General features: G+C 53.5%; 101 protein-coding genes and 1 pseudogene (2 of these 102 running past the window's edge). 47 read left to right on the top strand and 55 right to left on the bottom strand.

Going from position 1 to position 115,343, the window contains the following annotated elements; genetic code table 11:
- The 3 genes from BM427_RS06700 to BM427_RS06690 all read right to left on the bottom strand — a co-directional run.
- Positions 1-495, bottom strand: the 5' portion of a protein-coding gene (locus tag BM427_RS06700) for an SDR family oxidoreductase (RefSeq protein ID WP_090120285.1). The gene continues 147 nt to the left of window position 1, outside the view; only the first 495 of its 642 coding nucleotides appear in the window; its start codon is at positions 493-495; its stop codon lies off the left edge, out of view.
- A gap of 68 nt (positions 496-563) precedes the next feature.
- The gene (locus BM427_RS06695; protein ID WP_090120283.1) at positions 564-1,490 is read right to left on the bottom strand and encodes an oxidoreductase; all 927 of its coding nucleotides are present in this window, start codon (positions 1,488-1,490) and stop codon (positions 564-566) included.
- Positions 1,491-1,616: 126 nt separating this feature from the next.
- A complete protein-coding gene (locus tag BM427_RS06690; protein ID WP_090120282.1) occupies positions 1,617-2,234 on the bottom strand; it encodes an FMN-dependent NADH-azoreductase in 618 nt (205 codons plus the stop codon).
- Positions 2,235-2,347: 113 nt separating this feature from the next.
- On the opposite strand from BM427_RS06690, the gene BM427_RS06685 reads away from it, so the two are divergent.
- Positions 2,348-2,752, top strand: coding sequence for a winged helix-turn-helix transcriptional regulator (locus tag BM427_RS06685; protein ID WP_090120280.1), 405 nt, complete (start codon positions 2,348-2,350; stop codon positions 2,750-2,752).
- Positions 2,753-2,983: 231 nt separating this feature from the next.
- Here BM427_RS06685 and BM427_RS06680 read toward each other — a convergent pair whose 3' ends face one another.
- From BM427_RS06680 to BM427_RS06670, 3 genes are read right to left on the bottom strand one after another with little or no spacing between them, the layout of a single operon-like run.
- Positions 2,984-3,979, bottom strand: coding sequence for a DUF2891 domain-containing protein (locus BM427_RS06680; protein WP_090120279.1), 996 nt, complete (start codon positions 3,977-3,979; stop codon positions 2,984-2,986).
- A 25-nt stretch (positions 3,980-4,004) separates the two neighbouring features.
- Positions 4,005-4,991, bottom strand: a complete 987-nt coding sequence (locus BM427_RS06675; protein ID WP_090120277.1) for a DUF979 domain-containing protein — start codon at positions 4,989-4,991, stop codon at positions 4,005-4,007.
- On the bottom strand, positions 4,988-5,710 hold the full coding sequence (locus tag BM427_RS06670; RefSeq protein ID WP_090120275.1) for a DUF969 domain-containing protein: 723 nt from the start codon (positions 5,708-5,710) through the stop codon (positions 4,988-4,990). The genes BM427_RS06675 and BM427_RS06670 overlap by 4 nt, the downstream gene beginning before the upstream one ends.
- Before the next feature lie 251 nt (positions 5,711-5,961).
- Here BM427_RS06670 and BM427_RS06665 point away from each other — a divergent pair, with 251 nt between their 5' ends.
- Entirely contained in the window at positions 5,962-6,510 is a 549-nt protein-coding gene (locus tag BM427_RS06665; RefSeq protein ID WP_090120273.1) for a winged helix DNA-binding protein, read from the top strand.
- Between the two features lie 11 nt (positions 6,511-6,521).
- Here the strand turns inward: BM427_RS06665 and BM427_RS06660 are convergent, their stop codons facing one another.
- Positions 6,522-7,478 carry a D-2-hydroxyacid dehydrogenase family protein gene (locus BM427_RS06660; protein ID WP_090120272.1) on the bottom strand — a complete coding sequence of 319 codons (957 nt, stop codon included), beginning with the start codon at positions 7,476-7,478 and terminating at the stop codon, positions 6,522-6,524.
- Positions 7,479-7,743: 265 nt separating this feature from the next.
- Between BM427_RS06660 and BM427_RS06655 the strand changes: the two genes are divergently transcribed.
- Positions 7,744-8,763, top strand: a complete 1,020-nt coding sequence (locus tag BM427_RS06655) for a HoxN/HupN/NixA family nickel/cobalt transporter (protein ID WP_090120270.1) — start codon at positions 7,744-7,746, stop codon at positions 8,761-8,763.
- 86 nt (positions 8,764-8,849) lie between these two features.
- On the opposite strand, the gene BM427_RS06650 is transcribed toward BM427_RS06655, so the two are convergent.
- Positions 8,850-10,313, bottom strand: coding sequence for a pyridoxal phosphate-dependent decarboxylase family protein (locus BM427_RS06650; protein WP_090120269.1), 1,464 nt, complete (start codon positions 10,311-10,313; stop codon positions 8,850-8,852).
- A 13-nt stretch (positions 10,314-10,326) separates the two neighbouring features.
- On the bottom strand, positions 10,327-11,709 hold the full coding sequence (locus tag BM427_RS06645; protein ID WP_175539132.1) for a diaminobutyrate--2-oxoglutarate transaminase: 1,383 nt from the start codon (positions 11,707-11,709) through the stop codon (positions 10,327-10,329).
- A gap of 689 nt (positions 11,710-12,398) precedes the next feature.
- Here BM427_RS06645 and lysC point away from each other — a divergent pair.
- The 4 genes from lysC (at position 12,399) to BM427_RS06625 (ending at position 16,487) form a co-directional block, all read left to right on the top strand.
- Entirely contained in the window at positions 12,399-13,760 is a 1,362-nt protein-coding gene (lysC, locus tag BM427_RS06640) for a lysine-sensitive aspartokinase 3 (RefSeq protein ID WP_090120265.1), read from the top strand.
- Between the two features lie 217 nt (positions 13,761-13,977).
- Entirely contained in the window at positions 13,978-14,268 is a 291-nt protein-coding gene (locus BM427_RS06635; protein WP_043953555.1) for a VF530 family protein, read from the top strand.
- A 4-nt stretch (positions 14,269-14,272) separates the two neighbouring features.
- On the top strand, positions 14,273-15,571 hold the full coding sequence (locus tag BM427_RS06630; RefSeq protein ID WP_090120264.1) for a glycoside hydrolase family 10-like protein: 1,299 nt from the start codon (positions 14,273-14,275) through the stop codon (positions 15,569-15,571).
- Positions 15,572-15,614: 43 nt separating this feature from the next.
- Entirely contained in the window at positions 15,615-16,487 is an 873-nt protein-coding gene (locus BM427_RS06625; RefSeq protein WP_090120262.1) for a hypothetical protein, read from the top strand.
- Between the two features lie 45 nt (positions 16,488-16,532).
- Here the strand turns inward: BM427_RS06625 and BM427_RS06620 are convergent, their stop codons facing one another.
- Complete coding sequence (locus BM427_RS06620; protein ID WP_090120260.1) at positions 16,533-17,093, bottom strand: RNA polymerase sigma factor; 561 nt, start codon at positions 17,091-17,093, stop codon at positions 16,533-16,535.
- Positions 17,094-17,098: 5 nt separating this feature from the next.
- Complete coding sequence (locus BM427_RS06615) at positions 17,099-17,548, bottom strand: MFS transporter (protein ID WP_090120259.1); 450 nt, start codon at positions 17,546-17,548, stop codon at positions 17,099-17,101.
- Between the two features lie 53 nt (positions 17,549-17,601).
- Between BM427_RS06615 and BM427_RS06610 the strand changes: the two genes are divergently transcribed.
- A complete protein-coding gene (locus BM427_RS06610; RefSeq protein ID WP_090120257.1) occupies positions 17,602-17,802 on the top strand; it encodes a hypothetical protein in 201 nt (66 codons plus the stop codon).
- Between the two features lie 324 nt (positions 17,803-18,126).
- Here the strand turns inward: BM427_RS06610 and yahO are convergent, their stop codons facing one another.
- Positions 18,127-18,402, bottom strand: a complete 276-nt coding sequence (gene yahO / locus BM427_RS06605; protein ID WP_090120255.1) for a DUF1471 family periplasmic protein YahO — start codon at positions 18,400-18,402, stop codon at positions 18,127-18,129.
- A 219-nt stretch (positions 18,403-18,621) separates the two neighbouring features.
- Between yahO and tehA the strand changes: the two genes are divergently transcribed.
- A complete protein-coding gene (gene tehA, locus BM427_RS06600; protein ID WP_090120253.1) occupies positions 18,622-19,575 on the top strand; it encodes a dicarboxylate transporter/tellurite-resistance protein TehA in 954 nt (317 codons plus the stop codon).
- Positions 19,576-19,617: 42 nt separating this feature from the next.
- Here the strand turns inward: tehA and glgX are convergent, their stop codons facing one another.
- From glgX to bla, 7 genes are all read right to left on the bottom strand, one after another.
- On the bottom strand, positions 19,618-21,684 hold the full coding sequence (gene glgX / locus BM427_RS06595) for a glycogen debranching protein GlgX (protein ID WP_090120252.1): 2,067 nt from the start codon (positions 21,682-21,684) through the stop codon (positions 19,618-19,620).
- A gap of 54 nt (positions 21,685-21,738) precedes the next feature.
- Positions 21,739-24,249: a malto-oligosyltrehalose synthase gene (gene treY, locus BM427_RS06590; RefSeq protein ID WP_090120250.1), complete on the bottom strand. Its 2,511-nt coding sequence runs from the start codon at positions 24,247-24,249 to the stop codon at positions 21,739-21,741.
- Positions 24,246-26,027, bottom strand: coding sequence for a malto-oligosyltrehalose trehalohydrolase (gene treZ, locus BM427_RS06585; protein ID WP_090120248.1), 1,782 nt, complete (start codon positions 26,025-26,027; stop codon positions 24,246-24,248). The genes treY and treZ overlap by 4 nt, the downstream gene beginning before the upstream one ends.
- A gap of 117 nt (positions 26,028-26,144) precedes the next feature.
- Entirely contained in the window at positions 26,145-26,777 is a 633-nt protein-coding gene (fdnI, locus tag BM427_RS06580) for a formate dehydrogenase-N subunit gamma (RefSeq protein ID WP_425280057.1), read from the bottom strand.
- Entirely contained in the window at positions 26,770-27,651 is an 882-nt protein-coding gene (gene fdxH / locus BM427_RS06575) for a formate dehydrogenase subunit beta (protein ID WP_090120245.1), read from the bottom strand. Before fdxH ends, fdnI begins: the two co-directional genes overlap by 8 nt.
- A 12-nt stretch (positions 27,652-27,663) precedes the next feature.
- Entirely contained in the window at positions 27,664-30,714 is a 3,051-nt protein-coding gene (gene fdnG, locus BM427_RS06570) for a formate dehydrogenase-N subunit alpha (RefSeq protein ID WP_090120243.1), read from the bottom strand.
- 162 nt (positions 30,715-30,876) lie between these two features.
- Entirely contained in the window at positions 30,877-31,746 is an 870-nt protein-coding gene (bla, locus tag BM427_RS06565; protein WP_090120240.1) for a class A beta-lactamase, read from the bottom strand.
- Positions 31,747-31,790: 44 nt separating this feature from the next.
- On the opposite strand from bla, the gene BM427_RS06560 reads away from it, so the two are divergent.
- Positions 31,791-32,735: a zinc-dependent alcohol dehydrogenase family protein gene (locus BM427_RS06560; protein ID WP_090120239.1), complete on the top strand. Its 945-nt coding sequence runs from the start codon at positions 31,791-31,793 to the stop codon at positions 32,733-32,735.
- A 1-nt stretch (position 32,736) separates the two neighbouring features.
- Here BM427_RS06560 and BM427_RS06555 read toward each other — a convergent pair whose 3' ends face one another.
- A complete protein-coding gene (locus BM427_RS06555; RefSeq protein ID WP_208809145.1) occupies positions 32,737-33,561 on the bottom strand; it encodes an SDR family oxidoreductase in 825 nt (274 codons plus the stop codon).
- 97 nt (positions 33,562-33,658) lie between these two features.
- Between BM427_RS06555 and BM427_RS06550 the strand changes: the two genes are divergently transcribed.
- Complete coding sequence (locus BM427_RS06550) at positions 33,659-34,549, top strand: LysR family transcriptional regulator (protein ID WP_090120235.1); 891 nt, start codon at positions 33,659-33,661, stop codon at positions 34,547-34,549.
- 13 nt (positions 34,550-34,562) lie between these two features.
- Here the strand turns inward: BM427_RS06550 and BM427_RS06545 are convergent, their stop codons facing one another.
- Entirely contained in the window at positions 34,563-35,099 is a 537-nt protein-coding gene (locus BM427_RS06545) for a hypothetical protein (RefSeq protein ID WP_090120234.1), read from the bottom strand.
- A 316-nt stretch (positions 35,100-35,415) separates the two neighbouring features.
- On the opposite strand from BM427_RS06545, the gene BM427_RS06540 reads away from it, so the two are divergent.
- Positions 35,416-36,144, top strand: a complete 729-nt coding sequence (locus tag BM427_RS06540) for a metallophosphoesterase (protein ID WP_090120232.1) — start codon at positions 35,416-35,418, stop codon at positions 36,142-36,144.
- A 281-nt stretch (positions 36,145-36,425) separates the two neighbouring features.
- On the opposite strand, the gene BM427_RS06535 is transcribed toward BM427_RS06540, so the two are convergent.
- Positions 36,426-36,923 (bottom strand): cupin domain-containing protein, encoded by a 498-nt coding sequence (locus BM427_RS06535; RefSeq protein ID WP_090120229.1) that lies wholly within the window; start codon positions 36,921-36,923, stop codon positions 36,426-36,428.
- A gap of 27 nt (positions 36,924-36,950) precedes the next feature.
- Positions 36,951-37,862: a LysR family transcriptional regulator gene (locus BM427_RS06530; protein ID WP_090120227.1), complete on the bottom strand. Its 912-nt coding sequence runs from the start codon at positions 37,860-37,862 to the stop codon at positions 36,951-36,953.
- Positions 37,863-38,359: 497 nt separating this feature from the next.
- Here BM427_RS06530 and BM427_RS06525 point away from each other — a divergent pair, with 497 nt between their 5' ends.
- Together BM427_RS06525 and BM427_RS06520 are read left to right on the top strand one after the other, a co-directional pair.
- Positions 38,360-39,679, top strand: a complete 1,320-nt coding sequence (locus BM427_RS06525; RefSeq protein ID WP_090120225.1) for an MFS transporter — start codon at positions 38,360-38,362, stop codon at positions 39,677-39,679.
- Positions 39,680-39,692: 13 nt separating this feature from the next.
- Positions 39,693-41,165: an amidase gene (locus tag BM427_RS06520; RefSeq protein WP_090120223.1), complete on the top strand. Its 1,473-nt coding sequence runs from the start codon at positions 39,693-39,695 to the stop codon at positions 41,163-41,165.
- A 113-nt stretch (positions 41,166-41,278) separates the two neighbouring features.
- Here the strand turns inward: BM427_RS06520 and BM427_RS06515 are convergent, their stop codons facing one another.
- Both BM427_RS06515 and nifJ read right to left on the bottom strand, forming a co-directional pair.
- The gene (locus BM427_RS06515; protein WP_090120222.1) at positions 41,279-42,121 is read right to left on the bottom strand and encodes an HAD family hydrolase; all 843 of its coding nucleotides are present in this window, start codon (positions 42,119-42,121) and stop codon (positions 41,279-41,281) included.
- A 316-nt stretch (positions 42,122-42,437) separates the two neighbouring features.
- Positions 42,438-45,950, bottom strand: coding sequence for a pyruvate:ferredoxin (flavodoxin) oxidoreductase (nifJ, locus tag BM427_RS06510; protein ID WP_090120220.1), 3,513 nt, complete (start codon positions 45,948-45,950; stop codon positions 42,438-42,440).
- A 385-nt stretch (positions 45,951-46,335) separates the two neighbouring features.
- Between nifJ and nifH the strand changes: the two genes are divergently transcribed.
- The 15 genes and pseudogenes from nifH to nifM all read left to right on the top strand — a co-directional run bounded on the left by nifH (position 46,336) and on the right by nifM (position 61,279).
- On the top strand, positions 46,336-47,217 hold the full coding sequence (gene nifH / locus BM427_RS06505; RefSeq protein WP_090120218.1) for a nitrogenase iron protein: 882 nt from the start codon (positions 46,336-46,338) through the stop codon (positions 47,215-47,217).
- Positions 47,218-47,244: 27 nt separating this feature from the next.
- The gene (nifD, locus tag BM427_RS06500; RefSeq protein WP_090120217.1) at positions 47,245-48,693 is read left to right on the top strand and encodes a nitrogenase molybdenum-iron protein alpha chain; all 1,449 of its coding nucleotides are present in this window, start codon (positions 47,245-47,247) and stop codon (positions 48,691-48,693) included.
- A gap of 55 nt (positions 48,694-48,748) precedes the next feature.
- Positions 48,749-50,311: a nitrogenase molybdenum-iron protein subunit beta gene (gene nifK / locus BM427_RS06495; protein WP_090120215.1), complete on the top strand. Its 1,563-nt coding sequence runs from the start codon at positions 48,749-48,751 to the stop codon at positions 50,309-50,311.
- Positions 50,312-50,351: 40 nt separating this feature from the next.
- Entirely contained in the window at positions 50,352-50,570 is a 219-nt protein-coding gene (gene nifT / locus BM427_RS06490) for a putative nitrogen fixation protein NifT (protein ID WP_090120213.1), read from the top strand.
- Positions 50,571-50,581: 11 nt separating this feature from the next.
- Complete coding sequence (locus BM427_RS06485; protein WP_090120212.1) at positions 50,582-51,244, top strand: NifB/NifX family molybdenum-iron cluster-binding protein; 663 nt, start codon at positions 50,582-50,584, stop codon at positions 51,242-51,244.
- Between the two features lie 156 nt (positions 51,245-51,400).
- Positions 51,401-52,774 carry a nitrogenase iron-molybdenum cofactor biosynthesis protein NifE gene (nifE, locus tag BM427_RS06480; RefSeq protein ID WP_090120210.1) on the top strand — a complete coding sequence of 458 codons (1,374 nt, stop codon included), beginning with the start codon at positions 51,401-51,403 and terminating at the stop codon, positions 52,772-52,774.
- Between the two features lie 10 nt (positions 52,775-52,784).
- Positions 52,785-54,170 (top strand): nitrogenase iron-molybdenum cofactor biosynthesis protein NifN, encoded by a 1,386-nt coding sequence (nifN, locus tag BM427_RS06475; protein WP_090120208.1) that lies wholly within the window; start codon positions 52,785-52,787, stop codon positions 54,168-54,170.
- On the top strand, positions 54,157-54,621 hold the full coding sequence (locus BM427_RS06470; protein WP_090120207.1) for a NifB/NifX family molybdenum-iron cluster-binding protein: 465 nt from the start codon (positions 54,157-54,159) through the stop codon (positions 54,619-54,621). The genes nifN and BM427_RS06470 overlap by 14 nt, the downstream gene beginning before the upstream one ends.
- A gap of 59 nt (positions 54,622-54,680) precedes the next feature.
- Positions 54,681-54,824, top strand: a pseudogene (locus BM427_RS25220) (IS5/IS1182 family transposase); the annotation flags it as partial.
- A 1,755-nt stretch (positions 54,825-56,579) separates the two neighbouring features.
- Entirely contained in the window at positions 56,580-57,419 is an 840-nt protein-coding gene (nifU, locus tag BM427_RS06455) for a Fe-S cluster assembly protein NifU (protein WP_090120201.1), read from the top strand.
- Positions 57,420-57,435: 16 nt separating this feature from the next.
- Positions 57,436-58,638 (top strand): cysteine desulfurase NifS, encoded by a 1,203-nt coding sequence (gene nifS, locus BM427_RS06450; RefSeq protein ID WP_090120199.1) that lies wholly within the window; start codon positions 57,436-57,438, stop codon positions 58,636-58,638.
- 10 nt (positions 58,639-58,648) lie between these two features.
- The gene (gene nifV / locus BM427_RS06445; protein WP_090120197.1) at positions 58,649-59,788 is read left to right on the top strand and encodes a homocitrate synthase; all 1,140 of its coding nucleotides are present in this window, start codon (positions 58,649-58,651) and stop codon (positions 59,786-59,788) included.
- Positions 59,788-60,048, top strand: coding sequence for a nitrogenase-stabilizing/protective protein NifW (locus BM427_RS06440; RefSeq protein WP_175539131.1), 261 nt, complete (start codon positions 59,788-59,790; stop codon positions 60,046-60,048). The genes nifV and BM427_RS06440 overlap by 1 nt, the downstream gene beginning before the upstream one ends.
- Positions 60,045-60,488: a nitrogen fixation protein NifZ gene (locus BM427_RS06435; RefSeq protein WP_090120194.1), complete on the top strand. Its 444-nt coding sequence runs from the start codon at positions 60,045-60,047 to the stop codon at positions 60,486-60,488. The genes BM427_RS06440 and BM427_RS06435 overlap by 4 nt, the downstream gene beginning before the upstream one ends.
- Positions 60,485-61,279 (top strand): nitrogen fixation protein NifM, encoded by a 795-nt coding sequence (nifM, locus tag BM427_RS06430; protein ID WP_090120192.1) that lies wholly within the window; start codon positions 60,485-60,487, stop codon positions 61,277-61,279. Before BM427_RS06435 ends, nifM begins: the two co-directional genes overlap by 4 nt.
- A gap of 217 nt (positions 61,280-61,496) precedes the next feature.
- On the opposite strand, the gene BM427_RS06425 is transcribed toward nifM, so the two are convergent.
- On the bottom strand, positions 61,497-62,027 hold the full coding sequence (locus BM427_RS06425; protein WP_090120191.1) for a flavodoxin: 531 nt from the start codon (positions 62,025-62,027) through the stop codon (positions 61,497-61,499).
- 356 nt (positions 62,028-62,383) lie between these two features.
- On the opposite strand from BM427_RS06425, the gene nifL reads away from it, so the two are divergent.
- From nifL to BM427_RS06395, 6 genes are all read left to right on the top strand, one after another.
- Positions 62,384-63,871: a nitrogen fixation negative regulator NifL gene (gene nifL, locus BM427_RS06420; protein WP_090120189.1), complete on the top strand. Its 1,488-nt coding sequence runs from the start codon at positions 62,384-62,386 to the stop codon at positions 63,869-63,871.
- Positions 63,868-65,442 (top strand): nif-specific transcriptional activator NifA, encoded by a 1,575-nt coding sequence (gene nifA / locus BM427_RS06415; RefSeq protein WP_090120187.1) that lies wholly within the window; start codon positions 63,868-63,870, stop codon positions 65,440-65,442. Before nifL ends, nifA begins: the two co-directional genes overlap by 4 nt.
- A gap of 166 nt (positions 65,443-65,608) precedes the next feature.
- Positions 65,609-67,015, top strand: a complete 1,407-nt coding sequence (gene nifB / locus BM427_RS06410) for a nitrogenase cofactor biosynthesis protein NifB (RefSeq protein ID WP_090120186.1) — start codon at positions 65,609-65,611, stop codon at positions 67,013-67,015.
- Positions 67,012-67,524 carry a nitrogen fixation protein NifQ gene (locus BM427_RS06405; protein ID WP_425280058.1) on the top strand — a complete coding sequence of 171 codons (513 nt, stop codon included), beginning with the start codon at positions 67,012-67,014 and terminating at the stop codon, positions 67,522-67,524. The genes nifB and BM427_RS06405 overlap by 4 nt, the downstream gene beginning before the upstream one ends.
- Positions 67,525-67,732: 208 nt before the next feature.
- Positions 67,733-68,971, top strand: coding sequence for an EAL and HDOD domain-containing protein (locus BM427_RS06400; RefSeq protein WP_090120184.1), 1,239 nt, complete (start codon positions 67,733-67,735; stop codon positions 68,969-68,971).
- 257 nt (positions 68,972-69,228) lie between these two features.
- Positions 69,229-70,794: a methyl-accepting chemotaxis protein gene (locus tag BM427_RS06395; RefSeq protein ID WP_090120181.1), complete on the top strand. Its 1,566-nt coding sequence runs from the start codon at positions 69,229-69,231 to the stop codon at positions 70,792-70,794.
- Positions 70,795-70,852: 58 nt separating this feature from the next.
- Here the strand turns inward: BM427_RS06395 and BM427_RS06390 are convergent, their stop codons facing one another.
- Positions 70,853-72,271, bottom strand: a complete 1,419-nt coding sequence (locus tag BM427_RS06390; protein ID WP_090120179.1) for an aldehyde dehydrogenase family protein — start codon at positions 72,269-72,271, stop codon at positions 70,853-70,855.
- 99 nt (positions 72,272-72,370) lie between these two features.
- On the opposite strand from BM427_RS06390, the gene BM427_RS06385 reads away from it, so the two are divergent.
- The gene (locus BM427_RS06385) at positions 72,371-73,258 is read left to right on the top strand and encodes a LysR family transcriptional regulator (RefSeq protein WP_090120177.1); all 888 of its coding nucleotides are present in this window, start codon (positions 72,371-72,373) and stop codon (positions 73,256-73,258) included.
- Here BM427_RS06385 and BM427_RS06380 read toward each other — a convergent pair whose 3' ends face one another.
- A complete protein-coding gene (locus BM427_RS06380; protein ID WP_090120176.1) occupies positions 73,259-73,738 on the bottom strand; it encodes a carboxymuconolactone decarboxylase family protein in 480 nt (159 codons plus the stop codon).
- Positions 73,739-73,830: 92 nt separating this feature from the next.
- Between BM427_RS06380 and pdxR the strand changes: the two genes are divergently transcribed.
- Complete coding sequence (pdxR, locus tag BM427_RS06375) at positions 73,831-75,231, top strand: MocR-like pyridoxine biosynthesis transcription factor PdxR (RefSeq protein WP_090120174.1); 1,401 nt, start codon at positions 73,831-73,833, stop codon at positions 75,229-75,231.
- 187 nt (positions 75,232-75,418) lie between these two features.
- Here the strand turns inward: pdxR and BM427_RS06370 are convergent, their stop codons facing one another.
- The 10 genes from BM427_RS06370 to sad all read right to left on the bottom strand — a co-directional run bounded on the left by BM427_RS06370 (position 75,419) and on the right by sad (position 87,061).
- Positions 75,419-76,333, bottom strand: coding sequence for a bestrophin family protein (locus BM427_RS06370; RefSeq protein WP_090120172.1), 915 nt, complete (start codon positions 76,331-76,333; stop codon positions 75,419-75,421).
- 235 nt (positions 76,334-76,568) lie between these two features.
- Positions 76,569-78,020 carry a tagaturonate reductase gene (locus BM427_RS06365; RefSeq protein WP_090120170.1) on the bottom strand — a complete coding sequence of 484 codons (1,452 nt, stop codon included), beginning with the start codon at positions 78,018-78,020 and terminating at the stop codon, positions 76,569-76,571.
- A 115-nt stretch (positions 78,021-78,135) separates the two neighbouring features.
- Positions 78,136-78,660, bottom strand: coding sequence for a GNAT family N-acetyltransferase (locus tag BM427_RS06360; RefSeq protein WP_090120168.1), 525 nt, complete (start codon positions 78,658-78,660; stop codon positions 78,136-78,138).
- 203 nt (positions 78,661-78,863) lie between these two features.
- Positions 78,864-79,835 (bottom strand): sensor domain-containing diguanylate cyclase, encoded by a 972-nt coding sequence (locus BM427_RS06355; RefSeq protein ID WP_090120167.1) that lies wholly within the window; start codon positions 79,833-79,835, stop codon positions 78,864-78,866.
- Positions 79,836-79,937: 102 nt separating this feature from the next.
- Positions 79,938-80,930 carry a sensor domain-containing diguanylate cyclase gene (locus BM427_RS06350; protein ID WP_090120710.1) on the bottom strand — a complete coding sequence of 331 codons (993 nt, stop codon included), beginning with the start codon at positions 80,928-80,930 and terminating at the stop codon, positions 79,938-79,940.
- A gap of 188 nt (positions 80,931-81,118) precedes the next feature.
- Positions 81,119-82,561: a GGDEF domain-containing protein gene (locus BM427_RS06345; RefSeq protein WP_090120165.1), complete on the bottom strand. Its 1,443-nt coding sequence runs from the start codon at positions 82,559-82,561 to the stop codon at positions 81,119-81,121.
- 72 nt (positions 82,562-82,633) lie between these two features.
- Positions 82,634-82,996 carry a DUF4186 domain-containing protein gene (locus tag BM427_RS06340; protein WP_090120163.1) on the bottom strand — a complete coding sequence of 121 codons (363 nt, stop codon included), beginning with the start codon at positions 82,994-82,996 and terminating at the stop codon, positions 82,634-82,636.
- Positions 82,996-83,922 (bottom strand): glutaminase B, encoded by a 927-nt coding sequence (glsB, locus tag BM427_RS06335; RefSeq protein ID WP_090120160.1) that lies wholly within the window; start codon positions 83,920-83,922, stop codon positions 82,996-82,998. The genes BM427_RS06340 and glsB overlap by 1 nt, the downstream gene beginning before the upstream one ends.
- Positions 83,923-83,983: 61 nt before the next feature.
- Positions 83,984-85,573, bottom strand: a complete 1,590-nt coding sequence (locus BM427_RS06330; RefSeq protein WP_090120158.1) for a methyl-accepting chemotaxis protein — start codon at positions 85,571-85,573, stop codon at positions 83,984-83,986.
- A 99-nt stretch (positions 85,574-85,672) separates the two neighbouring features.
- Positions 85,673-87,061 (bottom strand): succinate-semialdehyde dehydrogenase, encoded by a 1,389-nt coding sequence (gene sad / locus BM427_RS06325; RefSeq protein WP_090120157.1) that lies wholly within the window; start codon positions 87,059-87,061, stop codon positions 85,673-85,675.
- 104 nt (positions 87,062-87,165) lie between these two features.
- On the opposite strand from sad, the gene ptrR reads away from it, so the two are divergent.
- The gene (gene ptrR, locus BM427_RS06320) at positions 87,166-88,035 is read left to right on the top strand and encodes a putrescine utilization regulator PtrR (protein WP_090120155.1); all 870 of its coding nucleotides are present in this window, start codon (positions 87,166-87,168) and stop codon (positions 88,033-88,035) included.
- Positions 88,036-88,278: 243 nt separating this feature from the next.
- Here the strand turns inward: ptrR and BM427_RS06315 are convergent, their stop codons facing one another.
- The 4 genes from BM427_RS06315 to BM427_RS06295 form a co-directional block, all read right to left on the bottom strand.
- On the bottom strand, positions 88,279-89,835 hold the full coding sequence (locus BM427_RS06315) for an EAL domain-containing protein (protein ID WP_090120153.1): 1,557 nt from the start codon (positions 89,833-89,835) through the stop codon (positions 88,279-88,281).
- A 465-nt stretch (positions 89,836-90,300) separates the two neighbouring features.
- Positions 90,301-91,284, bottom strand: a complete 984-nt coding sequence (locus tag BM427_RS06305) for an NAD(P)H-quinone oxidoreductase (protein ID WP_090120709.1) — start codon at positions 91,282-91,284, stop codon at positions 90,301-90,303.
- Positions 91,285-91,354: 70 nt separating this feature from the next.
- Positions 91,355-91,681 carry a carboxymuconolactone decarboxylase family protein gene (locus tag BM427_RS06300; RefSeq protein ID WP_090120707.1) on the bottom strand — a complete coding sequence of 109 codons (327 nt, stop codon included), beginning with the start codon at positions 91,679-91,681 and terminating at the stop codon, positions 91,355-91,357.
- Positions 91,682-91,703: 22 nt separating this feature from the next.
- Complete coding sequence (locus BM427_RS06295) at positions 91,704-93,143, bottom strand: NAD-dependent succinate-semialdehyde dehydrogenase (RefSeq protein ID WP_090120150.1); 1,440 nt, start codon at positions 93,141-93,143, stop codon at positions 91,704-91,706.
- Between the two features lie 118 nt (positions 93,144-93,261).
- Between BM427_RS06295 and BM427_RS06290 the strand changes: the two genes are divergently transcribed.
- Entirely contained in the window at positions 93,262-94,182 is a 921-nt protein-coding gene (locus BM427_RS06290; protein ID WP_090120148.1) for a LysR family transcriptional regulator, read from the top strand.
- 239 nt (positions 94,183-94,421) lie between these two features.
- On the opposite strand, the gene BM427_RS06285 is transcribed toward BM427_RS06290, so the two are convergent.
- The gene (locus BM427_RS06285; protein ID WP_090120147.1) at positions 94,422-95,216 is read right to left on the bottom strand and encodes an SDR family NAD(P)-dependent oxidoreductase; all 795 of its coding nucleotides are present in this window, start codon (positions 95,214-95,216) and stop codon (positions 94,422-94,424) included.
- A gap of 320 nt (positions 95,217-95,536) precedes the next feature.
- Here BM427_RS06285 and BM427_RS06280 point away from each other — a divergent pair, with 320 nt between their 5' ends.
- Entirely contained in the window at positions 95,537-96,418 is an 882-nt protein-coding gene (locus tag BM427_RS06280) for a LysR family transcriptional regulator (RefSeq protein ID WP_090120145.1), read from the top strand.
- 641 nt (positions 96,419-97,059) lie between these two features.
- Here the strand turns inward: BM427_RS06280 and BM427_RS06275 are convergent.
- Together BM427_RS06275 and BM427_RS06270 are read right to left on the bottom strand one after the other, a co-directional pair.
- On the bottom strand, positions 97,060-97,488 hold the full coding sequence (locus BM427_RS06275) for a hypothetical protein (RefSeq protein WP_244316583.1): 429 nt from the start codon (positions 97,486-97,488) through the stop codon (positions 97,060-97,062).
- A gap of 288 nt (positions 97,489-97,776) precedes the next feature.
- Positions 97,777-98,595: a helix-turn-helix transcriptional regulator gene (locus tag BM427_RS06270; RefSeq protein WP_090120143.1), complete on the bottom strand. Its 819-nt coding sequence runs from the start codon at positions 98,593-98,595 to the stop codon at positions 97,777-97,779.
- A 239-nt stretch (positions 98,596-98,834) separates the two neighbouring features.
- On the opposite strand from BM427_RS06270, the gene BM427_RS06265 reads away from it, so the two are divergent.
- The 4 genes from BM427_RS06265 to BM427_RS06245 all read left to right on the top strand — a co-directional run bounded on the left by BM427_RS06265 (position 98,835) and on the right by BM427_RS06245 (position 103,976).
- Positions 98,835-100,235: an MFS transporter gene (locus BM427_RS06265; RefSeq protein WP_090120141.1), complete on the top strand. Its 1,401-nt coding sequence runs from the start codon at positions 98,835-98,837 to the stop codon at positions 100,233-100,235.
- A gap of 10 nt (positions 100,236-100,245) precedes the next feature.
- Positions 100,246-102,054, top strand: a complete 1,809-nt coding sequence (locus tag BM427_RS06260) for an outer membrane protein assembly factor BamB family protein (protein ID WP_244316584.1) — start codon at positions 100,246-100,248, stop codon at positions 102,052-102,054.
- Positions 102,055-102,584: 530 nt separating this feature from the next.
- A complete protein-coding gene (locus BM427_RS06250; protein WP_244316615.1) occupies positions 102,585-102,845 on the top strand; it encodes a monooxygenase in 261 nt (86 codons plus the stop codon).
- 588 nt (positions 102,846-103,433) lie between these two features.
- Positions 103,434-103,976 (top strand): GNAT family N-acetyltransferase, encoded by a 543-nt coding sequence (locus BM427_RS06245; protein WP_090120134.1) that lies wholly within the window; start codon positions 103,434-103,436, stop codon positions 103,974-103,976.
- Between the two features lie 108 nt (positions 103,977-104,084).
- Here BM427_RS06245 and BM427_RS26305 read toward each other — a convergent pair whose 3' ends face one another.
- The 6 genes from BM427_RS26305 to cfa all read right to left on the bottom strand — a co-directional run bounded on the left by BM427_RS26305 (position 104,085) and on the right by cfa (position 108,924).
- Positions 104,085-104,321 carry a porphobilinogen synthase gene (locus BM427_RS26305; protein WP_367888885.1) on the bottom strand — a complete coding sequence of 79 codons (237 nt, stop codon included), beginning with the start codon at positions 104,319-104,321 and terminating at the stop codon, positions 104,085-104,087.
- A 5-nt stretch (positions 104,322-104,326) separates the two neighbouring features.
- Positions 104,327-104,698, bottom strand: coding sequence for a helix-turn-helix transcriptional regulator (locus BM427_RS06235; RefSeq protein ID WP_090120131.1), 372 nt, complete (start codon positions 104,696-104,698; stop codon positions 104,327-104,329).
- A 127-nt stretch (positions 104,699-104,825) separates the two neighbouring features.
- On the bottom strand, positions 104,826-105,521 hold the full coding sequence (locus BM427_RS06230) for a LutC/YkgG family protein (RefSeq protein WP_090120130.1): 696 nt from the start codon (positions 105,519-105,521) through the stop codon (positions 104,826-104,828).
- Positions 105,521-106,954, bottom strand: a complete 1,434-nt coding sequence (locus tag BM427_RS06225) for a LutB/LldF family L-lactate oxidation iron-sulfur protein (RefSeq protein ID WP_090120128.1) — start codon at positions 106,952-106,954, stop codon at positions 105,521-105,523. The genes BM427_RS06230 and BM427_RS06225 overlap by 1 nt, the downstream gene beginning before the upstream one ends.
- A gap of 9 nt (positions 106,955-106,963) precedes the next feature.
- Positions 106,964-107,683 carry a (Fe-S)-binding protein gene (locus BM427_RS06220; RefSeq protein WP_090120126.1) on the bottom strand — a complete coding sequence of 240 codons (720 nt, stop codon included), beginning with the start codon at positions 107,681-107,683 and terminating at the stop codon, positions 106,964-106,966.
- Positions 107,684-107,775: 92 nt separating this feature from the next.
- Positions 107,776-108,924: a cyclopropane fatty acyl phospholipid synthase gene (cfa, locus tag BM427_RS06215; RefSeq protein ID WP_090120125.1), complete on the bottom strand. Its 1,149-nt coding sequence runs from the start codon at positions 108,922-108,924 to the stop codon at positions 107,776-107,778.
- Positions 108,925-109,134: 210 nt separating this feature from the next.
- Here cfa and BM427_RS06210 point away from each other — a divergent pair, with 210 nt between their 5' ends.
- The gene (locus tag BM427_RS06210; protein ID WP_090120123.1) at positions 109,135-109,932 is read left to right on the top strand and encodes a helix-turn-helix domain-containing protein; all 798 of its coding nucleotides are present in this window, start codon (positions 109,135-109,137) and stop codon (positions 109,930-109,932) included.
- 77 nt (positions 109,933-110,009) lie between these two features.
- Here BM427_RS06210 and BM427_RS06205 read toward each other — a convergent pair whose 3' ends face one another.
- Positions 110,010-110,465, bottom strand: a complete 456-nt coding sequence (locus BM427_RS06205) for a GNAT family N-acetyltransferase (RefSeq protein WP_090120121.1) — start codon at positions 110,463-110,465, stop codon at positions 110,010-110,012.
- A 152-nt stretch (positions 110,466-110,617) separates the two neighbouring features.
- Between BM427_RS06205 and BM427_RS06200 the strand changes: the two genes are divergently transcribed.
- Positions 110,618-111,562, top strand: a complete 945-nt coding sequence (locus BM427_RS06200) for an L-lactate dehydrogenase (protein WP_090120119.1) — start codon at positions 110,618-110,620, stop codon at positions 111,560-111,562.
- 75 nt (positions 111,563-111,637) lie between these two features.
- Here BM427_RS06200 and BM427_RS06195 read toward each other — a convergent pair whose 3' ends face one another.
- Positions 111,638-112,429, bottom strand: coding sequence for a PhzF family phenazine biosynthesis protein (locus BM427_RS06195; protein WP_090120117.1), 792 nt, complete (start codon positions 112,427-112,429; stop codon positions 111,638-111,640).
- Positions 112,430-112,602: 173 nt separating this feature from the next.
- Here BM427_RS06195 and BM427_RS06190 point away from each other — a divergent pair, with 173 nt between their 5' ends.
- Positions 112,603-113,805 (top strand): sugar transporter, encoded by a 1,203-nt coding sequence (locus BM427_RS06190; RefSeq protein ID WP_090120115.1) that lies wholly within the window; start codon positions 112,603-112,605, stop codon positions 113,803-113,805.
- A 13-nt stretch (positions 113,806-113,818) separates the two neighbouring features.
- On the opposite strand, the gene BM427_RS06185 is transcribed toward BM427_RS06190, so the two are convergent.
- Complete coding sequence (locus BM427_RS06185) at positions 113,819-114,973, bottom strand: alpha/beta hydrolase (protein WP_090120114.1); 1,155 nt, start codon at positions 114,971-114,973, stop codon at positions 113,819-113,821.
- Positions 114,973-115,343, bottom strand: the 3' portion of a protein-coding gene (locus tag BM427_RS06180) for a MarC family NAAT transporter (protein ID WP_090120112.1). It continues 304 nt past the right edge of the window; only the last 371 of its 675 coding nucleotides appear in the window; its start codon lies beyond the right edge, outside the window; the stop codon is at positions 114,973-114,975. Before BM427_RS06180 ends, BM427_RS06185 begins: the two co-directional genes overlap by 1 nt.

Raw genomic sequence — 115,343 nt, 5'->3', positions numbered from 1 at the left:
ATCATCTTTGAGGTTGGGAATCCGCACCAGTGTCCAGTCGAGACCAGAACTGGCGATGAGTTCCCCCGTGGCCTTGATGTCTTCATAAGCCCTCGGCACGATCACCCTGAACAGCAACACAAACGCATGTGCCCCGAGAGCGAACCCATCCCTGGGATCGCGATATGCGGCGGTGGAAATCTGGATGAGGCGATGCACGCCCATTTGCCTCATCACTGAGATGATATTGGACAGACCCTGCATGACCGGTCTGTCCCCCTGGACCTTCAGGCTGTTGGGACCGAGTGCGCTGATTACTGCATCAGCGCCGCGAACACACTTCGCAATTGCTGCAGTGTCATGCAGGTCACCAACGACGACGTCGACCTTTCCCGCGAACGCGTCAACCTTCCTGGCATTGCGCGTATAGACCGACAGGCTGTAGCCCTGCTTAAAGGCTTCTTCGATAATGTATTTTCCGGTCGGACCGGTCGCACCAAACAGAGAGAGTTTCATTTTTAATTCCGGGTAAACAGACGTTGTTTGCTCTTACACGCCGGGGGGCTGCCCACAGCCAGAGAAGCCTAAGGTCTGGAGGGTAGATCGAATTGAAGACCGATGAGCTTCTCGGTTTCGCCCCACAGGCGCTTTGCGGTCTCTTCGTTCTGCGCGCGCTCGTTGATACGCGCACGCACCGGAGGGCCCTTGTGCCCGAAGAAGCGTCCTGGCCCCCAGTAGCTACCCGGTGGCGCATTCGGATCAGTCGCTGCACGCATTGTATTAAGCGCCCCCTCGAACGTACTCAACTGAAGAATGGGGTTAAGAAAACTTGCCATGAAGCGCTCGTGCGGACGCAAGTGGCGTTGTAGCTCACTTTTTGTCCACCCTGGATGAGCTGCCGTGACCAGTACGTCGGAACCATACGCAGCCAGACGTCGCTGAAGCTCCAGAGCAAAAAGGAGATTCGCGAGCTTGCTTTGCTGATAGGCCTTCAGTGCGTTATATGGCCGGTCATTCCAGTTCAGGTCGTCGAAGGCAATGTGTCCGCCGTGATGGGCTAAGCTCGAAACAATGACAATTCGCGCATGTGGCGTGCGGAGCACAAGCGGCATAAGACGCTGAGTGAGCGCCACATGGCCGAGGTGATTCGTGCCGAACTGAAGCTCAAAGCCCTGCCTGGTACGTGACAGAGGGGGAAGCATGACGCCTGCGTTGTTGATGAGCAGGTCAAGCCTGTCATGCGTTGTTGTAAACCGATCAGCAAAGGCCGCAATGGAATCGAGGTCCGCAAGATCAAGAGCCTCCAGGGCTGGCACCCTGGAGGGCCTCTCATCAACGATTCGCTTGAGTGCGCGTTCACCTTTGCTCAGATTCCGGCATGCAAGTACGACCTTCGCACCACGGACAGCCAGCATACGAGCCGTTTCGAAGCCGATACCGGTATTCGCGCCAGTGACAATGACAGTACGGCCGGTCTGATCCGGAATATCATCAAAGGCCCATGGACTCATCAGAGTCACCTCCGCCGTTAAGCCGCTGGTAACGACAGAAGCATCTCTGCGTTAAGCGTGGGGACAGAGTTGCACGCAGTGGCCGTGCCTGCGCCAAAGGGCCGATGGTTTTCTTTATTGTCATGGTCATGCCACCTTCGCCAACAGGGCTTGCACAGCCGCCTCGGTATTGGCGATGGCAGCTTGTGCCGCGTCCGGGCCTTGCACCGTGCCCTCGATGCGGATGAGTTCGACGTCGGTCAACCCGATGAAGCCGAGCATGTGCAGAAGATAGTTGGTCTGGAAATCGAAAGGTGCATAGACTCCCTCCGAGAAAACACCTCCGGCAGCAGTGACCAGATAAACCTTCTTACCGGTCAGAAGTCCTTGGGGTACGCCTGTTCCATAACTGAAGGTGACTCCCGGCCAGGTAATATTGTCAATCCAGGCTTTGAGTTGCGAAGATGGACCGAAATTCATCATGCCCGATCCAATCACAATTACGTCCGCAGCACGCAACTCATCAACCAGTTCCATGGCACCTTCGACAGCCTTAGTCTCTCCTGCTGTGCGGGCATCAGGCGCCATCACGCGCCCCTTGATGTAGTCCGGCGTGATGTGCGGCGCCGGGTTTGCGACAAGGTCGCGAACGGTCAACGAGCCCGTAAGTTGCAACCGGATGCCATTGGCAATTTCAGTGGCGAAGCGTGTAGAAAGACTTTCTGCCCCGCGCGGACTGGACGTGATCAGCAGGATTTTGCTCATGGTGGCTCCTTATATAGTGTAAAATAGATACCAGGTAATATTTTTACCCCTGGTTATCTATCGATACAGAGGATACTAAGATTCCTTTCTGCATTTAACAAGAAGGCACATCCATGTCACTGAGTCACAAAAAACTGCCCGAAGAACTGCCGCCCCCCGATTCGGGAGGCTGTCAGGCTACCCGCGAAATACTCGATCGCATCGGCGACAAATGGAGTCTCTACATTATTGCCTCGCTGGCCAACGGGAAGAGGCGGTTCAACGAGTTAAGGCGCAATATAGAAGGCATCTCCCAACGCATGCTGACACTGACTTTGCGAGGAATGGAGCGCGACGGGATTGTTACCCGGACGGTCTATCCGACTATTCCGCCACGCGTCGAATACGAGCTCACCGAACTGGGCCGGACACTGTTAGTGCCTGTGATGGCGCTCGTGAACTGGGCAAACGACAACCGATTCACCATTGCCGAAGCACATAAACGCTTCGACGACGCGCGCGAACCGGACGAGGGATAAGTCAGGTGTATTTATGGCAGTGATTGAAGCCATTGTTGGCCAAAATGGTGCCAGGAGCCTGAAATCTGACATACTGACCTGAGTGCAGAAGAGATTGCTGGGTATTTGATGGCCCGCTCAGGTAGGCATTTAACGAATGCTCCTGATATAGAGTTGAGATACCCAATACCGGGTAATAACTGATTGTTAGTGGGTGGGTGCAGCGTCACTGGCGTTGCACCCACCTGCCCTTTACTCCAGCGCCAGCAGCGCGAAACTGGCCAGCCAGTGGCCGCCGCTATAATGGCTTCCCACCACATGTTCTACGCTTGCCGCAAGATGGCGCTTCACGGCATCGGTTAATGCTTTCTGTCCGGGATGATTTTGTGGTAACGCTTTCGCAATATGTTTCATACACCAGGCGCGGCTGAGATTTAACCCATCCAGATGGGCAATTTTTGGATCGGTACGGTCACTGACTTCTGCCGGATTCATCAGCGCCGAAACCGAAGCCACATCCGGCAAGAACGCATCAAACCAGGCAGGGAAGTTTGTGACGACTTTACTCATTAACAGCGCTTCGGTCAGTGCGCCCGAAATATACTCATCGCCGCCTGGCTCATAGTGCGCAGGATACCGGGTATCAGCAAGGTAAAAGCGATTTGCAGAGGCCAGAATGGCCTGCTCAAGCGGTCGATCCGTAAGCGCGCGGGCATAATCCAGCGCCAGTGCCAGCGCAAACGCCGTGTTGTAATGTGTACCGACCCGGATGGGATACGTCAACTTGCTGAGATAATCCACCAGCCGGTTACGAATATCCTCAGTTAAAGGCGCCAGCACCTGATGCCAGCCTTGCGCCTGCGGCAGTGACGAATGCTTCAGTTCCTGGGCCAGTGCCAGCAGCCAGCCGTAGCCATAGGGACGCTCAAACGAGGCCCGGAACGGTGCGTTAAAATAGGCCACTTCCTGCGCCACCTTCTCTTGCGTCAGGTGCTCATCAAAAAGCGCGGTGATCTCCGCTTTGCACGACAGATCCGGATAAAGACGCACACAACGCAGCAGCAACCAGTAACCGTGCACTGCTGAATGCCAGTCAAAGCAGCCGTAAAAGATGGGATGCAATTCCCGTGGCGGCAAGACATCACCATCATCATTAAGCAAATGCATAATGTGATTCGGGTATTCCTGACGTAGATAGGTTAACGGCATGCGGGCAAAGGCTTCTGCCTGATGTTGAGTTAATTGCATAACTACTCCTTAAGTCACGCCGCGCTTAGCGAAACACGAGGAAATACATTAAGAACACGTTAACCACCAGCAGAGTTAACGCCGTCGGGATCTGAATCTTAATCACCTGGTATTTATCTTTCAGTTCCAGTAACGCGGCAGGGACGATATTAAAGTTTGCAGCCATCGGCGTCATCAGCGTACCGCAATATCCGGCGTACATACCAATCGCCAGCAAAGGGGCCGGGTTTCCGTGATGCACATTAATCAGGAACGGCAAGGCGATACCGGCACTCAATACGGGAAAAGCGGCGAAAGCATTACCCATAATCATGGTGAAGAGCGCCATGCCAATACAGTAAATCACCACCAGCATGAAGCGGTTATCCGGGTTCACAAACAGGCTCACCACCTTTTGTACTGACTGCCCCGTATCCGCCGCCACAAATACGCCGCCCAGCATGGCGAGCATTTGCGGAAGGATCAGCGCCCAGCCAATGGTATCCACCAGGCGCCGGGACTGGCGAATGGCATGCAGTGGCGTTCCACGCGTCAGCCACCAACCTGTCAGAATCGCTGCGACACTGGCGACGCACAAGGCGGCCAGCGTGAGTTGTTTCTGGTCGAGGAGGTAGACGCCGCCGACAGCAACCCCTTTCAGGAATAACGTCCCTATCACTGTCACTACCGGGATTATCAGCGCTGGCACGAAAAGCCAGTTTTTCAGGCGGTTCGAGGAGGCAATGCGCTCAGCTTCGGTAGACATTTTGTAATGCCCTTTTCCAACCAGCCCGAATCCCGCAAGCAAGGCGATAACGATCACGCCGCCGCCAATAATTCGGTAGGCCAGCGATTTACCCAGTTCCTGCACCATCAGATCGCCAAACAGGAAAATCCCGCCGAACAAAAACCAGAACAGTGCCGTCGTAAAGCGCTTCGGATTGCCGCGATCCCGTAATGTCATGACAACCAGCAGCATCACGACGAAACCGATCAGGTAATAAACGCGGTTAATGGTTATCAACGTCGTCATTGAACGATCTCCTGCTTGCCCTGCTCTGCTTTCCATGCCATCACGTCGCGACGGATGCTGGCATCCAGACGCAGCAGGCGCGTCATATGAATAATCAATGCCGAAAGCGCGGTGGGAATGGCCCATAAGCCAATATGCAGCGGTTCAATCCCCTCAATTCCGTTCTCCTTCAGGAACGCATCGATCAGTAACACCGCACCGAAGGCGATAAAGATATCTTCGCCAAAGAAGACCGCAATATTGTCGCACGCGGCGGCATGCGCCTTAATTTTGTCGCGAATATGTTGGGGTAATTCACCGTATTCATTTAACGCTGCGCCTTCAGCCATAGGCGCCAGCAGTGGACGAACCGTTTGTGCATGCCCGCCAAGCGACATCAGCCCCAGCGCCGCCGTTCCCTCACGCCCAATAAAATAGAGCATCAAAATCCGTGCCGATGTCGCGCTGGCAATCTTTGCCACCCAGGCCTGCGCTCGTTCCTTCAGACCGTAATACTCCAGCAGTCCGATTACGGGCAGGATCAAAATAAAGGTGGCCAGAGAACGGCTATTGACGAATTTTTCGCCAAAGGTTTCCAGCAGCGTCCCGAAATCCATTCCCACTAACAATCCAGTGGTCAGCCCTGCAATCACGACCACCAACAACGGGTTGAAGCGCAGTGCAAAACCAATAACCACTATCGGTATGCCGATAAGTGGCAACAGTGTAGAACCGTCCATAATGTTTACCCTATCTAAAGTGAGCGTTGCGCGCCGATGGCAATTTTTTAATACTTCGAATTCGAACGAAGTGTGGTGCATTGCGGCGAGCGATGTTGTGTATTGCGACAGCCCTGCGGTGTTCACAGAACCGGTATGAAAAGCTATATCTGAACCGCAAAAACATGTAAACGATTTATCAATAAAATGTTCTTATTTTATCGCTTTCAGTTTACAGTTTGGCTAAGAGTCACACTCCCATAAGGAACGTTATGAACTCAAAAAAGAGCGCTACATCAATAAATAGCGACGATATTGCCGATGGTCGCATCGTCTCTTCACGCCATCTGGTTTCCGAGCGCTGCGCTGAATTATCGGAGCTGGAGTACGCATTGATCATGACCAGCAACGCCTTCAACAAATGGATGGTGCGCTGTATGACTGCGGCGGGTGAACCTGATATGGGGGCTTTTGATGTCTCGCTTCTGCACCATGTGAATCATCGCAATCGCAAGAAAAAACTGGCTGATATTTGTTTCGTCCTGAATGTAGAAGATACGCATGTCGTGACCTACGCGCTGAAAAAACTGATCAAAGCAGGCTACGTGACGAGCGAAAAAAACGGAAAGGAACTCTTTTTTTCCACAACAGCTGAAGGAAAAGCGTTATGCATGAAATACCGTGCTGTGCGTGAAACTTGCCTGATAAATATCCATGCGGAAAGCGGGATCCCGGGGCAATCGATTGGCGAAACAGCGCAGCTTTTGCGCGCCATCTCATCCCTTTACGATACGGCCGCCCGCACCGCTGCGTCGTTGTGAAACTGAGTGAGTCAGCGATTTATGACGTGTGAGGTATCACCGGCAAAAAAACGCACCACGTTATCAAAGGCCGTCTTGAAATATAAGTCATAACTGGCTGTTTCCACATAGCCCAGATGTGGTGTACAGAGCACATTCGGCATTGCCAGGTAAGGGTTATGCGTATTGTATACGGGCTCTTGTTCGTAGACGTCCAGCGCGGCATATCCGGGGCGACCCTGGCGCAGTGCGTGATAAAGCGCGCCTTCGGCGACCAGTTCAGCACGGCTGGTATTGACGAATAATGCATCCGTTCTCATCAGCGCGAGGTCGGCGGAAGTGATATTGCCTTGCGTTTGCGCTACCAAACGTTGATGAACGGTAATCACATCGGAAGTCGCGAAAAACTGCTCGCGATTTTCCGCCACCCGCACCCCGGCGGCACGCGTCTCTCCCTGCGCACGTTCGCTTCCCCACACCTGCACCTGCATATCAAATGCTTGTGCATAACTGGCAATTCGCTTACCGATTTTGCCGTATCCGAGGATCCCTAAAAGTTGCTTATTTACCGCCGATCCGATTTCCGTTTGCCAGCGTCCCTCTTTCATGGCATTAACCGAAGAAACGAATTTTCTTCTGGATGCCATAATCAATAACCACGTTAACTCAGCGGGAGCCACCGGAGAACCCACACCTTCGACGACGGCAACACCTGCCTGCGTGCAGGCGTCAATATCCACATTTTTTGCCAGTTTACCGGTTTGACTAATTAACTTCAGATTCGGTGTGCGGCGCAAAAAAGCTGCATCAACAACGGTTCTTTCCCGGATGAGGATTAATGCCTGGGCATTAAACAATGCGCGCTCTGCCAGCGACTCTTTGCTTAAATCGCCCAGCACAGAACAATGGAATTGATCATTTTGCTGCAGAAAACGGAGCTGCTGCGTGGCACGCTGATAGTCGTCGGGAATTAACACCTGAATAGCCATTCTGCCCTCTCAATGTTGAATAATTGTTGGATGATGCAGCAACCGCTCAGCGCAAAATCTTCAGCAACGCCTCCAGCCACAGCGTGAAAAGTGTCACCAAAGTGATGAGTGAATTAAACGTCTTACGCCTTCCTGCCTGTCACGGACAGTCCTCTATTGCCGAAATAGGCGAATTGCCGCTGGATAGATCGATATCAACATACCCCATCGAGCAATAAGACAAAATATCCTGGCCATATAACCACGCAACCCGTTGAGGTCTTAAATGTTTTCCGCGTTACTCTTCAGGAATCCACGCGCTTGCTTGTTGATCGTTATGCTGCTGATGATGAATATCGCAGCCTGGGGCTGGGCATTTTTCACCTTTGGCGATAGCGCCTCGCTGATGGCGGCAAGCCTACTGGCATGGTGCTACGGCTTACGCCATGCGGTGGATGCAGACCACATCGCCGCCATCGATAATGTGACGCGTAAAATGATGCAACATGGAAAAAGATCGTGCAGCGTCGGCACCTGGTTTTCACTGGGGCACTCCACGATTGTTATCCTCGCTACCATTGCCATTGCGGCAACTGCCACAGCGTTTAGCCATAACATGGGATGGTTGCATAAAACCGGCGGCATGATTGGCACCAGCGTATCGGCTTTTTTTCTGATCATTATCGCGCTGGTGAATTTACTTATTCTCAGTAATGTCTGGCGCACTTTCCGGCAATTCAAAAATGGCGACACATCGCTTCCCGAAGAAAGAATTGTATCCGGCGGAGTAATGAGCTGGATCTTTCACCGCACATTCCGTCTGGTGTCGCAAAGCTGGCATATGTACCTTGTCGGTTTTTTATTCGGACTGGGGTTTGACACCGCCACCGAAATTGGCGTACTGGGTATTTCCACCGCCGGCGCGTCAAATGGCATGTCGGTGTGGTCTATTCTGGTATTCCCGGCTCTCTTTACCAGTGGCATGGCGTTAATCGATACGCTGGATAATATCCTGATGGTCGAAGCCTATGGCTGGGCATTCAGCAAGCCGCAACGCAAACTCTATTACAATATGACCATCACTGGCACATCGGTTATTGTTGCGTTATTTATTGGCGGCAGCGAAGCGCTGGGATTAATCGTGGATGAGCTTGATTTACATGGTCGATTCTGGGATATCATCGCCGTGATGAACGATAACCTGAGTAATGCCGGGTTCTTTGTGGTCGGATTGTTTATTGTCTGTTGGCTGCTTTCTGTACTGAACTACCGCTGGAAGGGTTACGATGCGCTTTTTACGGATTAATAAACACCACACACTGAAATGTGCAGGCAATTAAAAACCGAAAAAAAAGCCGACAGCGTTGTCGGCTTTTAATATTGTATTACCCGTTAAGCATTAAGCAGTTGCTCACCGCAGGCTTTTACGCTTGCCAGCAGAACTTTAACGTCTTGCAGACACACGGTCGGGTTCAGCAAGGTCAGCTTAAGGCAGGTGATGCCATCCGCTTCCGTTACCCCAACGTTAGCTGCCCCGGAGGCCAGCAACGCATCGCCAATGCGCTGGTTCAGCAGCGCAACGGCGGACATATCATCGTTTTGCGGACGGAAGCGGAACAGCACACTGGCAAGCTGCGGTTGCATCACCAGCTCCAGTTGCGGCTCCTGCGCGACAAATTCTGCCACCTGTTGCGCCAGCGTTACACCATTATCAATGATTTCGGCGTACTGCTTTTTACCCAGCGCTTCAAGGCCCATCCACAGTTTCAGCGCATCAAAACGACGGGTGGTTTGCAGTGATTTCGATACCAGGTTCGGTACACCGTGCTCTTCGTCAAAGTCCGAGTTCAGGTAAGCCGCCTGGTAACGCATCAGTTGATAGTGACGCGGATCTTTCAGCAAGAACGCGCCACAACTGATGGTCTGGAAGAATTGCTTGTGGAAATCAAGCGTTACCGAATCCGCTAACTCAAGCCCGTTCAGGTAGTGCCGGAATTTCTCAGACAGCAGCAACGCGCCACCCCAGGCCGCATCCACATGCATCCAGGTCTGGTATTCCGCCGCCAGCGCAGCAATCTCCACTAACGGATCGATAGCCCCGGCATCGGTAGTGCCGGCGGTCGCAACGATCGCCAGAACCTGTTCGCCGTTCACTTTCGCCTGCGCCAGCTTCGCTGCCAGATCGTTGAGATCCATACGGGAGAACTTATCCGTCCTAACCCGCGTCACGGAGCGATAACCCAGCCCCATCAGTGCCATGTTTTTCTGCACCGAGAAGTGGGCATTTTCAGAGCATAATACTTTGATTTTACTCAGATCGCCCGTTAACCCATCCTGCTGAACAGAGTGGCCCTGGCGCGCAAAAAACGCATCGCGAGCCAGCATCAACCCCATCAGGTTGCTTTGGGTGCCGCCGCTGGTGAAAACCCCGGCATCGCCTGGCTGATAACCCACCTGGGCGCGCAGCCATTCAATCAACTTGATTTCAATGATGGTGGCTGAAGGGCTTTGATCCCACGAATCCATGCTCTGGTTAGTGGCGTTGATCAAAACTTCCGCCGCCTGGCTGATCACCAGGCTCGGACAGTGCAGATGCGCAACACACTGCGGGTGATGCACAGAAAGACTGTCTTTCAGGAAGTACTCAACGGCGCGCTCAATCGCGGCCTGGTTACCCAGGCCCTGAGAGGTAAATTCTAAATTGATGCGCTCACGCAACTGCTCAACCGTTTTGCCCTGGTACATCTCAGGTTGTTTCAGCCACTGAACAACCGCTTTTGTGCTCTGCTCAATGGCGTCCTGATAGGCAGCAATACTTTGCGCAGAACCTGAAAGAATCGGATTTACATCAGACATTCAATTGCTCCGATTAAACAGGCTTAACGCCGGCTGCTAACAACGCGTTCTCAAACTTGTCGAGGAAGATTTCCAGCTCGTCATTGCTGATCAGCAGCGATGGCAGCAGGCGCAGCACGCAACCATTACGACCGCCGCGCTCCAGAATCAGACCATTTTCGAAGCATTTTTTCTGCAGCAGTGCAGAAAGCTCGCCGTCCGCCGGGTAGCAACCCATGTGATCCTGCGCTTCATTCGGCTTGACGATTTCAATGCCAATCATCAGGCCCAGACCGCGCACATGACCGATAACCGGGAAACGTTTTTGCAGCCCGGCAAGTTTCTCTTTCAGCCAGACGCCCTGCGCTGCCACTTTGTCGGCAATATGGTCATCTTTCAGGATCTTCAGCGTTGTCAGACCGGTCGCCATCGCCAACTGGTTGCCGCGGAAGGTTCCAGTGTGGTGGCCCGGCGCCCATGCGTCGAACTGCTTTTTGATACCCAGTACGGCCAGTGGCAAACCGCCGCCAACAGCTTTAGACATCACAATGATATCCGGCTCGATACCGGCGTGCTCAAAGGCAAACAATTTACCGGTACGGGCAAAGCCCGCCTGCACTTCGTCGATGATCAGGACAATGCCATGTTCCTGCGTCACTTTACGGATGCGCTGTAACCACTCAACCGGCGCCGGATTCACGCCGCCCTCGCCCTGCACGGCTTCGAGGATCACCGCAGCCGGTTTACGCACGCCGCTTTCAACGTCGTTGATCAGATTTTCAAAGTAGTAGGTTAATGCTTTCACGCCAGCTTCACCGCCGATACCCAGCGGGCAGCGGTACTCGTTCGGGTAAGGCATAAACTGCACTTCCGGCATCATGCCGTTAACCGCTTCTTTCGGCGACAGGTTGCCGGTTACCGCCAGCGCACCATGGGTCATACCATGATAGCCGCCGGAGAAACTGATCACGCCGGAACGGCCAGTCACTTTTTTCGCCAGTTTCAGCGCGGCTTCAACCGCATCAGCACCAGAAGGACCAGTGAATTGCAGGCAATACTCTTTGCCCTGGCCCGGCAGCAGCGACAACAGATAAGCAGAGAACTCATCTTTCAACGGTGTGGTCAGATCCAGTGTATGTAACGGTAAGCCACTGGTAATGACACTTTGGATGCTTTGCAGAACTTCAGGATGGTTATGACCCAGAGCCATGGTTCCTGCACCTGCGAGGCAGTCAAGATATTGATTATTTTCGACATCGGTGATCCAGACGCCCTGCGCTTTGGCAATTGCCAGAGGCAATTTACGCGGATAGCTCCTTACATTGGATTCAAACTCAGCTTGTCGTGCCAGGAAGGTTTCATTGTTCTGAGGTAATGAATTTGCATTCAAAGTATCAATACGGACTTTATCCGTCATCATATCACTCCTACAACCAGCGCGATGTTTCACTCTGATTGAATAATGGTTTATGGGATTAGCTCGAAAAAAAACGCGGCTAATATATGTTTTTTTAACGCCGGACTCAATCTTTTATTTTTAAAGGCATTTATTGATAATCACCTTTAAAATCAATAACAAAAATAACGTCTGTGCAGAATTTGCGTTACTTCAATTGTAAGCAATTCTGTTACAAATACCAAAGCGGAGCGCTAACAAAGGATTAAAGGCCTGAAATTACCGCTCTGCATGCTGGCTTTTTATCCTGTAAAGCCCACTATCGTCATTAATAACGGCGAAAATTAACGGCTAATGCGTTATTTTTCAGTTCGGGTGCATAAAACGTAAGGAAAATATCGATTCAGCCGGGCAAATCACTTAATATGCCCGCTCCAAATTTCCCTGTGCGGCGAAACATTGAACAAAGCGCGTCGCACTGTAAACAGGAAGTCAACGATTTAAGCCATAAAGCGCATCACCCGATAACCTGTGACAGGCAATACCGGTTATCGACAACGGGAGCAAATCCTGGGTTGTCATCAGAAATGTTCGCGGGCGGACATTTCGTAAGGCAAAGACCACCGGGCAGCCGGACAGGTTATTTCACCTTATGCCGAGAATGAAAATTTTCTTGCCATTAATTAATGGCGCCCTGATATGAGATTGTTATGACTCGCACTTTTCCACACATCGTCGTTGCCAAATTCGGCGGCACCAGTGTTGCTGACTTTGACGCGATGAGCCGTAGCGCCACCATCGTTCTTGCCGATAAAGATGTCCGTCTGGTTGTTCTGTCTGCATCTGCGGGCGTGACCAATATTTTAGTCGAGCTTTCTGCTGGCCTTGATAGCCGGGAACGCCTGGACAAAATCGAAACCCTGCGCACCATTCAGTACAACATTATCTCCCGCCTGCAACAGCAGGATGCCATTCGCCAGGAGATCGACCACCTTCTCGACAACATCAGCCGCCTGGCGGAAGAAGCCTTTACTACCCACTCGGCCGCGCTCAGCGACGCGCTGGTCAGCCACGGCGAATTGATGTCCAGCCTGCTGTTTGTTGAGGTGCTGCGCGAGCGCGATGTCGAGACTGAATGGTTTGATGCTCGCAAGGTTATTCGCACCACTGACTGCTTTGGTTGCGCAGAACCACTGCTGGATGCCACGGCAGAACGCGTTGAAAGACGGCTGCGTCCTCGTATTGAGCAGGCATTAGTGGTCACACAGGGGTTTATCGGACGCGAGACGAACGGCCAGACCACGACGTTGGGCCGCGGCGGTAGTGATTACACTGCCTCGCTGCTGGGTGAAGCGCTACACGCTGCGCGCGTGGATATCTGGACCGACGTCGCCGGGATCTACACGACCGATCCGCGTCTCGTCTCTCGGGCGCAACGCATCGAGCAGATCTCATTTTCTGAAGCCAGCGAAATGGCGACCTTTGGCGCAAAAGTGCTGCATCCGGCGACACTGCTACCGGCAATGCGCAAAAATATCCCGGTCTTTGTCGGTTCAAGTAAACACCCTTCCGCCGGTGGCACGCTGGTCTGCCGCGATGCTGAAAACCCGCCACGTTACCGCGCGCTGGCCGTTCGCCGTCAGCAAACGCTGATGAAATTACACTGCGAGCAGGGGCAGTCTGCATGCCGCTTTTTAGCCGATACCTTCGCGCTGCTGGCGCGCCATGATGTGGCGGTCGATTCCATCACCACCTCAGAAACCAGTATCGCGCTGATCCTGAATGCGACCTGCGCCACGTCCGGTGAATCCAACATGCTGACCACCTCTCTGCTCACCGAGCTGTCGTCGCATTGCCAGGTGGAAGTGGAAACCGGCCTGGTTTTAGTCAGCCTGATCGGTAATTCGCTGTCGCAGGCTGAAGGTGTCTGCCACGAAGTGTTCGCCGGGCTGGAAAACCACCCTGTACGACTGATTTGCCACGGGGCGTCACGCCACAGCCTCGGTTTCCTGCTACCAGCAGATGTTGCGGATAACGCCGTAAAAGCCTTACATAGTCGTCTGTTTGAATAACGGTGATTAACCAGCGTAGTGCTTAAGCCCACCTTAGTGCTGGCAGACACCCCGCTCTGCCAGCACTAAAACCAGGACAATTCTCCGGGGCTTAGCGAACTCGGGCCGTAAACGATGCAGAGAACAGGTCTCGGGCATTGCCGCTTTACAGGCTTTCTTGTACCCTTCCCCACAACCTATCTCACCTGCTGAAAAAGCAGAAATTACCGGACTTCACATGGCTGCTCACACGTCGAAAGATCCCCTGCATGGTGTCACTCTGGAGATGCAAATCAACGCACTGGTCGCCCGTTATGGCTGGAACGAATTGGGTAAACGCATCAATATTAATTGCTTTAAAAACGAACCCAGCGTTAAATCCAGTCTCAAGTTTCTGCGCCGGACGCCCTGGGCGCGCGCAGAAGTCGAGGCGCTGTATCTGGATTCTCTGGATGATACCGCCCCGGTCAACAAGGATGAGCCCACCTTTAATCCGTGGACCCGCAGTCGAATCATCAATAAGAGCTAATAAGATGTCCCTTAAAAAGTCAGTCGTCCTTTTTGCTACTGCGCTTTTGCTGGTCAGTTGTTCCTCCAAGCCGCCTAAATCTCTTGTCACACCGCTACCGCCAGTGTCGAAACAGCCATTGCCTGCAACAGATAAAAATTCACAGCCGGTCCGCGGCGTCTGGCTGGCGACGGTTTCCCGCCTCGACTGGCCGCCGGTCAACTCGGTGAATGTCAGCAGCGCCGATACGCGCATTCGCATGCAGCAGCAGGCGCTGATAGAAAAACTGGATAAACTCAAAAGCCTTGGCATTAATACTGTCTTTTTCCAGGTGAAGCCGGACGGCACCGCGCTGTGGCCTTCTAAAATTTTGCCATGGTCCGATACGCTGACCGGTACAATTGGTCAGGATCCGGGCTACGATCCGTTGCAGTTTGTGCTTGATGAAGCGCACAAACGCGGCATGAAAGTGCATGCCTGGTTTAACCCGTACCGTGTATCGGTTAACACGCAGCCAGCAACCATCGCGGCACTTAACCGCACGCTCCCGTTGCATCCGGCCAGTATATTTGTGCTGCATCGCGACTGGATCCGAACAGCCGGTGACCGCCTGGTGCTCGATCCTGGTATTCCGGATGTGCGCGACTGGATAACCAGCATTGTGGCCGAAGTGGTTACCCATTACCCTGTCGATGGCGTACAGTTTGATGACTATTTCTATACCGAAACGCCCGGTTCACAACTGAATGACAACCAGACCTTCCAGCAATATGGCAAGGGTTTTAGCGCCAAAGCGGACTGGCGGCGCAATAACACCCTGCTGCTGATTGAGCAGGTTTCCCGCACCATTAAACAACTGAAACCGGGCGTCGAATTTGGCGTCAGTCCTGCTGGTGTATGGCGCAACCGCTCCTTTGACGCGGCCGGATCCGACACGCGTGGCGCAGCGGCTTACGATGAATCCTTCGCCGATACCCGTCGCTGGGTGCAGCAGGGATTGCTGGATTATATCGCCCCACAAATTTACTGGCCCTTCTCGCGTAGCGCTGCGCGGTATGACGTGCTGGCAAAATGGTGGTCCGATGTCGTCAAACCCACCCATACGCGTCTTTATATCGGCATCGCACTGTATAAAGTAGGTGAACCCTCGAAGATGGAGCCGGACTGGATGGTCAACGGCGGCGTAACGGAGTTGAAAAAACAGCTCGATTTAAACGAATCGCTGCCACAGATTAGCGGCACCATTTTGTTTCGCGAAGACTACCTGAACCGGCCGCAGACGCAGCAAGCGGTCAACTATTTGCGGGAGCGCTGGGGGGAATGATCCCCCCACGAGTTAAGAAGGTGAGTCCACGAAGAGGCGTTGCATGCTGGCTTTGATCAAAGAAAATAGTGTTCTGGTGTCGATCATCTCACTATGCGTGGCAGCCCTCTCGCTGACGCTGAATAAAAGGAACTCCCGCATGACCAGCTACAATTCACGCGGGAACTATATTGTCTATTTCAGCAAGATCGCGGGGTTGGAAAAATTTTTTGCCTCGCCTGGCTTCAGCGTAAAAATCTATAATTCCGCCTTATCAGATATTATCGCGCTCGATCATAAAATTCATATTACCCCATTGCTCGGCGGTATCCGCCGGGCGCAGCTTTTTGACGGCCTCGAAAACCGCGATAATCTGGGCATCAGCAAAACGATCTATCCGGCATTTAAACGTGCGCGGAGAATAAAATTTCCGCGCCGTTACGCCCACGATGATCTTTATAGCTTTCATAGCTCGCCGTTTTTCGCCTGGTTTTCAGCCAGCGGTAAACATGCAGCATCCGCCAACCCGGTAGACAGAAAACTCAACAGATACCATAGCTATATCGAAATTACGGATTACTCCGGGCACACCGAAATCTGGTATTTCTCCTTTTCATTACACTTGTCTAATCTCGACACCGATTTTGTAAAAAACGACAACTGGAAACGGCTCAGGGCTAATGAATTCAGTCATTTTAAATATTATCGCTTTGCGGATTTCACAGTTCTTGCGCCTGTCGATCTGTATAAAAACCTCGTTACCGCTTTAACGCTGCAAAAGCCCCTATCTGAAATTCGCGGTTGCAATGAGGAGTATGAAAACTCAGACAGACTCATGCAAAACGGTTATGAATCATTAGAGTACGAACTGCAACAATATGAGCTGCGGGAATATTACTATTTCCTTAGCAAAATAAAGCAGCACCTCAGTTTTTAAGAATATTGCGCTGGTTTGCTGCAAGGGCGAATGGCGTTTCATACTTCATGGCTCTTCCGTTAGCGCCTCATAAATACTGCGCAAGCGCGAGCGTAGATACAGCACGGCTTTGTGTTTACGGGAAAGTAACGCCTGCTGGCTGGCGCCGCACTCCTCCGCCAGTTCTTTATAGCTGTAGCCGTACAGCTCCGTTTTCTCGAATACCTCGCGCTGCGCGGGAGGCAGCTCATCCAGCGCCTGCTCCAGCGCTTCCCACAGCAGCGTTTTCAGGTATTCCTCTTCCGGGCTTTGCGGCACACCGAACAGCGTTTCCGCCAGTTCATCTTCGGCAACATCGCCCTCGTCGTCAGTGAAAAAGCCGGATAATGGCAGTTCCCGTTTTTTGCGCGCCCGATCGGTTATTTCATTGCGTGCCGCGCGAAACAACCAGGCTGCGACATTCTCCACCGGCTGCTCCACTTGCATCAGTTGATATGTCACTTCCTGCAAGATGTCTTCGGCATCGTCCCGAACCGCAGAGCGACCACGGATGAAGGCTTTCAGGCGCGATCGGCAGGCATTAAGCGCTGCCATAAGCAGTGATTCCCCCTCCACACCGGCTCTCATTGTGTTCACTCTGCGTCCGGCGTTTTTGGGCGATTTTCGTCAGGCTGAGCGCGATCGTCCGTCTGCTCATCACGATGTCCGCGCCATCCGCAGTGGCCGCGATGCCCGTGGCGGCCAAAACCGTCGTGACGATGGCGAATAAACTCTTCGCGCTGTTCCGGCGTCATCTGCATCCAGCGCTCATGCATGCGGCGATGCGCCCGCGCCATGCCAAACATACCCGGCCGGAAACCCAGGCCGCCGAACAAAATGCGGCACAACACCAGCACGCCCAGCGCCTGCCAGAAGCCTATGCTTTTTACACCGAGGATGGCAGGCAGCAGCGCATTCCACAGCGACATCACCAGCAGCCCCAGGATGACCACCAGCGCCACACCGAGAATCACATGTTTCATCATCCGATGGCGTCCAAAACCGCGTCCACGCGTATGCCCGTGCATATCAAAGTCTCTCATTATTTTATTACTCCATCAGATTAGTGAATAAATGCTTTCGATGAAGTAGACGGATGAGCGGTAAAAATATTGCTAAAAAAATGAAAAAAAGCGAAATAAAGACGCTCTTCTTAGGCCATAGACTTCAGCTTCCTCACGCACCACCGGCCAGGCAAAGCGCGTCAATTGGGCGATGTCGTCAAATTTATGCGGAGATGCGGATAGCAGCGGTTAAGCTGCTTAACAAAAAAGAATCAAACAAATCATTAGCCTGAGTATCAGTGAACCCGTTGTTAAAAAAGATCTATTGATAAAGTTTTTTTTAATCGTCTTCATTTCAGTCAAACGCAGCAGAATAATATCTTCAGTAGCCTCAATAAAAATTCATTATCAATATACTTGTACGAATCACTGTATCGCGTTTTATAAAATTTACCAGGGACAATGTATCCCGGGACTTCCCTTACTCTTGATGGCCGCTAAGTTTTCTCTAAAAGATTACTGAAATCAAGGAAGTTATTAGCGATATAAAAATTACCCAACAGAAAAAGCCACGATGACGATAAAACCCCCGTCATGCCGGGGGCTGTATCATGCATTTATTTTTTCTTGTACACATCGGCAGTGGCATGGATTTTTTTCTTGGATTGAGCTGAAGTGATCACATAAACATCGCCGCCCTTCTCATCGGCCAGTTTACTCAGCTCATGGCGGGCATCCATCGGTGCCATCTCGCTTTCTGTCGAGATCGTACCGACCTTTTCATATTGCAAAGAGACTTTGTCAAAGTCTGCCTTTTCCATCAATTTCGCGGCCCACGCATTACTGGCTAATAACGTTAACGTACTAATAATCAATAAATTTTTTTTGTTCATCACTGCATTCTCCAGATCGTTTATGAGATTGTTGTAAATAACAGAAAATCACAGTCGATCATTTACTCTTTAACAGTAGTCGAAGAATAAGAGATTACAGTGTGACCACTTAATGCACATATTTAAGCCACTAAGCAAGGTAAATAAATAAAACATGCATTTAAAATATCATATACAATATCCCGCAGTTTATTCCGTGATATATTCAGGAGCCTGGTGATGAAAAATTCACACCTCAACCTTCCCGCTGGTTATTTTGGCATTGTGCTCGGTATTATCGGGCTGGGCTTTTCCTGGCGCTTTGCCGCCACCCTTTGGCCGGTCACACTGTGGCCTGCGAATACGCTGATTATTATGGCCACCGTTATCTGGGTGCTACTGACTCTGGCGTTTTTCACCCGCCTGTTGCGCCATTCCGGCACGCTGATCGAAGAGGTTACTCACCCACTAAAAAGCAGTTTTGTCAGCCTGCTACCCGCCACCTCCATGCTGGTGGCGATCGGTCTGACACCCTGGTGTTACCCGCTGGCACTGGCCCTTTTTCTGCTCGCCGTCACCTGCCAGCTTGCCTACGCCGCCTGGCACACGGCCGGATTATGGCGCGGCACCCATCCGAAAGAAGCCACCACGCCGGGGCTTTATCTGCCGACCGTCGCCAATAACTTTATCAGCGCCATGGCCTGCGGCGCGCTGGGTTTTAACGATGTCGGGATGCTGTTTCTCGGTGCCGGGCTCTTCTCCTGGTTGAGCCTTGAACCGGCGATCCTAAGCCGCCTGCGCAACCTGGATGAGATGTCCCCTGCGGTGCGTACCTCGCTTGGTGTTCAGATGGCACCCGCGTTTGTTGCCTGTAGCGCATGGCTCAGCGTCAACGGCGGCCAGGTTGATGTGTTCGCGAAACTGTTGTTCGGTTATGGTCTGTTACAAATGCTGTTTATGATCCGTCTTATCCCATGGTACAGCGCCCAACCGTTTAACCCGTCGTTCTGGAGTTTCTCCTTCGGCGTGGCATCCCTCGCCACTACCTCTATCCGGCTGGGGCACGCCGCGTCTGACGGCGCGCTCTACTGGGTGTCAATCCCACTGTTTATTGCCGCCAATCTGGTGATCGGTCTGCTGATGATCAAAACGTTTTCCCTGCTGCTGCAAGGAAAACTGCTCGTTCGAAGCTAAGCGGTTGGGCGTCAGCCAGTTATGTCGCTGACGCCCTGAGGTTTAAGGCCGCCGGAACAGCACAATGCTGCGGCCATCGAGTTCAAAATCCTTCTCGACTGTGATCACCACGCCGGGCTTGACCTTCTCAGACGTTGACAGTTCCAGCACCCAACCACCTTCGCCAAACTGCGGAATACGAAACGGCACTGTCCCTTCAAACGGGTTGAACAGCATCAGCACATCGTGCCAGATCCCTTCCTGCCCCTGCAAATCAGCGCGTCCAATATGCACGCCCAGCGTCGTTCCCTCTTCCCACTGCTCCGGTTTCTGGAAACCGCCGCCAGCATTAAACCAGGCAATCTCCATCCCGTCGCGCCAGTTTTCCCGCCGCAGCAGTGGTTGTGACGCACGCAGCGCAATCAACTGACGGGTAAATTCACGTAGCGCCTCGCCCTCGCCCTGAATATCGTCCCAGTGGATCCAGGAAATTTCGCTGTCCTGGCAGTAGCCATTGTTATTCCCCTGCTGGCTGCGGCCAAACTCATCGCCCGCGAGGATCATCGGTGTACCATGCGAAAACAGCAATGTAGTGAGGAAGTTCCGTTGCTGGCGGGCACGTACCGCGAGAATACCTTTATCGTCCGTTGGCCCTTCCGCACCATAATTGTATGACCGGTTGTCGTTATGCCCGTCGTTATTGTCTTCGCCGTTGGCCTCATTGTGTTTATCGTTATACGACACCAAATCGCGCAGCGTGAAACCATCATGCGCAGTAATAAAGTTAACGCTCGCCCACGGGCGACGACCACGCTTATCATACAGATCCCCGGATCCGAGAAGACGTGCGGCGAAATCCGTCGAGACATTATCGCCCTTCCAGTATTCACGCAGCGTATCGCGGTATTTATCGTTCCACTCCGCCCATCCCGGCGGGAAACCACCGACCTGATAACCACCAGGGCCGATATCCCACGGCTCGCCTATCAGTTTCAGCTTCGACAATACCGGGTCCTGCGTCATGGCATCGAAAAACCCGCCGCGCTGATCAAACCCTTCGGGTTCGCGCCCGAGAATGGTGCCGAGATCAAAACGGAAGCCGTCGATATGCATCGATTCCGCCCAGTAACGCAGGGAATCCATCACCATCTGCAATACGCGCGGGTGCGAGGTATTCACCGTATTGCCGGTACCGGTATCGTTAATGTAATAACGGTGTTGATCGGGTAACGTGCGGTAGTAAGAGAAGTTATCAATACCTTTGAAAGAGAGCGTCGGGCCAAGCTCGTTGCCTTCTGCTGTGTGGTTATAAACTACATCGAGGATCACTTCGATCCCGGCATCGTGAAACGCCCGAACCATCTCTCGAAAGCCCTGAATGCCGCGCGGGCCATAATAGCGCGAAGCTGGTGCAAAGAAGCCAAGCGTGTTGTAACCCCAGAAATTGCGCAACCCTGTATCCAGCAAATGCTGATCATCGGGGAACCAGTGCACCGGAAGCAGTTCAACGCTGGTAATGCCAAGGCTACGGATATAGTCAACGGTCGCCTTGTGCCCCATGCCTTCAAAAGTGCCGCGTAGTTCCGCAGGCAGCGCCGGGTTAAGCTGAGTAAACCCTTTGACATGGGTTTCGTAGATCACCGCGTGCGGCCAGGCAATATTCGGCCGATTCTGGTCCTGCCAGTCAAATTCCTGCGTATCCACAACCCGACATTTTGGCGTAAAGGGTGCGCTGTCCTGTTCGTCAAAGGTCAGATCTTTATCTTCATGGTTAAGATCATAGGCAAAGTGCGACGCATTCCACTCGATATTGCCAGCAAGCTCGCGTGCGTAAGGATCAATCAGGAGTTTATTGGGGTTAAAACGGTGGCCATTTTCCGGATCGAACGGGCCATATACACGATAGCCATACAGTGCGCCGGGTTGCAGACCGGGCACATAACCGTGCCAGATTTCATGCGTGTTTTCCGGTAGCGTCAGCCTGGCGATCTCCGTCTTGCCTGAAGCATCGAACAAGCAGAGTTCCACGCGTTCGGCGTGCGCTGAAAAAAGCGCGAAGTTAACGCCATCACCATCGAAATTTGCCCCTAATTGCTGGCCGTGCCCTGCCGTAATGTAAAAATCAGACATACTTCCCTCTCTGTTTAAACAGTGTTACCTGATATCACAATGCTGCATACCGCTTTACGCACTCACCAGTGCCGCGAAGGTGTAGCCGCCGATAGAACGCAAATGAACGCTGTCGCTCAGTGTGAATTCTTCTCCGCTGAGAAGATCGCGCCAGCGACGGTTCGCCAGCCCCGCAGGCAGCGACACCACTGCGCCAGCCAGGCTGCCCTCCAGCACGCCGAACAGAAGACGTGGCGCCAGCACAATTAATGCTGCGTCGTTATCCTGCCGGGCAAAAGCAATGATGTTGTCCGCCTGCGGGCCGGAGGTGGTCAGCGGCAGATAGTCGCCACGCTGAAAAAGGTGGGGTTTCTGCTGGCGCAACTGCAACAGCCGGGCGATAAAAAACTGTTTCAGTTGCCCGCTGGTCCAGCTCTCCTGCGAATGGGGATCGGCTCGCTCTTCATCGCTCAGCAGCCGTTCCAGCTCTTCATAATCCGGCTCCAACCGGTTATCCGGGTCGACCAGGCTGAAGTTCAGCGCTTCGCTGCCCTGGTAGATATCCGGCACGCCCGGCGCGGCCAATTTGATTAAGGTCTGCGTCAGACTGTTCACCAACCCGGCGCGAATAAACGGTTGTAAAGCGGCGGTGAAATCCTGCAAAAATGCCTGATTCTCCGGGGAAAGCAGATGGCGGGCATAATCAAGTACCGCGTTTTCGTAGGCGTCATTGGTTTCGATCCAGTCGGTACGCTGCTTCGCTTCGCGTAGCGCCTTCTCCAGAAATGCAATAAACCGCGTCTCCAGTGCCTGTAACCCTTGTGTATCATCCGCCTGTAATGTGGCTGGCCAGACGCCCGCCAGCGCCTGATAGATCATCCAGGCCACCGCCGGTCTTGGTGCAGGGCCATCGTCGAGCAGCACCACTTTGTCGCGATTGAGATGACGCCAGCGCGTCACGCAATCCGCCCACTGCTGCGGCGCTTCGGTCAGCGTATAGAGCCGGGCGCGGGCATCTTCTCCGCGTTTGGTATCGTGAGTGGAGGTCGCCGACAGCGCATCTGGCTGCTGTTCAAGCCGCGTCTGCATCTCGCGGTGAAAACGCTGTAATGAGAAGGTACGCGGTAACGGTTCTGCGCCCACTTCATTGAGCGCCAGATCCATGTTCTGGCGAAAGAACAGCGTATCCTCCACCGATTTCGCCATCAGCGGACCGGTCAGTTGCTGAAAACGGGTGCGGAAATACGCAGCCTGATGAAGCATACTTTTCGCCACGTCGCCATGCAGGATGCGGATAACAAAATCCAGCGCCGCCGGATCCGGCGCATGTTCGCTACGGTTGACCCGATCGACCACTTTCGCCAACCGCTCAGTGTCGGCTGGCGTCAGGCCTTGCCTGGTGCCATAGGTGCGATAGACCGGAAAAGCAATCAGCAATTCCCGTAGCGCCTGACGCACCGCTTTGGCCTGCGGCACCGGAATTTCAGCGTGGCCAATCTCCACCGCCAGTCGCACCAGCGTGCTGAACTCCCCGGCGAAATTGCGATCGACCATTAATCGCTTCGCGGCCCGTAACTCCGCTTGCATATCGACGGCTTTGCCCGTCACTTGATGCCAGGCTTTACGCAGAACGTCGAGTTGCTCATCGTCCACCAGCACATCTGATAACGCGGCGATAAATTCATAGCCGGTGGTCCCCGCAACTGGCCAGTCGGCGGGTAATTGTTCCCCTTTGCCAAGAATTTTTTCCACTGTGATATAGCACGCCGGCCCGGCCTTATGGCGCAAACGGTGCAGATATTCCAGCGGATCGGCCAGCCCGTCAACATGATCGACGCGCAGACCGTCAACGATACCGCTGTTCACCAGTTCGAGAATCAGGCGATGGCTGTCATCAAATACCGCCTCATCTTCAACCCGCACACCCACCAGCCCGGTTATCTCAAAAAAGCGCCGGTACGACAGATCGCTTGCCGCAGTACGCCAGCAGGTTAAGCGCCACGGCTGAAGCTCATGTAGCGCAATCAGATCGCGGCTGTTGCGAAGCGCCAGCACTTCTGTTTCGCGTCCCTGCCAACTTTCCGCCACCAGCGGGTAAACACTATCGAAATAGACAAAAACGGGATGGCCGGTTTGCGGATCGGCCTGAACGATGAGTTCGCCCTTTTCCACGACCGTGGCAAAATCGTCGCCGAGGAAAGGCAGTGTCAGCGGCCGAGACCAGTCAATATCAAAATGGCGCGCGTACGGGCTGTTCTGCCCCTGCGCGATGACATCGCGCCACCACGGGTTTTCCAGCGAGGCGGCCATATGATTGGGCACAATATCGAGAATTAACCCCATCCCGGCCCCCTTCAGCGCCGCCGCCATGCGCATAAACGCGTCGCGACCGCCCAACGCCGGATCGATCTCATTGGCGTCCGTCACGTCGTAACCGTGTGTCGAACCGCGGGTGGCGGTAAAAATCGGCGAAGCGTAAAGATGGCTGATCCCCAGCCGCTTAAGATAGGGAATGCGGGCAATAGCCCGCTCAAAGGTCATGCCATTACGAAACTGAATACGGTACGTTGCGGTGGGCGTGCTCATGCTTCTCTCCCGGCAAGACGAACGACAATGGCATTGGGCGCTAACTCAGGTTGCGCCTGCGACAAGGAAAACAGCGTGTTACCGGGCATCTCTGGTAGCGGCTGCGGCGTGTCGCCCAGATTCAGCGCCAGCGAGAGCGTCCCTTGTGGAAAGCGCCAGCAGACGGCAAGAAAACCGGGCGCGGTAACCAGCACCTCGCCCTGATGGCCGCCCGCCTTTGCCAGCAGCGGCACAATATATTGCTTACGCAGCGCCAGCAGTTGACGGGTCAACGCCATCCACGCTTTGCCCTCTGCGCAGTGCAGTTTCTGCCAGTCCAGCTTCGAGCGCTCAAACGTTGCAGGATCATTCGGATCGGGCACCGTTTCGCTATGTCCGGCATGGCCCGCGAACTCCTTCGCCCTGCCTTCGCGCACGGCCTGCGCCAGATCGCCGTGGAAATCGGTAAAAAAGAGAAACGGCTGCGTTTCGCCATACTCTTCGCCCATAAACAACAACGGAATATGCGGCGACAGCAGCAGCATCGCCAGCAGCGCGCGGGTGCGAACCGTCCCCGCCAGGCTCAGCAGTCTTTCGCCCTGTGCCCGGTTGCCGACCTGATCGTGGTTCTGAATAAAATCGACAAACGCGGTGGGTGGCTGCCCGCGGCTGTCAACGCCGCGCACTTCACCGCTCTGCGGTGAGATTTCACCCTGATAAGCGAACCCTTCCGCCAGCGCACGCGCCAGCTGTTGCTCCGGGTTATCAGCAAAATCCTGGTAGTAAGCGTGCGTTTCACCCGTGGCTAACACATGGGCAACGTTATGTACATCGTCGTTCCACTCGCCGCTAAACAGCGTGATCTCGCCCGCGCTGCCGCGTGGATGCAGAGCAATAATGTTGCGGCTATCTTCGGTGGTGAGATGCACGGCGCGATCGGGGATTGTTGCGCGAATATGTTCGGCGATCTCCACCAGCAAGTGTTTCTCCGCGCTGTCCTTGATTTGATCGATAGCATCAAACCGCAGGCCATCGAGGTGAAACTCTGTAAGCCAGTAGAGCGGCGCTTCCGCGATATAGCGCCGTACGGCATCCACTTCATAGGCAATGCCAGCGCCCCATGGGGTTTCGCGTTCCGGGTGGAAAAAATCCGGCGAAAGCAACGGCAGATAGTTGCCTTCCGGGCCGAAATGGTTGAGCACAATATCAAGCACCACCGCAAGGCCATAACCGTGGGCGGCATCGACAAACGCCTTGAAATCATCTGGCGAACCATAGGCCGCATGCGGCGCGTAGAGCAAAACGCCGTCATAACCCCAGCCGCGATCGCCGCCAAACTGCGCAACCGGCATCACTTCAATCACCGTGATGCCCAGCTCCGCCAGGTACGGCAATTTTTCAATGGCCGCCTGAAAGGTGCCCTGTGGGGTGAAGGTACCGATATGCAATTCGTAGTAAACCGCCTCTTCCCAGCGACGGCCTTGCCAGTACGCATGCTGCCAGCGGTAGCGGGCAGGATCGATAACCAACGACGGGCCATTTACATCCCTCTGCTGCGCGCGTGAGGCGGGATCAGGAAGGGCTCTACCATCTGACAGCACATATTGATAAGGGGTTCCTGCCACAATGCCAGGAACCGTGGTTTCAAACCAGCCTTTGCCGACAGGCTGCATCGCGATATCGTTAGCGCCAAGCCGCAGCGTGATACTCTGCTGACCTGTTGCCCACAAACGGAAGCGCACCGTGCCTTCGCCGATGTCATCGGCGCCCCAGCTTTTCGCAAAAGATTTCGACTCCATGCCTTCTCCTCTCCACGATGTCACGAGAAACAATCATAGACGATATTCGGAAAAGCCAGCGGAGCGAGGGCCAGAGAGAGTGTGGCCGGAGAACGGATTGCCTCCGGCCAGGTGGGGTTATGGCTGCTGTTTCTTCTCAGCAGTTTCCACTTCGCGATACCAGCGCGGGTGATGTTTCTTCGCCCAGCGACGGCTCACTTTGCCTTCAATCATGCCGGTGATCGACCCTTTCACCCAGAATGCCATATAAATATGCACCAGAATGGCAAGGATCAGTACCACGGCTGAAGTGGCGTGGATGAGCAAACACCAGCGGATCAACGGGATCGGAAAATAGTGGGCAAACCACGGCCGCCAGATAACGATGCCAGACGCCAGCAGAAGCGTAATCATGCTCATGATGGTCCAGAACATCATCTTCTGCCCGGCGTTGTATTTACCCACATCCGCCACTTTATGCTCGTTGCCCTTCAGTACCTCGACGATCCCTTTGATCCATGGCAGATCCTGTTTATCGAGAATGTTGTGATGCACAAAACGCACGAACATCACCATCAGGATCAGGAAGATAAACACCCCAAAGAACGGGTGCAGGATGCGCCCCATCTGCGGCGTACCAAAGGTTTGCGTCAGCCATTGCAGCGACGGAAAGAACAACGCAACGCCGGAAACCGCCACGAGGAAAAAGCAGATAACTACCGTCCAGTGACACGCCCGATCAATAAATTTGGTGCGCAGGATCTTACTCATCATCATTCTCCTCGTCATCCGTCTCTTTGTTCGGCCCGATGCCAATGTAATGGAACAGCAGACCGGCAAAGGTGACGATAAACCCGGCGGCGGAGAGCGGCTTGAGGATGCCCTTCCATAAATTTACCGGAACATCGATCTTCGGTTCGTTAGGCAGATGGTGATACAGCTCCGGCTGATCGGCATGTTGCAGCACATACATCACGTGCGTACCGCCAACGCCCTGCGGATTGTAGACGCCCGCCTGGGCATAGCCGCGTTTTTGCAGTTGCGCCACGCGCGCCTCGCCCAGCTCCAGCATTTCGGCTTTGGTGCCAAAGTGGATCGCCCCGGTCGGACAGGTTTTCACGCAGGCAGGCTCCTGACCGACACTGACGCGATCGACGCAGAGCGTGCATTTGTAAACCCGATTATCCTGCGGGTTGAGGCGCGGCACGTTGAACGGACAACCGGCAATGCAGTAACCACAGCCGATACAGTGCTCAGACTGAAAATCGACGATGCCGTTAGCGTACTGAATAATCGCCCCCGCCGACGGGCAGGCTTTCAGGCAGCCAGGATCGGCGCAGTGCATACAGCCATCCTTGCGGATCAACCACTCCAGCTTGCCGTTCTGCGTGGTTTCGCTAAAACGCATCACCGTCCAGGATTTCGCGCTTAAATCAAGCGGATTGTCGTAAACCCCGGCGCAGTAACCCACGTCGTCGCGAATATCGTTCCACTCCGAGCAGGCCACCTGGCAGCCTTTACAGCCAATACAGGTGGTGACGTCGATCAGTTTTGCCACTTCCGCGCGGAAATCCCGCGCCTGCGGCGGCGGCGTAAAGCCATTGGTGGCTGAACGTTTGATAATGTCTTGTGATTGCATGGACATCGCTTCGCTTCCTTACGCCTTCTCAATGTTGACTAAAAACGCCTTGTATTCCGGCGTTTGCGAGTTAGCATCGCCGACCGACGGCGTCAGTGTATTGGCAAGGAAGCCTTTGCGCGTTGCCCCTTCAAAACCCCAGTGACACGGAATACCCACGGTATTGATGCGCTTGCCGTCGATGGTCAGCGTCTGCAGGCGCTTGGTGACTACCGCCTTGGCTTTGATGTAGCCGCGTCTGGAACTGACTTTCACCACATCACCAGCCACAATCCCCTTCTCCTGCGCCAGTGCTTCACCGATCTCAATAAACTGATCTGGCTGGGCGATGGCGTTCAGCCGCGCGTGTTTTGTCCAGTGACGGAACAGCTCGGTGATCGAATACGTTGTGGCGACATACGGGAAAGCATCGGCTTTGCCCATATTGGCTTTATCGGCTTCAAAGATGCGCACAACCGGGCTGGAAACCACCGCCGGGTGCAGCGGGTTGGTGCCAATCGGCGACTCAATCGGCTCGTAGTGTTCCGGGAACGGGCCGTCGTTCATCTTATCGAGCGAGAACAGACGCCCCACGCCTTCCGGGTTCATGATAAATGGCCCGACATTGCTGTCCGGCGCGGCCTGGCTGTAGTCGGCCACATCCATTCCCGCCCAACGCTGACCGTCCCAGTGCAACAGTGCACGTTTAGCATCCCACGGTTTCCCGGACGGATCGGCGGAAGCACGGTTGTACAGAATACGGCGGTTGGCAGGCCACGACCACGCCCAACCCGGTGTACAACCCAGACCGTATGGATCGCTGTTATCGCGGTTCGCCATCTGGTTGCCTTTCGCCGTCCAGCTACCGCAGTAGACCCAGCAGTAGCTGCTAGTGGAGCCGTCCGCACGTAACTGGGCAAAGCTGCTTAACTGTTCCCCTTTCCTGGCGATCAGCACACCGTTGTCGTCGTACAGATCGCGCAGCGCTTTGCCGTTGGATTCGCGGGCAATCTCTTCCGGTTGCGGATCGTACGGGTCGGCATAATCCCAGCTGACATTCAGCAACGGCACGGGGTTTGCTCCGCCCTCCTGCTGGTACAACTCGCGCAGGCGCATAAATAGACGTCCGAGGATTTTAGCATCGTGCAATGCCTCACCCGGCGGCTCGGCTGCGGCCCAGTGCCACTGTAACCAGCGGCCGGAGTTGGCAATCGACCCATCTTCTTCGGCAAAGCAGGAGGATGGCAGGCGGAACACTTCGGTCTGAATATCAGCCGGGTTAACGTCGTTCATCTCGCCGTGGTTCTGCCAGAAGGTGGAGGATTCTGTCGCCAGCGGATCGATAACCACCATGTATTTCAGTTTTGCCAGTGCGCGTGAGGATTTGTTTTTATCCGGGAAGGCGGCCAGCGGGTTGAATCCCTGTACAATATAGCCATTGATTTTTCCTTCCTGCATCATCTCGGCCTGGGTCATCACATCGTACAGACGATCCCATTTCGGCAACCAATCGTAGCCCCAGTTGTTCTCCGCCGTGGCATGGTCGCCCCAGAAGCTTTTCATCATGCTGACGAAAAACTTCGGTGTATTCTGCCAGTAGTTGACTTCATTCACGCCCAGCGACGGCGGCGTGATTTGCGATATATAGGTCTGGTAATCCGGCTGTTTTTCCGACGGCAGCGGCATATATCCCGGCAGATTGGTCGACAACAAGCCAAGATCGGTGTAGCCCTGAATGTTGGAGTGGCCGCGCAAGGCATTCACCCCGCCGCCCGCCATACCGATGTTGCCGAGCAGCAGTTGCAGCATTGCGGCGGCGCGAATAATCTGCGCCCCGGCGGTATGGTGTGTCCAGCCCAGCGCATAAAGAATGGTGGCCGTGCGATCCGGTTTGCTGGTGCTGGCAAGAACGCCGCAAATATGGGTGAAATCTTCCACTGTGGTGCCGCACAGACGACTGACCATTTCTGGCGTGTAGCGATCAACGTGAGCTTTCAGTAGATTCCACACGCAGCGCGGGTGGCTGAAGGTATCATCACGCAGCGCATTGCCCCGGTCATCGAGCTGATAGAACCAGCTTGATTTGTCGTACTGGCGTTTGCTGGCGTCGTAGCCGCTGAACAGACCATCGTTGAAGGCATAATCATCGCGAATAATCAGCCCGGCGTTGGTGTAGTGACGCACATACTCGTGCTGAACCTGGTCGTGTTCAAGCAAGTAGCGGATTACGCCAAGCAGAAACGCGGTATCGGAACCGGCGCGGATCGGCGCATAAAAATCCGCCACTGCCGCGCTGCGGTTAAAACGGGGATCCACCACTACCACGGTGGCGTCATTTTTGGTTTGTGCTTCCACCACCCACTTAAAACCGACCGGGTGTGCTTCGGCGGCATTCCCGCCCATGATCAGCACCACGTTGGCGTTTTTAATGTCCACCCAGTTGTTGGTCATCGCGCCGCGACCAAAGGTCGGCGCCAGCGCCGCGACAGTCGGGCCATGACACAAGCGAGCCTGGCAATCAATCGCCACCATACCCAGCGAGCGGGTGAATTTACCGTCGAGAATACCGGTTTCATTGCTGGCCGCCGAAGAGCACAACATGGCTGTCGTGGTCCAGCGATTGACCGTCAGCCCCTGCGCGTTTTTCTCAATAAAATTGGCATCGCGATCTTTTTTCATTAATCGCGCAATACGATCGATGGCGTCGTCCCAGGAAATGCGCTGCCATTTATCTGATCCCGGCGCGCGGTATTCCGGGTAACGTAAACGTGTTTCGCTGTGAATATAGTCCAGTACCCCTGCACCTTTTGGGCACAGAGAGCCGCGACTGACCGGGTGATCCGGATCGCCTTCAATATGATAAATACTCTCGTGAACGTTTTTCGCATTATCGCCGAGGCTGTACATCAGCATTCCACAACCGACTGAGCAGTAGGTGCAGTTATTTCGCGTCTCTTTTGCTTTTAAGAGTTTATATTGACGTGTTTCCGCATGAACGGAAAAAGATGATAAGAATCCGAGCGAGGCGACAGTTGTGCCTGCCATACCACCCGCGCAGATCCGAAAGAACTGCCTCCGGTTGAGCTCCATGTATCCTCCAGCTTAAACTTAAGACATGAAAAGGGACGGAGATTATAAGGATATTACCCTCACTTAACCATTATCCATTTATGGTTATTTTTGCGTTTTTTTCGGGGCAATCGGAAATTTAACTTAAAAGGGATAGCGGCTATTTATTCCGCTGCGGGGGGATTATTTGATCGCGGAAAATATCTCTTTTCCGAGGCGAGCAATGGCCACATTACTCTGCTTTAACGTCGCTTTTGTGTTCGTTATATAAATAACTACGATACGTGGAGTACTATTTTTCGGCCATACCACGCTGATAATTGAACGCGAACCAAAATCCCCGGCACCGGTTTTATCGGCAATGACCCAACCGGCAGGCAACGTCGAACGCAATAACATATCGGCGACCTTATCCTCGCGCATCCACTGGATTAACTGCGCGCGTGAACCGGGCTTTAACGCCGTTCCAAGCGTCAATTTTTGCAGCGTACGGCTGACAGCCAACGGCGTGGTGGTATCCCGCACATCGCCGGGAATTGCACTGTTCAACTCAGGTTCTGCGCGATCCAATCTTGTGACACTGTCACCTAATATTTGCAGATAATGGGTGATAGCCACCGGGCCGCCAAGCTTTTGCGCCAGCAGATTCGCCGCCGTGTTATCGCTGTAGCTGACCGCAGCGCTGCACAGTTGTTGCCAGTTGATGCGCGCCGGGGCGATAAACTTTTCCGTCACCGGCGAGTACGCCACCAGAGCCGAACGCGGGAATTGCGTGGTTTCCGTCAGAGCCAGCTCGCCTTTATCCACCTGGCTGAGTAATGCACCGCACAGTAGTGCTTTGTGGGTACTGTTGAGCGGAAAACGCTCGTCACCACGGTAGCTCACCGTTTTACCACGGGCGCTATCCACCACGGCCACGCCGATGCGCGCACCAAGCTGCTGCTCCTGCAAACGTACAACTTCGGCCAGCCGGGCAGAGTCCATGGCAGCGGCATGCACCGACGGCAGAAAGAACAACAATAGAGAACAGATTGATTTCGGCGAGAAAAACATAGATATAATCCCTGGCTATGCGAAGCAATACATTGAATGAAGAGATGAATAATACAGCATTGCGCTACCGCGCGTTTGGCGATCCTTTAACCACACTGTGCGCCGAAACCCTCCTGCTGCAACCCTGCATACCGGACATGCTTCGCGTCAGAATGTTACTGGCACCGGTCAATGCCTCAGACCTGATCCCGATTACCGGGGCCTACAGCCACCGCATTACCCTGCCCGCGATTGCCGGGTATGAAGGCGTCGGCGTGGTCTGCGAAACTACACCAGAAACCGCCCACTTACTGGGCAAGCGTGTGCTGCCATTACGTGGCCAGGGCACCTGGCAGCAGTATGTTGACTGCCCGGCAGAGTTGGCCGTTCCGGTTCCCGATGATATCGACGATACACTTGCCGCCCGCGCGTATATTAATCCGCTGGCCGCGCAGATGATGCTGACGCGCTATTCGCCACAAGGCCAACATGTAATAGTGACCGCCGCCGGTTCCGAATGCGCAGGCTACCTGGCACAGTGGGCCAGACAAAGCGGTGCGAAAAGCGTGACGGGGATCTATCGCTCCGCCGTTCACGCCAATAGGCTGGCTGCAAGCGGCGTGATCCCACTGCCTGAAACGGACAGCGCCGCCATTCGCCTGGCGGCGACAAAAGCAGGCGTGGTCTATGACGCCACCGGCGGTGAGCTGGCCGAGCAGTTATTGCAGGCGTTACCGCCCCGCGCGCAGTTTATCAGCTACGGCCTGCTCTCCGGGCAACCATTCGGCATCCAGCGCCGTCTCCCGGCGGTGCACTGGTTCCATATCCGCAACCATCTCGGCTCACTTTCCGCCAGCGCCTGGCAACAGACGTTTAACGATATCTGGAGGCGACTGCGGAAAAACCCACCAGCAGACGTCATGTTGTTCCCGTTTGCCGACTGGCAGCAGGCCATCGCGTTTTACCGCCAGCCTGGCCGGGTTACAAAACCACTGTTGTCGATGCCTTAATTCATGTACGGTCCGCGGAGTACGCCAACTCACGCTGGCCTTCAATTTCACGCAACCGTGCGCCCAGGGTTGCCACTAAATGATCGTAAGCGATACTGCCGAGTGGCACCCGCAGAGGCGGGTGTTGCCTGTCGGCGACGGCGATAATCGCCTCGACTGTACGATCTGCATCGCCGGTAATGGCGAAATCACCGTTGGCAATGCCGCGCCGCACATCGCCTGCGGGCGTGGCATCATAGATCGCCAGCGGCTGGGCATGATCGAGGCCGCCGCCAAAACCGGTCTGCGTCGGGCCGGGTTCAGCAATCACCACATCAATGGCAAAAGGTTTTACCTCCTGCGCCAGCGACTCAAGAAAACCTTCGATCCCCCATTTACTGGCATGATAGAGGCTGAAATTGGGATAGGCCACCTGCCCACCTTCTGATGAAACCTGCACAATTCGCCCACTGCCCTGTGCTCGCAGCCACGGTAGCACCGTGCGCACCAGTTGAATTGAGCCGGTTAAATTGGTAGCGATTTGCCGTTCTATCTGCGCATCGCTGACCTCTTCCGCCGCGCCAAACAATCCGTAACCGGCATTACTTACTACCCGATCAATTCTGCCAAGCGTGCTGAAGGCGCGATCGATTTCTTCCCGCATGGCCGCGGTATCGATCATGTCAAAACGACAGAGATACAACTGACCTCCATACTGCGCCTGAAGCTCGCTCAGTGCATCGGCACGGCGAACACAGGCCGCAATGCGATCGCCGCGTGCCAGTAATTTTTGCGTCATTGCAAGCCCAAGCCCGGAAGACGCGCCGGTAATCAACCATGTCAACATAATGACCTCCTGAAGCGAGTGGATCTGTAGCCTATACCGCTGCCAGTGCTAAAATAAGACTCACCAATCGATATGAAGTGGTGCAAAAAATTCAACAATGAAAAATGTCAGTCTTAGCGATTTGAAGGCGTTCCTCCTTGTGGCCCGCTTACAGAGTTTTCAGCAGGCAGCGGGAGAACTGGGTGTTTCCCGCTCGGCACTCAGCCACGCCATGCGCGCGCTGGAAACCCGCCTGGGCGTCCGGTTGTTACACCGCACGACCCGCAGCGTGTCGCTTACCCAGCAAGGCGCGGTTTTTCTGCAACGGCTCGATCCGTTACTGGATGCGCTGGACGACGTATTCGACAGCACCCGTTTCCAGCCTCAGGAGCTACACGGTACGCTGCGCATCAACGCCAATGAAGGCGGCGCGCGCTGGCTGTTACAGCATGTGGTGACAGATTTTTTACGGGCACATCCGCAGGTGGAGCTGGATTTGGTCACCGATGGCCGTCTGGTGGATATCGTGGCTGCCGGTTTCGACGCAGGAATCCGGCTGGCCGAAGCGGTGCCGCGTGACATGATTGCCGTGCCGTTTGGCGGCGACACTCGTTTTATTACCGTTGCTGCGCCTGGTTACCTTGAACGGGCAGGAACACCGCACACGCCGGAGGATTTATTGCAACACCGCTGCATCGCGCAGCGTCTACCGAGTGGCAAGCGCTATCGATGGGAGTTTATGCGCGACAATAAGCCGTTAACGCTGAATGTACCCGGCACGCTGTGTCTGGATAACAATGCGTTGATGGTGGAAGCGGTCGTGCTGGGGCTGGGCATCGCCTGTGTGCCGGAACCCTATGCCCGCCAGGCGCTGGACGACGGGCTGGCGGTGCAGGTTCTTGAGGCATGGTGCCCGCCCATTGCGGGATTGTGTCTTTACTACGCCAGCCACCGACACGTTCCGGCGACGCTAAAGGCGTTTATTGCTGCAATACGTGCCGTGGCGTAACTGCTTTTCGGCATTAACCGAAGGAGTGACCACCAATATTGAGTATTTTCACAATCCGTTCTTTTTCCTGAATCCTAAAAAAAACCCGGTTGTCTTCACTTAAGCGGATACTGAACAACTGGATACTTTTTTTCTGTTTGACCTGTTTATAACAAAATTTACTGCCCATCAATTTAGCGGCTTCTCGTGGATGGGTTCCGGCACGAATAAGCCGTCGCCACATATAATAGTTTCTCATGTGCTGCGGCTCAATGTGGATATGTTTGTTGAGCCGGTATTTGCTTTTTGGCTCCGTTTCATCAATTATCCATTTTTTACTTTCACTGAGCGAGCCTGATTGACTTACCTGTTTTCGGTAATGTTTAACGGAGCCAGATAGTGAGGATTGCCGTGAAGATGACGGCGCTGTATATGCTGAAGAGGTAAAATACCCCACCGAGCCAGCCACGCTTTCGTCGGCAGTAAAATACTCGTCATCACTGGCGGTAAAGTACTCTGAATCTGAAATAATATTCTCCAGATCGTCATCATTTAATTCAATCAAATACATATAAACCTCGGAACATTCCATTGTTAAAGACGTTGCAATAGAGGTCTGCAACTATTGAGAGTATCCTGCGCAAATACTAGCAATGGGGGAAACATCAGGCAAGTCGTGAATAATATTAAGACGCGGAAGATACGTTATCTCTCTTATTAAAATAAAAAAGAAAGCGAAGCTGGCATGAATTATGTTAATGGCTATGTAATATGACTTTCGGCGCGCGTAACCCTTGCTTAGCAGAATACCGAACTGGCAAATTTCGTGCATTCCCCCGCGCCCGCCTGCCATACTTCGGGCTGCATAGAACCACATCGGAGGAGAGATGCTGATTGCTCAGCTCAGTGATATTCACGCCGCGCCCGACAACGACAACCTCGCGCGGTTGCATAACGCCATTGACTGGCTGCTTGCCCTGCAACCTGATGTGCTGGTGGTGAGTGGGGATTTAACCGACGACGGCTGGCACGAAGGCTATCTGGCGATTGCCGGGGAACTGCAACGGCTGAGCTGCCGCACGCATATCATTCCGGGTAATGCCGACGATAAAGCGGTGATGTGCGCCCGCCTGCCCGCCTTTGCCCGTCATAGGGCCGCTGACGCAATGCACTTCTGCCAGCAGCTTGACGGTGTGGCGGTCATTGGCCTGGATGTGACCGTCGCGGGCGAAAGCCGTGGCGATATCCGCCTGCATCTGCCGTGGCTAAAAAGCGCGCTCTCCGCCAGCCCGCAACCAGCACTGCTGTTTTTGCATCAGCATCTGTTCCCCAGCGGCATCGCGCCGCTCGATAGCGCAATGTGCGATGGCACAGAGGAACTGCGACAGTTGCTTAAGACTCTGCCGTTCCCGCCGCTGGCGTTGTGCAGCGGGCACGTTCACCGGCCGATGAGCGCTACCTTTGCCGGGATTCCGGCTTATATTTGCGGCTCCATCTGCCCGTCGAACCCACTGATGCTGGATGCACAACGCCTGCCACCGGCGAACGATCCGCCAGCACTGATGATCCATCAGATCCGCGATCGCCGCCTGGTAAGCCATTTTGTTAGCGTTTAGCGCCTAACCGCCGTCTTAGCAAACAGACGGCGCTACGTTCAGGCCAGCCCTACTTGCCATCCCTGCAAATCGCCTGCCGCTGGCGGAAAGTCCCTTGACGTCATTAAGGTAAAAATTTTCGACGGTAAAACCAACATCAGTATGAACATCACGGCTGCGGCTGTAGACAAGCAAAATTTCTGAACATAAAGCGGCAATCCCGCATCTGGCAGAGCGATGGAACTACTCGATTCACCGCAGCGCTTCTACCTGAATCGCAACCGGGCTGACCGGCGTTCATCTCACTTTTCCCCTTCCCAGTAATCCACGCCCGCGCCGCGAAAATCAATCCGGCGAAAATCTTCCCGCCCGTTGATGCGCGCTCTGGCAAGAAATTTATCGGCATCGGGGTATTCGCAAATTTCCGGGCTTTCCATTGTGCTGATTGAGATATAACGCAACGGTTGATCGGAGGTGTTGATAATCTGATGCGGCCATGCCTTTCCCGGTGGAATACAGATCACATCGCCCTCTTCAATCGCTCGTTCTTCATCGCCAATGCGCAGTGTTCCGCGTCCATTCAGCACGATAAACATCTCTTCCTGCGCATGATGCAGATGAAACGGGCTGCAGCGTTTACCCGGCGGCAACGTATCGATAGACGCGCCGAGCTTGCTGGCGGCAGTGCCCCTGGTCAGCGAGCCGCCCAGGGATTCATACAGCGGTGGGCGGACAAAATGCTCCATCTCAATGGTATTAAAGTTGTGGATAACAAACGGTTTAGCAATATTCGCACTCATAAGCGGTTCCTGGAATAAGGTGTCATGTCAGTATTGGAACGACCCATTCTGCCTGTCAATTTGTTCCGCCAGCATCTGATGGAATATACGCGTCGCCATCGACAACGTGCGCTGGCGCGGCAGGCAGAGATCGACCTTCACCGTGCCCATCAGCGGATCCGCCAGCGGCACGGCGACAAAATCCTCATGCCCGGTGGTGTCGTTAACGTTCAGTTGTGGCAGGATCAACAGCGCCAGTCCTTGCCGCGCCAGCGCTTTCTGCACTTCCAGCGAACTGGCGATATAACATAAATCAAAATGCAGATTCTCCCGCCGGGCAGCAGATTCGAGCAGTTGCCGCACCGCATAGTTGGCAGGCGGAATAGCTAGCGGATGACGGGCAAGATCGGAGAGCGTCAGCAGGCTTTTCTTCGCTAACGGATGGTGCGCCGCCATCAACACTTTGTGCTGCAACGCGCAGTAGTGTGTCACCTGCAACTCCGCGCTGACCGGCATATAAAACGCCAGCGCCACATCGGCATTACCGCTGATTAATTGTTCGGCAACATGCGGTGCACTGCCAATATCAATGTCAAACGAAACCGCAGGATAACGCTGGCGGAAGGTGCAGATAACCGGCGCGATAAACGCAGCGATCAGGCTCTCTGCCGCACAGATACGTACCGTGCCGGAAACCACACTTTTCGTACTTGAGATGCGCGCTTTCACCGCATCCAGCTCACGTAAGGTGGCATCTACGGCCTGGGCGAGAAATTCCCCTTCCCGTGTCAGTTTGATACCGCGTGGCGTGCGCTCGATCAGCGGCGCGCCATAGTGGTGTTCCAGAATATCGATTTGCCGCGTGACGGCACCCGGCGCAACAAACAATTTATCGGCGGCATCACGCAACGAACTGGATTTCGCCACCTGGCTAAAATAGCGCAGCGCGCGTAATTGCATATTTTCCCCTCCCTGTATTGCCGTTATTACACCCTTTGTCACCTTATTACGCCGGTGTTCAGATTGACAAATCAGTGAGGCAATCATTTATCTTCCCATGCCGCTGCACTGCAAACAGGCACGACGAACAATAATCGTGCAAAAACAGAATTGGTTTTTACCTTGCAGGGAGAAAAAATGATTTAATAATCATCAGGATGATATAGGTTATGCGAAAAATATTTGCGCACTGATAACGAAATGAAAGCACTTTTTAAGTGCAGCGCCGCGACAGTTATTTCCTTTCAGTCAGTAAAGGCTGCCGAATAAAAACAACAAAACCATATAATTCAATATATTATATAAAGCAATACTATTTTCTTATTTATATTCCCTGCCATTCAGTGAGCACATTTTTTACGCACTGCTCCCGCACAATTGTGATAGTGCACATTATCTGTGCTTGTTATATCTCCGCCATGTTGTTAATTCGTCTCAACCCCTGAGGAAGACTGTTTATGGCAAACGAAATAAATCCCACAGTCACACAGCCAAAAGCGACGCGTAAAGAAGTGATCGCCGTTGTGCTGGGCGCAGCCGTCGAGTTTTTTGATTTCAGCGCTTACGCCACCTTTGCAGTGATGATCGGCCATGTTTTCTTTCCTTCGGATAATCCGTTTACCAGTTTGTTATTGTCCGTTTCGGTATTTGGCATCGGCTTTATTGTCCGGCCGCTGGGCGCCATTTTTATTGGCAGCTACGCCGACCGCGTTGGGCGCAAGCCAGCAATGTTATTAACCATGGTATTTATGACCATCGGCACCGGCGGCTTAGTCTTCTTGCCAGGATATGAAACCATGGGCATGGCCGCGCCAGTTTTACTGGTGCTGGTTCGCATGTTGCAAGGGCTGGCCTGGGGCGGCGAAGCTGGGCCGGCAACCACGTTTATTATGGAGGCCGCGCCCGCAGGCAAACGTGCCTTCTACACCAGTTGGCAGATTGTCGCCCAGGGTCTGGCAGGTATCAGCGCGGGTGTGATTGGCTATACGCTCACGGTATTGCTGTCACCGCAAGATCTCGCCGCCTGGGGCTGGCGCGTGCCGTTCGCTTTCGGGCTGCTGATCCTGCCTATCGCCATCTACCTGCGCCGCAATCTGCGCGAGACTTATCAGTCTGACAACAGCGAAGCCAGTCACTCCACCGGTAGCCTGCTCGGCGAAGTCGTGAAGAATTATCGCGGACTGGTGCTGACAGGGATTTTTATTCTCTCCGGCAGCACCATTACCCAATATTTCCTCAACTATATGACCACTTACGCGCTCAATGAACTGTCGTTTACGCCGGGCAGCGCCATGGCCTCCACGATTCTGATTGGCGTCTGCGTGGTGGTCTTTTCGCTGATCGGCGGCTGGATGGCAGATCGCGTTGGCAGAAAGATGACCATTATTGCCCCACGTCTGATCCTGCTGCTATTGCTGCTTCCCGGGCTTGAGATCATCAACACCTGGCGCAGCGAAATGGTGTTTTACAGCGTGATCACCGTTTTTGCCGCCCTGCAATGTATCAGCGGTTCCGGCGTACTCGTCGTGCTGTGCGAAAACTTCCCGAAATATGTGCGCTCCACTGGCTTTTCTATCGCCTTTGCCTTTGGCATTACGCTGTTCGGCGGCACTGCACAGATTGTCTTTTCATGGCTGATCAAAGTCACCGGCAACCCGGTTTCTCCCGGTTACTACCTGATTGCCGCCAATATTCTCTGTCTGGTCGCCACCGTCATGCTGAAAGAGCGTAAAGCCCCGCAGCCTTTGCTGGCGCGTCGTCGCACCACCGTTCAGTAAGCAAGGAGAAGTAATGAAAACTGTCATGAACTGGCAAGAATGGGCATCGCACGATGCCACAGCGCTTGCAGAACGGGTACAGCAAGGTGAGATCAGTGCCGCCGAACTGGCGCAGCAGGCGCAGGCCGCCGTCAGCCTGATCAACCCGCAAATCGGTTCCGTGGTGGAACTGTTTGATGATGCGATCGCAGCGCCGCAGACCGACGGCACGCGGCTCGACGGCCCGTTTCGCGGTGTGCCGTTTCTGATGAAAGATCTCGGCCCGGGTGTGAAAAACCGGCTACAGGAGCAAGGTTCGAAATTTATGCAGGGCAACCGCCCGGCGGAAGATGCGTTTCTCACTACGCAAATCCGCGCCGCCGGGTTGAACATTATTGGCCGCACCACCACCCCGGAGTTTGGCGTTTGCGGCTCGGTGGAAAACCCGGACGTTTATGTCACCCGCAACCCGTGGGATACGGCATACACCACCTTCGGCTCGTCAGCTGGATCCTGCGCTTCGGTGGCAGCAGGGATTGTACCGCTGGCGCATGCCACGGACGGCGGCGGCTCGATTCGCATCCCGGCGGGTTCCCACGGGTTGATCGGGCTAAAAAGTTCGCGCGGCGTGTTATCCATCGCTCCGGCACTTTCCGATATCACCGGGTTTGTTTCCACGCAAGGCTGCGTCAGCCGTAGCGTTCGCGACACGGCGCGGTTTATTGACAGTTGCCGGGGCGGCGCACCGGGCGAGTTTATGCCCTACTGGGAAAGCAAACAGCCCTACAGTGAGATGATTAAGCACGATCCTGCTCCACTGCGCATTGCCGTCTCCCACGAATGGGGCAACTACCGTTCCGATGCACATTTTGTCAGCGAGCTGGAGCGCACCGTACGTTTGCTGGAAGAGTTGGGCCACCACGTTGAATGGGTGACGCCGCGGGTTGATTTCGCGCAGGCGTTTGAGGCACAAACGACCTGCTATATCAGTAATTTTGCGCAGTTTATTCAGCGTCTGCTGGAAAAAAAAGGGCTGAGTTCGCCGCCGGAGGCGCTGGTGGAGCCGATCAACATTCGTCTCTGGCAGAAAGGCATTGATATGTCCTACAGCGAACGCTGGAAAATGCAGGATGTCTTTAACACCGTATCGCGCGATCTCGGGCGTTTTTTCCAGCAGTGGGACATGATTCTGACACCGACGTTCTCGAAACCGACACCGCTGATGGGCGAGAAAAAATACCTGACGCTGAGCGATAACCCGGACGTTATGGACTGGTTCTATAACCTGTGGGATATCTTTTCTTACACCCCGCTCGCCAGCCTGACAGGTACGGCCGGGATCTCGCTCCCGCTCGCCTGGCAGCAGTCCGGCATTCCGCTGGGTATGCATTTTCAAACTCGGCAGGCCAACGACGGTCAGTTGCTACAGCTCGCCGCCCAGCTTGAACGCGCACTCGGCGGCAGCTTTATCCGTAACAATGTGCCACAGGTGCATGTGAGCCGGTAAATGCGGTCTGGTCGATTGACGGATAATCACCCTGCCTGATGGTGCTGCGCTTATCAGGCAGTCGATTTCACCCACCTTGAGAAATATTCTCTTACCGTGTCCACCGTTCTTGATTATTTACTCAACAGCGCTTTGTTGGCGTACTTACGCTTAAATAATTGCAGTAACCCTTTCACCGTGACATCTAACTGACTACCATCCTCATAAATGGCAGGTACGACATAATTGGCGCGTTCCTCTGCTATCAATTTTTCAACTTTTCCCTGCGTTTTTGCAGTCTTCCATTTATCCTGATCAAAAACGGCAAGTGAGACACCGCCCTGATAGCGCACCATTTTCATGGACGGAATATCCGTATCGCCATCGCCAAAATAAATCATTCGCTGAAAAGGTATCTCGCGCAGTTCAGGCTCGATAAATCTATTTACCGCTTCATTATCCCAGGAGTTATCAATCCCTTTGTTTATGCGAAAAAGAAACTGTGTTTTTGTCGTGTAATTAATCGCCTGAGCAGGCCAGGTCGCTAAAGTGCCATTTGCAGAATAGTGATATTTACAAGCGAAAATCATGCGAAACTTGTCACCAATTTCCGTTCCGCGAATCATCGCATCAAGCCCGCTGGAGATAATGTAATGATGGAGTTCCAGCCCATTGTCAACCGCATACTTGTTAATCCGGTCAAACCAATCAGCAACCCCAGGATATAGCGGAATGGATTTACCATGTTTTTTAAGATTATGAATACTGAGTTCATTTGGATTTGTCAGGGCTGCTTTTTCAACCAATAATCCAAGATAAGAAAGAATTTCATCTCCATCATTTTCTGCGGCACGCTGCTTTACCTCCTGCCAGAATGCGCCAACATTATTGATTCCCAGAGCAGGCATAAGGCCGTGTTGCGCACAATCTCCGTCAGCCAAAGTGCCATCAAAGTCATAAACCAATGCACACTTCATAATACGTTCCTTATAAGCCAATGAAAGTACAGCTAATCTATTTTCGACTCATCCTGAGTGGTCAGTAAACTCCGCAAGGGGAAATTGCTGGAGTTTAAGGCAATTCAGGACATAAAATAATATCTGATAACGATAGAACAAAGCATAATTGTCGACCACAGAATAGCAGCGGTTTATTTGTTGTAATATTCTCGTCGTGCTCCACGATATAGCAGAATGAACAGCGCAAAAAATAACGCCATGCGTGAATACGCATGGCGTCTCTCCGTTGTCCAAATACCCGATAAGCGCAACATTACCGGGTAAAATTTACCGTTTACTCCCCTGCCATTCGCTGATACTGCGCGAAACGCTGCTTTGCGTCCTGCTCGGTTTGCTCGAAGAGTTGATCCGCCAGCTCCGGCGCGGTACGGCCCAGCGAGGCGTAACGCACTTCGCCCATCAGGAAGTCGCGGAAGCTCTCCTCCGGCTCGTCGGAGTCAAGAATAAACGGATTCTTACCCTTCGCCATCAGTTGCGGGTTATAGCGCCACAGATGCCAGTAACCCGCGTCCACTGCGCGTTTTGCTTCGCGCATACTGCATCCCATGCCAGCTTTCAGACCGTGGTTGATACAGGCCGCATAAGCGATAACCAGCGACGGGCCAGGCCACGCCTCCGCTTCGGCTATCGCCCGCAGCGTCTGGGCTTTATCCGCACCCATCGCCACCTGCGCGACATACACATTGCCGTAACTCACTGCCATCATGCCGAGATCCTTCTTGCGCGTCCGTTTGCCTTCAGCGGCGAACTTGGCAATCGCCGCAACCGGCGTCGATTTCGACGACTGCCCACCGGTGTTAGAGTACACCTCCGTATCAAACACCAGAATATTCACATCCTCCCCGGAGGCCAGCACATGATCGAGGCCGCCAAAACCGATGTCATACGCCCAACCGTCGCCGCCAAAAATCCACTGTGAACGTTTAGCGAAATAGTCGCGGTTCTGGTACATGCGGTTCAGCAGCGGATCATCGCCCTTCTCCTGCGCCAGCAGCGCACTCAACTGCTCGCCACGCTCGCGCGTACCTTCACCGTGATCTTTACCCTCCAGCCACTGGCGCAACGCCTGCTGTAACGCCTCACTGTGCGGTGCAGCCAGCGCGTCCATCGCATCACTGGCGAGCTGTTCACGCACCGCGCGTCCACCGAGCATCATCCCCAGACCAAACTCGGCGTTATCTTCGAACAACGAGTTGGCCCACGCCGGGCCTTGCCCTTTATGGTTAGTGGTCCAGGGAATTGACGGCGCACTGGCCCCCCAGATCGACGAACAACCGGTAGCGTTGGCGATCATCATGCGATCGCCAAATAACTGCGTCACCAGTCGCGCATACGGGGTTTCGCCGCAACCCGCACAGGCGCCGGAAAACTCCAGTAACGGGGTTTCAAACTGGCTACCTTTGACCGTGGTTTTGTTGAACGGGTTGTTTTTTGGCGACAGCGCCAGCGCATAATCCCACGCCGGTTGCATCGCTAACTGGCTCTCCAGCGGCTGCATTGTGAGCGCTTTTCCCTTCGCCGGGCAGATATCGACACAGTTGCCGCAGCCGGAACAATCAAGCGGCGAAATAGCCAGATGATAGTCGTATTCCTTCACGCCCTGCGCCGCTTTACTTAACAGCACGACCGGCGCAGCATCGCGCTCTTCCTGATTCAACAGCGCCGGGCGAACAGCGGCATGCGGGCAGATAAAGGCGCATTGATTGCACTGGGTACAGCCTTCAGGGTTCCACACCGGCACCTGCAACGCAATGCCACGTTTCTCCCATGCTGCGGTTCCCGTCGGGAATGTCCCGTCTTCCATACCGACAAAGGCGCTGACCGGCAGTTTGTCGCCGTTCTGCCGGTTCATCGGCTCGAGGATGTCGCGGATAAAATCCGGCATCATCCGCGTTTCTTCCACCGTGTCATCTTCCAGCGTCGCCCAGCGTTCCGGCACTATCACTTCCTGGATGGCTTCCATCCCCAGATCAATGGCGGCATTATTCATATCCACCACTTTTTGTCCTTTACTGCCGTAGGATTTCTCGACTGCCTGCTTCAGGTAACCGGACGCTGCTTGTGGATCAATAATCCCCGCCAGTTTGAAGAATGCCGCCTGCATCAGCATGTTAAAGCGCCCGCCCAGACCCAGCTTGCGGGCGATATCCACCGCGTTGAGGGTGTAAAAACGGATCCCTTCACGGGCTATATAGCGCTTCATACTGTTTGGTAGCCGTGCTTCGAGCTCTTCACCAAACCAGGTGCAGTTCAGCAGGAATGTACCGCCGGGGTTCAGCCCCTCCAGCAGGTCGTACTTATCAACGTAGGATTGCTGTGAACAGGAGATAAAATCCGCGCGGTGGATCAGGTACGGCGAAGTAATCGGCCGTTCGCCAAAACGCAGGTGCGAAACGGTAATGCCGCCAGATTTTTTCGAATCGTAGGCAAAGTAAGCCTGCGCATACATCGGCGTTTTATCACCGATGATCTTGATGGCGCTCTTGTTGGCGCTGACCGTACCATCGGAACCCAGCCCCCAGAATTTACAGGCAGTGATCCCCTCGCGGGAAACGTGGACATCATGCGCAGGCACCGGCAGCGACGTATGTGTCACATCGTCGAAAATCCCCACCGTAAAGCCATCTTTCGGCAGCGGTTTTTTCAGGTTCTCAAACACCGAAACAATATGTCCTGGCAGTACATCTTTACCGCCCAGTGCATAACGCCCGCCGACAATCAGCGGCGCGTCATGCTGGTGATAAAACGCGTTTTTCACATCGAGGCACAGCGGTTCCGCCTGTGCGCCCGGTTCTTTGGTGCGATCGAGCACCGCAATACGTTTGACGCTTTTCGGAATTTTGGCAAAGAAGTGCGACAGTGAAAAAGGCCGGAACAGATGCACCGTCACCAGGCCCACTTTTTCACCGCTGTCGATCAGTGCGTCCACCACTTCGGAAATGGTGTCGCATACCGACCCCATTGCCACAATGATCTGTTCTGCATCGTCTGCACCGTAGTAATCAAACAGGTGGTATTCGCGTCCCGTAAGGCGATAGATGTCCGCCATATAGTTTTCGACGATCTCCGGCAGTGCATCGTAGTAGCGGTTGGCGGCTTCCCGCTCCTGAAAATAGATATCGGGGTTTTGCGCAGTGCCGCGGATCACCGGATGATCCGGGTTCAGGGCGTTACGTCGGAAGCGGTTCAGTGCCTCGGTATCCAGCAACGGCGCCAGATCGTCATACTCCAGCACTTCAATTTTCTGGATCTCATGGGAAGTACGAAAACCATCAAAAAAGTTAATAAAAGGTACACGGCCTTTAATGGCAGAGAGGTGCGCCACCGCCGAGAGATCCATTACCTGCTGAACGTTGCTCTCCGCCAGCATCGCGCAGCCGCTCTGGCGAACCGCCATCACATCCTGATGATCGCCGAAAATATTTAGCGAGTTGGTTGCCAGCGCACGAGCGCTGACGTGAAACACGCCGGGCAGCAGCTCACCCGCAATTTTGTACAGATTGGGGATCATTAACAGCAGCCCTTGCGAGGCGGTATAGGTGGTGGTCAGCGCCCCGGCCTGCAACGCGCCGTGTACGGCACCGGCAGCACCCGCTTCCGACTGCATCTCCATTAAACGCACCGGCTGGCCAAACAGGTTTTTCTTGCCATCAGCCGCCCACTGATCGACGTTTTCCGCCATCGGTGTTGAGGGGGTAATGGGGTAAATCGCGGCGACATCAGTAAAGGCATACGAAATCCATGCCGCTGCCGCGTTGCCATCCATTGTTTTCATCTTTCCGGACATTGCACATTCCTCGACTGTAAGAGGTCATCTCCCTACAGCCGTTGCACAGCCTGTGCCAGCTCATTTATTCATTTATAAACAAATAGTTAAATATAAGCATGCCAAAGCGGTTGCATGAAACAAGACAGCGGACGCGACATCCTGTTGAACTGCCGACAAAGTGTCGCACGCCGTGGGTTGTACCCCGACGTACAGAAACGATGTGCGGAATTGTTCTGTTTCGAACAATTGGTAAGGCGATTGTTTACTCTTTGCCCCTCCCTTTGCGACAGCGAAAACATCAAATTCTTTAAAATCAACAAATTAAATAAAATGGCACGGCTGGTATGTTCCCTGCACAACAGAGTGTGGCAAAGCAATTCACACAACCAACAGGAGAAACACCATGACCATGCGTCAATGCGCCATTTACGGCAAAGGTGGTATCGGTAAATCCACCACCACGCAAAACCTGGTCGCCGCGCTGGCGGAGATGGGCAAGAAAGTGATGATCGTCGGCTGCGACCCGAAAGCAGACTCCACCCGTCTGATCCTGCATGCGAAAGCGCAGAACACTATTATGGAGATGGCGGCTGAAGTCGGTTCCGTGGAAGACCTGGAGCTGGAGGATGTGCTGCAAATCGGTTACGGCGACGTGCGCTGTGCAGAATCCGGCGGCCCGGAGCCAGGTGTTGGCTGTGCAGGTCGTGGGGTCATTACCGCTATTAACTTCCTTGAAGAAGAAGGCGCCTATGTTCCCGATCTCGATTTCGTCTTTTACGACGTGCTGGGCGACGTGGTGTGCGGGGGTTTCGCCATGCCAATCCGCGAAAATAAAGCGCAGGAGATCTACATCGTCTGCTCCGGCGAAATGATGGCGATGTACGCCGCCAACAACATCTCTAAAGGCATCGTGAAATACGCCAAATCTGGCAAAGTTCGCCTTGGCGGACTGATCTGTAACTCTCGCCAGACCGACCGCGAAGATGAGCTGATCATGGCGCTGGCGGAAAAACTTGGCACTCAGATGATCCACTTCGTTCCGCGCGACAACATTGTACAGCGCGCTGAAATCCGCCGTATGACAGTGATTGAGTACGATCCGAAATGCAACCAGGCCAACGAATACCGCACCCTGGCCAACAAGATCGTCAACAACACCAAAATGGTCGTGCCAACACCCATCACCATGGATGAACTGGAAGCGCTGTTGATGGAATTCGGCATTATGGATGTGGAAGACACCAGCATTATCGGTAAAACCGCCGCAGAAGAAAACGCGGTTTGATGCACGCCCGCCAACAGGAAGACGATTATGAGCAATGCAACAGGCGAACGTAATCTGGAGATCATCCAGGAAGTGCTGGAGATCTTTCCGGAAAAAACGCGCAAAGAACGCAGAAAGCACATGATGGTGAGTGACCCGGAGATGGAAAGCGTCGGGAAATGCATCATCTCCAACCGTAAGTCGCAGCCCGGTGTGATGACCGTCCGTGGTTGCTCTTACGCCGGTTCTAAAGGGGTGGTATTCGGGCCGATCAAAGATATGGCCCATATCTCCCACGGCCCGATCGGCTGCGGTCAGTACTCCCGCGCCGGGCGGCGTAACTACTACACCGGCGTCAGCGGCGTCGATAGCTTCGGTACGCTCAACTTTACCTCCGATTTTCAGGAGCGAGATATCGTGTTTGGCGGCGATAAAAAGCTGACCAAACTGATTGAAGAGATGGAAACGCTGTTCCCGCTAACCAAAGGGATTTCCATTCAGTCAGAATGCCCGGTCGGCCTGATTGGCGATGACATTGAAGCCGTCGCCAACGCCAGCCGCAAAGCCATCAATAAACCGGTTATTCCGGTGCGTTGCGAAGGCTTTCGCGGTGTTTCCCAGTCACTCGGCCACCACATTGCCAACGATGTGATCCGCGACTGGGTGCTGGATAACCGCGAAGGTAAGCCGTTTGAGGCTGGCCCTTATGACGTGGCGATCATCGGTGATTACAACATCGGCGGCGATGCCTGGGCTTCGCGCATTTTGCTCGAAGAGATGGGCCTGCGCGTGGTGGCGCAGTGGTCCGGCGACGGCACACTGGTTGAGATGGAGAACACGCCGTTCGTCAAACTCAATCTTGTGCACTGCTACCGCTCAATGAACTACATCTCCCGCCATATGGAGGAGAAACACGGTATTCCGTGGATGGAGTACAACTTCTTCGGCCCGACCAAAGTCGCCGAGTCGTTGCGCAAAATCGCCGATATGTTTGACGACACCATTCGCGCCAACGCCGAAGCGGTGATCGCCAAATATCAGGCGCAGAACGACGCCATCATCGCCAAATACCGTCCGCGTCTGGAAGGCCGCAAAGTGCTGCTCTATATGGGGGGGTTACGTCCTCGCCATGTGATTGGCGCTTATGAAGATCTGGGGATGGAAATTATCGCTGCGGGTTATGAATTTGCCCATAACGATGACTATGACCGCACCCTGCCGGATCTGAAAGAAGGCACTTTGTTGTTCGATGATGCCAGCAGTTATGAACTGGAAGCCTTTGTCAAAGCGCTGAAACCGGATCTGATCGGCTCCGGCATTAAAGAGAAGTACATCTTCCAGAAAATGGGTGTGCCGTTTCGCCAGATGCACTCCTGGGATTACTCCGGCCCCTATCACGGTTATGACGGCTTTGCCATCTTCGCCCGCGATATGGATATGACGATCAACAACCCCGCATGGGGCCAGTTGACCGCGCCGTGGCTGAAATCCGCCTGATTTTAATCCTGCTATCCCGTCTGTTCACCGATTTGTGGCGCGGGAGGAGAACACCATGAGCCAAAGTGCTGAGAAAATTCAAAACTGTCATCCGCTGTTTGAACAAGATGCGTACCAGATGCTGTTTAAAGATAAACGGCAACTGGAAGAGGCCCACGATCCGGCGCGCGTGCAGGAGGTCTTTCAATGGACCACCACGGCAGAGTATGAAGCGCTTAACTTTCAACGCGAAGCGCTGACAATCGATCCGGCCAAAGCCTGCCAGCCACTGGGCGCGGTACTTTGTGCGCTGGGCTTTGCCAATACCCTGCCGTATGTTCACGGCTCCCAGGGGTGTGTGGCCTATTTCCGCACCTATTTTAACCGTCACTTTAAAGAGCCCATTGCCTGTGTTTCGGACTCGATGACGGAAGATGCGGCAGTATTCGGCGGGAACAACAACCTGAACACCGGGTTGCAGAACGCCAGCGCCCTCTACAAGCCGGAAATCATTGCCGTCTCCACCACCTGTATGGCGGAGGTCATCGGCGACGATCTTCAGGCGTTTATTGCAAACGCCAAAAAAGATGGCTTTGTCGACGCGGCGATTCAGGTGCCTTACGCGCACACGCCAAGCTTTATCGGTAGCCATATCACCGGCTGGGACAATATGTTTGAGGGCTTTGCCCGTACCTTTACCGCCGATTACAGCGGGCAACCGGGCAAGTTACCGCGTATCAATCTGGTCAGCGGGTTTGAAACCTACCTCGGCAATTTCCGCGTGCTGAAACGCATGATGGCGCAAATGGAGGTGCCGTGCAGCCTGCTTTCCGATCCTTCCGAAGTACTGGATACTCCGGCAGACGGGCATTATCACATGTACGCTGGCGGTACGACCCAGCAGGAGATGCGCGAAGCGCCTGACGCGATCGACACCCTGCTGCTACAACCCTGGCAACTGGTGAAAAGCAAAAAAGTTGTGCAGGAAAGCTGGAACCAACCCGCCACCGAAGTGCAAATCCCGATGGGGCTGGCCGGAACAGACGAACTGCTGATGACAGTAAGCCAGTTAACCGGCAAAGCCATTCCGGATAGCTTAGCGCTGGAACGCGGTCGGCTGGTGGATATGATGCTCGACTCCCACACCTGGCTACACGGTAAGAAATTCGGCCTGTTCGGCGACCCGGATTTTGTCATGGGGCTGACCCGCTTCCTGCTGGAACTGGGATGCGAACCGACCGTTATTCTGTGTCATAACGGTAACAAACGCTGGCAGAAAGCGATGAAGAAAATGCTCGATGCCTCGCCGTACGGTAAAGAGAGCGAAGTCTTTATCAACTGCGATCTGTGGCATTTCCGCTCGTTGATGTTTACCCGTCAACCGGACTTTATGATCGGCAACTCCTACGCCAAGTTTATCCAGCGCGATACGCTGGCGAAGGGTGAACAGTTTGAAGTGCCGCTGATCCGCCTGGGGTTCCCGCTGTTCGATCGCCACCATCTGCACCGCCAGACCACCTGGGGTTACGAAGGGGCCATGAGTATCCTTACCACGCTGGTCAATGCGGTGCTGGAGAAAGTCGACAGAGAGACCATCAAGCTCGGCAAAACCGACTACAGCTTCGATCTTATCCGTTAACCATTACAGCCCCGCTCTGCGCGGGGCTCAGGGAGGCACTATGCCGGTCGTTATTATTCGCCAGCGCGGCGCGGATCTCTACTGTTATATCGCCAAGCAGGATCTGGAAGCGAAAATCCTGAATGTTGAGCACGACTCCCCGGAACGCTGGGGCGGCGCGATTTCTCTTGAGGGCGGTCGCCGCTATTACGTCAATCTGCAACCGGGACGGCCCTCATTTCCCATTAGCCTGCGCGCCACTCGCGACGCCCTGGTATAAGGAGATCAGCGATGTCCGACAACGATACCCTTTTCTGGCGGATGCTGGCGCTGTTCCAGGCGCTGCCGGAACTGCAACCCGCGCAAATCATGGCGTGGCTGACCGGCGACTGCGATGAGGCGCTGACGCCGGAACTGCTTGCCTCGCTGGATCAACGCTATCTTGAGCAACACTTTCCTCATGAGGAAGCATTAATGTCCGCCGGACGCTGGGCGCGGGTCAAAGCGTGCCTGAAAGGCGATCTGCCTGCCCATTTGCGTGTGATCGACCACGCGGTGCGTCGCCCTCAGTTGATTGTCGCCTTCTGCTCGCAGGATGGGATGGCAATCAATGGCCATTTTGGTCAGGGGCGGCTGTTTTTTATTTATGCCTTTGATGACCAGGGCGGCTGGCTGTATGACTTGCGCCGTTACGCTGCCAGCCCCGAGGACAAAGAGCCAAATGAGAGCCGCGCACAACTGCTCAGCGATTGCCATCTGCTGTTTTGCGAAGCCATTGGTGGCCCCGCCGCTGCCCGCCTGATCCGCCACAATATCCATCCGATGAAAGTCACCCCCGGCCAGACTATCACCTCGCAGTGTGACGCCATCAAAACGCTACTCAACGGACAACTGCCGCCGTGGCTGGCAAAACGCCTTGAGCGCGCCAACCCGCTGGAAGAACGGGTTTTCTGAATCCATCCCCTTCGGGGGATTTTTTTTGCGTTAACATTGCGCCAATTGTCTGCTTTGTTGCAAAACCGACACTTTTTTTCTCTTAAAAATCAATCACTCATTACTGGCTCGCGAATTGCACCTTCTGATACAACCCAACCAGATGATGAGGTGAAGATGAAGGGGAACGAGATCCTGGCTTTGCTCGATGAACCCGCCTGCGAGCACAACCATAAACAGAAATCCGGCTGCAGTGCGCCGAAACCCGGTGCAACGGCGGGCGGCTGCGCCTTTGACGGTGCGCAGATCACCCTACTGCCACTCTCCGATGTTGCCCACCTGGTACACGGCCCCATTGGTTGTACCGGTAGCTCATGGGATAACCGGGGCAGTTTCAGCTCCGGCCCGGCGCTCAACCGTCTGGGTTTTACCACCGATCTGAGCGAACAGGATGTGATCATGGGGCGCGGCGAGCGCCGCCTGTTCCATGCTGTGCGCCATATTGTCAACCGCTACCACCCGGCCGCCGTTTTTATCTATAACACCTGCGTACCCGCGATGGAGGGCGACGATATTGAGGCCGTCTGCCAGGCGGCAGAAACCGCCACCGGCGTACCGGTGATTGCCGTTGATGTCGCCGGTTTTTACGGCAGCAAAAATCTCGGCAATCGGCTGGCCGGTGAAGTGATGGTGAAAAAGGTGATTGGCGGGCGTGAACCCGCGCCGTGGCCGGAAGATACTCCGTTTGCTCCGGCGCACCGTCACGATATCGGGCTGATTGGCGAATTCAATATTGCCGGGGAGTTCTGGCACATCCAGCCGCTGCTTGATGAGCTGGGTATTCGCGTGCTCGGTAGTCTTTCCGGCGACGGGCGCTTTAGTGAAATCCAGACGCTGCACAGAGCGCAGGTCAATATGCTGGTCTGCTCCAGAGCGCTGATCAACGTTGCACGCTCGCTGGAGCAGCGCTATGGCACACCATGGTTTGAAGGCAGTTTTTATGGTGTGCGCGCCACGTCTGATGCCCTGCGTCAACTGGCGGCGCTGACCGGAGACCACGATCTGATGCAGCGCACTGAACAGCTCATTGCCCGTGAAGAACAACAAACAGAACAGGCGCTGGCCCCACTACGCGAGCGGCTGCGCGGACGCAAAGCGCTGCTCTACACTGGCGGAGTGAAATCCTGGTCGGTGGTCTCGGCGCTCCAGGATCTGGGCATGGAAGTGGTGGCGACCGGCACACGCAAATCCACCGAAGAGGACAAGCAGCGTATCCGCGAATTGATGGGCGCCGACGCGTTGATGCTTGATGAAGGTAACGCCCGCTCGTTGCTGGACGTAGTTTATCGCTATCAGGCAGACATGATGATCGCCGGGGGACGCAATATGTATACCGCTTACAAAGCGCGACTGCCGTTCCTCGATATTAATCAGGAGCGCGAGCACGCCTTTGCCGGCTACCGCGGCATTGTCACGCTGGCCGAACAGCTCTGCCTGACCATGGAAAGTCCGGTCTGGCCGCAAACCCATTCCCGCGCCCCATGGCAATAAGGAGCCCACAATGGCAGAAATTATCCGTAGTAAAAAACCGCTGGCCGTCAGTCCGGTGAAAAGCGGCCAGCCACTGGGCGCGATTCTGGCGAGCATGGGCGTTGAACAGAGCATTCCGCTGGTTCATGGTGCCCAGGGGTGCAGCGCCTTCGCGAAGGTCTTTTTTATTCAGCATTTTCATGATCCTATCCCGCTGCAATCGACGGCAATGGATCCGACATCCACCATTATGGGTGCCGATGAGAATATCTTCACTGCACTGAATGTGCTGTGCTCGCGCAACAACCCGAAAGCGATTGTTCTGCTGAGCACGGGCCTTTCCGAAGCGCAGGGCAGCGACATTTCGCGCGTGGTGCGCCAGTTCCGCGATGAATTTCCTCGCCATAAAGGGGTGGCGCTACTCACCGTTAACACACCAGATTTTTACGGTAGCCTGGAAAACGGCTACAGCGCGGTGCTGGAAAGCATGATTGAACAGTGGGTGCCGGAAAAGCCGCAGCCGGGTGTGCGCAATCGCCGCGTGAACCTGCTGCTCAGCCATTTGCTAACGCCGGGTGACGTCGAGCTGCTGCGCAGTTATGTTGAGGCATTTGGCCTGCAACCGGTGATTGTGCCGGATCTCTCCCAGTCACTGGACGGTCATCTGGCAAGTGGGGATTTCTCGCCGATTACTCAGGGCGGCAGCAGCCTGCGACTGATTGAACAGATGGGACAGAGCCTCGGCACTTTCGCCATTGGCGTTTCCCTCTCCCGCGCTGCGCAGTTGTTGGCGCAACGCAGCCACGCGGAAGTGGTCACACTGCCGCACCTGATGACCATGAGCCAGTGCGATATGTTTATTCATCAACTGAAACGCCTCTCCGGGCGCGACGTTCCGGCGTGGATCGAGCGCCAGCGCGGGCAGTTGCAGGATGCGATGATCGATTGTCATATGTGGTTGCAGGGCGCGCCTGTCGCGCTGGCCGCCGAAGGCGATCTGCTCGCCGCCTGGTGCGATTTCGCCCGCGATATGGGCATGGTTCCCGGCCCGGTGGTGGCGCCAGTGAGCCAGAAAGGGTTGCAGGATCTGCCGGTTGAAAAAGTCATCATCGGCGATCTGGAAGATATGCAGGATCTGTTGTGTGAAACGCCGGCATCGCTGCTGGTGTCCAATTCCCACGCTGCTGATTTGGCAGAGCAATTCGACATTCCGCTGGTGCGCGTCGGGTTCCCGCTGTTCGACCGTCTGGGCGAATTTCGCCGCGTGCGCCAGGGTTACGCCGGGATGCGCGACACCTTGTTTGAGCTGGCAAACACGCTGCGCGATCGCCACCATCATCTTGCCGCTTATCACTCCCCGCTGCGCCAGCGTTTTTACGAACCCGCATCTTCGGGAGGTGACTATGCAACATGTTAGCCGACAATTCAGCACCATATGCGACTGCGAATGGTCGATGAGAGTGGCCTTTGCCAGTTCGGATTACCACCATGTCGATCAGCATTTCGGCGCCACGCCGCGGCTGGTGGTGTACGGCGTCAAAGAGGATGACGTTACTCTGCTGCGGGTGGTGGATTTCTCGGTACTGCCCGGCCATCAACAGGAGAAACTGACCAGCCGGATTAGCGCGCTGGAGGATTGCGTGACGCTCTACTGCGTGGCGATCGGTGAAACGGTTTTTCGCCAGCTTTTGCAAGTCGGCGTGCGCGCGGTGCGCGTTCCGGCAGATACGCCGATTGCCGGGCTGTTGCAGGAAATTCAACACTACTGGTACGACAAAGAGCAGCGAAGAAGTGAGCGCAGTCGCAATCCCGATCGCTTTGCCAGCTTGCTGCAAGAGGATGAGTGGCAGGAAGAGGATAAGCGCTAGGCAGTGTCCTTTAATTGCCTGAGTCATAGTAACTATCTGTTTTAACAATGGATTGAACTATGGCTCACTACGTTCTACCTGATGAAATATGGGCTCTCATCCAGCCCTTATTACCTGCTGAACCAGCAACACCACGGGCCGGACGTCCATGGGCAGAACATTGTATAATCATCAACAGCATGTTTCGGGTGCTGTGCTCAGGTATATCCGGCGCTACGATTTCAGCCTGGTTAGACGAAGGTGAAGTATTATACCCCCCAGAAACCTGTTTTCAGGTTACCGCTGGCAGTTATTTAGAATATGGCTGGCACATCGGGGCAAAGGTTTACAGGTTGAAAGAAGTCTTTTCGCCCATGGGTACAGATAAAGTCCCTTTCTTAACAGATGTTGCTAAGTTACAGCGTCAGCAGATGAATCACTACGTAACACATTGATAAAACTATATTTTCCGATCCAAACCGACCATTGATTCAGATTTGTTTCGGCCAAATCTGGCCACACGACTGAATCGGTGGTCCTGTCGTCAGAATCCTGCGAAAAAAATGGACAATACTTCTTCCTGATAACAAATCCCCCGGAAAAGCAGGGGGCTACCTGGCTCATTGAGATAATAATAAACCTAACCCCCGTATTCACTTTCTTTATCTGATCAAGATATGTATATCGTGAAATATCGGAATTCGAAACCCCATTTCTTTTTTTTCGGAACATAAACTATTTTTTTTGACGTTCAAACCAGTTATTGCAGAGAGGTCCGGGTAAGTTCTAATGTTTCATAATTGAAGTTAATCTACGAAAACGGACTCCCATCTGAGTCAGCTGGCTTATAAGCCTAACTATAATGAACAGTAAATTGAAGTGTAAACATCCCGTTAAACCATTCATTCCATTTACATGCGTTAAATAAATTTCACCAGCTGGTTAAAGTTTACCCACTAAGATTACTCGTTCAGCAGGAAATATCCAAAAGAAATATCTGATCCCATTTCACCACAACTGTATCGGATAGGTACTGCCATTTAATAACATTAAAACCTACAGATTAATTAAAAGGAAACATATTAATCTAAATATGTAATTTTAATAGATTTATATTCCATAATAACGATTGTGGATGAATAATACCACTTTCATGGGAGCATATGATTTATTGGTCTCCCCCTACAACATCCACTTAATTTTAATAGGGGGGAGTGAGTGGACATAAGAAAAAAGTTAACGAGGAGTCATATTTTAACGCGCCTTAACGCTTATGGATTCCTTGAGTGCGCAAATGCCATGAGATATCTTCATTACATCTGCAACGAGGATATTTTAAGCATTCCAGATCTCCGTTATATTTATAGTGAAATTACTGCGTGTTTGAAAAATCATGCGACAAATAGTAGTCGATTTGGCTTAGCTAATGCAGATGCTATGTCCTATTTTCAAGATTTAGAATCACTAAGGGAAGAGCTGGAGTTTGTTATTTCAATTACTCATGCGTAAATTTCTGTCTTTTATCGACTGAAAAAATGTATGCCGAAGAGCGACTTCAGGCCGAAATTATTCAAATAAAGTGATGAAGCTATTAGACCAAAAACGGATGTGTACAGACACTTACTGAGTCAGGAAAATCAGATAATCGCTGACTGGCTTATTCACAGCACTGACAACCAACCTAATTACTCCTGACCTTGCCCACCGGTTAAAACGGTTGTACACCCTCTTCCATGGACCCTGTCGCTCAGGCAATCAAGGAACACTGCCTGCTTCTCTTTCTGTGTCAGCTCTGTGACAAAGCCAACATAAAACTGCGACACAGGTCGCGGTTTTATGTCAGGTAGAAAATCATCTCTTTGAAATATAAGCATTAAAATTTCTGGTACTGCTTTTGCTTCAACACTATCACACGCTGTTGATTGACACGGTGTAATGCGCTCCGGCGCGTTCCGTCATACATACTGGGAGCCAAAAGCATGTGGAATTACTCCGAGAAAGTGAAAGATCATTTTTTTAATCCCCGTAACGCACGGGTGGTGGAAAACGCCAACGCCGTGGGTGATGTGGGATCGTTAAGCTGTGGCGATGCGTTACGGCTGATGCTGCGAGTGGATCCGCAAGATGAAACCATTCTTGAGGCCGGGTTTCAGACCTTTGGCTGCGGCAGCGCAATTGCCTCTTCTTCCGCCTTAACGGAACTGATTATCGGCCGCACGCTGGCGCAGGCCGAACAGGTCACTAACCAACAGATTGCCGATTATCTTGACGGTTTACCGCCGCAAAAAATGCACTGCTCGGTCATGGGCCAGGAAGCGCTGCGCGCTGCCATTGCCAACTACCGCGGTGAAACGCTGGAAGATGACCACGAAGAAGGCGCGCTGATTTGTAAGTGCTTTGGCGTGGATGAAGGACAGATTCGCCGTGCAGTGCTGAGCAACGGGCTGACCACGCTGGAAGAGGTGATCAACTACACCAAAGCAGGCGGCGGCTGTACCTCATGCCATGAAAAAATCGAACTGGCGCTGGCCGACATTCTCGCGCAGCACCCGCAGGTCGCCGCACCGGTTGCGACAACCAAAGATCCACACTGGCAGGAAGTGGTTGATGCCATCACCGAGCTGCGCCCGCATATTCAGGCCGATGGCGGCGATATGTCGCTGCTCAGCGTGGCAAACCATAAAGTTACGGTCAGTCTCTCCGGCAGTTGTAGCGGCTGCATGATGACCGACATGACGCTCGCCTGGTTACAGCAAAAGCTGATGGAACGCACCGGCTGTTATATGGAAGTCGTGGCCGCCGAAGCCGCAGCGTATTAACAGAGAGGGGAAGAACATGAAACAGGTTTATCTGGATAACAACGCCACCACGCGAATCGATCCGATGGTGCTGGAAGCGATGATGCCCTTTCTGACCGAGCATTATGGCAACCCGTCTTCGATTCATGATTTCGGCACACCTTCCCGCGCGGCCCTTGAGCGCGCGCACCAGCAGGTTGCCGACCTGCTTGGCGCCGATCATGCCAGCGAGATTATTTTCACCTCTTGCGCCACCGAAGCCACGTCAACGGCGCTGCTCGCCTCTGTTGAACTGATGCCGGAGCGCCGGGAAATTATTACCACTGCGGTAGAGCACCCGGCTACGCTCGCCGTCTGCGAACACCTTGAGCGCCAGGGTTATCTGATCCACCGCATTGGCGTTAATGCCGACGGTGCGCTGGATATGGAGCAGTACCGCCAGGCGCTAAGCCCGCAGGTAGCGGTGGTAAGCGTGATGTGGGCGAACAACGAAACCGGCGTGTTGTTCCCGGTGATTGAAATGGCGGCCATGGCTCAGGAATACGGCGCGCTGTTCCACTGCGATGCGGTACAGGTAGTCGGAAAAATTCCGCTGGATATTGGCCGCACGCAGATCGATATGCTCTCCTGTTCGGCGCACAAACTGCACGGACCGAAAGGCGTCGGCTGCCTCTATCTGCGGCGCGGGACTCGTTTTCGCCCGCTACTGCGCGGCGGCCATCAGGAGCGCGGGCGCCGCGCCGGGACGGAAAACATCGCCGGGATTGTCGGCATGGGCTCGGCCTGCGAACTGGCGCAGATCCATCTGCCGGGAGCCCCCTCGCTGGCGCAATTGCGCGATCGACTGGAAGAAGGGCTCATAGCGCAGGTGCCTTCAGTAATGGTGATGGGCGGCAACCAGCCACGCGTACCGGGCACCACCAATCTGGCGTTTGAGTTTATTGAAGGGGAAGCCATTTTATTGCTGCTGAATCAGATGGGAATTGCGGCGTCGAGCGGCAGCGCCTGTACCTCGGGCTCGCTGGAGCCTTCGCATGTCATGCGAGCGATGAACATTCCTTATACCGCCGCGCACGGCACGATTCGTTTCTCGCTATCGCGCTATACGCGTGAGAAAGAGATCGACTACGTGATCGACACCCTGCCAACGATTATTGCCCGCCTGAGGATGCTCTCGCCCTACTGGCAGGAAGGGAAAACCGTGGCGACCGACTCGGCATTTGCGCCGTTATACGGCTAAGGCGGCGAGCATGAACGTGCTTATCAACGACACCACCCTGCGCGACGGCGAACAGAGCCCCGGCGTCGCTTTTCTCGCCAGCGAGAAAATTGCCATCGCCGAGGCGCTATTTTCCGCGGGCATAACCGCGCTCGAAATCGGCACGCCAGCGATGGGCGATGAGGAGCGCCAGCGTATTTTACAAGTACGCCAGCATTTGCCCGCCGCCACGCTGATGTCCTGGTGTCGGATGAACAGTGACGAGATCCGCCAGAGCGCGGATCTCGGTATGGATTGGGTGGATATCTCCCTGCCCGCTTCCGATAAGCTGCGCCAGTACAAGCTTCGCGAGCCGCTGCCGCAGTTGCTCGATAAACTGGGGACGTTGATTGCACAAGCGAGGACGCTGGGAATGCAGGTCTGTGTCGGCTGTGAAGATGCCTCTCGCGCCAGCGATCAGACGTTGAACCAGATTGCCGATATCGCCCGCGAAGCAGGGGCAAAACGGCTGCGTTTTGCCGACACTCTTGGCCTGCTCGATCCCTTTACCACGACTACCCGCATTCAGGCGCTTGGCGAATACTGGTCGGGTGAAATCGAAATGCACGCGCACAACGATCTGGGGCTGGCGACCGCCAATACGCTGGCGGCGGTGCGTGCCGGAGCCACCAGCGTCAACACTACGGTGCTGGGGCTGGGCGAACGCGCAGGCAATGCCGCACTGGAAACCGTTGCGCTGAGCCTGAGCCGCTGCCTGCAACGGGATTGTGGCGTTGATTTTACGCGCCTGCCATCCCTGTGCCAGACCGTGGCCAATGCGACGCAGCGGGCGATTGACCCGCAGCAGCCGCTGGTCGGTTCGCAGGTGTTCACCCATGAATCTGGCGTTCATGTCGCAGCGCTGCTGCGCGATCGCGAAAGCTATCAGGCGATTGATCCGGCGCTGATGGGGCGTGAGTACCGGCTGGTGCTGGGCAAACACTCCGGTCGTCAGGCGGTGGATGGCGTCTTCGCCCGCATGGGGTATCACCTCGACACCCTGCAAATCGATCTGCTTCTGCCGGCGATCCGCCGCTTTGCTGAGCGCTGGAAACGCACGCCAAAAGAGGATGAACTGGTGGCACTCTACGATGCGCTGTGCGGGGAATCTGCACATTTTGCGAGGGGCTGATAATGGAATGGTTTTATCAAATCCCCGGCGTGGATGAACTCGATAGCGCCGAATCCTTTTTTGAGTTTTTCAGCGTGCCTTATGACCCGCTGGTGCTGCGCCACTGCTGTCTGCCGGTGTTAAGGGAGTTTCACCAACGGTTGCGGCAAAACGTACCGCTACGCAATCTGCTTGAAGAGGCGCCCCGTGCCCCGTGGCTGTTGGCGCGCAGGTTACTGACGGAGAGCTATCAGCACCACCTTCCGGAGCATACCCCATGAGACAAAAATTCGATTTTGGCGAAGAGGTGCGCGTTACCCGCGCCATTCGCAATGACGGCACCATGCGCGGCTTTGCGCGCGGCGATCTGCTGGTTCGTCGCGGCAGTACCGGTTTTGTTCGCGAATGGGGTACGTTTTTGATGGATCAGATTATCTATCAGGTGCATTTTCTTGATGATGATTTAGTGGTTGGTTGCCGGGAGCAGGAACTGCTACCGCTATCTGTGCCATGGCACGCCGGGCAGTTTCAGTATGGCGATCGTGTTGCCTGTCGCCACGCGCTGTCAGTGAATGGCAAAGTGGTGATCGCCGCCGGAGAACATGGCCGTATTGAAGGCACAGGCCAGGGAGAAAGCGGAGAGAGTTACACTGTCACGTTTTCCGGGCGCTGGTTCCAGGTGCCCGCCAGCGCCATGATCCTGCTGGAGGCTGACGCATGACACCGTGGCAACGCTTCGCCCGGCGGCGGCTGGCAATATCACGCTGGCAGTGTGAACCGGAGCATATTCCTGCCGATCAGCAAACCGCTTTCGAGGAGGCCTTCACCCGCCAGTGCCAGCTGGAACAAGCTGTAGTGGACGTTGCTGTCGGTGCCCCCCTGCCGGATAGCGTACTGCAGAGTGTCGCGACCTCGCTGGCAAGCTTGCTGGATGAGGGGGATTTTTCTGTTGACGAGCAACAGACCGTGGTCCGGCATCATGCCCGTATGGAGTGGCAGTTCGCCGATGTTGCCGGACGCGCCCCGTTGCCTGATGATTTGCAAGTGCTGGCGTGGTATCAACAACATCAGGCGCAGTTTATGCGCCCGCCGCAGCGGCTAACATCGCACCTATTGCTGACGGTCGATAACGACGATGCCACAGTGCAGCGTCAGATCCGCCGCTTTCATCAGGACATTAGCGCCTCACGCCAGGCCTTTGCCCGGCTGGCGCAGCGCTACTCCCACTGCCCCAGTGCGCTGGAGGGCGGGCGTCTGGGCTGGATAAGCCAAGGGCTGCTCTATCCGGAACTCGATGCCACACTGTTTGCGCTGGCGGAAAATGACCTCAGCGCACCCATCGAAACCCGCCTCGGCTGGCATCTGTTGTGGTGCGAAGCGATCCGTGACGCCGCACCGATGCTACAGGAGGAAGCACTGGAAAAAGCAAGAAGCTATTTAATTCGTCAACATCAGCAGCAGTATCAGCGCCAGTGGCTGGCGGCGTTAACCCGCAGCGTGAAGGCGGGATAATTTCACTGCCCTTCAGAACAACAATGCCGCCGGATGGCGATTATGCTTATCTGACCCGGAGCCAGGTTCCCCCACACAGGTCGGATAAGGCTCAACCGCCATCTGGTGTTCACCGTTCAACATTGTCACATTGCCTGACGGCACGAGCGCTTATCAGGTCTTTCTGTCAAACCTGTTGTTATTGCCGGGTAAACGCCGAGTTACCCGGCGATATCACTTACAAAAATACCGGTTTAAGCGTTTCCAGCCAGGCATCCAGGCGCTCGTCGGTCAGGTCATACTGATTGTCCTGATCGATCACTAAGCCGACAAATTTATCCGCTTCCAGTGCCGATGAGGCGTTGAATTCATAGCCTTCATTCGGCCAGTGACCAACCATCTGTGCGCCGCTGTTTATCAGCGCGTCATACAGCGCGCGCAAGCCACTGACAAAGTTATCCGGGTAGCCCACCTGGTCGCCAAGACCAAACAGCGCCACAGTTTTGCCGCTCAGGCTGTTGCTATCGAGCTGGGCGATAAACTCTCCCCATGATGCTTCTTCACAGCCAGCATTCAGCCCCGGCAGTTGCCCGTCTCCGAGCGTCGGCGTCCCCAGCAGCAGTACCGGATAAGAAAGAAATGTGTCGAGATCGGTACGGTTGATATTCATCGGCGCATCGGCCGCTGCACCCAGTTTTTTGTGGATCATTTTGGCAATTTTGCGGGTTTTGCCCGTATCGGTACCGAAAAAAATTCCAATGTTAGCCATCGCGTGCTCCTGTGAGAAAAAGTGTAAATCCGCCCTGAAAAGGCAGCTATCACCGGAGATATTGCGAAGGCTGTGCCAATTTTTTGCCGGGCAATGTCTGCACTGTATTGGCCAGTTATGCACCAGCGCAGCGCTTTTTTATCCACCCGTTTGGCCTGTGCCGCGCACAGCCTGAGGGCAAAAGGCTAAAAATCGGCGACAAACAGGGATCTGGATCAACCTTACAGCGAGTAACAGAGGTCAAAGGCGCATCCTTTGCATGGTTAATCAGCGTCCGTTTATGTTCGGACGAAAGTCGACAGGTGGCACAAATTGTCATAACTGCGACATTCCCATGTTGACCACAGGAGTTTGTGATGACCCTGAATATGATGATGGATACCGCAGCGCCCGCCGAAATCGCCGGAGCGCTCTCACAACAGCATCCCGGGTTGTTTTTCACTATGGTTGAACAGGCCCCCGTCGCAATTTCACTGACCGATGCCGATGCCCGCATTCTGTACGCCAACCCTGCATTTTGCCGGCAGTCGGGGTATGAGCTGGAAGAGTTGTTGCAGCAAAACCCGCGCCTGCTTGCCAGTAAACAGACGCCGCGTGAAATCTATCAGGATATGTGGCACACCCTACTGCAACATCGACCATGGCGCGGGCAACTGATCAATCGTCGCCGCGACGGCAGTCTGTTTCTGGTGGAAATCGACATCACCCCGCTGTTTAATGCGTTCGGGAAACTTGAGCATTACCTGGCCATGCAACGCGACATCAGCGCCAGCTACGCACTGGAACAGCGGCTGCGCAATCATATGACCCTAACCGAAGCCGTATTGAATAATATTCCGGCGGCGGTTGTGGTGGTAGATGAACGCGATCAGGTGGTGATGGATAACCTCGTCTACAAAACCTTTTGCGCCGATTGCGGTGGTAAAGAGCTGCTCACCGAACTCAATTTTTCCGCCCGTAAGGCAGAGTTGACGCAGGGCCTGGTGCTTCCGGTAGCACTGCGCGGCAACGTGCGTTGGTTGTCCGTCACCTGCTGGGCGCTGCCGGGCGTCAGTGAAGAAGCGGGCCGCTACTTTATTGATAGCGCCGTGCCGCGCACGCTGGTGGTGATCACCGACAACACCCAGCACCAGCAACAACAGGAACAGGGACGCCTTGATCGTCTGAAACAACAGATCACCAGCGGTAAACTGCTGGCGGCGATCCGTGAATCGCTGGATGCCGCACTGGTGCAGCTCAATTGCCCGATCAATATGCTGGCCGCCGCGCGACGTTTAAATGGCGACGATCACAGCAATCTGGCGCTGGATGCCGCCTGGCGTGAAGGCGAAGAAGCGATGGCGCGGCTGCAACGCTGCCGTCCGTCGCTGGAGTTGGAAAGCCCGGCAATATGGCCACTCCAGCCTTTCCTTGACGATCTGCGCGCCCTGTATCACACCCGATATAACCAGGGCGAAAACTTGCAAATTGAACTGGAATCCCCCGATCTGGTGGGTTTTGGCCAACGAACGCAACTGCTTGCCTGCCTGAGCCTATGGCTCGACAGGACCCTGGATATTGCCGCTGAGCTACGTGATTTCACGGTGCAGACTCAGCTTTACGCCCGCGAGGAAAGCGGCTGGCTGTCGTTCTATTTAAACGACAATGTGCCGCTGATTCAGGTGCGCTACACCCATTCTCCTGATGCGCTCAATGCGCCCGGTAAAGGCATGGAGCTTCGGCTGATCCAGACGCTGGTCGCCCACCATCGCGGCGCAATAGAACTGACCTCCCGGCCTCAGGGAGGCACCTGCCTGACCCTGCGTTTCCCGTTATTTCATTCACTGACCGGAGGCTCACTATGACTCAGCGAACCGAGTCGGGTACAACCGTCTGGCGCTTTGACCTCTCCCAGCAGTTTACTGCCATGCAGCGTATCAGCGTGGTGTTAAGCCGGGCGACGGAGGTCGGGCAGACGCTACAGGAAGTGCTATGCGTGCTGCACAACGATGCTTTTATGCAGCACGGGATGATCTGTTTGTACGACAGTCAGCAAACGATCCTTACCATTGAAGCCTTACAGGAGGCCGATCAACAGCTCATTCCCGGCAGTTCGCAGATTCGTTACCGTCCGGGTGAAGGGCTGGTCGGCACAGTGTTATCGCAGGGGCAATCTCTGGTGCTGCCCTGTGTCTCCGACGATCAGCGTTTTCTCGATCGCCTTGGATTGTATGATTACAGCCTGCCGTTTATTGCCGTGCCACTGATGGGACCAAACTCACAGCCTATCGGCGTGCTGGCTGCCCAGCCGATGGCCCGCTATGAGGAGCGGCTGCCCGCCTGCACGCGCTTTCTGGAAACCGTCGCCAATCTGGTGGCACAAACCGTCCGCCTGATGACCCCGCCCAGCGTCTCGCCCTCACCCCGGGCAGCCGCCGCGCAGATCGCCAGCCAGCGGGGATGCGCACCATCGCGACCGTTTGGCTTTGAAAATATGGTTGGTAAAAGCGCGGCCATGCGCCAGACGCTGGAAATTATTCGCCAGGTATCGCGCTGGGACACCACCGTGCTGGTACGAGGCGAAAGCGGAACCGGTAAAGAGCTGATTGCCAATGCTATCCACCATAATTCACCGCGTGCCGCCGCGCCGTTTGTAAAATTCAACTGCGCGGCTCTGCCTGATACGCTGCTGGAGAGTGAACTCTTCGGCCATGAAAAAGGGGCGTTTACGGGTGCGGTGCGCCAGCGCAAGGGCCGCTTCGAACTGGCGGATGGCGGTACGCTGTTTCTTGATGAGATTGGCGAAAGTAGCGCCTCATTTCAGGCGAAATTGCTGCGTATCTTGCAGGAAGGCGAAATGGAACGCGTCGGCGGCGATGAAACGCTGCTGGTGAATGTACGGATCATTGCCGCCACCAATCGCAATCTGGAAGAGGAAGTTCGGCTAGGGAATTTTCGCGAAGATCTCTACTATCGCCTCAATGTGATGCCGATCTCCCTGCCCCCGCTCCGCGAGCGGCAGGAGGACATTGCCGAGCTGGCGCACTTTCTGGTGCGCAAAATCGCACAAAACCAGAACCGCACGCTGCGCATCAGCGATGGCGCAATCCGTTTGTTGATGAGCTATAGCTGGCCTGGAAACGTGCGTGAACTGGAAAACTGCCTTGAGCGCTCGGCAGTGATGTCGGAAAGCGGGCTGATCGATCGCGACGTGATTTTGTTTCACCACCGGGAGAATCTGCCAAAACCGCCGCAACCCAGCGCAACACACGAAGAGAGCTGGCTCGACCAGAACCTCGACGAGCGACAAAGATTGATCGCCGCGCTGGAGAAAGCCGGTTGGGTACAGGCAAAAGCAGCACGCCTGCTGGGAATGACCCCACGCCAGGTGGCTTACCGTATTCAAACGATGGACATTACCATGCCGAGAATGTAATGCAGGCTTTTGTGACATTCGGCACATTGTCAGCCAAACGCCACAAACTCGACAAACAGACGACGGCACGGTGAATTTAACACATTGATTTTCAGCAATTTACGAAAATAATAAGCGGTACAGGTTTTGCAGCAGGAGGTTATGACCACACAACCAAGGTACGCCCATGACTTCCTGCTTATCCGCCGCTGGCGGTTCACGCTGTCACACCGGGCAGCGCGAACCTTTATCTGATGTTGTTGCCGGTAAGGTAGCGTCGCACCCCTGCTACTCGCAAAACGGTCATCACCGCTATGCACGTATGCATCTGCCGGTCGCGCCTGCCTGTAACCTGCAATGTAACTACTGCAACCGCAAATTTGATTGCAGTAATGAATCGCGCCCCGGCGTATCGTCATCTCTGCTGACGCCGGAACAGGCGGTCGCCAAAGTGCGCCATGTCGCCGCAGCGATCCCGCAATTGTCAGTGGTGGGCATCGCCGGGCCTGGCGACCCACTGGCCAATATTCAACGCACATTCACCACCCTGGAAATGGTGCGTGAACAGCTCCCCGACCTGAAACTTTGCCTCTCTACCAACGGGCTGATGCTACCGGATGCGGTAGAAAGGCTGGTGAATGTTGGTGTTGACCATGTCACGGTGACGATTAATACACTGGATGCCGATATCGCGGCGCAAATTTACGCCTGGTTGTGGCTTGATGGTGAACGCTACAGCGGGCGTGAAGCCGGTGAGATCCTGATTGCCCGACAACTAGAAGGTGTGCGTCGCCTGACGGCCAACGGTGTGCTGGTGAAGATCAACTCGGTATTGATCCCCGGCATCAACGATGGTGCCCTCAGCGACGTCAGCCGAGAACTGCGCGCCAGCGGGGCCTTTATTCACAATATTATGCCGCTGATCGCCCGTCCGGAGCACGGTACGGTATTCGGCCTTAACGGGCAGCCGGAACCGGATGCGCGGATGATAGCCAAGGTGCGCGAGCGTTGCGGCGAGGTGATGCCGCAGATGACACACTGCCACCAGTGCCGCGCGGATGCGATCGGTATGCTCGGTGAAGATCGTAGCCAGCAGTTTGCTCTGACGCCGGTTGAAGAGTCGCCGCAGCCGTGGTTGCCGACGCTTTACCGCCGGGCGCAGTTGCATGCCAGTATTGCCACGCACGGCGAATCGGAAGAGCCGGATGCCTGCCTGGTGGCGGTCGCCTCCAGGCGTGGCGATGCAATTGATTGCCACTTTGGTCATGCCGATCGCTTTCGCATTTACAGCCTGTCGGCAGCAGGCGCTGTGCTGGTCAATGAGCGCTTTACGCCGAAATTTTGTCAGGGAAGCGACAACTGCGAGCCGCAGGACAGCGACGCGCGGATGACGGCGGTTCTCGATCTGCTGGCCGATGTGAAAGCGGTGTTTTGCGCCCGTATTGGCTACGCGCCGTGGCAAAAACTGGAAGCGCGCGGCATTCAACCTTGCGTCGACCACGCCTGGCAGCCGGTTAACGAGGCGCTGACCGGCTGGTGGCAGTTGTGGCGTAAAAATGCGCCGTCCGATCCCGCATCACAGGGGGTGGCATGATGCCTGTTCACGACTGGCTGCGGCGTTTGCTGTGGCTCTATGCGCACGGAGAAGGCTGTTATCCGCTGATGATGGGCCTGCGGGAAACCGAGTGGGATGCCCTGCAAGCACAGTTCGATCCCCCCTCACAGCCGATGCCCGCCGATTGTTTGCTACGGCAAAAGCTAATGACTGAGCTGAATGCCACCCGCACTGACGAACAGCAACAACTGGCGCAGTGGCTGGCGGGGTATATGGCACCAGGCGCTGCGCCGATGCACAACATTATCGCCAGTGTTTCACTGGCGTTTAATCATCTGTGGCAGGATCTGGGACTAAGCTCGCGTCAGGAGTTGCGCGAGTTAATGAGCGACTGTTTTCCTGAGTTGGTAGAAATGAACAGCGAAAATATGCGCTGGAAAAAGTTTTTTTATCGTCAGCGCTGTCTGCATTCTACAGGCGAACTTATCTGCCGTTCGCCAAGTTGCGATGCCTGCTGCGAACGCGCGTTCTGTTTTGCCCCTTCCTAAATATATATTTCACGCGGCCTGCTAACTTTAAGTGAAACGGGCCACCTCTGCCGCACATGTATTTTTTGTCACCCTATATTTTTTAACAAGGAAAGTGGAATATCCTGCAACAATCACAGGGATCATGTAGCCGTGATGTTACTGTTACTTATATAGTGGAATGACTGAGATAAGAAGTTAAGAAGTACGCAGGCACGCGAGGTGGCAAATGTACTCTTTTGTAGCCAGACAGGCAATTTTTGATAATCAATTGAATACCGTTGGTTACGAACTGCTCTTCAGGGACAGTATGGATAACCGATTCCCGGATGTTTCATCCGAGCAGGCCACTACTCAACTGATTGAAGAGCAATTTCTTAGCGCTCCGGTGGGGCGTAAAAACGAGAACAGTACTGTATATGTCAATTTCCCTTACCAGTTACTGGTTCAGGGGCTGGCGGAAACCCTGCCAAAGAATCGCGTGGTAATTGAAATACTCGAAGATGCCAGCCCGGATCGCTCATTGCTGGAAGTGGTAAAACGTATGCATACCCAGGGTTTTCGCATCGCGCTGGATGATTTCAGCCCAGGTAACGCATGGGATGCCTTTATTCCCTATATCGACGTGATTAAATTTGATATAAGGAAAAGCCCACGCGAGGACATCGGCCATTATATTGTCACTAACCGCAAGTCGTTGCGTCATGCCGTATTACTGGCAGAAAAAGTGGAAACCTATGATGAATATGAATCCTATAAAAAATTGGGCTTTCATCTTTTTCAGGGTTATTTTTTCAGCAAGCCGACGGTCACCAAACGTAATAAACTGGTACAAAATCAGGCATTTGCCCTGAAATTAATGCACGAAGTGAACGTTGAATCGCCAAATCTTAATAAAATTGAAGAATTGTTAAAACGTGATGTCACGTTGTCGTTTAAAATTATGCGCTATGCGCAAAATATTCTCTATAACACCCGTGGCGTGCGCGGTTTCCGTAACCAGTCGCTGCGCGATATTGTTGTCTATCTTGGCATTAATGGTATGCGGCGCTTTGTATTGATGGCTTGCCTGACCGCCTTCGGCAACGTGACCACTACGGAAATTTATTATCTGAGCCTGATTCGTGCTAAATTCTGCGAACTGGTTGCAGAACGAACTTCCGCTTCCAGCCTCAGCAATGATGCATTTATGGTCGGTCTGTTTTCACTGCTGGATGTGATCCTCGGTTTGCCGCTCGAAGAGTTAATGAGTCAAATCGCCGTGTCGCCGGAAGTCGCAACCGCACTGGAAAAAGAGAGTGGTAAGCTCTACCCGTTTGTGCAGCTCGCGCGTCTTTTCGAGCTGAGAAGATGGGAAGAAGCAAGCAACATTACCCACAAAATCGGCTTGCCCAATTCTACTGTCACAGAGTTAATGAACCAGGCGACAAAATGGGCAGATGAACTGCCATTAATCCTGTCGCATTAATTTTCACCATTTTTTTAGTATGTAAAAATTAAAATCACCCCGCACATTGCCAAGGCATGAAACATTATTTCACTTCATAAAAATGTAAATCGGTTAAATTATTAACAGCCAAAATGGTTTTATCCTAAATTACGCTTTGCGATGCGAGTTTTTGCACAATAATCTGAGTAAATTGTGATATTGATCAGATAAATAAATCAATAAAATCCCCAACACTGCCGTTATTAATACTATCTCCATTCACACAGCGTTGAATTATGAAAAAATTAGCACAAGCCACCGTATTGACTAAGTTGCTCATCGGTTTCTCTATCCTCATTGTCATGATGTTACTGTTGGGCATTGTGTCTATTTATCAGCTAAATATGAGCAAAGATCACATTGATCAGTTCCGCAAAAATCGCACACCGGGTGTGCGCTATACCCTTGAAATGCGTGGCGTCTTAGCTGAAATGCGCTTGCAGCAGGTTCAGTACATCGCCTCAACAACGCCGGAATCGCTGGAGCAGCATCGTGGTGAATTGCTGCAAAACCAGGAAACGTTCCTGCGTGCGCAGCAGGCTTACGCCAATATCTCTGCACATGAGCCACAAGAGATGCGCGCCCTCTTCTCCACGGTGGTTGACAACTTCAAAAACTTTATCGATGTGAACGCTAAAGTCATCGAAGAGATGAAAAGCGGCAACGCCGCAGAAGCCGCCAAAATCAGCGGCGCGGTGTCGGCAAAATACCGCACGCAGTTGATGAAAGACCTGGCCACGCTGGTGGATATGGAAGTCGCACTCGGCAATGAGGCCGGTGAAGCCTCGCAAGCGGGCTATAAACAGGCGATTTATATGCTGAGCGGTTTACTGCTGCTGGCGCTGATTGCCACCGGCGTGATTGCCCTGTTTATCTCGCGTAACCTGTCGCGCCAGCTTGGCGGCGAGCCAGCGTATGCGGTGTCGATCATGAAAGAAATTGCCGCAGGGAATCTGGGTACACAGGTCAAGCTGCGTGACAACGATACCCAGAGCCTGCTGGCGACTATCCACTTTATGAATGCCCGACTGGCGGGGATCATTAACGGCATTATCGATGGCAGTGAATCCATTTCCCACGCCGCCAGCGAAATCTCCGAAGGCAACAACGATCTGTCGCAGCGTACCGAAGAACAGGCCGCGTCGCTGGTACAAACGTCGTCGAACATGCAGCAAATCACAGAAAACGTGAAGAGTAACGCCGAAAACGCCCGTAAGGCGAGCGACCTGGCGCGTCAGACATCGCACACCGCCGTCAAAGGGGGTAAAGAGGTGGATGATATGCTGAAACGCATGCATGAAATTTCGGCCAGTTCGCAGAAAATTGTCGACATTATTTCCGTTATTGAAGGTATCGCTTTCCAGACCAACATCCTGGCACTGAACGCCGCCGTTGAAGCCGCCCGCGCAGGAGAACAGGGTAAAGGCTTTGCCGTGGTCGCCGGTGAAGTACGCAACCTGGCGCAGAAAAGCGCCGAGGCCGCAAAAGAGATCAAGCAACTGATCGAGGGAACAGTAGAGAAAATCACTGATGGCTCGCGCTACGCTGACACAGCCAGCCGGGCAATGGAAGAGATTGTCACCTCGGTGAACAAAGTGACGGATATTGTTGCGGAGATTTCGGCTGCTTCAACCGAACAGCATCAGGGCATTAAAGAGATCAGCGTCGCCATCGATCAGATGGATCAGGTTACTCAGCAGAACGCCACGCTGGTGGAACAGGCAGCCGTTGCCGCGCAGTCAATGACTGAGCAAAGCGAAGGTCTGCGCGATTCAGTGCGTTATTTCCAGTTGGCACGCTAAAACCGATAGCAGGCCCGCCCAGCGGGCCTGCTATTCGCTTATGATCATTCGCTTATAATCATACGCTGATGATCGCTTTAGGTTCCATAAATGCTGACAGCCCCCACGCCCCCATCTCCCGCCCGATTCCGGAATGTTTAAAGCCGCCAAACGGCGCACGCGGCTCATGCGCCAGCGTATTGACCTGCACACGGCCCGCATGGATTCGCGCTGCCACTTGTTGCGCCCGTTCGCGGTCTTCACCCAGAACCAGTGCACTTAAACCGTATTCCGTATCATTAGCAATAGCTACGGCATCAGCCTCATCCCGGTAGCTCATTACCGTCAGCACCGGCCCGAAAATCTCTTCCCGTGCGATACGCATCTCGTTTCGCACACCGCCAAACAACGTTGGCCGGACGAACCACCCTTGTCTGCAGTTTTCCGGCCGCCCTTCACCACCTGCCAGCAACCGTGCGCCTTCCTGCAATCCGAGACGAATATAAGATTGCACGCGCTGCCACTGCTTTTCACTGACCATCGGCCCGACGGTGGTTGCCGGATCGCGTGGATCGCCAACATTCACCGCTGCCATAGCTTTCGCCAGCGCGGCTTCGCACTCGGCTTTGCGCGATTGCGGAACCAGAATCCGCGTTCCGGCGATACAGGCCTGGCCGCTGTTCATCAATCCGGCCTGGATTGCCAGCGGCACGGCTGTCGCTAAGCTGGCATCATCGAGGATAATCGTCGGCGATTTACCGCCCAGCTCCAGCGTGACGCGTTTAAAATTCTCCGCGGCGTTGCGCAGAATCGATTTTCCGGTAGCGGTAGAGCCAGTAAACGAGATTTTGGCCACATCCGGATGACGGGTAATCTCCTCACCAACCACATCGCCCCGACCGGTGACAATATTAAATACGCCCGGTGGCAGCGCCGCCTGATGCAGCGCATTTATCACTACCTGCGTTTGCAGCGCGCTCATCTCACTGGGTTTGACAACCGCCGTACAGCCCGCAGCCAGCGCGGCTGCGAGTTTGCCACAAATAAATCCGGCGTTGCTGTTCCATGGCGTAATAAGCCCAGCGACACCCAGCGGTGTCATCTCCACCAGTGCCAGGCCAGTCTGTGAGCGAAACGTAAAGGCCTTTAACGCAGAAATCGCCTCATCAACCACAGCAACCGGGTAGCGGGCCATCCAGACAGCACGGCTTTTCGGCGCGCCATATTCCATGACGATTGCCTGCAACAGCGCCTGCTCACTGGCGGCCAGTGCATCGCGCAGCCGTGTCAGCGCCGCCACTCGTTCAGCCACACTGGTGGCTGACCAGCCGGCAAACGCCGCTTTTGCCGCCGCTATCGCCCGGCGCGTATCCTCTTCATTGGCAAGACGCACCTGACCAATTACTTCCCCCGTCGCCGGGTTAAAAAGGTCGAATAGCTCGGTGCCCTGCGGGGTGACCCATTGCCCATTAATCGAAATCTGTTCTACCCGTTGCATCGGAACCTCCTTAGGACTGTGGATCCAGTGTGTCACAGCTTTATCGCGCAGATAATCCGCGCTATTCTTCATAGGTTGTTTCGAAATTCGGGATAATCTATGCATCGTTCAGGTTTGATTGAGCTGGAAGTGGTGATGGCAGTGATGCGCCTCGGCAGTTTTCGCGCGGCGGCACAGGCGCTGAATATGTCGCCAACGGCCGTTAGCAACGCCATTGCCGGTCTGGAGAGCCGCCTTAATGTGCGGCTTTTTCATCGCACGACCCGCAGTGTGGCGTTAACCGAAGCAGGAGATCGCTTTGTGACGCGGGTTGGCCCGGCGCTACGTGAAATTCAGCAGGCAGCCGATGAGATCCACAGTCTTCCAGCGGCACCCTCCGGCACACTACGCATCAATATACCGCAGGCCGTTGGTCAGCTTTTTCTCGATGGAATTGTGGTGCGTTTTCTTGCCCGTTATCCGCTGATGCGCCTCGAAATCGCCAGCGAAACGCGGATGATTGATATTGTGGCTGAGGGTTACGATGCCGGTATTCGCCTTGGCGAATCCGTCCCGCAGGATATGATTGCCGTTCCACTCACACCCGATATCCGCATGCAGGTGGTGGCTACACCAGAGTGGTTCGCTACACACGGTACACCGCAGACACCGGATGATCTTTATCAACATCAGGGTATTTGCATGCGCATGGCGAACGGTGGGATTTATCGTTGGGAGATGTCACGCCACGGGCAGCATTACGCCCTCGCAATCCCGCCCAGACTTGCCACTTCTGATTTTTTTACTTCGCTTACAGCCGTTCGCGCCGGACTGGGCGTCGGCTTTCTGCCGGGGTTTTACATTGAAGAGGATTTACGTGCCGGACGGCTGGTGAGCGTGCTGGATGAATGGACACAGCCGTTTCAGGGTCTGTGTCTTTACTATCCCGGACATCGCCATATCCCGGAGGGATTACGGGCGTTTATCGACTTTGTCCGGGAGAGTTGATCACTCCAGATGCGCACGATCAAGGCCATAGGCCTTGTCCAGTGTGCCCGGCAGCGTACGTGACGCAATCATCAGGCGGTTCCAGGCATTGATAATGGCGATGGCAAATGTCAGTTCAGACAACTCCACTTCACTGAAATGCTCACATGCTTCGCGGTACAACGCATCCGGTACGCCATCGCTACCCGGCTGAGTTAGCGCTTCACTCAGCGCCAGCGCTGCTTTCTCTTTTGCGGTGAACAGCGGCGACTCACGCCAGATAGCCACATGGTAGAGACGCAGTTCGCGCTCACCGTACAGTTTGGCTTGTTTCATATGCATATCCAGACAAAAAGCGCAGCCGTTGAGCTGCGATGCACGAATATCGACAAGATTTTTGAGAGTAATATCCAGGCTACTGTTATGCGATGCCTGGCTGGCATCAGACAGGGTTTTGATCAGCGCTGGAACGGTCTGGAAAAGATTGATGCGGGAGCTCATGTTTTTTTACCTCGTGGAGTGATTCGACCGGGGTTATATTACTGTCTTATGCCTTAGTAAAAAGATGCAAAACCTGAAAATAAAGGTAGGACATGAAACCCGGCTATAAGAGCATTTATGAGCAGTATCGCCATAGCATTGTCAGCGGGTTACTGAAGCCTGGCGACAAGGTTCCGTCCGTGCGCGTGCTGGCCAACGAACTCGGCGTGGCGCGTAAAACCGTCGAAACCGCATGGGCCATTCTGGTCGGCGAAGGTTACCTTATCAGCCAGGGTGCTCGTGGTACGCGGGTCAACCCGGATCTGATTTTGCCTGCGCAGAAACCAACGCCAAAACAACCCGTTGCCGAAGAAAAACCTCCTGCCATGATGGAAGTATTGCGCGATCAGCAAGGATTTTTGCGCCTCGGCATTCCGTCGCTGGATGCCTTTCCCTACAAGAAATGGCTGCTGCTGTGCGGTAAAGCGGTGCGCTCCATGCAGCCTCTGGAGATGACCAATCCCCCGCTGATGGGCTATACGCCACTGCGTGAAGCCATCGCCCATTATGTGAATGTCTCGCGCGGATTATCCTGCTCGGCAGAGCACGTTTTTATTACCAGTGGTTACAGCAATAACCTGCGCTTGATCCTCAATACGCTGGCGACAGACCGTGACAAGGTGCTGTTCGAAGATCCCGGTTACTTTTTCGGCCAGCAGGCGCTGAAACGCGCCGCCGCCAACTTGCACTTCGTGCCGGTTGATGATCAAGGCGTGAATGTCGATTATTTACTGCGTTATCACCATGATGCCCGTGTGCTATTTGTGACACCGTCACATCAAAGCCCGCTTGCGGTTACGTTGTCACTGCCACGCAAACATCAGTTGCTGAAATGGGCCAGCCAGAATGAAAGTTGGATCATCGAAGATGATTATGACGGAGAGTTTCACTACACCCGGAAAGTCTTGCCAGCGATGAAGAGCCTCGATAGTGATGATCGGGTCATCTATATGGGAACTTTCAGCAAGACTGTGATGCCCGCGCTGCGCATTGGCTACCTTGTGTTACCTCACGCCGCGCTCGCCCGTTTCCGCGAAACCGCTGCGCTGACCGAGAGCGGCCAGCCAGTACTGATACAAAAAATTCTCGCTGCCTTTCTTGGTGAAGGCCACTTTTATCAACATCTGAAAAAAATGCGCACGCTCTACTCGCAACGCAGAAATCACATGCTGGCCGCGCTGGAGAATATTTATCCGCACCTGTTCAACGTGGAAGTCACCGATGGTGGCATGCATATTATCGCGTTTTTACGCACCAGCACGCAGGATGTGGCACTGGCGGAGATCTGGCAGCGCCATGAATTGCAGGTCAGTCCGCTGTCGCGCTGGTATAACCAGACCTGCAAACGTTATGGCCTGATTATTGGCTATACCAATGTACGATCGTATGCGGAAGCAGAAGCGTTATTGCAGCGCCCGGCTGCAGAAACGCGGGCGCTGGCTGGCGGGCAGTAGACGTTCAGGGCAAGTGACTAACGAATGAGAGATCCCACGCCGTAGCGAGAAGAGATAAGCTGACAACCAACGTTACGGCCAGCGATATCGTTCTGTCTGAGTTTTCCATCGCGCGTCCCTCTTTAAGGTGAGTAATGTCATTAAAGCCAAAAAATGCGTAATGTGTCTTACTCTCATGTCCTAAAGATTAGGTTAACTGATAATTTTTGTCTGCAGTCATTTTGTGCGGTAACCTTTTTTCGCCCTGCATTTGTAGCAGATCGATCTCAAGAGCATTGCACATCGCATCCAATGGCAGATCGTTATCCTCGACGCCAAACGGCTCTTCCAGTTCTTCCGCCAGCGTATCCAGCGAGATAAACGTGTAAGAGATCAGCACGGAAACAAACGGCGTCATGTAGTGCAAATCTACCACCAGCGCAAACGGCAACATAATGCAGAACAGATAGACCGTGCGGTGCAGAATCAGTGAATAAGCAAAAGGCAGCGGCGTGGTAAAAATGCGCTCGCAGCCGGAAAGTACCACGGACATATCATGCAGCCGCTGCGTAATGCTCTGGAATAAGATGTCCGAAAGCGCCCCCTGCGCACGACGCGCTCCCAGCCACTCCGCCATGATCAGCAGGATGCGGTTCGCAGGCGAATGCGCCCCCAGCACTACCTGCAACTCTTCAGCCGTTAAATATTTCGCCAGCGTTTCCGTCTGCTGTTTACGTCGCAGCGTCATGCGCAAGCTGTGAGCAAAAGCCACCTGAAGACGAATGAAATGCGTGATATCACCTTCATTCGGTAGCGTGGTTTTCACTTCCCGCAGCAGTGAGCGTGAGGCAATCATCAATTGTCCCCATAGCACACGTGCTTCGCTGTAGCGCGAATAACAGGCGTTATTACGAAATCCAAGAAAGATAGCGATAGCCACGCCGAGAATGCTGAATGGTGCGACAGTCAGTTTGATGCCCAGCGAAGTATACCAGGGAAGCATCAACACCACGACGATGGAGAGCAGAAAGTTCATGAACAGACGTGAACTGATTTTCGGCAGTACCGAACCGTGCCAGACGAAAAGACGGGGAAGCCAGTGTTGTTGTGGTCGAACGATCATGGTTTAGTTGCAGGCAAAAGGGATAGCTTCGCTATTAAACGTGATCGCAATCACAGTTGCAAGTTTGCTAATAAACTGTGACGAAAAAGCAATCTGGCTGACGTTAATTGGCACAGAAGTTACTGAAACCTGTTATACAACTAATAGAATAAGTATGTTGTAACTAAAATGATTGTAAAATATTCGCTATAAAAAACCCGGCCGCAGCCGGGTTTTCCTGTTCAACCTTTGCCGTTTAGCACAGCGGTTTTACCGCTTCACGCATGCCACGCAGCAGAATCGCATCCAGATCCAGCGACACCTGTTCCACCAGACCGGCGACTTTGCTCAGATCCTGTTCCCAGTGTTCACTGACGGACAACACGGTTTTCACCAGTTCACTGGTACTGATCTGGCGATCGCCGTGCTGGCTCCACAACTGCTGGTAACGCTCGATCCAGTGCGCATCATCCTGTACCGGATAGGACTGTCCGTTACGCTCAGCGCGGTAGAATGCAATCAACGCGGCAAGCGCGAACGTCAGACGTGCAGGCAATTTGCCAGTCGCTTTCTGCCCTGCCAGCAACTGCGGCAGAATGCGGGTACGGAATTTGGTCATGCCGTTCAGCGCAATCGACAGCAACTGATGCTTGATGTACGGGTTGCGGAAACGCCCGGTCACGGCGCTGGCGAACGATTCCAGCTCATCGCGCGGCAGATCGAGTACCGGAATGATCTCTTCATAAATTGCTTTTTCAACAAATGCGCAGATTTCGCTGTCGTTCATCGCTTCGCCGACGGTATCCAGACCAGCCTGGAATGCCACCGGTACCAGCGCGGTATGCGCGCCGTTGAGGATTGCCACTTTACGTTCTTTATAAGGCTTAATGTCATCAACAATCAGGACGTTAAGCGGCAGTTTATCGAGACGCAGTTCTGATGCCAGTGATTTCGGACCCTGGATCACAAACAGATAGAAGTGCTCTGCAGTGTCGAGGAAGCTGTCGCGGTAGCCCAGTTCAGCTTCCAGTTTCGCCACTTCATCACGCGGATAACCGGTTACGATGCGGTCAACCAGCGTGGAGCAGAAATCGTTCGCCGCCTCCAGCCACTGGAGGAATTCTGCGCCCAGCGCCCACTCCTGAGCATAACGCACTACCAGTTCATGCAGCGCGTCGCCGTTGTAATCAATCAGTTCACACGGAATGATCACCCAGCCTTTATCGGCCGCGCCAGCGAAGTGGCTGAAGCGTTCGAACAGCAGACGGGTCAGTTTTGCCGGGTAACTGACGGCCGGCGCATCGTTGAATTTATCGCCCGCATGGTAGCTGATGCCCGCTTCTGTGGTATTGGAAAACACAAAGCGGATATTCGGGTTGTGGGCCAGTTTCAGGAACTCATCGTACTGACCATAGACACTGATTTCACGGTTAACAGAACGGATAAGACGCGCATCGCTCACTGCTTCGCCCTGCTCGTTCAGGCCGCGAATAATCGTGGTATAGAGGCCATCCTGCGTGCTCAGAGACGGCGGAAAATCACTCTGGATCGGACGAACGACCACCACACCGGCATCAAGGTCGGTGTGTTCGTTCAGCAGATCGATTTGCCAGTCAACAAAAGCGCGCAAGAAATTCCCTTCGCCGAACTGAATGATGCGTTCAGGGTACTCAGCGCCGGGAAAGTTGCGACGGTTTAATGTGTTCACAGTGGGCTCCTATTTGATTAGTCATACAACCTTTATAAATTGGTGTGATAACTTACCAGACTTTTCGACCATGGAACCCTGTTTTGATCAAAATGGGCCGTCTTATTAGACCGAATTATATAAACTTGTAAAAAATTGTCGTACCCGTCACATTTCCGTCCGGCATCAGGGCATAGCGCGGGATTTCACCTGCGCGTTGCCAACCCGATTGTTGGTAGAAATGTTCCGCTCCACTGCCGGTGGAGGTGTCCAGTACCAACACTGTTTTCCCGTTTTCACGCGCGGCATGTTCCAGCGCCGCCATCAGCCGATTCGCCAACCCCTGACGACGCGCTTTTTCGTGAACCAGTAATTTAGCGACATCCGCGCGATGCGGTTGGTTTTCTGGTTGATCGAGCACCATCTGCACAGTGCCGACAATTTCTCCCTGCTCATCCTGCGCCACCAGCACAATGCGTTCGCCTCGCGCGACGCTGGCCGCAACATCAGACCAGAATTGCCGGGATTTTTCACGCGACAGCGGGTGCATAAAACTGACGGAAGCGCCGCCGGAAACACAGTTTTCCAGCACCTCGCAAAGGGAATCGATATGGACAGAGAACGTCTCGCTCGTGCTGGCGTGAATATGATAAGTGGTCATTTTAATTCCTATATACACAAAATCATTCACACTGCGTCGAGGCGGCAAGACTACGCAGCCCCAGGAGCTTACATAAGTAAGTGACTGGGGTGCAAAGGCGAAGCCAACAAAGAGGCAGTTTGAAGGATAACGTGTATAAAACAACCACTATCTTATTTGCCTGTCTGCAACACAAGGCCGTCGCTATAGGTTTTTGTGATGTTCTAACGGACGCGGTTGTTAGGTTTTTTCATGGCATACATTTTCTGAACCGCGTCTTTAATCCACGGGCTCAGCTCGCTATTGCCGTTGTGGTCAAACTCGCTCACGCCCCAGGAAAAATGTAGCTTCCACGCTTTTCCGGAAGTCTGATTCCACGCCTCAACCTGTTCGAGCAGATGCTGCATAGCGATCCACGCCCCCTGCTCGTCGGTGTCAGAAAAGACAATGGCGAATTCGTCACTGCCGTAACGCACCCGTAGATCGGCTTCACGCAGGCTGGCTGTCATCACCGAAGCCATCGCTTTCAGCGCCTTATCGCCTTCGGCGCGCCCCCAGGAATCATTAATCTCGTTGAAGTTATCCAGATCGATCCACGCCAGCGTTAACGGCTCAGCCCGACGGCGAGCGCCGTAAATGGCAAACGTCGCCAGGCTGTCGAAACCGCGACGGTTAAACAGCCCGGTTAGCTCATCGGTGGTGGCCGCGCTCATCACCGCGAATTCGTCTTCGACGATAGTGGCGAAATCTTTCAGGCTATCCAGATCAGCATGGCTCAACTCCCGAGGCTCTTTGTCGAGCAGACAAAACGATCCCACCACCGCGCCATCCGGTAGACGCAGCGGATACCCGGCATAAAAACGGATCGGCTTGTCACCGATAACCAGTGGATTATCGGCAAAGCGTTCATCATGAGCGCTATCCGGGACGATCAACGGTTCCGGGTGCAAAATGGCGTGGCCGCAAAAGGAAATTTTCCGGGGTATCGTTTCTGCGCGGGGGTAACCATCACAGGATTTAAGATACAGGGTATCTTCGTCCAACAACGTAATCATCGCTGCCTGCACGTTAAACATGCGTTTAGCCAGCCGGGTCAGGCGGTCAAGCCTCTCGGTGACACCACTTTCAAGTAGTCCGGAATTATGTAGTGAAGCAAGACGTTGTTCTTCATCCACGGGAGTAGCAGGTATTTGCATAGGATGCCGATCTCTTTATTTTTTCGGGCCGTTTCCGCAAACAAAAAACTGTCGATCAATTCGCGGGATACAGCGTAAAGCGTAGCCTATTCAGCACGTTTGTCAGTGGGAGTAGATCTGGTTTTTACCCAGTCTTTTTGCCTGGTACAGCGCATCATCCGCTGCTTTTAACCAGTCAGTTACGTCATTCATGCCCGGCAGCGATCTGGCAATGCCAATGCTTAACGTGCATTTAAAATTATAATCCTGCACGACGGTCATCACTGCCGCCGCATTCATAATGCGCGTTGCGACGGCATGCGCCTCCTCCTGCGGCATGTCCGGCAAGAGGATCACAAACTCATCGCCGCCCAGGCGCGCGGGTGTATCTGTTTTGCGGGTAGCAATATGCAAAATCTTCGACACGGCCACCAGCAGGGCATCGCCGACTTTATGACCAAACCGGTCATTTACTTCTTTGAAATTATCAATATCGATAAACATTAGCGACGAATGACCCGCTGTGGTGCTCAATTTGTCCAGCTCATACTGGATACGCTTTTCCAGAAGGCGGCGGTTCGCGATATCAAGTAGCGGGTCCATCATCGCGATGCGCTCCAGCTCGCGACTTTTCGTCCGCAGTTTCATCGCAATGCTGTCGGTCAGTACACTCAGCGCCAGCATATAAATACCAATCAGCGGCAGTGTGGCGAACATCGTACGCTGGGTGACCAGCACATCGAACGGAGTACCAACCGCAATCCAGGCCAGCATAAATACTGCCAGCAGCGCCAGCGCCGCTTTGCGCATCAGAACAAAACCGCCCGCCGATAAGCGATCGGCAAGCAGGATGGTGGCAATCACCACTGAAGGCAACGGATTCAATGCCATTAGGGCGATCCACAAACCTCCCGCACCCGCATCGATCACCAGGTTCTGATGTTCAATTTGCAGCGGCAGTTGCGCTTTACGTGCCCGCAGGAAAGCGAGCGTCGGCCAGATAAAGGCATTCGCAGCAAGCAGGAGAATACACCACAGCGGACGCCGTAATTCGAGAAGAACGGAAAGAATAGGGAAGAAGCACAACAGGGTCCCCAGTATACGCATCAGATACATTCGCCTGACATAACGGCTGCCAACAACACGCTCTTTTTTATTCAACTTGTCCGGCTCGATCATGTCGCGTTACATTCCGCTACTTACAGGAGTCAATAGTATTAACCTTAAAAATGAGTAGCAAGTAATTTAATAACTTAAGAATATTACTCCGTTTCGGGTATCAATCGTGGACTCTGCACGCAGAGTTAATTATCAGGCAACGAAGTCGCAGAGGGTTTTACCGCAACCTCACTATGGGTAGTGCGATTTCGCCCCTGTTTTTTCGACCTGTAGAGATTTTCATCCGCGGTCTCCAGTAGCGCATTAAACCTCTCCGTTAAATTCCAGGTATTGGTTTTGCCGCTGCTTATGCCGATACTGAACGTCAAATACAGTGTCTGCTGCCGCCACTGAAAGGGATGGTTAGCCACTGAAAGGCGCAGCGTTTCTGCCAGTTGTACCCCCTCTAGCGAATCAAGGGTGGTTGCCATTACCACAAACTCTTCGCCGCCCATCCGCGCCACCACCCCGCGCTCACCCAGCACCATCTGGATCTGCCGGGCAAAGGAGGCCAGTACCTGGTCGCCGCACTCATGACCGTAGCTGTCATTCACGCTTTTAAAATAGTCAATATCCAGCAGCATCACTGACACATGCTTATCAGCAAAACGTTTATCATTTTGGTTCAGCACTTCATACAGTCCCGAACGTGAATAAACGCCGGTGAGAAAATCGAAATTTGCGCGCAGGGAGACCTGGCGCATCAGGCTATTAACCGTCTCGACACTGACGGAGACAATCACCGGGCAGATAGCCATGGTGGCAATCCCCAGGCGCGCAGAGAACATATGCGACATCCCCATCGGCGAAGCGATCGAGATATCAATCACGCGGCTGGAAACGAGGATAATTTCCGCGGCGCCGGTCAACAGCGTGATCAGAGAGGTAAACGGCAGGGAATAGCGTACCGCACACCAGATCAGCGTCGGTAATGGAAACGCCAGACTCCCCGCCCCGCCGATCACCACGGACGCAATCACCGAAACAACAACAGCAACAATCGGAATACTCCGTTGCAGGGAGAGTTGCAGCGGCTTGTGCGGCCAGCTCATTGTCAGCACACCCGGCAGGATCAGCACGCCTGTAGAAAACTGCTCACCAAACCATTCGGCCAGCAACGGCCAGAACCCCTGGCCATTAATGCCGACGGATCCTATCGCGCCGAAGAAACCGCACAGCAACGCTGCCAGCAAACAATAACCAAACAACATCAGGACACTGGTCGGTTCCGGCGCCTCAAGCATCTGGTGTCGTTTTGCGCCAATGAACTGCGCCATGGTAATAATAAATACCATGTTCGAGAAGTTGATGAGCAGCGAGTCTATGCCCCAGTTGGTGGTGACCGCATCATAAATCAGCATCGCGGCGTAGCTGATAAGATAGTAGTGCCAGCGCTGGAGAAAAGCGTAGCGAGCAAACACCCCGGCCATCACCGCATTGAGCGGCCAGAACAGTGACAGTTGTTCGACAAGGCGCATCATTGCACCGAGAAAATAGAACAGTGTGGTCAGGATAAAAATAACCACCGCGTTAGTGAGCGGAGCTTCCTCCCGCAACAGGCGGAAAGGGGTTGAAAAAAATACACGCATCAAATCTCAATCCATATCACTGACAGGAGCCACGTTCGGTCACCTGCGGGAGGCGCTCTGGCGCGATCGCACTTAGCGCGGCGAATTCATCTGGATAACCAGCCACTGGTAAATGACGTCAACAATGTACTGTTGTTGCATTTCTGTTAATGGATAACCGCGCGCGATATGGTGCCACTTCTCCAGACAGCCGCGGCAGCAGGTGGCCGTTGCGTGCTGGGCAATAAATACCGGATGTCCGCGCATAGGTGTCTGCTTGCCATCATTTTGCGGTTCGGCGGGTGACAGCCGCTGCGCGACGAAATCTGCCGCGTGGCGGGCAATCACTTCCGCGCCTTTATCCACACAATATTGACGCTCTTTCACACCAAGGCGAAACCGGGAACGAAAAGTGGAACGCCCCAGACGCTCAAACAACGGTGTTAAATCAGCCATCAGTAGACGGATCTCCCCAGTTTTTGCGTCAACGCCTCCAGTACGGCGACACCGGCCAGCGAGTTTCCCGCCGCATCCAGTTCCGGGCTCCAGACGGCAATCACCATCTCTTGCGGCACAACGGCCACAATCCCGCCGCCAACGCCTGACTTCGCCGGTAATCCGACGCGCCAGGCAAACTCCCCGGCATTCTGATACATGCCACTGGTCGCCATCAGCGCATTTACCTGACGTGCCTGTAACGCGGAAATAATCGGGGAAGCGATATGCGCGGCATGGCCGCCGTTGGCGAGAAACAGGAAGGTTTGTGCCAGCTCCGCACAGCTCATTTTGAGTGCGCAGTAGTGAAAATAGTTCTGTAAAACCGTCGGGACATCATTATGGAAGTTGCCGAAGGATTTCATCAGCCAGGCGATGGCGTTATTGCGTGCAGAGTGTTCCAGCTCGGAGCGGGCCACGGCGCTGTCATAGGCGATATCGGGCACGCCGGAGAGCTTACGCACCACTTCCAGCATCCGCTGGCGCGGCGCGCTGAGACGGCTTTGCAGCATATCGCAGACCACCAACGCCCCCGCATTGATAAAGGGGTTGCGCGGTTTGCCCTGTTCCATCTCCAGTTGCACCAACGAATTAAACGGATGGCCGGAAGGATCTTTACCCACCCGCTGCCAGATCTCCTCTTCTGCGTAGTGGTTCATCGCCACCACCAGACTCAGCACTTTAGAGATCGACTGAATGGAGAAACGCTCGTTGGCATCTCCCGCGCGGAAATGTTCGCCGTTAACGGTGCTGACCGCCACACCCAGCTTGTTGCCGCTGATTGAGGCCAGCGCCGGAATATAATCGGCGACCTTACCTTGTCCTAGTAGCGGACGAATCTGCGCAAGCACCGCTTCCAGAACCTCATTTCCCATCACCGTAGCCACGTTAACCCCTAACTCCCAGGCCAAAAATGGCCTCGGAGTATAGCAGATCTACCCGGCAGCGTCAGGCCGGAAGACGAAAACGCGCAACCGCTTGCAGTAGCTGGCGAGAATTATGATGCAACTGCTCAGAAGCCTGCGTGGCGGTCGAGACCAGTTCATCGGTACGGCGGGACACGCTGTTCAGTGAATGCAGGCGGCGCGTCATTTTGTGGATGCTTTCCCCCTGGCTCAGCGTAGCGGCCGATATTTCACTTAGCACTGCACTTAAATGCCCCACCAGCCCGGTAACCTTTTGCAGGTTATCCTCCAGGCGGCTGACGGCAGTGGTGCCGTCGTTAATACCCTGCAATGAGTGGTTAATCAGTTGCTGAATAGTTTGCGTAGAGTGGCTGCTTTTGCGCGCCAGCAGCCCGACCTCTTTCGCCACCACTGCGAAACCGCGGCCGTGAGTACCGGCATGCGCCGCTTCGATAGCGGCATTCAGCGCCAGAATATTGGTCTGGAATGCGACGCCATCGATCATCGCCACAATGTTGCGCATCTCTGCCGAACGTTCGACAATTTCACGCATCGACTGCGTCACCGTATCCATCATCCGGTCGCCACCCTCTGCCACTTTACGCGCTTCATCCGCCTGTTGACGGGCCTGCTCGGCAAAACCGCTGTTGCCCTCCACATGCGACTCCAGCGTGGCGATATGTTCCGTCACATCAGTCAGTTCCTGCGCCTGCTTCGCGGACTGTTGATACAAGGACTGGTTGCCTTCCGCCAGACAGCCAATGGTTTCAACCATTGAAGCGGTGGCGTCACTGACCTGCATCACCAGTTGTTGCAATCCATGCTGCATAGTGCCGATGCTCATGCCCAGTTGATCAATTTCGCGGTTAAAACACTGTACCGATGGCAACGGTGTCCCCAAATCCCCGGCGGCAAGCACATTGATATGGGCAATCAGTCTGCGCAGCGGCGTAATGACCCAGCGCGACATGGCGAACCACACCAACACAGCAATCACCAGTAGCAATGCCGGAACCAGCATAAAAACATGCTGCAACTGCGCAAGCGTCGACATTAGCGCCTGTCTACCCTGCTCCGAACGCGTTTCGCTGGCCTGCTGGAATCGGGCGTAATTGTCGTTAAAATCGGCCTGAAATGCCTGCGCCGGTACGGCGAAAAACGCATCAATCGACTGGGTTTTTACCAGCCCGTCCGCCTGCTCTTTCAGCGCGCCATAAAACATCTGGTAACTATTAATCAACCCCTCGTCTTTCGGTGGATTGAGCGCCAGCCAGGCCTGCCAGGCTTTTTGTGAATCGTCGAGCGCTTTTTTGGTTTCGTCCATCAGGCTGTGCCAGCTGCCAACTGAACCGGTCTCTTTATCCTGCATAAAATAGACGCCCGCACGATTCAGCAGATCGCTGGCGGTCAGCAACGCGATGCGGGCCTCATCGACCCGTACCTGTTGCAAATGCGCCTGTTGGTTCCGTTGTTCGCTAGTTTGTGCGTCGCGTAACGACGCGGAAAGGACAATGGATGAGGTGATTTGTAGCGCGGAAAAGAGACCGATGATACAAAAAATTCCGGCCAACAAACCAAACTGTCGTGGAACAATACGCCGAAAAATACGGCGGAAAATTTGCATTAAGCTCATGATATTCTTCTATAACCACAAAGTTGATGTGAGTCTACAAAAGGATCATGACACGCCCATGACAGCCAGAGGTGACGCGCCCCGCCGGGGGCGCTTACCTTATAGCCGGTCTTTCCACACAGTCTGGATGTTGCAAAATTCATGCAGACCGAAGTGCGACAGCTCGCGGCCAAAACCGCTCTTTTTCACGCCGCCAAAGGCCACGCGGGCATCGCTGGCGCTGAAGCCATTGATAAACACGCCGCCGCACTCCAGACGTTCAGCAAACTGCTGCGCCCGCGCAGAATCAGCGGTAAATACCGTGGCCGACAAACCGAAATCACTGTCATTCGCCAGTTGCAGCGCATGCTCCGCATCGCGGGCAATGCTGATGGCGGCTACCGGACCAAACAGCTCCTGGCGAAAGGCCGTCATTGTCGGCGTTACCTGCGTCAGTACCGTGGCCGGGTAGTAGTTGCCGCTGCCCGGCACTTTGTCCCCACCGAGCACCAGCTTCGCCCCCTCTTTTATACTGGCCTGAACCTGCGCATGCAGTTCATCGCGCAGATCAAAACGCGCCATCGGGCCAAGGTAGTTCTCTTCGACGTCCGGCGCCCCCTGTTTCAGCGCCGCAGCCGCGGCAACGAATTTATCGGTGAACGTTTGTGCAACGCCCTCTTCAACGATAAAGCGTTTGGCCGCCGCACAAACCTGCCCGGTATTCTGATAACGCCCGGCTACCGCTGCTTTCACCGCCAGATCCACATCGGCATCGTTGAGCACAATAAAGGGATCGGAGCCGCCGAGTTCCAGCACGCATTTTTTCAGCGCCGCACCGGCCTGGGCACCAATTGCTGCTCCGGCACGAACGCTGCCGGTTACGGTGACAGCGGCGATGCGCGGATCGTTAATCGCCTGGCTGACGCCCTCATTGGTCGCATTCACCCAGCCAAACACCCCTTGCGGGATCCCGGCCTGCACGAAAATCTCCGCGATCAATTGCGCGCATCCCAGTACGTTAGGTGCATGTTTCAGCAAGTAGCTATTGCCTGCGAGCAAAATCGGCACCGCACCGCGCAATACTTGCCACAGCGGGAAGTTCCACGGCATTACCGCCAGAATCGGCCCCAGCGGACGATACTCAATCGTAGCGCGATGCGCTTCCACCCGCGTCGCTTCGCTGTCGAGCATCGCCGGACCATGATCGGCATACCAGTCGCACAACGCGGCGGACTTATTCACTTCGCCGCGGGCCTGCAAAATGGGTTTGCCCATCTCCTGGCTAATCATCTGCGCCATCTCTTCACCCCGCGCTCTAAGCGCTGCGCCGAGATCGCGAAGCTTTTGCGCACGCTCAGCAATGGCGATCTGCCGCCACTGGCGATAACCATTCGCAGCCAGTTCAAGCATGGCATCCACCACTTCGCGGCTCGCCCACGGCGTCGCGCTCAGGGTTTCCCCGGTGGTCGGATTAACTGAAATCGCATGTGTTGTCGCGGAAATTGACATAACGTCTCCCATAAATGTGTTCAGGACTTGCGCAATAGTGGCCGAGTTTGTTATTTCTTAAAACTGAATAATATTAACTCCAGTATTCACGATGAGAGAATGGTATGGACTTAACACAGCTTGAGATGTTTAACGCGGTGGCGCAGACCGGCAGCATTACCCAGGCAGCGCAAAAGGTGCATCGCGTGCCGTCTAACCTCACCACGCGTATTCGTCAGTTGGAGTCCGATCTTGGCGTCGATCTGTTCATCCGCGAGAACCAGCGCCTGCGGCTTTCGCCCGCCGGGCACAGTTTTTTGCGCTACAGCCAGCAAATTCTGGCGCTGGTCGATGAAGCACGCATGGTAGTGGCAGGCGACGAACCGCAGGGACTGTTCTCACTCGGCGCGCTGGAAAGCACCGCAGCCGTGCGTATTCCGGCGACACTGGCGAAGTATAACCAGCGCTACCCGCGTATTCAGTTCGATCTTGCTACCGGCCCTTCCGGTACGATGATCGACGGCGTGCTGGAGGGGCAACTTAGCGCCGCGTTTGTTGACGGACCGATTATGCATCCGGGGCTGGAAGGTATTCCGGTCTACCGTGAAGAGATGATGATCGTCGCTCCGGTCGGCCATGAAACGATTACCCGTGCCTCACAGGTCAACGGTGCCAGCATTTATGCTTTTCGCGCCAACTGCTCCTACCGCCGCCATTTTGAGAGCTGGTTCCAGGCCGATCGCGCAACGCCAGGTAAAATCCATGAGATGGAGTCTTACCACGGCATGCTGGCCTGTGTGATTGCTGGTGCCGGGCTGGCGTTGATTCCGCGCAGCATGCTGGAAAGTATGCCCGGCCATCACCAGGTAGAAGCCTGGCCGTTGGCGGAGAATTGGCGCTGGCTCACCACCTGGCTGGTGTGGCGGCGCGGTGCGAAAACCCGCCATCTCGACGCGTTTATTGAATTGCTTAACACCAATTCACAGGATGAATAAGGCATAAAACGCGACGCTACAGATTTATGCCGCTTACGCTCATAGCGGAGAGACAAATGTCCTCCACTTGCCGCATGACAAATCGGCTTCTGAGTCTCCGGACCACTGTAAGCCATACCGCTCACTCTTTTCGAACCGCCGGGCTGAAGGGAAATGACTACGTCAGCCGGACAGAGCCAGCCATAAGTAAAATCTGTGCGGACAGTGATCATCAGGGCACTGGGGTTCAGGAATCATCGCACTTTACCCCGGAAGGACAGCACGGAGTTCGCTTAAAGGAACGGCTTTAGCGAAATACCATCCCTGTACACAGCACTCAGGTACATTTTCTTTAAGAAACTGATACTGCATTTCAGTTTCCACTCCTTCGAAGACCACTATTTTAGGAATGTTTTTAAACATTCCTATCAAGCCAGGAAGAATATGTTTATTGATGGATTCAGTCCCTATCGAGTCAGTTATTGATTTATCAATTTTAATTTCATCCACATCAAGCAACGAAAGCCAGTTCAGGTTTGAATAACCGGTTCCGAAATCGTCAAGTGCAAACATGATTCCGGTACCCTTAAAAAAATCCATAGTTTGCTTGATATCATCTGTTCCGAAACTTTGTCTTTCGGTAATTTCAAGAATAATAGACTCACCTGCGACGTTTTCTTTTTTTAACGTGCTCAGCAGTTTTTCACGGAATTCCGCAGAACAGATATCAGCACAACTCACGTTGATACTTAAAGTGATATCGTTGTTCAGCAACATTGGCGCACACTGCCTGATGGCATGCTCAACAACATACTGACTAATCTTATTTATTAAGCCATTTTTTTCGGCAAGCGGAATAAATATATCAGGGCCGATGTACCCTATTTGAGAATCCGTCCAGCGTAAAAGTGCCTCCACTCCTGTTATATTCCGGTCTTTAACTTTGTATATGGGTTGATAGACGAAGTGTAACTCCTGATTTAGAATTGCATTTTCCAGTCGCGTAAGTAATGACTGTTTATGTGATAAGTTATTAATGTATAAAGTGCCAATTAAGAAACCGATAATAAAGGATAAACTAAATAAAAACAGCAAGACATAAGTGTTGTTTTTAAAGAAGAGCGAGAGTGAGGTTCCGACAATAACACAAACATCATTCACACGGTTACAGGATTTCTCAGTAAAGTACAACAAGGAATGAGCCTGCTTATGCTCTATCGATTCCAGTAACTGCGTATTTTTCCCGATCATGAAAAAATGATTTTTATGTTTAAAATCACCTATAACGGCATCAAAATCCATTTTATTGGCCTCATCCCAGAAACGCTGAAAGGCAAAAGGAGAGACCGTTATAGCGAAATTATTAGTGTAAAGGACATTTGCGGTAATGTGCTCTTCTATAAAAGCATCAAATACCCAGGTATAGCTCCCCCGATTAACTTTATTTCTGAATAAATTTAAAGAAAGAGGTGCATTCAGTTTACCCCAAAGGGCCGAACAGATAATTTTCTCATCATTGACGTAAGCGATATCCTTAATCAGGGGATAAGGCCATAGCCGTTTTCGAAGCGCATTCAGGTACTGGCTACTGCATGGCTCATAGACGGCGAACTCCTGCCGAAACCCGTCAATCAGTTTTACCTGTGCAATCAGACTGTCAGCGCGCGCCAGAATTGCATCAGCATAATCTTCAACTTTTTCATGGGTATAGTAATAATACCCCCCTAATCCTGCGCCGTACAGGACGCCGAATGTTAACACTATTGAAAGGGTGTAGATACTGATCCTGTGGTGGATAATTTTCAGTATTTGCAGTGGCATTGTTGACAGCATCCCCCTGGTATTATGGTTATCCGGCGCGAACGCTTTGTATAATCTCGACCATACTCCAGCCATCGTACTGCGACATGGGAGGTAAACAGCAGTCTTCGTATTTATCGGCCGTACGTTTCGAGACTTTATCAGTAATGCATATCCTCTCCCTCTTGCGGCGATACCGTGCTCCTTATCCCGACTATGTTCCAGTCGTAATCAGGAATAACCGGCTTCAGTCTGGCTGCGTATTCAGGCAACTGGCAACGTTGCAAAGCTTCGGCAATTCGGAATGTCAGAGGTGTTATAGAACCAGGCTGTGTGGAAAACAGAAAATTCCGCCAAGGGCTTTCCGTTAACTGTACCAGGTTCCTCTGGTCTTGTCGCACATCAGGCGAAGGCATTAAGGCATTCCGGAAATTGAGCTACAACAAGAAAGCGTGCATTACCCCTGGTAATACACGCCCGACGCGATCATTGCATTTTCAGCACAATTTTTCCTACGTTCAGACCTGATTCCATGCGCTGATGAGCAGCAGCGGCTTCCGACAAGTGATAAACACTGTCAATGACGGGTTTCAGGACTCCATTTTCAAAGCTTGAAAGCCAGTGTTCGCGGAATCTGCGGGACATCGCATGCTTAACATCCTGTGAGCGTGATTTCATTACAGTGCCCGTAATCTGGAGATGCCGGTATAAAAGTCGGTCGAGTGGAATTTTTGCGTTATCGATACCGCCCATTATACCAATCTGGATAAGACGTCCGCCAAAATCGAGCGAATTGATGTTGCGTTCAAAATAAGGCGCGCCAATAAAATCCAGAATAAGGTTCACGCCCTTACCATCCGTTAATTTGTTTATTACCTCTGAAAAATCCTCCTTCTCATAATCAATTAGCCAGTCCGCACCTAACTTGCGGGCCTGCTCCTGATTGCCAGCCTTTACCGTTGTAAAAACGGTGGCACCGGTAGCATGCGCCAGTTGCACTGCCGAACCACCAACCCCACCAGCCCCTGAGTGAATGAGTACCGTTTCCCCGGCTTTTAGTTTGCCCAGATGGATCAGGGCCTCATGTGCAGTCACAAACACCTCGGTAATGGCTGCGGCCTGAACATAGTCGAGCCCATCAGGAATGGGCATCGCCATCCGGTAATCGATGCGGGAAAATTCTGCATACGCACCGCCGCCGACAATTCCCATTATGCGATCGCCTGGTTTGTAGCCTTCGACTGCATCACCAACCGCAACAACTTCACCGGCCACCTCCAGCCCCATGATGGTAGAATCACCAAAATCAGGGCGGCCATATCCCCCTTTACGGTGAGTCAGATCTGCACGATTTACGCCGGCAGCATAGGTTCGTATCAGCAGGTCATTCGGGCGCAGTAGAGGTTTTTCCACCTCTGCCACCTTTAGCACTTCCGGCGTACCAAATTCTTCAAATGTAATGGCTTTCATATTCATCTGTACCTTTGAACAATGGATTTTCCTGTCGCCCGCGTTGAGTCAGCAGACGGGGGATGCATCGTTATTTGCTTTCTGAAAAAGTGGCGTTCGCGTAAGCAGAGGCAGTGATTGCCGCCGGGAAACCTGTGTAAAATGCCAGATGTGTTATCACTTCACTCAACTCTGACTCAGTCAGACCATTTTCAATACCGCGACGAAGGTGTGCAGGTAATTCATTTGCATGATTCAGTGCAATCAGACAGGCGATGGTAATCAGGCTGCGATCGCGCGGAGCCAGCGCCGGATCCGCCCAAACGTCTGAATAGAGCGGATGTTCTACGAAATCAGCCAGCTTAGGTGTAAACAGACGAGCTGCGGCGCGTGGGCTGGTAAAGTCAATGGGTTTCATAATGATCATCTCCGACAAAAATTCAGATCTGGCTGATAAATTTATTGGTCAGATACGGCGCGATGCCTTCACGTCCACCTTCTGAGCCATGTCCACTCTCTTTCATGCCGCCAAACGGCAGTTCTGTGGCGATGATGCGGTACTGATTAATGCCAATCATCCCGGCTTCTAGTCCGTCCCCTACATCCAGTGCAGTACGCGCACTGGATGTAAAGGCATAGGCAGACAAGGCGTAAGGCAGTCGGTTTGCTTCTTCCAGCCCATCTTTGATGGTGTCGAACGGACGCATGATGGCAATCGGGCCAAAAGGCTCTTCGTGCATGATACGGGCGCTCATGGGGACGTTTGCCAGTACGGTGGGTTCAAAGAAGAAACCAGAGCGGTTAATACGCTTTCCTCCTGTCAGTACAGTGGCACCCTGCGTGACAGCATCCTCAACCAGTGCAGCCATTTTCTCCAACTGCCTTTCGTTAGCCAGAGGGCCAACCTGTGTGCCTGGCTCCATACCATCGCCAATGACAAGGTTTTCTGTGGCTTCAACGAAGCGCTGTACGAAGCGTTCGTAAGCGTTGCGTTGCACAAGAAAACGCGTCGAGGAAATACAGATCTGCCCCGTCCCGCGGAAACGGTTTGCGGCGCCATTCGTTGCCGCTTCCTCAATATCGGCATCTTCGAAGACAAGCACGGGTCCGTGACCGCCCAGCTCAAGCGAAATAGGTTTAACGCCTGCAGCAGCGCGTTCAGACAGCAATCGTCCGACCGGAACGGAACCAGTAAAAGCAACTTTGCGGATAATTGGCGAAGTAATAAGCTTTGAGGAAACCTTGTCGGGAACGCCAAAGACAATTTGCAGTACCCCCTTGGGTAAACCAGCCTCATCGAGGCAGCGTGCCAGCGCCAGTGCGGTAGCGGGGCTCTCTTCACCCGGTTTGAGGATCACGCTGCAGCCTGCAGCCAGTGCGGCTGAGAGTTTGCGGGCCGGCGTGATTGCCGGGAAATTCCATGGGGTAAAAGCGGCTACCGGACCAATTGCCTGTCGTTTTACCAGTTGCTGTACGCCCGGACGATTAGCCGGAACAACGCGTCCATCAATCCGTCGCGCTTCTTCTGCAAACCACTCAAAATAATCAGCTGCACGCTGGACTTCATCACGACTTTCACTAAGCGGCTTGCCTTCTTCCAACGTCATCAGCGTGGCAATGTGTTCTGCACGCTCGCGCATCAGCGCTGCGGCTTTTTTCATAATGCGGGCGCGATCATCGGGCACCGTGTTGCGCCATACGGGGAAACTTTCGCCTGCGGTTATAAGCGCCTGATCGAGATCTGCATTTGTTGCCAGCGGCAGGCGGCCGAGCGTTGTGCCATTGGCAGGATTGATAACCGCTGAAGTCTCCCGATCGCCAGCGCTCAGCCACTGACCATTGATAAAAAGATAAAGTGAATCATATTGTTGCGTTTGCATGGGCTTATTCCTCTTGCACAAAAAAGATAATATTTGTCTGGTGAGGAGAAGCTTATGGGGGAAGCGTATTGCTGATAAGATAGCCATTACCCAAAACAGCTATGCAAAGAATGCACAGATGCAGTCAGAAAAATTTGCTGAGTATTTAGGCGTATTTGTCGATGTGGCGCGGGAAAGTAGTTTTTCTGGAGCAGGCCGTCGCCGTGGACGTACCCCCTCCTCTATAGGCCGTCAGATAGATGCGCTGGAAACCTACCTTGAGACACCACTGTTCTTGCGTTCTACCCGCAATCTGACCCTGACAGATGCGGGAGAAGCCTTGTTAATTCGCGCGAGGCAGATACTGGATTCACTGGATGATGCGCGCCAGGAGCTTTCCTCGATGAAAGGCGATGTAACAGGCACACTACGTGTAGCCTGTTACCCAACGTTTGGTAAGCGCTATGTATTGCCGGTGATGGGACAACTCTCGCGCCAGTATCCTGAACTGAGTGTCGAACTTGACCTGACGGAGAGAATTGCCGATCCGGTGGCGGAGCGGCTGGATATAGTGATACGCATTGGCGATATGTCAGACAGTACGTTGATTGGTACGCGCATCGCAACCCAGACACGTGTGCTCTGCGCCAGTCCTGACTATCTCTTACAAGCGGGTACGCCGAATCATCTCTGTGAAGTCAGTACCCATCGCCTCATTGATAAGTTGCATGGAGGCGATCTTCTGCACTGGAGCGATATTCTGGGCCATCCGGCCCGCAGTAGTCGTACCCATCCGGTTTTCGGCTGCGACGATTTTGAAGCAATGCGCCTTGCCGCTATTGAAGGCCTGGGAATTGCTTATCTCCCCGACTGGGTTGCGGGTCTTGATATTAAAGCCGGTTTACTTACACTGTTATGCCCGGAATGGGCCGAACATCCGGCAGCATCCACAGGAATTTATGCTTTACGGGCGCTAAGAAACCCACCTGCACGAGTCAGTATCTTTATGGATGCGCTGCGCGCCTTTATTGGCAAACCCTCTATTTGGTCAACCCGATAATCGCGCGGAAGGATACCGGTCAACAATCGACACTATACCGAACGCGCTTATTCCGTAGCTGGTGCTTCAAGAGGTCACAATTTGGCGGTCAGATTGGATAAAGATGTTAGCCAAAAAATCCCGGATAAGGCTTAAGCGAGTACAGATGCGTAATTTTTGCGCAAGTCGCACAGGATAGTGATGGCAGCATTCAACATTATCCCCTGTTTCAACGTCCATCACTTATCCTTTTAACAGCCTCAGGCAATGGTGCGAACAACCCCACCATCGACACGCAAAGCCGCGCCCGTCGTCGCGGATGCCTGCTGCGAAGCGACGTAAACCACCATGTTCGCGACCTCTTCGGTGGTGGAGAAACGCTGAAGAAGAGAGGTTGGTCGCATCGTTTCCAGAAAATCATGCTCGGCCTGGGCCGGTGAAATACCGTGTTCCTGTGCAGACTCTGCCATCCATGCCGATAAGCTTTCAGAGCGGGTCGGACCAGGCAAAACTGCATTCACGGTGACGCCGCTGCCCGCGACCAGTTCAGCCAGGCCACGTGATACGCCCAGCAATGCTGACTTACTCACACCGTAATCGATCATCTCTTTAGGGATATTCAACGCAGATTCGCTGCTGATAAAAATGACGCGGCCCCAGCCATTGGCCTTCATTTTCATAAGGTAATGCCTCGACAAACGCACCGCACTCAATACGTTGGTCTGAAACAAATCCAGCCATTCTTCGTCGGTCTGCTCGAAGAAACCGTTAGGGTGTGCCGTACCCGCGTTATTGATCAGAATGTCGGCCTCCGGCACAGAGGCGATCAACGCCGCACACCCCTGGGCCGTGCTGACGTCAGCGACAATGCCTTTGAGAATTGCGTTCGGCAGCAGCGTACGCATTTGACGTAATGTTGCCTCCACGCGCTCCTGCGATCGGCCATTAATCACTACTGATGCGCCTGCGCGGGCCAACCCTTCAGCAATTGCGCGGCCAATACCGGCAGTGGATCCGGTCACGATAGCGGTGCGGTCTTTCAGTTCAATATGCATAATAGTCATCTCTTGCTCGTTGGATTAACTCTCAGTCGCCCTGATTTTCGGCTTCTGCTTGTACCGTACAGGCCAGATGTTCAGGCCAAACCGGGTGATAACGGTATAGTGCGCCTGCACTGTGGCGCGCTGGCACGACCGGAAGCAGATACCACAACGCTTTAGCGAACGAAGATAAGAAAACAACCTCACTCGGATCGCAAAATCGTTTCTCGTAATGTCTGCAGTCCTGCGTCTTATGCCGTTGTGGAAAAGATGGTAATCAATTCTTTTATGAATGATAATTATCAAATTATTCATAACATTGATTCCAAAAAAGAATGGATCGTTTTCAAGAATTGAGCGCTTTCATCGCCGTAGTCGAAACCGGGGGCTTCACTGCTGCAGCGCGAATAATGGGCGAGTCGCAGTCATCCATCAGTAAAGCGGTAAATGCCCTGGAAAAACGTCTTGGCGTTGCCTTGCTCCACCGCAGCACACGTAAAGTGACGCTGACCGATCAGGGGCAGAAATATTATGAACGCACAAGACCGTTGCTTGATGAGATCAACATGGCCGATAGCGAGCTCGCCAGCAGCACACTGGACTTCACAGGACTGGTCAGGATAGCCGCGCCCTCCACTTTCGGCCGATTGCATGTGCTGCCGCTGATTCCCGAACTGTTGTCGTGCCATCCCGGACTTAAGGTCGATTTGGTGTTGTCCGATGCGCTGAGAGATATGGTTGAAGACCGTATTGATCTGGCGATTCGCTTAAGCCCCAGTAACGACCCCGATTCTGTTGTCCGCCGCGTGGGCAGCACCTCTCTTGTCTGCGCGGGTTCCCGCTGCTATTTCGCACAATATGGTGTTCCCCGCACGCCAGCCGATCTCATCGATCACAACTGCCTGATCTACGGCGCAATGACGGAGTGGTCATTCACTGGGCCATCAGGACGATTCAGCGTCCCCGTCAGCGGTAGCCTCTCTTCGAATAGCGCCGAAACCATTCTGGCAGGTGTGCAGGCGGGAGTCGGCATTGGCATGTTTTACCGGGCATCGCTTGTGGAAGAGTTGAAGCATGCAGATGTGATTACGGTACTGGATGAATTCGTCAATGAAAGTCGGGATGTTAATCTTGTCTGGCCAAAGCGTCGGTTCATTTCTACTCGAGTGCGGATCGCAACGGATTTTTTTACGCAGAGGCTCCCGCTACGCCTCTAGCCAAAAAAAACGCATCACAACATGCAAAACTGCACTGCAGCGACATTTCAGCTGACGTTGCAACAGTCCTCCCGCTTTAGCGGTGCTAAAGCAGTTCGGCCAAAACGAGATATGCGCGGCGTGATAAGGGCGTGTGACTACTCGGTTCGAGCAAAAAACCGTTGCCGGGTTCGCGTTTATGCCGCTGCCCTCCTTTTTGTCTATCTGAAAGGTTCTGCTTGTTACTCGGGATGACAATCTGATTTGCTGTCACAGGATTTCGCGTGAAGAACTGACGCCTCTTCTTGAAACAGGCCGGGACCCAGTTATCGGTAAGCCCTTTGTAAAGGAAGAGTTCGTCCGGTTTGCGGACAATTATCGCTGCACAGATATTATCTGCTGGAACGCGGCGTCTCCCTGGCTGGCAGAAAAATAATCGTCCAGGTACCACAGCCTCGCATTATCACATCAGGTTGATAACGAGTAGACTTCCGTTATTTCTATTGATGCATCATCGCTACGAGCTGCCAGCGTTTTAATTTAATAAGATAAAGATAATCTTGATATTAAGCCCATCAAGGTTCCGGGGTGAGCTGGAAATAGAGGCATGATGTAGCGGCTCATTTGAGCCGCCTTTCAAATTAAAGCCCTTTAAAAGACTTCTAGTGAATGTTCCAGTAATCTACAACATCATTGCGGTTAAAGGTTATGTAAAGGCGGTTTCCGTGTATCTCAGTATTTCCACTACGTTTGTCTGAAAGCTTACCGGCTGTTGATGATGCTTCGCTGGCTGTATTGGCCATGCCCAGAGCACTGCTAACAGCACCCGCGCCCGGGATGTAACCCGCCAGAGAAGATACACTGCTGTAGTCAGAATTTTTACGATAAATCCACGTAGTGCCAGTTGAATATTTTTCATTATCATCAGGAGCGCCATAAAGTTGCTGTACCTGAGCTTTTGTCGTTTTACCCTCAACAATATGTGATTGAACATATGAAGCACTGAATTTATCTTCTCCTCCCCCCGTAGATGAACATGCACTCAACAAAATAGCGGAAACAACAATAAGACATTTTAGGCTGCCATTCATTTGTAACCTCATTGTTAGTTTTGTGTAAAGTTTCCGTTTTTTATTACCATGAGTTTCAGAGCGAGGCAACAAATTCTGTTGAGTAACAAGAGGAATGAAGGGGAAATAAATATTCTTAAAATCCCCCAAAAATGATTTAATTCTTTGTTTTATATATAAACTATGCTCATCAAGTCTTAATTTCTGGATTAAGGATAGTTAAAGATAACTAAACTATAAGTAGCACCTTCTTACGCCTGGTAATGAATCCTGCGAGCAGATCAAGAGGTCATTTATTTCGGCCCTGGGTTATGAATTGACGTGCTCACGACAGTAAAGGCGCTTCCAGCCTGTAGGCGTCAGCCCGGTCAGTTTACGAAAGATCTGCCGAAAGTAACTGGTGTCATTGAATCCGCACTGGCGAGCGACTTCGGTTAGTGACAGCGAATTATTGATCAACAACTTCTCCGCCATCAGTACGCGCTGGCGATGAATGGCTTCTGTTAGCGTCAGGCGAAAAACACGGCGGTAGACACGTCCCAGATAATCCGCGTTACAGTGCAACTCCTTTGCCAGCGAAGACGTGGTGATCGGTAAATGGAATTGGGTGCGAATGATCTGATTAGCTTTCCACGCCAACGCCATTCCGGGGCTGTCATTGTCGTTTTCCTGCGGGCCGGGAGCAGCAATCTGTTGCAAGATCAGCAGCAAAATACACTCCAGCGCCACGTTGCGACGAATATTTTCCTGCTCGCTGAGAAACTGGCGAAACAGGGAAATAACATACTGCGGATCGCTCACCCGCGTATATTGAGGGACGCTCAGCAGCGCCGCATGCCCTCCTTCTTCGGCCACGCTCTGCAGCCAGTCAAAGTGCAGCCAGTAGAATTTGAGATCGGCTGGGAAAGCGCCCTCACCCACATGACGGTGCCCCGGGCGCAGCAGCAAACTCTCGCCCGCCTGTACGATAAACAGGTGATCGTCTTCGCGGATTTGCAGCTCTCCGCGCTCCACAAAGATGACTTCCCATGAGGTCAGCGTGCGGGCGGGGTGGCTCCCTATCCCGCGAGAAATGAACAATCCGCCATTTTGCACACGAACCGGAAACGCTATGGATAATTCAAGCATCGATAATCAATTTTCCGCGATTTAAGTCATATTAATACATCTTTCTATTTGATTATTAATCAAAAAGTATTTTACTGCCCGATCCAGTTCACACTTTATTAATCAGGTCGGAATCGCTCTCTTTTTATACTTTTCCCTTCTCTTGTTGAACACCGTATTCCGGGCAAAATAAATCCGTACCTGAAAATAAGCCCGTCCTGATGCGGGCAATGGACTCTGACCCTGATGAGGAGTTTATTATGACTGCTAGCCCGATTACGCAAACCGAACTGACGCAGCAGGACGCGAGCGATACCCTTTCCCTGCGCGAGAAAATCGGTTACGGGCTGGGTGACGCCGGTGGCACGGTAATCACCTGCCTGATCATGAATTTTCTGACCTTCTTCTACACCGATGTATTTGGTCTTACCCCGGCGCTGGTCGGGACGTTGTTTATGGCGTTGCGAGTGTTTGATGCGGTGTCCGATCCGATTATGGGCATTGTGGCTGACCGCACGCAGAGCCGCTGGGGACGTTTCCGTCCATGGCAGCTGTGGATTGCGGTGCCGATTGGCGTAATTGGCGTTCTGACCTTTACCACCCCTGACGTCAGCATGAACATGAAGATCGTCTGGGCGTTCGGCACCTATCTACTGCTTTCCGTCAGCTATACCGCGATCAACGTACCCTATTGCGCGCTGATCAACACCATGACCAGCCGCCACAGCGAAGTGATTGCCTGCCAGTCCTGGCGTTTTGTACTGTGCGGTGTGTCGGGTTTTCTGGTTTCTGTGGGCTTACCCTGGCTGGTATCTGTACTGGGCAAAGGAAACACCGCGCAAGGTTATCAACTGGGCGTTGGGCTTCTGTGTAGCGTGGCGGTGGTAATGTTTCTGTGCTGCTTTTTCTGGGTACGCGAGCGCGTCTCACTGGACAGCCTGGGGAAATTTACCCTGCGTGAGCATCTGATGGGGTTGCGCCAAAATGACCAGCTACTGCTGATGCTGCTAATGTCGTTCCTGCTGATCAATGTGTTCAACATTCGGGGGGGAGGCTATATGTACTTCATCACTTATGTGTTGCAGGGCAGTACAGCCTACATCTCGCTGTTTTTCACCATGGTGACGTTTGCCTCGATTCTTGGCTCGGTGCTGGTCAGCCCGCTGTCCAAACGCGTGGATACCGTCAGATTGTATTACTGGACCAATATCGTGCTGGCTGCGCTGGCAATCTTGATGTGGTTCTTGCCTACAGGCCCGGCGTGGCAGACTTTCTGGCTGGTGGTGATCTTTGGCAACGGGATTATTCTTGGCTTCACCCTGCCGCTGCATTTTGCATTGATGGCTTTCGCCGATGACTACGGCGAGTGGAAAACCCGCGTGCGCTCCTCGGGGATGAACTTCGCCTTTAACCTTTTCTGCATCAAACTGGCCTGGGCCTCAAGCGCCGGGATCATCAGTCTGGTGTTTATCTTTGTCGCTTATCACCCAGGCGCGGGGCACCAGACGCCAGCATCGCTGCATGGCATTACCAGCATGGAAACCCTGCTACCTGCTTTATTCCACTTGCTGCTGGCGTTCACTATTCTCGCCTGCAAACTCAATAACCCCCTCATGGCGCGCATAGCCAGCGAGTTGCATGTTCGTCATGCTCCGGTCTGAGGAGAACATTATGTCTGTGATGGAAGTCGATCTGCATAAACTGAAAATTAACGATCCCTTTCTGGGTCAGTATCAACAACTGGTAATCAAGGTAGGAAACAGTCTTTATCTCTGCACGCCGCACCGACAGATCATTGCCCTTGACGCCACCACGGGTCAGCAACGCTGGAAGTTTGACCCGCAAGCCGATACCTCTGCCAATGAGTATCTGGCTTGCCGTGGAGTGGCTTATAGCGAAGTAAAATCAGATAGCGACTGTCCTGAGAAAATCATCAGCACGACCGCCGACGCCCGCATGGTAGCGCTGGATGCACGTACAGGAAAACTGTGCAAGAACTTTGGTCATAACGGTTACGTCAGCCTCACCGATAACATGGGCGATGTCCCGCCCGGCTTTCATTTTATTACTTCCCAGCCCATGGTCATGGATGGCCACATCGTGCTGGGTGGCTGGATTTATGATAATCAGGCCGAGGGGGAGCCGTCAGGCGTGGTACGTGCCTATGATGAAACCACCGGTAAACTGGCGTGGGCGTGGGATATGGGCCGGCAACCGGCTAATGCCCCGCTCGGACAAGGTGAAACTTATACGCGTGGTACGCCTAACGGCTGGGGAACCTATACGGCTGACGCGAAACTTGGTCTCATTTATATCCCTCTTGGTAATGCCACACCTGATTATTTTGGCGGCAATCGTCGGCCATTTGATGAAAAATATTCCAGCGCCATTGTCGCGCTGGATATTCACACCGGCGAAGAGCGGTGGCATTTTCAGACCGTCCATCATGATGTATGGGATTTTGATGTGCCGATAGGCCCAACGATGGTGGATTTACCGGACAGTAAGGGAAATATTCTCCCTGCGCTGGTACAGACGACCAAGATGGGGCAACTCTTCTTACTTGATCGCCGTAACGGTAAACCGCTCGCGGAAGTGCAGGAAAAGCCGGTACCTGTCACGCCTTCCCTGCCGGGTGATCATTTATCAGGCACACAACCCTTTTCCGTTGGTATGCCCGATCTCTCGCCGCCAGACCTGAAAGAGACGGATATGTGGGGCGCAACACCTTTCGATCAGCTTTGGTGTCGTATACAATTTCACCGCTTCCGCTACCAAGGCAAATTCACCCCACCGGCGGCTGGGACCTCGATTGCGTATCCCGCCTTTGATGGGGTGATCGACTGGTACGGTGCTTCTGTAGATCCACAGCATAATGTGATGATCGCCAACGCCAGCTATATCCCGTTTACGATGCAAATTATGGCCAGCCAGGAGGCGATTGATAAAGGGCTCATGAAGCCGTGGGCTGGCTGGCAAAGTGGACAGCCTTATCCCAAGCCGAAGGAATTTGCGGTCGGGCCACAGTACGGCACGCCGTGGGTGGCGGTCGTGAAACCCTGGCTCTCCGCGCTGGATGCGCCCTGCAACGCCCCGCCGTGGGGGAAAATTTACGCCATCGATCTGAGTAGCCGTAAAATCATCTGGGAGCGCCCGGCGGGCACAACCCGTGATATGAACATCTTCGGCACGCATACCAATGTTCCTCTCCCTACCGGGATTTTCATGATGGGCGGTAACATTATTACCCGCAGCGGTGTGATTTTTATGGGGGCAACGGCGGATGATTACCTGCGTGCCTTTGATGAGAAAACCGGTAAAGAACTGTGGCGCACCCGATTGCCTGCAGGTGGACAGGCGACACCGGTAACTTATTCAGGCGATGATGGCAGGCAATATGTTGTGATTGCGGCAGGTGGCCATGGTGGGCTTGGCACACGCTCAGGGGATGCGCTCATGGCGTACGCGTTGCCGAAATAGAGATGCTGAATGACGCATTTTCTACACCTCGTCAGTATACCGCGGGGTGTGGAAGGTGAAGCACTTCGGACATATCTTCAATAGCCTGACGACAAATCGATTGGGCAACCCGGCCCCTGCCTTTGCTGGTGTAGTCTGGTTCGCCTGGCTCAAAGCATTATCACTCTGTTTGTCGCCGTAGCGATTAGAGATCCAAAGAAGTAAGTCCCTCGCTCGAATAAAAAAACACATGAACATTGGCAACCTCTCCCTGAATATGCCTAATCGTTTAAAAGATTGAACCCAATAATATTTTCATCCTGGCGGTAAGCATACATGTATAAATTTTGCACTTCACACCTGGACTTTGACATTACAAAAGCAATGATTTCGTGAAAAATAACCCTGACACTTCGCCTGTTTCATAGCAGAATTATCCTAACCTCACCTTTGTACAAACTGTAACAATATTAATAAAGCGATTTTTAAGAAGGTTGCTATACATATTACCAGGATAGTAAAGACACACGTAAAAAGGCAGGAAAATGAAAATAAAACTGACAGCGCGATTAATGGCCAGATTACATTTATTTCTGGCGTTAATCTGGGCGGTGCTGACAATTCCAACACTATTATGGTGGAAAAACAGCATTCTCTGGGTTTCGCTGATGAGTATCTACGCCATCGTCATTTCGCATCTGGCTGCCTACAGCGCTGCTCATGCAGAAAAAGCAGCCAGCCGGGCGCTCAATGAAAGCGACGAAGCGAATAAGAAAATTGCGGCGAATAATAAAGAAGTACAAGGTCAGTAATATCTTCCGCATCAATATCACCTGCAAAACAGGTAAGAGGGAATGCCGCAGAACAAACCGATATCAGTATATTAGACACGTACTGGCAGCGGACTGCTTTAATTACTGATATTACATGCGGATACTACAGGTTATATTTATAATGCCATGTAAGTGATTATCGAAACCCTGGTTATTCATATAACTTTATGCGGCTCATTTGAGCCGCATAAAAAACCGACCACGTTTTGTAACCGAGTAGTTAATGGATACTCCCGTAATCTACAATATCACTGTGGTTGAATGTGATATAAAGACGCTCCCCCTGTCTCTCAGTATTACCATTACGCTTATCGGAAGTTTACCGGCCGTAGATGATGCCGGTTATTGGAACGCATCCTGGTACGAAGCGCGCACTGCACATGAAAACGAGCCAGTATAGCTACATGACTGCGTGCCAGACGTTGACGGGGAGCATTTTTTTCCGTAGGCAATAACGCTTAGCTTGTAGGGTGAACATTGTGACGAGAAATTCCGGGTCACAGATAGCTAATGCCGCTCGTGGTGGTAAATTAGACAAATCTTAGAGCAAGAAACAAGAGGGAAACAGTGATGGCACAGCAAGCGCCACAACTTGAAACAGAACGCCTGATTTTAAAGCAATTTACACTCGAAGATTTTCCGGCGCTCATGGAATGCTGGGCAACGCCTGAAATGGTTAAGATTAATGGTGGCGAAAAGCCGACTACAGATATGGTCTGGACCCGTTTATTACGCGATATCGGGCACTGGCAGGTATTGGGTTATGGTTACTGGGCCGTCTCTGAAAAATCAACAAACCGTTATGCGGGTTCGTTTGGCTTTCAGGATGCTCATCGTGATATCACGCCGGCCCTGGAATACCCTGAAGCGGGATGGACATTAATGCCGGAGGTATGGGGCAAAGGTTATGCGACTGAGGCGCTGGCCGCAATTTTATTATGGGCCGATAAGACCTTTACCTCTCCAGTGTGCTGTATTATTGATGAAGAGAACAAACGTTCAAATCATTTAGCTGAGCGCTTTGGTTTTCAGTTTCAAAATTATGCTAACTATCGTGGTAAGCAGGTCCGCTTACTTATACGCCAGAAAGCGTTCAGTTCGTCTTTATAAATCATTGACCAACCCATTCGAGGAAGATGCTTCACGGTTCAGGTTCTGTTGCAGCCTCTCTGCGCAAGCGGCAGAACGCCCCTTTTCGCGCCAGGCAGATTTTTGAATTCAGTTCCTGATAATAAGCAACGCGGCCACTCGCGTGGAAAAATACGTAAGAATGCAATCTGCGCCAGCGCGGTTGAAACACACCTGCGATTCTATCATTTTTTTTCGAGCCGCCCATTCTGAAATACGGCCATATGGGTGGCATATTCCCCGGAGACCTGATAAGCAAACACAGGCCCCCAAATTACGTTTATCCTCCCTGAAGATATCCAGATCAGGTAATTCGGGCTGCGCCATCATTGTTAGTTATTACCCTTGACGATCCCGGTCTGAACATGAAGGCGATACTGCCTTGGTGTCTGCTGATAATGTTCCCGGAACACCCGACAGAATGTCGACTGCTGCTGGTAACCGAGATGCATGGCAATTTCAGTAATTGAGCGATTGGTTTCGGTAAGTAACTCGCGGGCGATAACCATTTTTCGATACCGTATATACATCCCTGGCGACATACCGGCTATTTTTTTAAAACCCCTCTGGAAATGCCAGGCAGAATATCCTGATTTCTGCGCTAACACTCCCAGCGTCAACGGCTCTGCAATATTACACTCTATCCACTGGAGAATATCCTGAATGGTTAAACTCATCAGGCATAATGAGCTTTCTTTTCCCATTTTCACACCTTTATTATTGGCAGCGTCAGGGAAATCGCTGTCACATAATAGATATCCCTGACTAAAAAACCACTGTGCCTTTATTACAGCCGCTGATATAAAATCTCAGCCAGCCCTGTTAATTGCCTTAGCAATCCTCAATAATCAAATAGACCGCATTCAATGGCCCATGAACGCCCACAACTTTAATCAGCTCAATATCCGCCGTCGAACTTGGCCCGGCGATAAGATTGATACAGGAAGGGAGGGATTCACCTGACTGTACCCGCTGACGCAGAACCTGAGCCAGCTGTGTGACACCAGGCAGTAAGCAGCTCTTATAGAGAATAAATAATGTTGTTGGCGGAAGCAGGCTAATGGCACGTCCCTGCAAGGGAGAAGAAAACAGAACTACGCCGCCAGTTTCGCAAAGGCCGTATTCGGCGAAGACCACACCAATATTGGCATCGGCGGCTTTGCGCAGGTTTTCCTCCCTACCCGGCGAGGCCCAACATGTTGTCGGGAAAGCATTCTGCAAATGCGCCGTAATGCCCGTTTTTGCCAGCCTGTCGTCGCCGCTCATCAATACCGGGCCGCCGCCGTAATGTTGACAAAGACGTTCAGCAACCTCGGGAAGTGTGGCCAACGTGGCCAATTCGCACTGAGCCTGCATAACCTTTGTCGCATATTCGATGAAGCTGTCGCAAGGATGCTGCTGAATCTGCCCGGCATAACGGCTTTTCAGCGGTGCAGAATGCATCAAAGGCAGTGGTTGCGGGACCTGGCGCGGCTCCCGTCCGAGCTGTTTGCCAAGCTTTTGCATGAAGGCATCGCGGTTTTCCATTATTCTTTCTCCCCGTTTTTACGCTGCTTTTGATGCGTTTTAAACCAGCTACGGAAACTTTCGCCATCTGCTTCGGGCAGATCGCGGGCTTCCGTCCATTTGCGGATAGCCGCGATGCTAAAAGGCATCTTCCCGTTGTGAATCATCAGTTGCGCTGCGCGTGCCCCCGCTACCATACCGACCTTCCACAGCGAAGGATGGCGGTTAGCGAAGTTGAACAGATGGACAGTATGTTTTTCCATCGCGGGCGTCATGCCACTTTCAGCCAGCGTACGACGATGTTGAAGGATCAATGAAGACAACGGAATACGCACCGGACAGACGTCATCACAGGCTGTGCATAATGAGCAGGCATAAGGCAGATTTTTGAAGTCATCATAGCCGCCGAGCAACGGCGAGAGCACCGCACCAACCGGGCCTGGATAAATCGAGCCATAGCCGTGCCCGCCGATATGACGGTAAGCCGGGCAGGTATTCATGCAGGCACCGCAGCGTATACAGCGCAGAATATCCTGAAAAGGAGAACCCAGCACCCGCGAGCGACCATTGTCAACAATCACCAGATGGAACTCTTCAGGCCCATCACTTTCCGCGCTTTTTTTAGGCCCTGTAAACCAGGTATTGTAACCCGTGAGCCGGGCCCCCACCGCGCTGCGTGCCAGCATGGTCAGGATGATGTCCAGCTCGGCAAAGGTGGGAACCACACGCTCCATGCCCATCACGGCAATATGCGTCCGTGGCACGGTGGTACAGAGCCGGGCATTGCCTTCGTTGCTCACCAGACTCAGCGTCCCGGTTTCCGCTACTGCAAAGTTGCATCCGGTGATGCCGATATCAGCGCTGAGGAAATCAGCACGGATTTTCTCGCGAATAAAGCGCGTCATTGCTTCTGGGGTGTCGGATCCCTCGTAGCCCAGTTTCTCTTGTAAAATGTGCTGAATTTGCTTGCGGTCCTTATGGATGGCAGGGACAACCACATGCGAAGGTGCATCTTTAGCCAATTGTAGAATATACTCGCCCAGATCGGTTTCCACGACCTCCATGTCAGCCCCTTCCAGCGCGGCATTCATCCCGATCTCTTCGGTCACCATCGACTTTGATTTGACGATTTTGCGGGCCTGCTTCTGCTGTGCAATCTGCAAAATATAACGGGTAGCGTCCTCGCGGGTGTCAGCAAAAAATACGTGACCGCCATTCGCGCTAACCTTTTCACTCAGTTGGTAGAGATAAGCATCCAGATTCTCGAGAACATGGGCGCGGATATCAGCAGCGCGCGAACGCCAGTCAGGCCAGTTTTCAAGTTCATCGACCATTTTCTGTCGATTGATGCCAATGCGATCCTGCGCGTTGGCAACGGCATGGCGCATCACCGGATCGTCAATTTGCTGCTGAACCCGATCATAAAAAGGGAGGTTACTGGTTTTGAGATACATGTTGCTTCCTTAGCGGCTCATCAGCACGTCAGCAATGTGGAGCACACGAACGTTGTGGCCTTCGCGCTGCAAGCGTCCGCCTATATTGATAAGGCAACTGGCATCCGCGCCGATCACATAATCCGGTTTCGCTTCCATGAGATGCGCAACCTTCTCCTTCACCATCTCACCGGAAATCTCGGCCATCTTGACCGAAAAAGTGCCGCCGAAACCACAACAGGTTTCCTGGGCGCTAAAGGGGATGATTTCCAGTTCGCGGACTTCACGTAACAACGCCAGAGGTTCATCGCGTACGCCCAGCTTACGAAATAGACTGCATGAAGGATGGTAAACAGCCCGTCCCGGCAGGCGCGCGCCGACATCCGTCACACCAAGCTGGTTAACAATAAAGGAGGTCAGATCGACCATCCGACTGGCTACTTTCGCCGCGCGCATTGCCCATTCAGGTTCATCGCTCAGCCAGTCCTGATAGTGACGAATTGCGTTCATACAGGAGCCGGCGGGAGAAATAATGGGATCGTCGTTGATTTCAAGCGCAGCAATCTGCGCTTTCATCCCTGGCACCGCATCGGTAATGTAGCCGCTATTGATTGCCGGTTGGCCACAACACCCCTGCTTTTCCGGAAACTGGACATGACAACCCAACTGTTCGAGCAGTAATACACTGTTACGGGCCATGCGCGATTTAAGCGCGTCGCCAATGCAGGTAACAAAGAAATTAACGTTCATATTGTTTAGCTTCCAGTGAATGTAACGGCAGAGCTTTTTTTTAGTTCAGACAGATGGTGATAGCGTTTTTGCTCGCCTTATAAATATTATATTTAGCGAGCCACACGCAGCCCACCGGTTACCCCACGGCTTAACACCAGTTGCCAGAGTTGAATATTTCTGGCGCGAAATGCACCTGCGCAGGCGGTGAGATAGTAGTTGAACATACGCTGAAATTTCGTTGAGTAACCGCCTGATAATTCGGGCCAGGCCTGATTAAAGCGGCGATGCCATGCCATCAGAGTTTTATCGTAATCGGCACCAAAATTATGTAAATCTTCGATGACAAAATAAGGCTCGCTGGCCTCAGCGATCTGTTTCACAGAGGGCAAACAGCCGTTAGGAAATATATATTTATTGATCCAGGCATCAACGTTATGTTGGGTTTTATTTGATCCGATGGAGTGCAATAAAAAAAGGCCTTCAGGTTTCAGGCAGCGATCCGCAACTTTAAAATAGGTCGCGTAGTTTTTCGGACCGACATGTTCAAACATGCCGACTGAAACGATGCGATCATATTGTCTATCCAGATCGCGGTAATCCTGGAGCAAGATGCGAATATCCAGCCCGGCGTTGCGGCTTTCGGCGTAGGCTTTTTGTTCTGCCGAAATCGTAATACCTTCAACGCTGACGCCATAATGACGTGCCGCATATTCAGCCAACCCCCCCCAACCGCAGCCAATATCCAGTAGCGTCATACCTGGTTTTAGCTGCAGTTTTTCACAGATTAGCGCCAGTTTATCCTCCTGGGCCGTACAGAGCTCATTGGCGTCTTTCCAGTAACCGCAGGAATATTGCATATGAGGATCAAGCATGCGGCTAAACAGATCATTACCCAGATCGTAGTGCGCCTCGCCAACTTGCCAGGCCCGCCTGCGCGACTGAGGATTTGCGAGCCGTGCAAATGCGATGCGAAGGAGATCGGCAAAACTGGCGGGGCGCTGTTCGTCCAGCCGGGCGCGGAGCAGCTTGTCAAAAAAAACATCAAGCTGTTTGCAATCCCACCAGCCATCCATGTAACTTTCGCCCAGGCCGAGAGACCCCTGCTGTAACACTCGCTTGAAAAAGCGCGCATCGTTTACCCGGATATCCCAGGGTTCAGGTCCATTAATCACAATGCCTGCCTGCGATAGCAGTTCCTGCACTATCCGCAGCCAGTGGTCTGTTTTGCCGATCGCCTCGACGGTACATTCGTTAGCCATCATCTTTCCTTCAACATAGCTTGCTGCCAACCGTAAATATCCCCGTCACTCCAGCCAATATGTGAGAAAAGGCTTATCGCTCATGCAGATGAGCTGGTAAATTATGCATGACGGGTGAAACATTTTTATGACCCCTTCATTATTCAGTAAACCCGCCCTGCCTGCGCTGTGCTATCAAGACAAACTTCATCGAATAGAGGTCAGGTTTTTATGTGCTCTAAGCTAGTGTCCCCACCGCGTCAGCCTATTTGTGGCCAACCCGCGCCGGTACTATTGACCCTGCCTCGCCCAGTGTACTTTCGCAGCTACCCTTTGTCGGGCGATACAGGAGTGGACAGACATGAGCACCCGTTCGCGGAATTTCTCTATGCGCGGAAAGGAAATATGCGTGTGGAAATTGAAGGCAAAACGCTGGTGGTTCCCGTTCTTTATGGCGTCTGGATACCGGCCCATGTGCCGCACCGTCTTCTCGCAGGTAGCGACGTGTTGCTGGAAAGCCTCTATGTGGAAGCCGATTTTGCAACCATCGCCTTCAGCGGTAGCAAAGTGGTGGTGGTCAGCGATTTCGTGCGTGAGTTTATCCACTACGCGACGCAGAATGTGCCAGAACTGTATGATTATGAAGGCGAAGATGCACAGCTTGTGCTGGTGTTGATTTCATTACTTCGGCGGTTACCGGACGCCGGTCTGTCGATATCATGGCCAGGATCACCGCTGCTGATGAAGGTATGTAGCCAGATCCAAAAAACGCCGGGTGAAGCGCACAGCATTGAGCAGTGGGCTTCCTGTAGCGGTATGTCGGTGCGCACGTTTTCGCGCCGTTTCAAAAAGGAGACCGGCGTGGCATTCAGCGAATGGAAAAAACGCGTGCGCTTGCTTGAGTCCGTGGTGATGTTAAAAAACAACCGTAGCGTCACGCAGGTCGCGCTTGATCTTGGCTATTCAAGCCCGGCCGCATTTACCTTTGCTTTTCGCGCCATGTTCGGCGTGCCGCCCACGCGATATTAATGTGCAGATGTGGCGTTGATGACAGCAACGCCACAAACCGGGCCTGCTGGTGCCGAATCGCATGTGCGCAAAGGCCTTCAGCGCAGCGCTTTCTCCATAAAAATGCTCAGCGGATCCGGCTGGTATGGCGCAAACGCATCACGGATCTGGTAGCCGCAGCGCTGATACAGTTTTATCGCCGCATGCTGCTCGATACCGGTTTCCAGCCGTAGCGTATGGCAGGCGCACCCCGCTGCTGCCAGCTCCAGCGCAGCAATCAACGTTTCTCCCAGTTGTTGCCCACGGTGTGTGGGATCGATAAATACCCGCTTCATTTCGCCGCTACCGTCGTGGTTCAACACCACCGCGCCGCAGCCAACGGCCTGCTCCAGATGCATGATCTTGCGCAGAATCAGCGTCCCGTCAGGCAGTGAGGCCAGATCGAGCAGATGGTTACTTTCCGCAGGATAGAGCGCCGCCTGGTAGCGATCAAGCGCATCAATCAGCGCCATGACATCGGGTTGTGAAGCGGTCGCCTCGACAATATGGTACATCGTGTGCTCCTTGTTGTTATCACCTTGTAAAAATAACTGCGCAAAGCCAGGTCGTTGTCATAGGAATAATTTATATCTCCAGCACAGCGTTGCATCACAGGGAGAAGTAACGGTAATTTACGCCCATATCTAACTCTGATAGTGGAAGTTGCATGAATACCAAAGCCCGTAAAGTGATGATTATCGGCACAGGAAATGTAGGTGCGTCTGCCGCGTATGCCCTGCTGAACCAGAACATTTGCGAGGAGTTGATCCTCGTCGATCTCAATCAGCAGCGCGTGGAAGGCCACGTTCAGGATCTGGCGGATGCCGCCGCGTATATGCCCGGTATGATGACCATCTCCACACGCCCGGTGGAAGAGTGCGCCGATATCGACATTGCGGTCATTACTGTCTCGGGTGGCCCATTACAGCCAGGCCAGACGCGGCTGGATGAGTTGACCAACACGGCACGGATCGTCAAAAAAATCGTCCCATCGATGATGGCCAACGGTTTTAACGGTATTTTTCTTGTCGCCACCAACCCGTGCGACATCATTACCTGGCAGGTGTGGCAACTTTCCGGCCTGCCGCGCAGCCAGGTGATAGGTACTGGCGTCTGGCTGGATACCACACGCTTGCGTCGCACACTGGCACAAGCGCTGGATATCGGCGCGCAGAGTATTGATGCGTTTATTCTCGGCGAACATGGCGATACGCAATTTCCGGTGTGGTCGCACTCGTCGGTATACGGTTCGCCGATTGCCGATGTCTACCTGCGCAAAATCGGGCATCCCCTGGATTTCGACGCGCTGGCAGAAAAAGTGCGCCGCCACGGTTTTGAGATCTACAACCGCAAAGGCTGCACCGAGTATGGCATTGCCGGGACTATCGCCGAGATCTGCCGTAATATCTTTACCGGCAGCCACCGCGCGCTGGCGATCTCCTGCATTCTCGACGGAGAATACGGCGTAAAAGATGTGGCAATTGGCGTACCTGCCGTGCTTACGCAAAGCGGCGTCCAGCAGATTATTGAGTTACAACTGGAAGGTGACGAAGTGGCGAAATTTAATCACTCCGTCGCAGTCATTAAAGCCAATATCGCCCGCCTGCCCTGAAGCCCGTGCGGTCAACCGGCTATGGTTAGCCGCCATGGTAACGCCTCAATCTGCTGGTGGATCTCCGGGCTGAGATCAGCGCAGATAGACTTTCCCCAGCAGATAGAGCGTCGCCTGGCCACCGATAAGCACGCGGTCGCCGCGCCATTCACAGCGTAAATCGCCGCCGCGTGCGGAAACCTGCCGCGCCCGCATCACCATTTTATTCAGCTTATCGCCCCAGTACGGGATCAACATGCTGTGCGCCGAGCCGGTCACCGGATCTTCCGCCACCGATTCGCCCGGACAGAAAAAGCGGCTGACAAAATCGTCATCATCTCCCGGTGCGGTCACGCAGACCATTTTCCCCAGCGGCTTCATGGCGGCGATATCCGGCCGCAAAGCTTCCACCTGAGCCTGGTTCTCCAGCACCACCAGATAATCCCGCGCCACACGCACCTCTTTCGCCGTGCTGATGCCCAGCGTTTGTAGCAACAGTTCAGGGGGGATGGTGACCTCTTGTGTTGCCCAGGCCGGAAAATCGAGCGTCAGCCAGTCACCGTTACGCGTTACTGTCAGCGGGCCGACAAAACGGGTAGCGAAGAGAATTTCCGTTGCCGGATAATCCAGATACTCAAAAATGACGTGCGCGGCGGCAAGTGTGGCATGCCCGCAAAGATTAATTTCCGCCTGTGTGGTAAACCAGCGCAGCTCAAATCCGGTGTCATTGCGGACAAAAAACGCTGTCTCGGATTGATTATGCTGCTGCGCCATTTTCAGCAGCAGTTCGTCAGGCAACCATTCGGTAAGCGGGCACACGGCAGCGGCATTGCCGCCAAAAGTTTGGTCGCTAAATGCGTCCACCATATAAAAGTCAATTGTTTGCATAGCCGTTTCCTCTTTATCGTTCTCTGTTTCTGAACGCTATTGACAACCGATGCAATCGGTATTTAGTTACCGAATTAGAAATGAGATCTACATCACATAATGTTTGTATTTTCGCCAACAATAGCTTTAAGATCGCCCTATTGTTCTTTTTTCTAACCGAGCCAGAACACTTTATGACTACGAATACGGTTTCACGAAAAGTCGCGTGGCTTCGGGTCGTTACGCTTGCCGTCGCTGCTTTCATTTTTAATACCACCGAGTTTGTGCCTGTGGGGTTACTGTCGGATATCGCCCAGAGCTTCGGCATGGAGACCGCACAGGTGGGAATTATGCTGACCATCTACGCCTGGGTTGTGGCGCTGATGTCGCTACCCTTTATGCTGCTGACCAGTCAGATCGAACGCCGTAAACTATTGATTGGTTTGTTTATATTGTTTATTGCCAGCCACGTACTGTCGTTTCTGGCGTGGGACTTTAAGGTGCTGGTGATAAGCCGCGTCGGTATTGCTTTCGCCCATGCGATTTTCTGGTCGATCACCGCCTCGCTGGCAATTCGCCTGGCACCCGCCGGTAAACGTGCGCAGGCGCTGAGTCTGATAGCCACCGGTACTGCGCTGGCGATGGTGCTGGGTCTGCCGATTGGCCGTATTGTCGGGCAATTTTTTGGCTGGCGCACCACTTTCTTTGCCATCGCTCTCGGCGCGCTCATCACGCTGGTTTGTCTGGTAAGACTGCTGCCGACCCTGCCGAGCGAACATTCCGGCTCGCTGAAAAGTCTACCGCTGCTGTTCCGTCGCCCGGCGCTGATGTGCATATATCTGCTTACGGCGGTCGTGGTCACTGCCCATTACACCGCCTATAGCTATATTGAGCCGTTTGTGCAAAATGTGGCGGGCTTTAGCGCCGGTTTCGCCACCGTACTGCTGCTGATCCTCGGTGGCGCGGGCATTCTCGGCAGTATCTTGTTCGGCAAACTGGGCAATCAGCACGCGTCCAGTCTGGTGTGCAGCGCGATTGGCCTGCTGGTGCTATCGCTGGTGTTAATGCTGCCCGCTTCCGGCAGCCAGACACATCTGGCGGTGCTGAGCGTTTTCTGGGGCATTGCAATTATGATTATCGGCCTCGGTATGCAGGTGAAAGTCCTGGCACTGGCACCCGATGCTACCGACGTGGCGATGTCGCTGTTTTCCGGCATTTTTAATATTGGTATTGGTGCCGGTGCGTTGGTAGGCAACCAGATCAGCCTGCACTGGTCGATGGGTATCATCGGCTATGCGGGTGCGATCCCTGCGATCGTTGCGCTGGTGTGGGCGGTGGTGATTTTCCGCCGCTGGCCGGTAAAACTGGAAGAACAGGTAAGCCACAGCCCTATGTAAGCGGCCCGCGGGATCACAATGTTGCGGACACCATTTTATCCATCACCGCGGTTTGCCAGTCAAACCAGGGGTTCCAGGTCAGGCGGGCGTGAATTTTACCCGCTTCGACCAGCCCCCAGTCTGAATACCACACCTCGTCTCCCTTCAGACAGCGCTTCGTCGCATCGTCAGGCTGACCGTTGGCGCAGATCAGCACGCTGCCTTTGCGGCCATATAGCGGGTTTTGTGGCGAAAACAGCACTGACATATGCGAAAACTGGCTGATGCGATCCTGCGGCAGAAAATCCGTTTTCACCAGAATGCGGGAGACGTTCGCCACGTCCGGACGCGACGTGCCGTACCAGATCATTCGACTGGCGGGATGGGGAAAGTTACGGTCAAAATGGTCGAGGATCCAACGGGTATTGAGCACGGAATCATGCTCTGTCAGCACAATCAGCGCCGGTTTGTCCCAACTTTTACGCGCCAGCCACCGCTGCGCGCTGGCGCTGGTACGCCAGAACTGGGCAAATCCATTCGTCGGTACGCGTAAATAACGGGTGACGATCTGCTGCGGGAATACGGTGCTCGGTGGGCGCAACCAGTCGCGAAACAGCGCTACCGTCGGGGCGAGAAAATCGTAGGCGGTGTTGGATTTAAACGCCGGAGAGAACAACAACAAGCCCTGCACCCGATCGTGATGCGTCATGGCATACTCCAGCGCCAGATTACCGCCGGTAGAGAAGCCACCGATCCACAGCGTATCCACCTCTTTTGCCAGAATATCGGCCTGTTCGCGCACAACCTGCCGCCACTGATCGACGCTGATAGTCAGCAGATCAGAGGGCCGCGTACCGTGCCCCGGCAAAAGGACGGTGCGCACTAAAAAACCCTGTTTCGCCAAAGCTGGCGCAATATCGACAAAGGAGCCAGGCCCATCGCCAAGTCCGTGGATCAGTAAAATTCCCTTACGCGCAGGCTGCGCGGATCGCCATTCCTGCGGCGTGTTGAGCGCCAGCTCCGCCGTTTTATCCAGCGTCTGAAAGGCTCGATGCGCGCGCACATAGTCGCGGGTTTGTGACTGATAATCGGCAAAACTTGCCTGCCCCAGCGGCGGTTGCGCGATTGGCTGATGCTGGCAGCCTGCCAGCATCAACATCATGATCACCAGCGCAACCACTCTTCGCATCAGGCGGCTCCGTGGAAATTAGTAATAATTTCCAGCACGCCGTTGATGATAAATTGCACGCCCATGCAGACCAGCAAAAAGCCCATCAACCGGGAGATCGCTTCTATTCCGCCCTTACCAACCAGCCGCATGATCGCGCCGGAACTGCGCAGGCTGCCCCATAAAATCACTGACACAGCGGCAAAGACGAGCGGTGGTGCAAGCAAAATCACCCAGTCGGGAAACGGCGAACTGTGGCGGATCGTCGACGCGGAACTGATGATCATGGCGATAGTTCCTGGCCCGGCGGTGCTGGGCATCGCCAGCGGAACGAAGGCAATATTGGTGCCGGGTTCATCCTCCAGCTCTTCAGATTTGGTTTTTGCTTCCG

Source organism: Kosakonia arachidis (assembly GCF_900116535.1).
GTDB lineage: Bacteria > Pseudomonadota > Gammaproteobacteria > Enterobacterales > Enterobacteriaceae > Kosakonia > Kosakonia arachidis.
The sequence above is the reverse complement of the archived record's forward strand: the minus strand, read 5'-3'. Positions and strand labels throughout refer to the sequence as shown.

What these genes read in the sequence shown, in the direction of transcription:
- BM427_RS06395 (WP_090120181.1), top strand. Translation starts at nt 69,229, where the DNA reads ATGAAAAAATTAGCACAAGCCACCGTATTGACTAAGTTGCTCATCGGT.
- nifE (WP_090120210.1), top strand. Translation starts at nt 51,401, where the DNA reads ATGAAGGGGAACGAGATCCTGGCTTTGCTCGATGAACCCGCCTGCGAG.
- BM427_RS06470 (WP_090120207.1), top strand. Translation starts at nt 54,157, where the DNA reads ATGCAACATGTTAGCCGACAATTCAGCACCATATGCGACTGCGAATGG.
- BM427_RS06225 (WP_090120128.1), bottom strand. Translation starts at nt 106,954, where the DNA reads ATGTATCTCAAAACCAGTAACCTCCCTTTTTATGATCGGGTTCAGCAG.
- BM427_RS06260 (WP_244316584.1), top strand. Translation starts at nt 100,246, where the DNA reads ATGTCTGTGATGGAAGTCGATCTGCATAAACTGAAAATTAACGATCCC.
- nifA (WP_090120187.1), top strand. Translation starts at nt 63,868, where the DNA reads ATGACTCAGCGAACCGAGTCGGGTACAACCGTCTGGCGCTTTGACCTC.
- BM427_RS06205 (WP_090120121.1), bottom strand. Translation starts at nt 110,465, where the DNA reads ATGTACCATATTGTCGAGGCGACCGCTTCACAACCCGATGTCATGGCG.
- BM427_RS06390 (WP_090120179.1), bottom strand. Translation starts at nt 72,271, where the DNA reads ATGCAACGGGTAGAACAGATTTCGATTAATGGGCAATGGGTCACCCCG.
- BM427_RS06330 (WP_090120158.1), bottom strand. Translation starts at nt 85,573, where the DNA reads ATGAGCTTAATGCAAATTTTCCGCCGTATTTTTCGGCGTATTGTTCCA.
- nifB (WP_090120186.1), top strand. Translation starts at nt 65,609, where the DNA reads ATGACTTCCTGCTTATCCGCCGCTGGCGGTTCACGCTGTCACACCGGG.
- BM427_RS06290 (WP_090120148.1), top strand. Translation starts at nt 93,262, where the DNA reads ATGCAGTCAGAAAAATTTGCTGAGTATTTAGGCGTATTTGTCGATGTG.
- BM427_RS06545 (WP_090120234.1), bottom strand. Translation starts at nt 35,099, where the DNA reads ATGTATTTGATTGAATTAAATGATGACGATCTGGAGAATATTATTTCA.
- BM427_RS06285 (WP_090120147.1), bottom strand. Translation starts at nt 95,216, where the DNA reads ATGCATATTGAACTGAAAGACCGCACCGCTATCGTGACCGGATCCACT.
- BM427_RS06485 (WP_090120212.1), top strand. Translation starts at nt 50,582, where the DNA reads ATGTCCGACAACGATACCCTTTTCTGGCGGATGCTGGCGCTGTTCCAG.
- fdxH (WP_090120245.1), bottom strand. Translation starts at nt 27,651, where the DNA reads ATGTCCATGCAATCACAAGACATTATCAAACGTTCAGCCACCAATGGC.
- BM427_RS06185 (WP_090120114.1), bottom strand. Translation starts at nt 114,973, where the DNA reads ATGCGAAGAGTGGTTGCGCTGGTGATCATGATGTTGATGCTGGCAGGC.
- BM427_RS06695 (WP_090120283.1), bottom strand. Translation starts at nt 1,490, where the DNA reads ATGAGTCCATGGGCCTTTGATGATATTCCGGATCAGACCGGCCGTACT.
- BM427_RS06220 (WP_090120126.1), bottom strand. Translation starts at nt 107,683, where the DNA reads ATGAACGTTAATTTCTTTGTTACCTGCATTGGCGACGCGCTTAAATCG.
- lysC (WP_090120265.1), top strand. Translation starts at nt 12,399, where the DNA reads ATGACTCGCACTTTTCCACACATCGTCGTTGCCAAATTCGGCGGCACC.
- BM427_RS06650 (WP_090120269.1), bottom strand. Translation starts at nt 10,313, where the DNA reads ATGTCTGATGTAAATCCGATTCTTTCAGGTTCTGCGCAAAGTATTGCT.
- BM427_RS06535 (WP_090120229.1), bottom strand. Translation starts at nt 36,923, where the DNA reads ATGAGTGCGAATATTGCTAAACCGTTTGTTATCCACAACTTTAATACC.
- glgX (WP_090120252.1), bottom strand. Translation starts at nt 21,684, where the DNA reads ATGTCTGATTTTTACATTACGGCAGGGCACGGCCAGCAATTAGGGGCA.
- BM427_RS06685 (WP_090120280.1), top strand. Translation starts at nt 2,348, where the DNA reads ATGTCACTGAGTCACAAAAAACTGCCCGAAGAACTGCCGCCCCCCGAT.
- BM427_RS06645 (WP_175539132.1), bottom strand. Translation starts at nt 11,709, where the DNA reads ATGACGGATAAAGTCCGTATTGATACTTTGAATGCAAATTCATTACCT.
- nifL (WP_090120189.1), top strand. Translation starts at nt 62,384, where the DNA reads ATGACCCTGAATATGATGATGGATACCGCAGCGCCCGCCGAAATCGCC.
- nifN (WP_090120208.1), top strand. Translation starts at nt 52,785, where the DNA reads ATGGCAGAAATTATCCGTAGTAAAAAACCGCTGGCCGTCAGTCCGGTG.
- BM427_RS06655 (WP_090120270.1), top strand. Translation starts at nt 7,744, where the DNA reads ATGTTTTCCGCGTTACTCTTCAGGAATCCACGCGCTTGCTTGTTGATC.
- BM427_RS06385 (WP_090120177.1), top strand. Translation starts at nt 72,371, where the DNA reads ATGCATCGTTCAGGTTTGATTGAGCTGGAAGTGGTGATGGCAGTGATG.
- treZ (WP_090120248.1), bottom strand. Translation starts at nt 26,027, where the DNA reads ATGGAGTCGAAATCTTTTGCGAAAAGCTGGGGCGCCGATGACATCGGC.
- BM427_RS06560 (WP_090120239.1), top strand. Translation starts at nt 31,791, where the DNA reads ATGAATAATACAGCATTGCGCTACCGCGCGTTTGGCGATCCTTTAACC.
- BM427_RS06610 (WP_090120257.1), top strand. Translation starts at nt 17,602, where the DNA reads ATGAGCGGTAAAAATATTGCTAAAAAAATGAAAAAAAGCGAAATAAAG.
- nifS (WP_090120199.1), top strand. Translation starts at nt 57,436, where the DNA reads ATGAAACAGGTTTATCTGGATAACAACGCCACCACGCGAATCGATCCG.
- BM427_RS06615 (WP_090120259.1), bottom strand. Translation starts at nt 17,548, where the DNA reads ATGAGAGACTTTGATATGCACGGGCATACGCGTGGACGCGGTTTTGGA.
- BM427_RS06280 (WP_090120145.1), top strand. Translation starts at nt 95,537, where the DNA reads ATGGATCGTTTTCAAGAATTGAGCGCTTTCATCGCCGTAGTCGAAACC.
- BM427_RS06315 (WP_090120153.1), bottom strand. Translation starts at nt 89,835, where the DNA reads ATGCCACTGCAAATACTGAAAATTATCCACCACAGGATCAGTATCTAC.
- sad (WP_090120157.1), bottom strand. Translation starts at nt 87,061, where the DNA reads ATGTCAATTTCCGCGACAACACATGCGATTTCAGTTAATCCGACCACC.
- BM427_RS06300 (WP_090120707.1), bottom strand. Translation starts at nt 91,681, where the DNA reads ATGAAACCCATTGACTTTACCAGCCCACGCGCCGCAGCTCGTCTGTTT.
- pdxR (WP_090120174.1), top strand. Translation starts at nt 73,831, where the DNA reads ATGAAACCCGGCTATAAGAGCATTTATGAGCAGTATCGCCATAGCATT.
- nifT (WP_090120213.1), top strand. Translation starts at nt 50,352, where the DNA reads ATGCCGGTCGTTATTATTCGCCAGCGCGGCGCGGATCTCTACTGTTAT.
- fdnI (WP_425280057.1), bottom strand. Translation starts at nt 26,777, where the DNA reads ATGAGTAAGATCCTGCGCACCAAATTTATTGATCGGGCGTGTCACTGG.
- nifM (WP_090120192.1), top strand. Translation starts at nt 60,485, where the DNA reads ATGACACCGTGGCAACGCTTCGCCCGGCGGCGGCTGGCAATATCACGC.
- tehA (WP_090120253.1), top strand. Translation starts at nt 18,622, where the DNA reads ATGAAAAATTCACACCTCAACCTTCCCGCTGGTTATTTTGGCATTGTG.
- BM427_RS06270 (WP_090120143.1), bottom strand. Translation starts at nt 98,595, where the DNA reads ATGCTTGAATTATCCATAGCGTTTCCGGTTCGTGTGCAAAATGGCGGA.
- BM427_RS06425 (WP_090120191.1), bottom strand. Translation starts at nt 62,027, where the DNA reads ATGGCTAACATTGGAATTTTTTTCGGTACCGATACGGGCAAAACCCGC.
- BM427_RS06345 (WP_090120165.1), bottom strand. Translation starts at nt 82,561, where the DNA reads ATGCGTGTATTTTTTTCAACCCCTTTCCGCCTGTTGCGGGAGGAAGCT.
- BM427_RS06660 (WP_090120272.1), bottom strand. Translation starts at nt 7,478, where the DNA reads ATGGCTATTCAGGTGTTAATTCCCGACGACTATCAGCGTGCCACGCAG.
- bla (WP_090120240.1), bottom strand. Translation starts at nt 31,746, where the DNA reads ATGTTTTTCTCGCCGAAATCAATCTGTTCTCTATTGTTGTTCTTTCTG.
- BM427_RS06350 (WP_090120710.1), bottom strand. Translation starts at nt 80,930, where the DNA reads ATGTATCTGATGCGTATACTGGGGACCCTGTTGTGCTTCTTCCCTATT.
- BM427_RS06200 (WP_090120119.1), top strand. Translation starts at nt 110,618, where the DNA reads ATGAATACCAAAGCCCGTAAAGTGATGATTATCGGCACAGGAAATGTA.
- ptrR (WP_090120155.1), top strand. Translation starts at nt 87,166, where the DNA reads ATGGACTTAACACAGCTTGAGATGTTTAACGCGGTGGCGCAGACCGGC.
- BM427_RS06340 (WP_090120163.1), bottom strand. Translation starts at nt 82,996, where the DNA reads ATGGCTGATTTAACACCGTTGTTTGAGCGTCTGGGGCGTTCCACTTTT.
- nifV (WP_090120197.1), top strand. Translation starts at nt 58,649, where the DNA reads ATGAACGTGCTTATCAACGACACCACCCTGCGCGACGGCGAACAGAGC.
- BM427_RS06400 (WP_090120184.1), top strand. Translation starts at nt 67,733, where the DNA reads ATGTACTCTTTTGTAGCCAGACAGGCAATTTTTGATAATCAATTGAAT.
- yahO (WP_090120255.1), bottom strand. Translation starts at nt 18,402, where the DNA reads ATGAACAAAAAAAATTTATTGATTATTAGTACGTTAACGTTATTAGCC.
- BM427_RS06555 (WP_208809145.1), bottom strand. Translation starts at nt 33,561, where the DNA reads ATGTTGACATGGTTGATTACCGGCGCGTCTTCCGGGCTTGGGCTTGCA.
- BM427_RS06275 (WP_244316583.1), bottom strand. Translation starts at nt 97,488, where the DNA reads ATGAATGGCAGCCTAAAATGTCTTATTGTTGTTTCCGCTATTTTGTTG.
- nifD (WP_090120217.1), top strand. Translation starts at nt 47,245, where the DNA reads ATGAGCAATGCAACAGGCGAACGTAATCTGGAGATCATCCAGGAAGTG.
- BM427_RS06525 (WP_090120225.1), top strand. Translation starts at nt 38,360, where the DNA reads ATGGCAAACGAAATAAATCCCACAGTCACACAGCCAAAAGCGACGCGT.
- fdnG (WP_090120243.1), bottom strand. Translation starts at nt 30,714, where the DNA reads ATGGAGCTCAACCGGAGGCAGTTCTTTCGGATCTGCGCGGGTGGTATG.
- BM427_RS06355 (WP_090120167.1), bottom strand. Translation starts at nt 79,835, where the DNA reads ATGCAAATACCTGCTACTCCCGTGGATGAAGAACAACGTCTTGCTTCA.
- BM427_RS06305 (WP_090120709.1), bottom strand. Translation starts at nt 91,284, where the DNA reads ATGAAAGCCATTACATTTGAAGAATTTGGTACGCCGGAAGTGCTAAAG.
- BM427_RS06680 (WP_090120279.1), bottom strand. Translation starts at nt 3,979, where the DNA reads ATGCAATTAACTCAACATCAGGCAGAAGCCTTTGCCCGCATGCCGTTA.
- BM427_RS06235 (WP_090120131.1), bottom strand. Translation starts at nt 104,698, where the DNA reads ATGGGAAAAGAAAGCTCATTATGCCTGATGAGTTTAACCATTCAGGAT.
- cfa (WP_090120125.1), bottom strand. Translation starts at nt 108,924, where the DNA reads ATGGCTAACGAATGTACCGTCGAGGCGATCGGCAAAACAGACCACTGG.
- BM427_RS26305 (WP_367888885.1), bottom strand. Translation starts at nt 104,321, where the DNA reads ATGGCGCAGCCCGAATTACCTGATCTGGATATCTTCAGGGAGGATAAA.
- BM427_RS06670 (WP_090120275.1), bottom strand. Translation starts at nt 5,710, where the DNA reads ATGGACGGTTCTACACTGTTGCCACTTATCGGCATACCGATAGTGGTT.
- nifJ (WP_090120220.1), bottom strand. Translation starts at nt 45,950, where the DNA reads ATGTCCGGAAAGATGAAAACAATGGATGGCAACGCGGCAGCGGCATGG.
- BM427_RS06675 (WP_090120277.1), bottom strand. Translation starts at nt 4,991, where the DNA reads ATGACGACGTTGATAACCATTAACCGCGTTTATTACCTGATCGGTTTC.
- BM427_RS06435 (WP_090120194.1), top strand. Translation starts at nt 60,045, where the DNA reads ATGAGACAAAAATTCGATTTTGGCGAAGAGGTGCGCGTTACCCGCGCC.
- BM427_RS06550 (WP_090120235.1), top strand. Translation starts at nt 33,659, where the DNA reads ATGAAAAATGTCAGTCTTAGCGATTTGAAGGCGTTCCTCCTTGTGGCC.
- BM427_RS06625 (WP_090120262.1), top strand. Translation starts at nt 15,615, where the DNA reads ATGCTGGCTTTGATCAAAGAAAATAGTGTTCTGGTGTCGATCATCTCA.
- BM427_RS06515 (WP_090120222.1), bottom strand. Translation starts at nt 42,121, where the DNA reads ATGAAGTGTGCATTGGTTTATGACTTTGATGGCACTTTGGCTGACGGA.
- BM427_RS06370 (WP_090120172.1), bottom strand. Translation starts at nt 76,333, where the DNA reads ATGATCGTTCGACCACAACAACACTGGCTTCCCCGTCTTTTCGTCTGG.
- BM427_RS06530 (WP_090120227.1), bottom strand. Translation starts at nt 37,862, where the DNA reads ATGCAATTACGCGCGCTGCGCTATTTTAGCCAGGTGGCGAAATCCAGT.
- nifH (WP_090120218.1), top strand. Translation starts at nt 46,336, where the DNA reads ATGACCATGCGTCAATGCGCCATTTACGGCAAAGGTGGTATCGGTAAA.
- BM427_RS06620 (WP_090120260.1), bottom strand. Translation starts at nt 17,093, where the DNA reads ATGAGAGCCGGTGTGGAGGGGGAATCACTGCTTATGGCAGCGCTTAAT.
- BM427_RS06210 (WP_090120123.1), top strand. Translation starts at nt 109,135, where the DNA reads ATGTGCTCTAAGCTAGTGTCCCCACCGCGTCAGCCTATTTGTGGCCAA.
- BM427_RS06665 (WP_090120273.1), top strand. Translation starts at nt 5,962, where the DNA reads ATGAACTCAAAAAAGAGCGCTACATCAATAAATAGCGACGATATTGCC.
- BM427_RS06265 (WP_090120141.1), top strand. Translation starts at nt 98,835, where the DNA reads ATGACTGCTAGCCCGATTACGCAAACCGAACTGACGCAGCAGGACGCG.
- nifK (WP_090120215.1), top strand. Translation starts at nt 48,749, where the DNA reads ATGAGCCAAAGTGCTGAGAAAATTCAAAACTGTCATCCGCTGTTTGAA.
- BM427_RS06635 (WP_043953555.1), top strand. Translation starts at nt 13,978, where the DNA reads ATGGCTGCTCACACGTCGAAAGATCCCCTGCATGGTGTCACTCTGGAG.
- BM427_RS06690 (WP_090120282.1), bottom strand. Translation starts at nt 2,234, where the DNA reads ATGAGCAAAATCCTGCTGATCACGTCCAGTCCGCGCGGGGCAGAAAGT.
- nifU (WP_090120201.1), top strand. Translation starts at nt 56,580, where the DNA reads ATGTGGAATTACTCCGAGAAAGTGAAAGATCATTTTTTTAATCCCCGT.
- BM427_RS06380 (WP_090120176.1), bottom strand. Translation starts at nt 73,738, where the DNA reads ATGAGCTCCCGCATCAATCTTTTCCAGACCGTTCCAGCGCTGATCAAA.
- BM427_RS06190 (WP_090120115.1), top strand. Translation starts at nt 112,603, where the DNA reads ATGACTACGAATACGGTTTCACGAAAAGTCGCGTGGCTTCGGGTCGTT.
- BM427_RS06195 (WP_090120117.1), bottom strand. Translation starts at nt 112,429, where the DNA reads ATGCAAACAATTGACTTTTATATGGTGGACGCATTTAGCGACCAAACT.
- BM427_RS06295 (WP_090120150.1), bottom strand. Translation starts at nt 93,143, where the DNA reads ATGCAAACGCAACAATATGATTCACTTTATCTTTTTATCAATGGTCAG.
- BM427_RS06405 (WP_425280058.1), top strand. Translation starts at nt 67,012, where the DNA reads ATGATGCCTGTTCACGACTGGCTGCGGCGTTTGCTGTGGCTCTATGCG.
- BM427_RS06360 (WP_090120168.1), bottom strand. Translation starts at nt 78,660, where the DNA reads ATGACCACTTATCATATTCACGCCAGCACGAGCGAGACGTTCTCTGTC.
- BM427_RS06520 (WP_090120223.1), top strand. Translation starts at nt 39,693, where the DNA reads ATGAAAACTGTCATGAACTGGCAAGAATGGGCATCGCACGATGCCACA.
- BM427_RS06230 (WP_090120130.1), bottom strand. Translation starts at nt 105,521, where the DNA reads ATGGAAAACCGCGATGCCTTCATGCAAAAGCTTGGCAAACAGCTCGGA.
- BM427_RS06540 (WP_090120232.1), top strand. Translation starts at nt 35,416, where the DNA reads ATGCTGATTGCTCAGCTCAGTGATATTCACGCCGCGCCCGACAACGAC.
- treY (WP_090120250.1), bottom strand. Translation starts at nt 24,249, where the DNA reads ATGAGCACGCCCACCGCAACGTACCGTATTCAGTTTCGTAATGGCATG.
- BM427_RS06630 (WP_090120264.1), top strand. Translation starts at nt 14,273, where the DNA reads ATGTCCCTTAAAAAGTCAGTCGTCCTTTTTGCTACTGCGCTTTTGCTG.